This is a genomic window from Actinoallomurus liliacearum, from assembly GCF_039542035.1.
Lineage (GTDB): Bacteria > Actinomycetota > Actinomycetes > Streptosporangiales > Streptosporangiaceae > Actinoallomurus > Actinoallomurus liliacearum.
Genome location: NZ_BAABHJ010000005.1, coordinates 55130 through 168059 on the forward strand (window position 1 = coordinate 55130; position 112930 = coordinate 168059).

Below are 112930 nucleotides of genomic sequence, written 5' to 3' on the forward strand. Positions count from 1 at the left end.
TCCTCCGAACACGGGCCGCGCTCGGTCACCCGATCACCTCCGGGCCGAGCAGGCCGGGCTGCTCGAAGAACACGTGAACGAGCTCCCACAGGATGTGGTACGTCGTCACGTGGATCTCCTTGACGACCGCCGGGTCGTCGCTCTGCGCGGTCAGCAGGTGGTCGACCGCCGGGCTGCCGGCCAGCATGCCGCCGTCCCCGCCGGTCAGCGCGACCGTGAGCAGCCCCAGCTCATGGCCTGCCTGCAGGCCGCGAAGGACGTCCACGCACTGCCCGTCCGCGGAGATCCCCAGGACGATGTCCACCGGCGCGCCCCACTGGCGCACCTGGTGGGCGAAGACCTCGCAGAAGCCCTCGTGGCGGGCCACCCCCGTGATGGCCGCCGCGTCGTTGCTGACCGCGAGGGCGGGCAGCGCCCGCTTGCCCACGATCACGGGGTGCATGAACTCCACGGCGACGTGCGCCGCGTCCGTGCCCGCCCCGCCGTTGCCGAACGCGATGAGCTTGCCGCCACGATGAAAGCGGACCGCCATGTCCTGGCAGGCCCGCGCCACTCGCTCGCAGTCCTCGGCGAGCATCCGACCGGCCGTCTCACGCCTCGCGAACGCCTGACCGACCCGTTCCATGGGTGGTGTCACAGTCATGTGCACGCTCCATTTCGGATCTGTCTCGTCACGCTATGTCCATGTGGTTCTGGGGCAACACCCTGTGTCGCACAACCAGGGGTAAAGCCTCGGCGCGCTGAGTAACTTCTCGGCGACGACCATCGCCGGAAGGTTTCGGAACTCTCGTTGGACGGGCAAAGCGGCCGGACACGAAACGATCCCCTCGCCCGGGCCGAGGCGGGCGAGGGGATCGTGAGGAGAGGCGAGTTCGCCTGGTCCGCGACGCGGAACGGTCCCTATGCGGTGGTGAGGGCCGTTTCGGGGGCGAGGGTGAAGTCGGGGTCGATCTGGGTGGTGAGGTCCTGGCCGGTGGCGGCGTTCGCCCAGGCGTGGGCGTTCTTGAGGTGGAACTCGACGGCCTGGCGGGTGAACTTCGGCCAGTCCTTCGGGCGGGCGTCGACCGCCCCTCGGAGGGTGGCGAGCGCGGCCCGGTCGTGGTCCTCCAGGTCACCGAGGTGGAACGGACGCCCTTGCTCCATCGCGCGCACGGCGCCGGACTGGCCGACGCAGCACAGCAGGTCGTCGCCGACGTGGTCGCGCAGGAACGCGACGTCGTCGGGACCGTGCACCTTGTTGCCGATGACCTTCAGCGCCACGTCGTAGTCGGCGGCGTACTCGGTCCACTGGCGGTAGACCGCGACCCCCTTCCTGGTCGGCTCGGCGACCAGGAAGGTCAGGTCGAAGCGCGTGAACATCCCGGAGGCGAACGACTCCGCCCCCGCCGTGCAGTCGACGACGGCGTACTCGCCGGGCCCGTCGACCAGGTGGTTGAGGTACAGCTCGACCGCCCCGGTCTTGGAGTGGTAACAGGAGACGCCCAGGTCCTCCTCGGTGAAGGGCCCGGTCGCCATCAGCGTCGCGCCGGCGGCCTCGACCGAGAGCCGGGAGTGGATCGGATCGTCGCCGCCGATCCGGAGCAGCCGCGATCCGCGGCCCGGCGGCGTGGTCTTCACCATCGCCGCCGCCGAGGAGATCCGCGGGTTGGTCCCCCGGAGGTGGTCCTTGATCTCGGGCAGGTGCGCGCCCATCGCCGGGATCGCGGCGGCGGCCTGCTCGGACAGGCCCAGCGCGACGCCTAGGTGCTGGTTGATGTCGGCGTCGACCGCCACGACCGGCGCCCCCTCCGCCGCCAGGTGACGGACGAACAGGGACGACAAGGTCGTCTTGCCGCTGCCTCCCTTGCCGACGAACGCGACCTTCATGTGTTCCTCCCGGTGCAGCCGGTCTATCGCCTCTGGTGTCGCCCGGCGTCGCCACGCGAGTACGGGGCGCGACCGGGTCGTGTGCTGCCGATCGTAGCGGAAACGAAAATCATTTTCGCTGTCGATTCGGATACTCGGCGTGACCGGCGACGCTCAGGCGCGGCAGACCGTGCCGGCCGCGGGCGCCTGGCCGGTGATCAGGTAGTCGACTTCGTGGGTGCGGGCGCAGGAGGAGTTGTAGAGCGCGGTGTGCCCGTCCCCGTCGTACAGGAGATCCTGGACTCACCGAGCGCGGCGCGGATGGCCTCCACGTCGCGAGCGGCGCTGGTCGTGTCGACGTGCCCGAGCAGGGAGCCGGTCGCCTTGAGGCAGTCCAGCCCGTGGCCGCGGCTGCTCGCCGTCAGCCGCCGGTACTCCGCCGGGGTGGTGGGAAGGGTGGGGGCCGCCGGGTCGTACACCGGCGTCGAGCAGCGGACGGGGGTGCTGTCGCCGACCCCGCGCGGGTCGAAGCCCACCAGGTCGAACCGCGCGCGCAGCGGCTTGAGGTCCGGCGTTCCGAGCAGCATCCCGCCCTGCGCGACCACCGCGGGCGGCGGGGGCGGACCCGGAGGTCAGCAGGGCGGCCGCGGCCAGCGCCACGGTGACGGACGAACGCTTCATCGAAACTCCACTACACGGGGGATCGAGGGCGTCAATGATCATTCCGAATCCCGGGTCGGCGGGCGTCGGCCGCCGGGAGGACCTCGCGGTGCCCGCTCGTACGACCCTCGGCCGACGCGTCCGCCACCTCCGGGCGACCGGCCGGGGGCCGGGATCCTCCGCTCGTGAGACTCGCCCTGACCATGGCTTTTCTCGTTGTTAGGCGAATCCGGAATTTCCTCGCCCGTCGCGCTGTTGAAGATTTCGAGAGCTGGACGGCTTCCCGCGAAGTTGCCGGGCGGTGACATGCCGATGTCCCGCCGTACGGCACGTTTGTGCACTCGCGAAACGGGCATGGTGCCCCATTAACGCGCCACGCCGTGCATGGTATCCGTCACCCTCTTGGAAACGATCAGTAATCGCGCGATGCTGTGATGGTCACGGGTGCCCCACGGTGTTCCGGACTGGAGGTCCCATGGACGTTGCCCTGGACATGTTCGCGATGGAGTGCGAGGACTACACCCTCGCCATGCCGCGTGGTGAGGTCGATGCCTTCACCGGGCGTACGTTCCGGGGGCGTCTGCTGGAGCTCGTCGCGTCGGCCGACCGGCCGCTGCTGGTGGACATGAGCGGGGTGCCGTTCTTCTCCGCGGCCGGCCTGAACGCCGTGGTCGCGGCCGAGAAGCTCTCCCGCGAGCGGGGCGTCCCGGTCGCGTACTTCGACCTCATGCCCTGCGTCGAGCGCCCGTTCCGCATCACGGGAGTCGACAAGGTCACGCTGATCTGCCCGACCCTGCAGGACGCCATCTGGTGCGTCCTCCCGCTGAGCGACGCCGAGATCGCGAGCTGGGAGCTCTCCTAGAGTCGATGGGTGTCCGTCGCTCGGAGCGGCCGTGCCCCGTCAGAGGTGCCTGGTGGAGCACGGCCTTCCCGGGTGCCGGCTCACCACCGGCTGTGCTCGGTGTGCGGAACGACCAGTTCGGCGGGCTCGGACGAGATCGGCTCGACGGCGATCGCCTTCGCGTGGCTCGCGCTGCGCCGCATCAACTGGGCGTCCTCCTTGAGGGTCTCGACGGTCCGGTGCGGCGGTGAGACGCGCCGCATCCGCTGACGGCCCAGGGCGGCCATGACGGCTCCCGCCACGGCCCAGAGACCCGTGATGATCAGCGCCGCCCAGGCGATGTCCACCACGTGGGCGAGAGCGAAGATCGCCGTCAGCGATCCGATCACCATCACCATGTAACCCGCGAAGCCCGCCCCGCCGAAGAGCCCGGCGGCCTTCCCGGCCTTCATCGCCTCCTGGCGGATCTCCGCCTTCGCCAGGGCGACCTCCTGCCGCATCAGCTTCTGCAGGTCGGCGGTCGTGTCGCTGACGAGGCGGCCCAGCGAGGTGTTCCCGGACACGGTCGTCCGCCGAGTGCCGGGGCCGTGCAATGAGGTCGTCATGTCAGCTCACCTCCGTTCGGTTCGCTGCCGATCGACTCGGCGCCCCCTAGTCGAGGTTCGCCAGGTCCGTCCTGTGAAGCGATCCCATACCCGCTTCGGACCGTTCGACCCCTCCTGACCTGCTACTCGGCCACGACGCGGAAGCTCTTCACCTCGCTGTCGGCGACGTCCGGCACGACCATCCCGGCGGCCACTCCCGTGCACAGGTAGTCGACGACGGGCTCGTTCAGGCGTTCGCCGGGCAGGACGGCCGGGATGCCGGGCGGGTACGGCGTCATCATCTCGGCGGCGATCCGGCCGACGGCCTGGTCGGCCGGGACCCAAGCTTCTTACGTCCCTGAGCCCGCCCCCGGTTCTCCCGGATCTCAAAGGCCATCGCATCCCCTCAACAGAGGTGTTGCAACGACCACTAGAACCCAAGGTCGAGTACGGGGGCCTCAGCGTGGTTCATGAGGAGCGGGTTTCCCGCTGCGTGGGGCCGAAAACACGTGATCATTCCAGGTGAGGCGGGTGTCCCGGAGGGGACCCGGCTGCCGGGTCCCCTCCGGATCACTCACCGGGGAGCGGGTGCGCTCTCCTACGAGTTCGTCCACTCCGCGACCGCGTACACCTCGTACGAGGACACCTCCCCGGGTCGGTGGAACCGGTCGGGCATGTCCTGGACGCGCAGCGCGCGGGGCTTTCCGTCGTCGCCCGGCGGGAGTCTCCGGCTGCCGTGCGGCGGCGTCGCCACGACGTCACGCATGGTCAGGAGGGTTCCGGTGCCGGGGTCGATGATCCACTGACGCCGGTAGGTGCCGAGCTGCTTGGGCGCGGTGTAGATGCCGAGGGGGACCGTCGTCTCCAGCGGCAGGGAGATCACCGTTCCGGTACGGCCCAGGGGGTCGGTCGCCGTGCCGCCCGCCCGGACGCCGGGCAGCGCGGCGAGCATCCGGAACGCCGCCGCCCGTACCTTCGGGGGGGCAGGGGCGTCGGCCAGCAGGACGCCGGCCACGTCGCTCAGCGCACGGACGCGCTCCTCGCCCCGCAGCGACCCCAGCGGCTCCTTCCCGGCCGTCGAAGAGTACGCGTGCCAGCGGTCGCGCAGGGCGAGCAGCGTCTTCTCCAGCGCCTTCGGCTCGGTCGGCAGCTTGGCGATCTGCGCGGGCGTCATGCCGTAGAACCGCGCGACCTCGCCACCCTTCATCGGTCGCGGACGCGGCGCCCCCACGGGGGACTTCGCGTCCAGGAACAGCGTCCCCACCACGCCTGGGTCGCCGCTCGGAACGTCGACCTTCATCGGGGATCCCGCTCGCTGCCACTTCGCCTTGTCCTGGGCGGTCCAGGGGCGGGCGGGCAGGTCGGCGTAGTTCCTGGACTCCCTGCCGTCGCGTCCGACCCAGCTGTCGTACTGCTGCCGCGAATCGACCTTGTAGTGGTCCGCCCTGGCCGTGCCGACATCGTAGATCGTTCCGTCGATGCGCCTGGTGTGCCAGTACGCGCCGTTCGGCGTCGCCTTCTCCGCGCTGGTCGCGGCGGCCAGCAGGACGTTCCCGTCGCCGCCCGTACGGAGCGGGACCGAACGGCCGGGCGGACGCGGATCCGAGTGGCCGGACAGGACGGCCATCGATCCCGCGGCCACCGCCCCGGCCGCGACCACGCCCATCAGCGGCAGAGTGAGCCGACGCGGGGTACGCGAGCGAGGCGTGCGCGCGGGGGCGGAGCGCCAGTTGGTGCGCAGGGCGAGCCGGTCGGGGCTCTCCTCCTGGGCCAGCGTCGTCCGCATCTGCCGCAGAGCGTCGATCTCATCCATCGTTCTTCGCCTCCGGGAGGGCCTTGCGCAGTTTCTTCCGAGCTCGGTGGATCTTGGCCTTGACGGTGCCGAGCGGCAGGTCCAGCGTCGCCGCGATCTCGGCGTACGACAGCTCGCCCCAGGCGAGCAGCAGAAGGGCGTTCCGGTCCTGGGCGCTGAGCGCGGCGAGGGCCTTCGCCAGGTGCGGGCCGAGCGCCGCGGCCGCCATGCGGTCGTCGGCCGACTCGGTCACGCCGTCCTCGGCGGGGTCGACCCCGGTCCGGGCGAACGCCCGGTACATGCGGGTCTCCTGCCGATGGTGCCGGGAGATGAGCTTGCTGGCGATGCCCCACAGCCACGCGCTGAACTCCGAGCGTCCGTCGAATCTCTCCCGGCGCCGGAACGCGATGGCGAACGTCTCCGACACGACGTCGTCGGCCAGGGTGGGCCCGAGGCGCCGTTTGGCGTAGGCGTGGAGTCGTGGCGCGTGGCGGCGGAACAGCTCGCCGAACGACTCGGGGTTCTCCAGGGATGCCGCGACGAGTGCCGGATCGTCGGGTTCCTCCTGCGGCAGGCTCACCGCTCTGATCGTGGCCATGGGCCGCTGTGTCCCTTCATGCGTCACTCTCCGTTCCTGCTGACACCCCCTCTCTCCCGAAGACCGGGGCCGGGTTGCGTTCGGACGCGCCGAATCATGATCTTCGCCATCGCGACCGGATCGTCATCTCTTCGCCCTGCCGGTGCCGTATCGCTCGGGTACGGTGCGCGGCATGGTCGATGCGTTCGATGTGCGTGCGGAGCTGGCCGGTGTCGAGGATCGCGCCGGCGCGTGGCGGTTCATCCAGGGGTTCGCGGCGGCGTGGGCGACACCGCTCACGGACGCGGACGGCTGGGACGACGCCGCCCTGGACGCCGTCGAGGCCCGGCTCGGGATCACGCTGCCCGCCGCGGTGCGCGAGGCGTACGCGCTGTTCGGCCGGCGCACGGACCTGACGGCCAACCAGGACGAACTGCTCGAGCCGAAGCAGCTCTACGTCCACGACGGCCTGCTGGTCTTCCGCGACGAGAACCAGGGCGCCGCGTGCTGGGGCGTCCGGCTCGACGGCCCGGACCCCGCCGTGTGCGTCCGGCCCGACCTGGAGGACGAGGACGCCGAGGACTGGGAGCCGTGGCTCGACGCGTTCTCCCTCGCCTGCGTCGAGCTCGTCCTGTCGGAGTCGTTGCACGCCGCCGAGGAGCTCGCCGACTACCGCGAGGCCGACGAGGACGACCTCGAGGCGCTCGAGCGCTACGCCCGCCTTCCCCTCCCGGAGTACCCGTCGGGGCAACTGCCCGGCACGCGCTGGTTCGCGGGCCTGGACGTGCTCGTACGGGAGGACGAGCGGTCCTGGATCACGATCCGCGCCCGTTCGGAGGAGGCCCTCGTCAACGCCTGCGAGGACTTCGGCGACGGCTGGCTCGCCTGAGACGCCTACGCCCCCGGCCGGACCGGCCGGGGGCGCGGGCGTGGTGGCGTCAGGCCGGTGCGGCCTCCGCGCGGGCCGTCTTCGGGAGCAGGAACCCGAGTCCGAACGCCAGCACGATCAGCCCGATGGTGACCAGCGCGGTGGTCTTCGCGGCGTCGAGCGAGTCCCGCCGGTGGGTGTCCAGACCGGCCGTCGTGAGGGCCTTGACGACCGCGGGTGACGCGGGCCCGGCGGCGCGGCAGCTCGCCGGGACGACGTCCGGGTCCTTCTCGGCCTCCCGGTCCTGGACGCACGCCCGGACACCGGCGACGATCCCGGCCTGGGCCGGGCCGGGCACGCCGGCGCGGGTCAGCTCGACGCGGAGCCGGGGCGCGGCCGTCGCGTCGAAGTTGTGGTGCGCCTGCGCGCCGAGGAGCCCGAAGAACACCGTGCCGATCACCGCGACGCCGAGCGACATGCCGAGCTGCTGGATCGCCTGCAGGGTGCTGGACGCCGAGCCGACCTCGTGGTCGGTGACCTCGCCGAGGATGATGTCGAACATCGGCACGAAGATCATGCCCATCCCGGCCCCGCCGATCAGCAGCGGGACGGCGAAGTCGAGGCTGGTGAGGCCGGGCCCGGCGTACTCGAAGACGGCATAGAGGACGGCGAGCCCCGCGCCCATGCCGGTCAGCCCGATGTGCAGGAGCCGGCGCCCCAGCTTGACCATCAGCATGCCGCTGATCGCCGACCCGATCATCGCGCCGAACGCCCAGGGCGCCGTCGTGAGGCCGGCGCGCAGCGGGCTGTACCCGAGCCCGACCTGCATGAATACGCCCAGCGTGAGCATCGTGCCGCCCATCGCGCAGGTGAAGGCGATCGCGAACAGCACCCCGGAGGCGTACGAGCGGCGGGCGAACACCCCGGTCTCGATCAGCGGCGTCGCTCCGGCCCGCTTGCGGCGAACCTGGTACGCGGCGAACAGCGCGAGCACCGGGACGGAGGCGACGAGGAGCGCCTCGCTCCAGACCGGCCAGCCCAGCTCACGCCCCTGGACCAGCGGGAAGATCAGCATGAAGATGCCGGACGCGGCCAGCGCGACACCGGGCAGGTCGAGCCGCGCCGAGCGCACGGCGGGCGGCGTGGCCGGCAGGAACCTCGCCGCGACGGTCAGCGCGAACGCGCCGATCGGCACGTTGACCAGGAAGATCATTCGCCAGCCGGTGCCGAACAGGTCGGCGTGGATGAGCGTTCCGCCGATGACCGGGCCGAGCACCGCCGACAGGCCCATGACCGGGCCGAACGCGGTCCACGCCTTCTTCATCTCCGCGGGCGGGAACAGGTCGCGGATCAACCCGAACCCCTGCGGCAGCATCACCGCCCCGAACGCGCCCTGCAGCACCCGCGAGACGATCAGCATGGTCGGGGAGACGGCGGTCGCGCAGGCCACCGACGCGACCGTGAAGCCCGCGACGCCGACCAGCAGCATCCGTTTGCGGCCGAACATGTCGCCGAGCCGCCCGCCGATCAGCAGCATCACGGCGAGCGCCATGGTGTAACCGGCCGCCATCCACTGCAGCGTCGCGTACGAGCCGCCGAGGCTCGTCCGGATCGCCGGCGCCGCCGTGTTGATCACCGTGCTGTCCAGCAGGTCCATCACGCTCGAGGCCAGGACGGCCGAGAAGGCGAGCCATCGCCACCGGTACGGCGCGGCGGTCCGCTCCTCGGCCGAGACGGGGGATTCGAGAATTTCGGTCAAGACCATCTCCTGTGAACGAGGTCGATGGACACGACGTTAGGCTCGATAGCGGCCACTTCCTGACCTCAATGACCGGGACCCTGGAGACATGGCGAACACCAGCTCACGCACGCTCCGGCTGCTGTCCCTCCTGCAGACCCACCGGTACTGGCCCGGCCCCGAGCTCTCCGATCGCCTCGGCGTCTCCGCCCGTACGCTTCGCCGCGACATCGACCGGCTCCGCGAGCTGGGCTATCCGGTCGTCGCGCACCGCGGCGTGGACGGCGGCTACCAACTCGCGCCCGGCGCCGCGCTGCCTCCGCTCGTCGTCGATGACGAAGAGGCAATCGCCCTCGCCATCGGCCTGCGGATGGCCGCGCAGGGTGCCGTCGCCGGGATCGAGGAGTCGGCCGTACGGGCGCTGACCAAGGTCATCCAGGTCATGCCGCCCCGCCTGCGCCGCCGCATCGACGCGCTTCGTACGGTCACCGTCCCCGCCGCCTGGGGCGCCGGCCCGACCATCGACGCCGACGCGCTGACCGCCGTCGCCCAGGCCTGCCGCGACGAGGAACGCCTGCGGTTCTCCTACCGGGCGCGGGACGGCGAGTTGACCGCCCGTCACGTCGAGCCGCACCGGCTCGTCTCCCTCGGCCGCCGCTGGTACCTCGTCGCGTACGACCTGACCCGCCACGACTGGCGCAGCTTCCGGCTCGACCGCCTGGCCGACCCGGGCAGCACCGGCGAGCGGTTTCGCCCCCGTGACCTGCCCGCCGAGGACGCCGCCGACTTCGTACGGGCGGCCATCAGCAGCATGCCGGCGGCGTACGACGTGGAGGTGCTCGTGCACGCCCCGGCGGCGAAGGTCCGCGCCGTCGTCTCGCGCTGGGGCACGGTCGAGGAGCTCGGCGAGGACCGCTGCCGGCTGCTGATGACCGTCGACGGACTGGAGTGGCCGGCGATGCTGATCGGCGCGGTCGGCGCCGACTTCGAGATCGTCGGCCCATCCGAGCTCACCGACTTCGTCCGCGAGTGGGGCACCCGCTTCCTCCGCGTCACCGCCGCCGACGACCGCCGAGGATCTCGTACGTCATAGCGACGGAGACCCTCGGCAGAAGGTCCCGGGCGGTCTGGTTCGGTGGCCGACGGGCCGACTCTCCGAACAGTGAGCGGTTGTGAACGGCAAGAGCCGATCACATGGTGTTGTCACAGAGGAGAGTCCCATGAACCCCACCACGCGTGCCCAGGCCCTGCTGGCGATGAACCGCTGCTCGGCGGCTGCCGTGGACTTCGGTCTCGCCATCGCGGACGTCGCCTTCCGCGTCACCATGGTCGGCGCCGGCATCGTGGGCCTCATCGCCGGCATCATGGTCCTCGTCGGCCCCATGGACATCGTCGTCGGCAACGTGCAGATCATCGTCGGCCACGTGCACAGCCCCCGCATCACCGCGATCGTCGGCTTCGGCTGGGCGCTCATCGTGCTGCACGGCATCGTCGCCGACCGTCGTCACCGATCCGCGTCAAGGGCGTAAGAGCGCCCCTGGCGTCCCCCGAATCGGAAGTGGCTTCTCGTGTGAGGGGCCGCTTCTGCTTTTCCGCGTGGGCGTCGGCCCGGAGGCGCTCGTCGACTCCAGGCGCCGGTACCGCCCGGTTGCGGGGGCACCGGCACCTGAGGTCAGGTCAGTTGACCGGGTTCGGGGTCCAGTTCGACGGGTCGAGGCCCTTGACCGTCAGGTGGTGGAACAGGCCGGTGACTCCGCCGGTCTTGTTGAGCTTCGCCAGGACCGTGCCGGACGCGTTGATCTGGACGTTGAATCCGTTCACCCCGTAGACGTACACGAGGCTCGGCGTCACGTAGGCGGGGTGCCCGTCCAGCTTCGTGTTGGGGCGAGGACGCCCCGGGATGGGCCTGCCGGGCCCAGCGGCGACGCCGGTGCCGATCGTGCCGTCCGACTTGGTGACGCCGATGAGGAGATTGGACGACGGGCCGTCGACGATGAAGTCCAACGTGGCGCCGACCTCACCGTACGCGCCGTTGTTCAGCACCGTGCGGTTCGGCGTCAGCCCGCCGGGCACGCCGCCGACGTGCAGGGGCATCGCGATCGGCCGGGTGCCGCCGAATTTCGCGGACTCGGCGATCCTGTGCGCCGTCTTCGTCAGCTCGGCGCTGTTCCCCGGCAGCCCATTGCCCTCGAGCTCGGCCCAGCGGTTCGGGGCCTGCTGCCAGCGCAGGCTGAACTGCGACTGCCCGGACGGGTTCGGTTTGAAGATCCAGTACGCGGAGTGGCCGTTGACGGAGGCGGCGGGGATCCGCTTGGCCGGGACGCCTCCGGGGAGGTACCCCAGGAACGGCTCTTTGCCGCGCCCGTAGGCGGTGAGGGTCACGGTGCCCCCGCTCTTCCCCTTCTGCTGCGCGGTGACCTGGAAGAAGTCCTCGTGCTGGTGGTCGGCCACGTAGCCGTTCGCGTGCAGGCCAGCGGGCAGCCAGCCGAAGGTCGCGCGCTCCACCAGCGGGTTGTCGTACCTGGCCGACACCGCGGCGGGAGAGCCCTGCACCGTCACAGGGGAGCCGCCCACCTGTGTGGCCACGACCGCACCGGCGGCGGCGGTGGCCAGTCCACCGGCGAGCAGCACGCCCCACGCGCGCCCGAAGCGCCGGCCCGCCCGTACGGGGCGCGGTGCCTCGGACGAGCCGTCGATCATCGCGTGGAGCCGCTTCCGGCCGGTGTCCAGCCGCTGCTGCGAGGGGATCGGGGCGTCGGTGCGCATCGTGCGCATCAGGTCGAGTTCGTTCACGGTCGGTGCCTCAGCCTTCATCCGAAACGAGCATGGGGTTTCCGTCGCCGAGCGCGGCGCGGATCTTCTTTCGAGCCCGATGCAGCCGGGATCGCACCGTCCCCACGGAGACGCCCAGCGCCTGGGCCGTCTCCTCGTAGGACAGGTCGGCCCAGGCGATCAGCAGCAGAACCTCTCGATGGGCTCGGCTGAGACCGGCCAGGGCCGTCGCGAGCGACTGGTGCATCCCGGTCGCCATGACCCGGTCGTCGGCGTTGTCCAGCTGACCGCCGTACGTCTGCACCACGGGGTCCGCACCGCTGCGGGCGAACGCCCGCAGCATCCGCGTCTCCTTGCGGTGGTACTGGGCCATCACATTGGCGGCGATCCCGTACAGCCACGGTCTGGCGTCCGGCCGTCCGAGGTCGTAATGTCGGCGTTTCTCGAACGCCCGGTAGAACGTCTCGGCGGTGACGTCGTCCGCCATGTCGTCGCCCAGCCGCCGGGCGACGTACCGGCTGATGTGGGGGGCGTGCCGCTCGTAGAGCGCGGCGAAGGCCCCGGGCTCTTGCCAAGACTGCTCGATCGCAGCGGCGTCGCCCACGCCCTGTCGGGTCGTCACAGTCATACGGCTCCTGTCTCTTGTAGCCGGTGCTCCGGCCGTGCGCGGAGTGCGCTTCACCCGCGTTTCCCCGAACTCAGGAACCGGGTTCCGTCGGTAACGCCGCACGGCCGACGGTCCAAGAGCGGGTGAACTTCCGAAAGGAGACAGCGCATGGCCGAACCCGAGACCGGCCTCTCCCACATCAGACACGATCCCGAAGCGTTCGAGGCGTTCTACCGGCGCCACGTCGAGACGGTGAACAGGTTCGTGGCGCGGAGAGTGGACGACCCGCACACCGCCGCGGACCTGACCGCCGAGGTGTTCATGGCCGTGATCGACTCCGCGCACACCTACCGGCCGAGTCGCGGCAATGAGATCGCCTGGCTCTTCGGCGTCGCGCGGAACGTCCTGGCCGCCGACCGGCGCCGGGCGGGCCGGGAACAACGCGCCAATGGGCGGATCGCGGGGCGGCGGTTGCTCGACTCGGACGACATCGACCGGCTGGTGGAGCGCATCGACGCCGAGAGCGCCGGGCGCCGTACGTACGAGGCCCTCGCCGATCTGCCGGGCGGGGTCCGGGCACTGCTGGAACTGATCGCCGTCGACGGGCTGACGGTCACCGAGGCGGCCGCCGCGCTCGGCATCCGCCCGGTCACCGCCCGAGTCCGGTTGCACCGGGCCCGCAAAGTCCTGAGAGACGCCGTCTCCGCCCAGAGTCCCGCCATGGCGTACGCAGAGGAGTGATCACCGTGCAGACCTTCGAAGATCGGCTCCTCGCGGAGCTCAAGCACGTCGTGGCGGCCAACCGGCCGACAGAGGAGTCCCGGCGCCGGCCGCGGCGACGGGCGGGACGCCGCCTCGTCCTGGCGGCCGGAGCCGTCGCCGTCGCGGCCGGGACGGTGATCGCGGTACCCGCCCTCACCGAGGACAAGAGCGCGCGGGCGAACGCCGTCGAGCGCGTCCCGGACGGCTCCATCGTGGTCCGCCTGGTGGAGTTCACCCATCCCGAACGGGTCGAACAGAAGCTGCGCGCCTTCGGCGTCACGGCGAAGGTGGACTTCCTGCCCTTCGGAACCCAGTGCAAGGGGCGTGAGTTCGACGGCGACTTCTGGATGTCGGACAAGCCGGACACCGGGGTCTTCGGGGACGATCCCGGCGTCGACCCGCATGCCGACGAGGACATGAGGGGAGAGGTGGGCACGCGCATCTACCCGGACAAGCTGAAGCCGGGGGAGATGGTGGTCCTCGACGTCTGGTTCCAGAACACGAAGGACCCCACATCGGCGAGCGTCCTCGTCCCCATGGTGAAGAAGGCCGGGACGGTACCCGCCTGCGTCCGGGTGCCGGGCGGCCCTCATTCGGGCCCGGACGGGGGCGTCGGGGGCTGACCTCGGGGCGGCCGCCTCCGAACGGCGACCCGTTCGGAGGCGGCGCCTGCTCAGGAGGTACGGCCCGCCCCGATCTGCCGCTGCAGCCGGTTCACATCGACCACCGCCCAGATCTCGTTGATCCGGTCACCCTCGAAGCCGAAGATCACATTGCCGGTGGTCTCGATCCTCCGGCCGGTCGGCGCGTTCCCGAAGAAGTCGCCGTCGTGGGTGCCGGTCAGCGTCCAGCGCACGGCGGCCCGGTCGCCCTCGCTGATCACGTCCTCGACCTGGTAGTGCAGGTCGGAGAACCCGGCGCGCATGAACGTGTCCACCCGCCGTACGGCCGCCGGGCCGCGCGGCGCGTCCGGGTCGTGGGTGGTCATGTCCGGCGTGATGAGCTCATCGGCCAGTTCCGGCCGCCGCTGGTTGAGCATGTCCTCGTAGAATCGGTGAACGATCTCGGCCTTCGATGTCATCTCGCTCCCTCTGGTCGGTCCGCTGGGTGTCGGCGCCAGTGGAGACAAGACAGAGGGGCGTTCTGTGACAACGATCGGGGATGTCTTCGACGGCGAGCGCGGCCGGCTGTTCGGGCTCGCGTACCGGCTGCTGGGCTCGGCGGCCGACGCGGAGGACGTCGTCCAGGAGGCGTTCCTGCGCTGGCACGCCGCCGACCAGCGGGCGATCGAGACGCCCGGCACCTGGCTGACCAAGGTCGTCACCAACCTCTGCCTCAACCACCTGACCTCGGCCCGCGTCCGGCGCGAACGAACGGGGCCCTGGCTGCCGGAACCGGTGCTGACGGGGCACGGCGCCCTCGGACCGCTGGAAACGGCCGAACAGCGTGAGTCCGTGTCACTCGCGTTGCTCGTCCTCCTCGAACGCCTGACCCCGGTCGAACGCGCCGTCTTCGTCCTGCGCGAGGCGTTCGGCTACCCGTACGAGGACATCGCCGCTGTCGTGTCGACGTCCGAGGGGAACTGCCGCCAGCTCCACAGCCGCGCCCGCCGCCGGATCGGGGACGGGCGTACCCGCTTCGCCGCCCCGGATGAGCAGGCGCGACGCCTCGCCGAGCGGTTCCTCGCCGCGGCCCGGGCCGGTGACCTGGTGGCGCTGGAGGAGCTGCTGGCGGCCGACGTCACCGCGTGGGTGGACGCCGGCCCGTCTTCCCGGCGCACGGTACGCGGCCGGGAGGAGGTCGGCCGGCTGGCCGGAACGGCGCTCGCCCGCTTCGCGCCACGGACGCTCATCGCCGAGGCCAACGCCGCTCCCGCCCTGCTCTTCGTACGGGCCGGCGCCCTGCTGGGCGTCACCGTCCTGGACATCGACGAGGCCCGCATCCGGAACCTCCACACGGTGACCGACCCCCGCAAGCTCGCACTTGTGCAGCGCCGCCTCCTCCCCGCGCCCGCTGATCAAGCGCGGCCCTGACCGAAGGCTCGGCAAAGGCCGGAATCGGGTGTCGAGCTCATCCGGACAGATGGCGATTGTTCGAGCGTCCTGGCGTCCACTGACCGAGCCTTCCGCACGCCCGGACGGCGGCAAGGTGCGATGATCCGCTCATGGGGGCAGGGTCGGAACTCGTCAAGAAGCAGGCGGTGGCCGCCGCGGTCACCGTTGCCGCCGGGATGGCGTTGGCCTTCGCCGCGTACGGTGAAGGCGCGTTCAACCTGCTGTTCGTGGTCGGCGTTCCGGGGCTGCTGGTCGCGTTGTTCGTGCTGCCGTTGTGGGCGGCGGCCCGCCCCGGTGACCTGCGCCGGATGGGGTGGTGGGCGGCCGCCGTGCTGGGCGGCGGGCTGCTGCTCCTGACCGTGACCGCGCCGAAGTTCGCGCTGCTGGTCCTCGGCGACGCGCTCCTCCTGACGCTCGGATGGCCGTTGGCGACCTCCGCCGCCTGCCTGATGGCGGTCGCGGCCGTCAGGTCGGCCCTGTCCCAGGGGCCGAGGGCGGCGCGTACGTGGGCCCGGTCATCATGGGCCGGGCTGCTGAGCGTGGTGGCGACCTACGGGTACGGGCTGAGCCATCTGGACGACGGGATGACCGACAAGGACCGAGTGTGCCGCTTCGCCCCGTCAGGCGTACGGACGGGGCACAACGGCGGACAGAGCCTGCTCCCACTGAGCGACACCACCTGCGGCCCCGACACGGTGCCCGCCTTCGTCAACCCGATCCTGGCCGTCCTCACCGTTCTCCTGGCGCTCTCCCTGGCCGCCCACGTCGCCGTCCGTCTCAAAGCCAGGTGAGCCCCGGTGGTGGAAGGCTCGGTGAACGACCACCAGGCTCCTCGAAGGAACCTATTTATGCGGACTAAGTCGGCGCGTGTTCCCTCCTCTGCCGAGCCCTGGGTGCGTCGCCGCACCCCGCACGGCGCGCCGACCGGGCGCGCGATCTCCGCAGCGGGGCGCGCGGCTCCCGAGGATGGAGGGACCCCCCGAGCGACGGCGCAATCGCCGGTGAACGGCGGTCGCCTGGCAGCACGTACCGAAGGCTCGGTCAACAAAGGTCGGGCCGCCCGAGCTACGGCCATTCATCTGGAGGAATGGGGCATGTGATCCGCTCTTCCCCGAGTCTTTGGTCCCGGCGGCCCCTCGGGTGGCTCCACGGCCCCGGCGGAAGGATCGGTAACCGGTCGCCGGGCCTCTCGAAAATCGCCACTATCCGGGCGAACTCTGTGCGCAACCTGTCCTTCGTCCGACTCTTTAGCCCCCGGCGTAATGGGCCCCGGAGGAAGCGGCACCCGAGACGGCTCGCCTGCTGACGTTGGCCTTGCCGCCGCCGCTGTCGCATCGCCGCCTGCCACTCCTCGGGAGTGCTGATCGTGCCGTTGCGGACGCGCTCGGCCAGTGATCTGCTTCACCGCTCACCTTGAGGCCACTTCCGGCGGGTCCGCGTTGACCACCCGGACGACGGGATGGTCGACGTCCAGGACCGGGTGTGCCGCTTCGCATCGTTAGGCGGACTTTCCTGGGGCGTCTACGCAGAGGAGAATCCGTCTCCTCTCCGTAGACACCCCAGCACGGGGCACACCGGCGGGCAGAGCCTGCTGCCCCTGAGCGACACCTCCTGCGGCGCCGACACGGTGCCCGGCTTCGTCAACCCACTCCTGGCCGTCCTCACCGTTTCTTCTGGCGGCGTCCGTGGCAGCCCACCTCGCCGCCCGCTTCGAAGCCAGGCGAACTCGGTGGCTCGTGATCAGGAGCGGGAGGTAACGACGGCGACTTCGACGCATTGACCGCCGTTGGCGCCGGAGCGGCTGGACTTTCGCCAGTCGGAGCTTTTCGAGTTCATGTTTCCTCCCGGACCTGCCGGATGAGGTCCAAGGATGCGGACACCGGCAAAGCGACGACGCGGAGCGCTTCGTAGGTCTGCTGTAGGGCTTTGACGAGGTCGGGCTTCTCGTGGAGATGACTGGTCGCCGGATCTTCACTGTAAGCGATGTCCGGCGCTTCGTCGAAGCTCAAGATTGTGAAGCTTGAGGTCAGTCCCGCGTGGGCGCCGGCGGCGTGGGGAATCACCTGGATGTTGATTCCCGGTTGCTGTGCGAGTTCGGCCAGTCTGTCGAGTTGAGCGCGTTGCGTCTCCTTGTCGCCGATCTCTCGGCGGAGGACCGACTCGTCGATGATCGCCCATATGACTGGCGGCTTGTCCCTGGTCAGAATTCCCTGGCGCTCGATCCGGGCGGCGACCAGGTCGTCGATGACCTCTGGTCGGGCGGCGGGTCGTCCGGCGGTGAGCAGGGCGCGCGCGTACTCGGGGGTCTGGAAGATGCCTGGGATCACGACGACGTCCCACATGTGGATTCCTGAGGCGTCGCGCTCGGCCTCGGCGTAGCGGGCGAACGATTGGACCGGGTGGGTCTCGTGTTTGAGGAGGCCGTGGAGGACGAGGAGGGCGCCGCCGGTCTTGAGGGCCTTGTCGCAGCGTTCGACGAAGTCGCGGCGGGGGACCTTCTGGGCGGTCTCGACGTTGCTGATCATTCCCTCGGAGTAGTTGATCAGCTTGGCGAGCTGGCCCTGGGTCATGTTGTCGGCGGCGAGTCGGTAGCGGCGTAGTTCGGAACCGAGTGCGATCAGCGTTGGACTGCGCATCTATGTCCCTTTCTGTACTGCTTTCCGGGGGGGTTCACGGGCCCTCACCTCAGTGCGGGGCGAATTCACGATGTGAAAGGCATTCCGTGCTGGGTATCCACGCCTGCACACAGCGTAGTTGTTCATGGCCAAGATGGTGGCGAATCGGCGGAATCAAATGACCGAGAGGGGCGGTGCCGGTCATGCATCGCATAGCAGAAGAACGTCGTATCGCTTGGGAACGCGGCGAGATTCACGGGGTGCTGCTCGGGGAGATGCGGCTTCCGATACGACCTGAATCGGCGACGCCGGCGCGCCGTTTTCTGACGGCGGTCTCTCTCGGGTGGGGGATTCCGGACGCCGCCGACACGGCCGAGCTGCTCGGCTGCGAACTCGTCACGAACGCGGTCCGCCACGCCGCGGCGATGCCGGGCTCGACGCTACGGCTCGTCCTGATCCGGGACGGCGAACGGCTGCGCGTCGAGGTCCACGACCCGTCCGGTGAGCCACCGGCCACGAGGGATCCGGGACTGGAGGCCACGACCGGGCGCGGCCTCCTCATCGTCGGCGCGCTCTCCACCGACGCCGGCTGGCATCCCACGGCGCACGGAAAGGCGGTGTGGTTCGAACTTCTTCCACGCTGGCCGTGACCGTACGGGTGAGTGGGTATGCCGGCCGGTAGATCGGCTGCCACATCGCGTCGTGGACCTGCCGGGCCGGTTCCTTGAGAGCCTTTTCCCAGCGCCTGTCGGTGGCGGCGTTGGCGGCCGAGGCCGACCGGGACGCGGGCGGGTCGTGCGGGCGGGACGGGCCGGCGGTCAGCCCGCGGGGACGGGCAGCAGCCGGTAAGAGCCCCCGTCGGCGATCACATGGCCGGCGGTGGGCGGCGCGAAGTGGGTGCCGAGGAGGAGGGTGTCCGTGTCGGCGAGGGAGGCGAGCAGCTTACGGCGTGTCGCCTCGGACTGCCGCGGGTCGATGTCGACGCAGGCGCCGATGGCGGGGTGGGCGAGCTGGACCGGGTGGTGGACGCAGTCGCCGGTGATCAGCGCCTTCTCGCCCCGGCTGGTCAGTTCGACGGCGACGTGGCCGGGGGTGTGGCCGGGCGTGGGGATCAGGCGCAGGCCTGGGAAGATCTCCGTACCCTCGGCCGGGACCTCGACCAGGGCCAGCAGGCCCGCCTGTTCGACCGGGATCACCGAGTCGCGGAACATCTGCCGGCGCGCCTCCTCCATGTCGTACGTGGCCCAGAACTCCCGTTCCGCGCGGGTGGTGAGGTAGCGGGCGTTGGGGAAGGTGGGGTCCCAATCGCCGTTCACCTTCCGCGTGTTCCAGCCGACGTGGTCGGCATGCAGGTGGGTGAGGATCACCAGGTCGACGGAGTCCGGGGAGAAGCCGCCGGCGGTGAGTCGCTCCAGGAAGTCGGTCCGCAGGTTGTGCCAGGCCGGGTTGGCCCGCTCCTTGCCGTTGCCGATTCCGGTGTCGACGAGGACGCGCAGCCCGTCCACGGCGAACGCGAAGCTGTGGCTGTCGATGTGCAGGGTGCCGTCGTGGTCGGCGAAGTGGGGGTGCAGCCAGTCCTGGGCGGTCACCACCTCGGGGGTGGCGTCGGGCAGCAGCCACGGTCCGGTCGCGGGCGGCAGAAGGACTTCGTCGACGCGGTGGACGGTGACGTCGCCCACAGTCCAGGAGGGGATGGGGGCGGCAGGGGAGTTCTGCATGGTTCGTCGTTTCCTTTGCTCTCTTCAGTCGAGGTGGTCGGCAGAGGGGTGGCCGGCGGCTGCCCGGCGCCGTAGCGCGACGAGCGCTGCCAGGGCTGCCATGGCGAGGAGGGCCGCGACGACGGCGTAGGCGTGCGCGGCGATCCCGAGCCCGTACTGCTGGGTGACGGCGCCCGCGGCGACTGCGGGCAGGCTCATGGCGAGGTAGCTGAGGACGTAGTAGGCGGCCAGGGGCGCGGCGCGGTCGTGCTCGTCGAGCGAGGCGAGAAGCATGCGCAGCGCCCCCTGGGAGACGGCGCCGAAGGCGATGCCCGCGAGGGCCGCGCCGCCGTGGACGGCGAGCAGTCCGGCGCCGTGCAGACCGCTCAGGGTCAGAGCCGTGGCGGGGAGGACGGACAGACAACCGCCGATCAAGGTGGCGAGGGTCGCGGTGCGGCGCAGCGCCCACACGGTGAGCGCGGCGGTGGCGCTGAGGGTGAAGAAGACCATGCCGCGGGCCGCCTGCGGGGCGTCGGGGGCCACCAGACGTACGAAGGCCGGGCCGAGGGAGGAGTAGAAGCCGCCCAGAGACCAGATGGCGACAATTCCGGTGCCGACGGCCGGCAAGGCGTGGCGCGCCGTGGGCGGGACACCGAGCCGGGGGGTCAGCGACCGCATCGTGCCGGCGCGACGACGGACTGTCTCCGTGGTGAACATGACCGCGATCGCCTGGATGACGAACAGCGCCGCCAGCAGTGCGTAGACGGTGACGGTGGGGGCGGGGGCGAAATGGACGAGAAGGGTGGAGGCGAGGACGCCCATGGCCATGCCGGCGACCGGCGCGATGCTGTTGGTGAGTGCGGATCGGCCGGGGTGCCGGGGGTTCTCCAGGTCGAGGAGGGCCGCGCCCGCAGCACTGGTGGCCGCGCCGGTGGCCGCTCCCTGGAGGAACCGCGCGACTGTCAGGACGACCGCCCCGTCCGCGGAGGCCAGGAGAATCATGGCGGCGGCCTCGACGATCAGGGAGACGGCCAGGACGGGGCGCCGGCCGAGGTGGTCGGAGAGCGCTCCGATGGTGAGCAGGGCCGCCAACAGCGTCAGTGCGTAGGCGCTGAAGACCACCGTCACGGCGAGCGGGGACAGACCCCACTGGTCCTGGTAGAGGGGGTAGAGCGGCGTCGGAGCACTGGATGCGGCCAGGAGGGCCGCCAGCACCGCCGTGTCGAGGACGAAGGAAGCCGCGCGGTTCCTCTCGTGGGCGGCGTGGGCGGCGTGGTCGGCCCGGAGGGAACATGGCGCGGGTGCGTCGTACCTGACGCTGGGCATGGAACTCCTTCCCGCAAAAGCAATCCGTTTGCGTTAAGCCACCGTAGAACCTACAGTCGAGCTAAAGCAAACCGTTAGCTTTTGGCGTGGCGTGCTTTGTCACTCCAGCCCTGATCAGGAGAGAGTCCGTGTCCTCCACCGAACTCACGCCGCCAGAGGCAGCCCGCTGGGCCGCCCGTGCCGGACTTCCGCTGCCGACCGACCGTCACGCCGCGGTCGCGGCCACCGCCAATCACATCCACTCCGTCGTCGCGGTCCTGCGGGAGCTGGACTTCGGGGACACCCCACTCGCCGGTGCCTACCGCGCGGGAGAGGAGAAGCGCGATGCAGCCGTATGAGCTGTCCCTCGCCGCTGCCGCGGAGGCGATCCGGACCCGGCGGCTGTCCCCCGTGGAACTGGTCGACTCGGTCCTCGACCGCATCGAACAGGTGGAGCCGCGCCTTGACGCCTACGTCACGGTCGTCGCGGAGCAGGCCCGCCTGGCGGCGCGCGAGGCCGAGCGCGAAGCGGCACAGGGCCGGTACCGGGGGCCGCTGCACGGCATCCCGGCCGGGCTCAAGGACCTGATCGACGTGGCCGGATCGCCCACCACGGCCAGTTCCCGGGTCCGCGCCGGCCACCGCGCGGCATCCGACAGCACGGTCGCCGCGCGCCTGAGGGCCGCCGGCGCGATCCTGGTCGGCAAGACGCACACCCACGAGTTCGCCTACGGCCTGACCACCCCGCAGACCAACAACGCCTGGGACCGCGGCAGGGTCGCCGGCGGCTCCAGCGGCGGGTCCGCCGTCGCCGTCGCTTCAGGCGCGGCGACCTTCGCCCTGGGCACCGACACCGGCGGGTCGATCCGGGTACCCGCCGCGCTGAACGGGGTCGTCGGCCTCAAACCGACCTACGGTCTCGTCCCTCGCCACGGTGTCACGTCCCTGTCCTGGTCGCTGGACCACGTCGGCCCGATCACCCGCACCGTCGAGGACGCGGCCGTGGTCCTGACCGCCCTCGCCGGGCACGATCCGCGCGACCCCGCTTCGCTGGCCACCCCCGCCGTCGACCACCGCCCCGGTGCGGGCTCAGACCTGACGGGGCTGTGCGTCGGCCTGCCGCGTACCTACTACTTCGACCAAGCCGACGCGGAGGTGGAGGCCGCCGTCCGGCGCGCGATCGCGCAGTTGGAGGCGCTGGGCGCACGGCTCATCGAGATCGACATCCCGATGACCCGCTACATCCAGGCCACCCAGTGGGGACTGATGGTGCCGGAGGCCACCGCCTACCACGAGAGCACCCTGCGGACGGTCCCCGAGCGGTACCAGGCGGACGTCCGCATCCTCCTGGAGGCCGGCGAGCTGATGGGCGCCGGTGACTACCTGCGCGCCCAGCGCTCGCGGACACTGATGCGGAGGGAGTGGGCCCGCATCCTGGAGGAGGTCGACGTGATCGCCGCCCCGACGGTCCCGACGACCGCGGTCAGAGCCGGCGAGGAGACGATCACCTGGTCCGACGGCGCGGTCGAGAGCGTCTCCGACGCCTTCGTCCGCCTCTCCTCCCCCGCCAACATCACCGGGGTGCCCGCGCTGTCCGTCCCGGTCGGTCACGACACAGCGGGCCTGCCGATCGGCATGCAGTTGCTCGGCCGGCCCCTCGGGGAGCGCGTACTCCTGCGGATCGGTCACGCCTACGAGCAGGCGCAGCCCGCCCGGGCGCTCGCGCCGGTCGCCTGAGAGCGGTGCGCGGGCCGGGCCGAGATCGCAGGCACGGCCCACGCACCGTTCGGCTTCGGGGGGATCAGGACCGGATGCCCGCGACGAGGAGGTCGGGGAGGGCTCTGACACAGACGTCGAACAGGCGCTCACCTTAAAAGCAAGGATTTCGCTTTAAGATGGTGCCATGAGTCGTCGGCAGATAGTGCGCCCAGGCGGGCGCAGCGCCCGGGTCCAGGCGTCGGTGCACACCGCCGTGCGCGAGCTCCTGTCGGAGGTGGGCCGCGACGCGCTGACAGTGCCACTGGTCGCCCAACGCGCCGGAGTCACCCCTTCGACGATCTACCGCCGCTGGGGCGACCTGCAGGAACTGCTCTCCGACGTCGCGGTGGAGCGGCTGCGGCCCGAGACGGAGCCGGAGGACCACGGTGACCTGCGGACCGACATGACGGCCTGGGCCGAACAGTTCCTCGACGAGATGGCCTCCTCTTCGGGCCGCGCCTACATCCGTGACGCTCTGCTCGGCGACCTGGACGGCACCAACGCCGGCCAGTGCTCGGCCTACGCGGCCGAACAGATCGACGTCGTCCTCGCCCGTGCGCGCGATCGGGGGGAGGACGCCCCCGATGTCGAGACGGCCATGGACCGCATCGTCGCCCCCGTGATGTATCGCATCCTCTTCCGCCCGGCGGGGCTCGACGCCGCGTACGCCCGCCGGATCGTGACCGAGTTCCTCGGCGCAACCGGGGAGGACGACTAACCGCGCGACCCGAGCCCCGCGGGATTGCCGACGTGGTGGTGTCATTCCGTGCGACGGCGGTGGTCAGCGCCGAACTCCGGCACGGCGCCGTCCGTGGCCGTACGCGTCAGAGGGAGCCGGGCGTGATCTCGTCGAGGTGGTCGGCGTAGTACTCGATCGCCCGGCGGTAGCCCTGCACGCGTGGATCATCGCTGGTGGCGGCCAGGGCCTTGAGCAGTCCCGCCACCGCGTCGCGGGACTCACCGAGGTTGTACGAGGTCATGGCGAGGAAGGCGGTCAGCGCCGCGTCGCCGGGGAACTCCTCCAGCCCGCGGCGAAGAGTCGCCCGCGCCAGGTCGTACCGGCCGAGGACGCGATACGTGCTGCCAAGGCCGAGGAAGGCACCGTGCCGGTCGTCCGCCGAGAGTCCCGAGCCGGTCAACGCCCGCTCGTAGAAGGGGACCGCCTCGGCCTCCAGCCCGAGCACGTCGTGCGCCCACGCCGTCTGATAGGCGATCTCGGCGTCCTCCGGGTACCGCTCCGTGAGGTCCAGCAGCCGCTCGCGGGCCCGGGCGGCCTGACCTTCCTCCCGGAGCCGTACGGCCTGTGCCAGGGCCGCGTCGCGCTCATCGTCCATGTCGGCACAGCCTGCCAGCCATCGCCCGCCCGAGGCGAATCGCTCCTTGACCGAGCGGCCGAGAAGCGCACTGCCCCGCGCCGGCGCGGTCAGGGGGTGCCGGGGGAGATCAGGCCGGACTCGTAGGCGGCGATGACCGCCTGCACGCGGTCGCGCAGGCCGAGTTTGCTCAGCACGTTGCTGACGTGGGTCTTCACCGTGTGCTCGCTGAGCACCAGGGCGGTGGCGATCTCGGCGTTGGACAGGCCCCGGCCGAGCAGCACCAGCGTCTCCCGCTCCCGGCCCGTGAGCGCGTCCAGGCCGGTCGGGGAGACGGCCGCCCGCGGTCGGCGCGCGGTCAGGTCGGAGATCAGCCGACGCGTCACCGTGGGCGCGAGCAGCGACTCGCCCGTAGCCACCACCCGTACGGCGTGGACGAGATCGTCGCGGCGTACGTCCTTGAGCAGGAAGCCGCTCGCCCCCGCGTACAGCGCGTCGTACACGTAGTCGTCCTGGTCGAACGTCGTCAGCATCAGCGCCCGGCTGGAGGTGCGGGCGCAGATCTCCCGGGCCGCCTCGATGCCGTCCATGCCCGGCATGCGGATGTCGAGCAGCACCACGTCCGGCCGGTGTTCGGTCACCGCGGCGACGGCCTCCGCGCCGTCGGACGCCTCGGCCAGCACGGTGATGTCGGGTTGTGACTCCAGGATCATCGCGAAGCCGCTGCGCACCAGCTCCTGGTCGTCGGCGATGACGACGCCGATGCTCACGAGGCCACCACCGGCAGGGTCGCCGTGACGGTGAAGCCGCCGGCGCCGCCGGATGCGGACGCCGTGCCGCCGCAGGCCGTGGCGCGTTCCCGGATTCCGATCAGCCCGTTGCCGGAGCCGCCGAGCGTTCCGGCGCCGGTCCCGTCGTCCCGAACGGTGATCATGAGGGAGTCTCCCCAGCCCAGGGTGACCGCCACTTTGGTGGCGGCCGCGTGCTTGAGCGTATTGGTGAGCGCCTCCTGGACGATCCGGAAGGCCGCCACCTCGGCGTCCGCCGTCAACCGGCCCGGCTCGCCGGACACCGAGTAGGACGCCGCCAGCCCCGTCTCCTCGACCTGAGCCACCAGAGAGGGGATGGCCGCGACGGTCGGCTGCGGGGCCCGTACGCCGGTGTCCTGCTCCTCCTTGAGGATGCCGAGCGTACGGCGGAGTTGCGTCATCGCGTCCCGGCCGGCGGAGGCGATCGCGTCGAACGCCTTCTCCGCACGGTCCGGCATCCTGCGGACGGCCACCGGCCCGGCCTCGGCCTGCACGATCATCAGGCTGACCGCGTGGGCCAGCACGTCGTGCATGTCCCGCGCGATGCGGGCTCGTTCGGTCGCGACCGCCCGGGCGGCCTCGGCCTCGCGATCGCGTTCGAGCCGCCCGGCGCGGTAGGCGAGGTCCCGGAGGTGCTGTTCCCGGCGCTGCGCGATCGTGCCGAGGACCAGTGCGCCGGTGCCGGTCAGCAACCCGATCAGGGCGGTGGTGGGGCTCTTCACGGATATGAGGCTGGTCACTGCGACCAGCACGATCGCGAGGGTCCGCTGCGATCGCCGTCCGACCCAGGCGATCGAGTAGAGCGCCACCAGCATGCCCCAGGCGACCGGCTCCGACGCCGCCCGATCCAGGGTGTTGTACCCGATGAGCGAGACGTAGATGGCGAGCAGGCACAGGATGGGGAACCGCCGCCGGAAGATCAGCGGCAGCGACGCGCCCGTCATGAGCACCCACGCCCAGGGCGAGAACGGACCGGGCTGTTCCGGCCGGGGGATCAGTAGGGGCATGTACAGGACCGCGAGCACCAGGAAGGCGACTCCCGCGTCGGCGACGTACGGCCGGGCTCCGACGGGAACGCGGTCCCACCAGGGCTTCGGCTCGGGGACGGTCACTTGGCCATCATCCCAGAGGGAAAGGTTCCGGCTGGTCACGCGAGAGTGTGGGCGGTACGGCGGGTGGGGCGGAAGGCCAGCGGGGCGAGGGCGAGGACGTACAGGAGGCCGGCGACGGGGATGTAGTCCAGGTTCGCCGCCGCGGCGACCGTGCCGAGCGCGATCAGGGTGGGTGTCCACCAGGCGACCGCGCGCGGCCGTACGACGGCCGCCAGAACGGTCAGCCCGAGCATGCCTACGTAGAACAGGATCGGCACGACGGTGTAGACGACCGGCAACACGCCGGGGACATCCTGGATCTGGTGGAACATGTGCTGCTTGTCCGCTTCGTCGCGGGCCAACAGGCCCACGACGATGTCGATGCCGATCTGCGCGATCGTGGCGGCGAGCCCGATCAGGCCTATCCCGGCGAACGCCGTGCCCGTCCGGCCCGGAGTGAGCCTGCGCAGCCCGAGCAGGACCCAGCCGAACAGCATCAGGCCGGCGAGCATGAGCACGTGGCCGAGCGTCCAGCCGAAGCGGCTCTGGTGGTCGATGAGCCGGGCCACTCCGTACGCGCCCATCAGCGCCGGTGCCGCGACAAAAGAAATCTTGGTGGTGTGCACGATGACTCCCGAGGTGCTTTAGCCGATGAGGTAATCCTCGGGATTTCCGTCCGCCGGGGGATCGCCGGTACGAGCCATATTCCGCCCTCCCCCGCAGGACGGATCCGGCTCGCCCGGCCTTGGAACTTCGGTACGTCGCCTTCCGGCATGACCTTGCCAGGGGCCGTGGGCGAGACGCGTCGCGGTCAGGGCACGTGGGTGGCCGCTGTGATGACGGCGTCGGTGAGCGCGGCGGCGTAGGCGTCGGTGAGCTTGCCGGCGTCGAACAGCAGCGCGTACCACATCGGGCCGAAGACCAGGTCGATGAGCACCTCGTCGTCGGGGTGGGTGACCTGCCCCCGGTCCCGCGCCCGGCCGAGGATCTGGCGGACGGCGTCGCGGCGCGCCGCGATCAGTTCGCTGCTCACGCGCTGGGCGAATGCGGGGGCCTGCAGCGCCTCGGCGGCCAGGGCCTGGTTGAGTGCGCCGGGCACGCCGCGCTGGGCGGCGAAGGTCTCCTCCAGCAGGGTCAGCAGGTCCTCGCGCAGGTCGCCGGTGTCGGGCGTGGGCAGCCGGGTGCGGGCGTAGACGGCCAGCACGTCCAGGATCACCTCGCCCTTGCCCGGGTAGCGGCGGTAGACCGCCTGCTTGGACACGCCGCTGCGGGCCGCGATGCCCTCCATGCTCATCCCCCGGTAGCCCTGCTCGGTGATCAGGTCCAGGGCGGCCTGGCGGATGGCGTCGTCGACGGCGGGGTCGCGGGGTCGTCCGGTCATGGCCCGCAGTCTATTTGACATACGCACCGGTCCGTATTTAAATCTCATACGCAACGTTCCGTATTGAAAAAGGAGGGGCCGTGCACCCTCGTTCCTCCACCCCCGCGCTCCTGTCGCTGGCCCTGGGTTACTTCGCGCTGGGCACCGCCTCGCTGGCGGTGGTCGGTCTCAGCGGCCCGATCGCCGCCGACCTGCGGGTGTCGGCCGCCACCGTCGGCACCCTGGTCACCGTCTTCTCCCTGGTGTTCGCCCTGGCCGCCCCGATCGCGACGATCGCCCTGGGCCGCCTGGACCGCCGCCGGGTGCTACTGCTGGGCCTGGCGCTGATGACGATCGGCGGCATCGCCGGCGCGGCGGCCCCCACCTTCGCGGCGCTGGCCGCCGCCCGGGTGGCCGCCGGCCTGGGTGCGGCGATCTTCGGACCGGCCGCCTCGGCCACCGGCTCGATGATCGTGCCGGCCGAGCAGCGCCCCCGCGCGCTCGCGGTGGTGTTCGGCGGGATGACCGCCGCCACCGTGCTGGGTGTGCCGCTGGCCTCGGCCGCGGGCACCGCGATCGGCTGGCGGGCCACGATGGCCGCGGTGGTGGCGCTGACTCTGGTGGCGGGCGGGCTGCTGGCGGTGCTGCTGCCGTCGGTGGCGGCCGGCCCGGCCCCCACCGCGCGGGCGTTCGCCGGGGTGCTGCGCACCCCCGGAGCCGCATCGATGATCGCCACCACGCTGCTCGTGCTGACCGCCCAGTTCACCGTCTACGGGGTCGCCGGGGCCTACCTGGCCACCCGGTTCGGCGCCGGTCCCGGCCTGGTGTCGTTGACCCTGCTGGTCTTCGGCGCCCTGGGCATGGTCGGCAACGCCGCCGGGGCCCGCGTCTACACCCGTCTGGGCGGCGGGCGCACCATCGCACTGGCGCTGGCCGGGCTGACCATCACCTTCCTGGCGCTGGCCGGCGTGCCCGCCCTGCCCGTGGCCGGTGTCGCGGTGTTCGCCTTCTGGGCCTTCTTCAACACCCTGTTCATGGCCCCGCAGCAGGCCCGCCTGGTGGAGTTGCTGCCGGAGCAGCGCGGCATCCTGCTGGCCCTGAACGCCTCGGCGCTGTACCTGGGCATGAGCCTGGGCAGCCTGCTCGGCAGCGGCCTGCTGCCCGCCCTGGGCGGCCGCTGGCTCCCGGCCCTGGCGCTGACTCCGCTGGCTCTGGCCGCCGGTGCGCACGCGGCCTCGCTGCGCCCCCGCCCCACCCGCCCGACGGCCCCGGCCGCCACCTCCGCCCCGGCCCCGGCCCACCACTGACCTTCCACCGCCGGCGGCGACCCGGCCATCTGACCCCGCCCCACCCCTCTTCTCACGACCGAACTGCGAGGCCGAACCCCGTGACCACCCACGAGCCGCACGACCAGACCATCCTGATCACCGGCGCCACCGACGGCCTCGGCCGCGCCCTGGCCCACCGCCTGGCCGCCCAGGGCGCCACCCTGATCCTGCACGGCCGCAACCCGGCCAAGGGCAAGGCGCTGCTGACCGAACTACACGACCGGACCGGCAATGACCGGCTCACCTTCGAACAGGCCGACTTCGCCTCCATCGACCAGATCCGCGCCCTGGCCGACCGGCTGGCCGGCCGCGACCGGTTGGACGTACTGGTCAACAACGCCGGGATCGGCGTCGAGACGGCCCCCCAGCGCAGCGCCGACGGTCTGGAGCTGACCTTCCAGGTCGACTACCTGGCCACCTATATGCTCAGCTGCCTGCTCACCCCGCTCCTGGCCCGCACCGCCGCCACGCGTTCGACCACCACGCACCCGGCGCCCGCCAGGATCGTCAACGTCAGCTCCGCCGGGCAGTCGCCCCTGGACTTCGACGACGTGCTGCTGGAGCGCCACTGGGACGGCGTGCAGGCCTACTGCCAGGCCAAACTCGCCCAGATCATGCTCACCTTCGACCACGCCGAACTACTGCGCGACCACGGCGTCACCGTCAACGCCCTGCACCCCGCCTCCTACATGCCCACCAAGATCGTCACCCACCTGTTCACCGTGCAGAGCACCCTGGAGGAAGGCGTCACCAACACCGCCCGCCTCGTGACCGACCCCACCGTGGCCGAGGTCACCGGCGCCTACTTCAACCGGGCCCGCCCCGCCCGCGCCCACCACCAGGCCTACGACGCCGCCGCCCGCACCCGCCTGCAGGAGCTCAGCCGGCACCTCACCGGCGTGCCCTTCCCCACCGCACCGCTCCAGGCCGTCTGACCCGCGAGCCGTGAGGTGTACGCGCCGCCCGGCGCGTACACCTCACGGGCGCGTCCGTACGTCAGAGCCAGTGGTTGTCGTGGCGCAGGAAGAACTCGAGGCGCTCCTCGTCGCTCAGCTTGCCCAGCCCCTCCGCGAGGCCCTCGAAGTAGCCCTCGCGCGGGGCGCCGGGGGAGAAGTGCAGCAGCATCGAGGCGGGCTCTCCCGACTCGTTGCGGAAGGCGTGGATGCCGCCGGCCGGGACGTGGACGAAGTCGCCGGGGACCGTGTCGATCCAGCGCTCGCCGTTGTAGATGCGGACCGTTCCACTGAGGATGTAGAACGACTCGGAGATCGACCGGTGGAAGTGCTTGTCCGGGCCGCTGGGCTTCGGGCCCATCACCCAGCGGTACAGGCCGAACAGCCCGCCCGTCGACTCGCCGGTCGCCAGATAGTGCACCGTGTTGCCGGACGAGTAGGTCAGCTCCGGCTCGTGGTCGGCCGGCCGGTAGGTGGCGCTGATCTCGCCGTTCTCGCCCTCGTAACGTGCCGGTGGGTAGCTCACGTCGTCTCCTTAGCGTACGAAACCCCGATTTCGCCGTCGAGCCGGTGAGCGGATCGCCGGGCGGTCCGCCTGGAATGGTCGGCGGCAGAGTGGCATTATCGCGCCTCGTGTTGTTTTCGGAAGGTATGGGTGGTGCGGGTGCCGGCGGCCGATGACCCTCGCCGGATCGGCCCGTACGCCGTGCTGGCGGAGCTGGGCGCGGGCGGCATGGGTCGCGTCCACCTGTGCCGGTCCGAGGGCGGCCGGCTGGTCGCCGTCAAGGTCGTACGGGAGGAGTTCGCCGACGACCCGGGCTTCCGACGGCGGTTCCGGCGCGAGGTCGAGGCGGCCCGCGCGGTCAACGGCTTCTTCACCGCCCCGGTCGTCGACGCGGACGCCGACGGGCCGCTGCCCTGGCTGGCCACCGCGTACATCCCGGGTCCGTCGCTCGGGGACGCCGTCCGCGACCACGGACCGCTGCCCGAGCCGGCCGCACGGGCCCTGGGGGCCGGGCTGGCGGAGGCGCTCCTCGCCGTCCACGGCGCCGGGCTGGTCCACCGCGACCTGAAACCGGCGAACGTCCTGCTCGCCGCGGACGGGCCCCGCGTCATCGACTTCGGGATCAGCAAGGCGCTGGACGGCACGCAGCTGACCAGGACGGGCGGTCTGGTCGGCACGCCGGCGTACATGTCCCCCGAGCAGGTCACCTCCGACGGCCCCACCGGGCCGGCGAGTGACGTGTTCTCGCTGGCCGGAGTCCTCGTCTTCGCCGCGACCGGGGCCGGGCCGTTCGGGGCGGGCGGTGCCCAGGAGGTGCTCTACCGGGTCGTGTACGGCGAGCCGGACCTGATCGGTGTGCCCGGCGGCCTGCGGGGCGTCCTGGCCGAGTGCCTCGTCAAGGATCCCGCGGCGCGACCGACGCCCGAAGCGGTGCTCACCGCGCTCGCGCCGGCCGATCCGGCGGCCCTGGCCCTGCCGGCGCTGCGCGCGGACCAGGATCGACGCGCGGCGGATGCGGCGGCCCTCTCCGCGACCGTGCCACCGTCGGCTCCTTCGGACGCGACCGCCACGACGGCGCGGACGCTCACGGGACCGCCGCCTCCCGACCGGCGCCGCTTCCTCAAGCTGGCCGCCGGCGCGGCGGGCGGGCTCGTCGTCGCCGGCGGTGTGACGGCGGCCGTCGCGTGGCCGACCGGCGGTCACGAGTCCCGTCGTCGACCGGCCCCGCGCCGTACGCTCGCCGGGGCTCCGGCGCCGAGCTGGACCCTGCCCCGGCCGGGCGGTGCGTTCGACCGGAAGACGTTAGGGCTGTGGGTGGCCGGTGGCCTCCTCGTGTGGGGCGACCAGGCGGTGCTGCACGGAGTCGATCCCGCCGACGGACGGCTCCGCTGGACGTGGAAGGCCACGACCCTCATGAAGGGGGTCCGCGGCCGGTGGACGAACGTGACGGACTCGACCGCGTACGCCGTCGCCACGCCCGACCTCGGCTCAGACCGGAGCGTACTGGCCGGGCTGGACGCCGCGACCGGACGGCGCGTCCTCCTCCGCGAATCGCCCGACGCCGCCGCCGACGTCTACGGCAAGGTCTTCCCCGGAGCGGGCGGACTCCTCGTCATGAGGGCGGAGCCGCGCTACGAACGCAACGAGTACGACGGGGTGTCCGTCGTCGACGGCGGTACCGGACGCCTCCGGTGGCGCAAGGAGGTGGCGACCTCCCCCGAGGGAGCCAAGACGGCCGCGGACGCGACGCGCTGCTACGTCGCCGTGTCCGGCACCCTGGCCGCGTGGGACCTGGCCACCGGCACGCGACGGTGGCGGATCGACCAGGGGAAGACGGATCTCGTCGCGCTGACCGTGTCCGGAGACACCCTGTACGTCGCCGGCCCCGGCCTCACGGCGATCGACTCGGCCACCGGCACCCGTAAGTGGACGGCGCTGCCCGGCGGCGACGTCGGCGAGGCCGTCGCCGTCGTCGGAGCCACGGTCGTGGTCACCGCCGGGAGCACGGTCGCCGGCGTCGACGCCGGGACCGGGACCGTCCGGTGGCGCACGCCGAGCCCGTCCGCGCTCGCCACGGCCGGTACGTCCCTGGAGCTGTCCGCCTCCGCCGAGGTCACCGCCGCGCCCTTCGACGCCGGTGTGCACATCGAGGACTTCAAGGACACCGACCCCAGCGGGTTCATCGTGGTCGGCACCGCCGACGGCACGCCCCGCTGGGCGTACCAGGCCGCTCCGGGAACGCAGTGGCACGTCGCGGCCGTCGGCGACCGGGTCTACGCGACCGACGGCACGGCCCTGCACGCCTACGAAGGAGGTGCGCGGTGACGACGCTCCGGGCCGATGACCCGGTCACGGTCGGACCGTACCGAGTGATCCGCCGGCTGGGCGGCGGCGGGATGGGCCAGGTGTACCTCGCCGCCTCGCGGGGCGGCCGGCCCGTGGCCGTCAAGATCGTACGCGCCGCCCTGGCCGACGACCCGGCGTTCCGCGCGCGGTTCCGCGCCGAGGTCGCGGCCGCACGCGCGGTCGGCGGGGTGTTCACGGCCTCGATCGTCGACGCCGACCCCGACGGCCCGACCCCATGGCTGGCCACCGAGTACGTTCCCGGCCCCTCCCTCCAGGACGCGATCGAGCAGCACGGGCCGATGCCCGAGAGCACCGTGCGCGTCCTCGGCGCCGGACTGGCCGAGGCGCTGCGGGCGATCCACGGGGCGGGCCTGATCCACCGCGATCTCAAGCCGTCCAACGTCCTCCTGGCCGCGGACGGGCCGCGGGTCATCGACTTCGGCATCAGCCGGGCCCTCGGCGACGCGTCGCTGACCGAGGCCGGGCAGGTCATCGGCTCGGCGGGCTACATGCCGCCCGAGCAGATCGACGGCCGGCCGCCCACTCCCGCCGGTGACGTCTTCTCCCTGGGCGCCGTCCTGGTCTTCGCGACCACGGCACGGCCGCCCTTCGGCGCCGGCCCCGCGCCCGTACTGATGTTCCGGACCACGCACGAGCCGCCGGCCCTCGACGGCGTTCCGCCCGGACTGGCCGGACCGCTCGCCGCCTGTCTCGACAAGGACCCGGCCCGGCGGCCGCCCGTCGAATGGCTCCTCGGGGCCCTGAGCCCGGCCGCGCGCCCGCCGTACTGGCTCCCCGACCCCGTGGCCCAGGACCTGCGGCGACGCGAGACCACCGTCGTCGACGAGCTCCGCGCGCCGCGCCGAGCCATCACCAGGCGCCGGGTCCTCGCGGCGGGCGCCGGTCTGGGCGCGGCGGCCGCGATCACCGGCGGCGCGCTGTGGGCCCTTCGGGGGGACTCCGGGCCGGGGCTGCCACGGCCGCTGTGGCAGACGACCCTCCCGGCGGCGGACATGTACTCCCTCACCGAGACGGTCCTGGACGGTGGCGTGTACTTCGGGGACGACGACGCCGTCATCGCCCTCGACGCGGACACCGGCCGGAAGAGATGGGCGGGCCTTCCCGGAGGCTACGGCGCCCCTCCCGCGATCGACCCATCGACCGGCACCTGTCTCCTCCTCATCGACCAGCGGATCCACGGCCTCGACGTCCGTTCCGGCGCGGAACGGTGGGCACGCGACACGCCCGCCGAGCTGAGATCGGCGAAGAAGTCCCGGGAGGAGTTCTTCTGGCAGGGACGGCCCGGCTACTACCTCCAGTCGTACGATCCGGCGGGGCTGTACGCCTTCGACCCTCGGCAGGGCACCCCACGGTGGTCGTTCGCCGACCCGCAGGGGACGGACCTGTCGGTCGAGCGCCAGGTGGGCGACTCCCTGATCTGCAGCCGCGGCCTGTCCTCCAGGAGGATCCGCTGCCTCGACCCCGCCTCCGGCGGGCTGCGGTGGACCCTTCCCGACAATGTGGGACAGACCTACTTCGATCCTTGGGGGATCAGCGACGCCGACCTGTTCTTCGCCATCGACGAGGGCGAGAACCTCTTCGCGGTACGGGCCCGGGACGGGGCGGTCCCGTGGCGGGTCTCCGCGTCGGCGATCACGACGAAGGGCGAGCAGTACCACTATCCGACCATTCAACGGACCGGCGGTTCGCTGCTGTTGTCCGGGAGCCATTACCTCCGGCTCTTCGACGCCGCGACCGGCAGGCAGGCGTGGGCGTGCCGGACGACCGCCGAGGACGCGAGTCCGGACATCTTCCAGGGCGGCGCGTACCACCTCGACGCGGGCGTCGTCCACCGCGTCGACCTGCGGACCGGCCGGACCGCGGCGGTCACCGGAAGACTGCCCGCCTCCTCGTACCTGGAGTCGGTGACCGACGGTCTGCTCATCACCTCCGTGGTCGACGCGTCGGGAGGCACCGCCGGCCTCTACGCATGGGACCGTCGTTCGGGCAGGCAGGTCTGGCACCACCCGGCGACCACGGCGAACACCTCGGCGCTCTGGCGGGTCGAGACGCTGGGGAAGTACCTTTTCGCCCGCTACGAACAGACCCTGCTCGCCTTCCGCCTCTCCTGACCCGCGCCGACCGCGTCACACGGCCGCTCGAGCCGTCAGTGGACGCACGTACCGGTCGAGACCGGGCGCGTACGGGTCCGGCCCGTACGCGCGGAGGATTCCAGCTCCTCCGCTGTCAGCGCATACCCGGCCATGGAATCCGCGTTGTTCGCGGCGAACACCATGCCGTAGACCTCGCCGTCCGTAGCGAGGAGCGGAGCGCCCGGGACTCCCTGGGGAACCGCCGCGTCGATCGCGTAGACACGGCGCGTGACCCGGCCGTCGCCGTAGAGGTCCGGACCCTGTGCACGGAGCTCGGCGCGGATGCGGGCGTGTTCGGCCGACAGCGCGGTGCCGTTCTAGCGCCCGAAGAGGTGATCCGAAGGCTCGGTGACCGTCACCGAGGACCGGGAGGAATCCCACCAAGTCGCCTCCCGATCCCCGCCTTCACCGAGCGATCCGCCGGGCGTAGCCATCGCCCGGCTGCCGGCGTCAGCGCTGGGCCCGTAGCACCGGAGGCGACGGCGCAGACCCCGCTCACGCCGCCGTCGTAGAGGTTGCCCCCGGTGACCAGCCCGTCCCCTTCGGATACACCTTGGCGTACAACGCGTTGGAGTCGTCGCCGGTCGAGTACTGGCGAAGGAACATCGCGCAGGAATACGAACACCCGCGCGATCGGTCACAAGGGAGGTATTAGAGTGTTCCTCTCGTGCTCCTGATCGGCTCTGTGCGGGTTGCGCATTAATCCATCCGGATCTCGTAACCCGCATGGCGTCTCCGGGCGTCGGCGGGGGTGGCTCGGTGGGCGCGTACGAGGCTCGGCGCGGATGTGGGCGTGTTCGGTCGACGGCGGGCATGGGGGGCGAAGGCTGCCGGTAAGTGCGTTCGTCCACGTGGGTGGCCGGATCCGGACGTTCCCCGGAATGGACCGCGTCTACTCGGAACGCGCAACGGGCGTATGATCATCGGGCTCATCGAAGGAGTCCAGTGCGCATTACTCCGCTATTCTCCAAGGCTGGTCTCGCCGTCGCTGCGGTGACACTCGCCATTCTTCCCGCTACCGCCGTCAAAGCCGCAGGGAAGACACCATCCATCCTCACCTTGTCCGGCCTGCCGGCGACCATTGACTACGGACAATTCCAGCAGACGGTCCGTGGCACCCTGACGACCCGGGTTCCGGCCGGACAGACGCCAGAGCCGATCTCCGGCGCCACCATTCAGCTCTCGGAGGGACTGAATCAGGACGTGACCCTGGGCACGGCCACGACCGACGAGAACGGTGACTTCTCGCTGCCGGTCACGTTGCCCGCGCCCGGTGTCGTACAGGCTTATTTCGCCGGCGACGACACCCATGCTCTGACGCGTTCGGGTTCCAAGGTCGCGCCGGCCGCGACCCTGCCGACGAAGGTGACTCTCAGCGGCCCCGCCTCCGCCGAACCGAACGCGACCATCGACGTGACCGGACAGGTCACCGTCCAGACGCCGGACGGCACCTGGGTTCCGGCGCCGTACGCGACGGTGAGTCCCTCGGGAACCGGCGTCGGCGGGTTCGTGAAGACCGGTGCCGACGGGCGGTTCTCGTTCACCGCGCAGGCGGCTCACGGTTACGCGCCGACGGCGCTCGTGTACACCGACGGAACGTTCGCCAGAATGACGCGTTCCGAGCCGCTGGTGACGCCGTACTCCTCTTACCCTGTGCAGATCAGGGGATTCGGCGGAAAGCAGGACCCGATGAATCCGGGGCACGTAGGCTTTTTCGCCGGCGCGTCTTACGAACCCGACGACGTGGGGACTGCGCCCTACCACGGGCCGGTGATCCTGCGGTATCTGCCGAAGGGTTCCAAGACCTGGATCCAAATGGCCACCCGCACCGCCACCGGGTCGTACGGTTCGGGGCAGGATTTTCAGGGCTCGGCGGATTTCGCGAATCTCTCGGGTTTCCTGCCCGGCGGCAAGGGTGTGCTCGCGGCCGGCGGAACCTGGGAGGTGCAGACGCCGGCGAACGGACCTTTCCTCGCCGGCACCAACCCCGACGGCGTATCCGCCTCGCCGAGGATCTACGCGCCGACCTACGTCACCGGAAGTAAAGTGACCTCCCGTGCGGGGAAACGCTACCTGACCGGTTACCTCAACGACGATCACACCGTCGGACCGGTCCCGCGCATGAAGATCAAGGTGTATTACCAGAAGACGAAGTCGAGCACGCATAAATATCTCGGCTACGTCACCACGGGATCCGACGGCCGGTTCAGTTACAAGCTGACCGGTCACGCTCGCGGTTACTACCAGGCCGTCTTCGCGGGGGCCGCGATGCCCGGTGGAATGGACGTCGGTTACTTCTACTATTCGACCGGCGCACTCGTCTACTACCGGTGAGCCTGCGCGTTCGTTGCCAGTGAGAGTGGCCGCCGGCTCGTCCGGCGGCCACTCCGCCTGCCCATGTTCACCCTGGCCGGCGACGGGCGGGGGTGGCGGTGGTGGCGCGGAGGACGACTTCGCCGGGGAAGCGCTCGACGCGGCTGCGGCGGGCGGGCTCGCGGATGGCGAGGTTCATGACGCGCTCGCCCATCTCCTCCAGGGGGAGGGCGACCGTGGTCAGGGGCGGGACGAGGTCGCGGACGATCGGGATGTCGTCGAAGCCGGCCAGTGAGACCTGGCCCGGCACGTCCACGCCGTGGTAGCGGAAGGCGGACAGCGCGCCGATCGCCATCACGTCGGTGAGGGCGAACACGCAGGTCGCCGTCAGGCCGCGGCGGATCAGCTCGGTCGCGGCGGCGTATCCGCCGTCGCGCGTGAAGGACTCCTCGACGACGCGGTCGTCGGGGAGTGACACGCCGGCCTCGGCCAGGGCGTCGCGGAAGCCGCCGAGCCGGTCGGCGACGGTCGTGAGCGTGCGCGGCCCGGTGAGCACCGCGAAGTCGCGATGGCCGAGGCCGAGCAGCGTACGGGCGAGGGCGGCGGCGCCCTCGCGGTTCTCCGGCTGCACGGTGTCGACGCGCAGGCTGCGGTGGCGGCTGAGGACGGCGACGCGGCCGCCGGCCCGCATGTACGGGTCGAGCTCGGCCCCCATCGAGCGCTCCCACGCGCGGTCCTCGAACCCGGATCCGATCAGCAGGATCGCCCGGGCCCGCTGGGCGCGGAGCATCGCGACGTAGTCGACCTCCCGGGCGGGGTCGCGGAACGTGCTGGCCAGCATGACGAGCAGCCCGTGCTCGGCGGCGGCGCGGGTCACGCCGCGGGCGATCGCCGCGAAGTACGGGTCGCTGACGTCGTGGCAGATCAGGCCGATGGCCTGGCTGGAGGCGCGGGCGAGCGCCTGGGCGTGCGCGTTCGGCGCGTAGGCGAGCTCGGACGCGGCGGCGAGCACGCGCTCCTTCAGGTCGGCGCGGACCTGGGTGGTGCCGTTGAGCACGCGGGAGGCGGTCGCGAGGGAGACCTCGGCGCGGCGGGCGACGTCCTGCAGTGTGACGTGCGTGCCCGTCGGGCTCGCGTCGTCCTCGGGCGCGCCGTCGCCCGGCGTGGTGGTCTTCGTCCGGGTGCGTCTGGACGGCCGGTCCGGTCGGTGTTCCCCCATTTTTCGCCCTCCTGGCTCCAGCATGCCGTGAGCGTGCGACCCGGACGGCTGAAATCACCTCTTGACCGCACCGTACGCCGTCCCTACGGTAGCAGAAAGCGCTTTCAGAATGCGCTTTCTGAGAGCCCGAGCGCAGGGTCCGAGCACGGAGGAGCTCATGGTGAGTCAGAGCACCACACCCAGTGTTCCGGTGGCCGGAGTCGCCGAGCGTGACAGACCCGGGGCCGGCGAGCGGGTCCGCGACGCGGTCGTGCGGTCCTGGCGGCCGGTCGCGCTGCTCCTCGCCTGCCTGGTCGCCTGGTGGGCGATCACCGCGGCGAAGCTGATCGAGGCCTACCTGGTGCCGTCGCCGACCAAGACGCTGCAGGTCATGAGCGACAAGGCCGGCTACATCTGGCACCACACCTGGGTCACGACGTACGAGACGCTGCTGGGCTTCGTCATCGCGACCATCGTGGGCGTCCTCGCCGCCGTGATCATGGTGTACTCCTCGGCGGTCGAGCGGACGCTCTATCCAGTGCTGCTGTTCGCGCAGGTCATCCCGAAGGTCGCGATCGCGCCGCTGCTCGTCGTCTGGCTCGGTTTCGGCCTCGCGCCCAAGGTCGTCGTGGCCGTGCTCATCGCCTTCTTCCCCGTCGCCATCTCGATGGTCACCGGCCTAAAGGCGGTGGACCCGGAGATGGTCCAGCTGTCGGCGACGATGGGCGCCGGACCGCTGCAGACGTTCTCCAAGATCCGTTTCCCCGCCTCGCTGCCGCACCTGTTCTCCGGCCTGAAGGTCGCCGTGACGCTCGCCGTCACGGGTGCCGTCGTCGGCGAGTTCGTCGGGGCCAACGAAGGCCTCGGGTACGTCATCCAGCAGGCCAACGGCAACCTCGACACCCCCATGCTCTTCGCCGGTCTGCTGGTGATGTCCCTGATCGGCGTCGTCCTGTTCGTGCTCGTGGAGTTCGCCGAAAAGCTTCTGCTGCCCTGGCACGCCAGCCGTCGCGGCGCCGCCGTGACCACCACCTACTGACGGACGCCCCCCCGGCTCCCCGACGCCGCCCGTCCCGCCGACCTGACGCGTACCTGACCTACCGACGGAGACGACATGAAACTGCGCAGCCTCGTCCTCACTCTGGTCCCGATCGTGGCGATCACCGCCGCGTGCGGGGGAGGGGGTGACAAGACCAGCAGCGCCTCGGGCAAGAAGCTGGACAAGGTCACGCTGACCCTCAACTGGTACCCCTACGGCGAGCACGCGCCGTTCTACTACGGCAAGAAGCAGGGCATCTTCGAGAAGCACGGCATCGACCTGGAGATCAAGGCGGGCCAGGGCTCGCAGAAGACGGTGCAGGCGACCGGCGCGGGCCAGACCGACTTCGGCTGGGCGGACACGCCGGCGCTGCTGGCGGGCGTGAGCCAGGGACTGCCCGTCAAGAGCATCGGCGTCTACATGCAGACCACGCCCGCGGCCGTGCAGTTCTTCTCCGAAAAGGCGATCAAGACGCCGGCCGACCTGAAGGGCAAGCGCATCGCGGCCACCGCGGGTGACGCGCCGTCCCGGACGTTCCCGGCGTTCCTCAAGAAGAACGGCCTCAGCGAGTCGGACGTCCAGCTGCAGAACACCGACCCGGCGGGCAAGATGGCCGCGGTCATCTCCGGCAAGACGGACGGCCTCATCGGCTACGCGAACGACCAGGGCCCGACGATGGCCGCCAAGGCCGGCAAACAGGTGTCCTACCTCAAGTTCGCCGACTTCGGGCTGAACTACTACTCCAACGGCCTGCTCGTCGGCGACCGCAAGCTCAAGAGCAGCGCGGATCTGGTCAAGCGCATGTCCGCGGCCACCAGTGAGGCGTGGGCGGCGGCCGAGAAGGACCCGGCGAACGCCGTCGCCGCCATGCAGGGCGCGTCCCAGCAGCTCCCGTCCCCGACGGTGCTGGCCGACCAGTTCAAGACGACGATGAGCCTCCTGCACACCGCCGCCACCCAGGGCAAGGCCCCGGGCATCAACACCGACGCCGACTGGCAGCAGACCATCAGCGTCTTCACGCAGAGCGGCCTGATCAGCAAGGCCGAGGCGCCGTCGGCGTACTGGGCCTCCTCCGCCGCGCCGCAGGGCTGACCGACCGGAGAGGTGACGACGATGCCCGGGAGCACACGGGAACGAGGGCAAGTGACTGAGCAGGAAGCGAGCCGGGGCGGAAACGTCCGGCTGGAGGACGTGGCCGTACGGTTCCGTACGAAGAAGAAGGACGTCACGGCGCTGCGGGACGTGTCGCTCGACGTGGCCGCGGGCGAGTTCGTGGCCATCGTCGGCCCGTCGGGCTGCGGGAAGTCGACGCTGCTCAAGCTGGTCGCGGGGCTGCTCAAGCCGTCCTCCGGCGGCGTACGGCTCCGCGGCGAGTCGGTCGCCGGCCCGCGCCACGACATCGGGTACGTCTTCCAGCGCGCCGCGCTGCTGGAGTGGCGCAGCGCCCGGCGCAACATCCTGCTCCAGGCGGAGATGCGCCGGATGCCCGCCGCCCGGGCCCGCGAACGCACCGCGGAGCTCATCGCGATGACCGGGCTGACCGGGTTCGAGGACGCGTACCCGCACGAGCTGTCCGGCGGTATGCAGCAGCGGGTGGCGCTCTGCCGGGCGCTGCTGCACGAGCCGCCGGTCCTGCTGATGGACGAGCCGTTCGGCGCGCTCGACGCGCTCACCCGTGAGCAGCTGAACATCGAGCTGAACCGCATCTGGCGGGAGACGCGTACGACCGTCCTGCTGGTCACGCACTCGATTGCGGAGGCGGCCTACCTCGCCAACCGCATCGTCGTGATGACCGACCGGCCCGGCACGATCGCCGAGATCATCGACGTCGACCTGCCGGACGAGCGGGACTACTCCGCGACCATGGCCCGCCCGGAGTTCGCCCGCGCCACCGGCCGGATCCGCGACCTGCTCGGCGCGGCCTCGGCCGCGGACTGACCCGTACAGCCGTCGACCGAACCCGCAGAGCCGTCGACCGAACGAGACCCGTAGAGGCGTCGGCTCGAACCGGTAGAGAGGAACACACAGGGATGGCACGCAGGTCCATCGGGATCGTCCTGAACGGCGTGACCGGCCGGATGGGGTACCGCCAGCACCTCGTCCGCTCGATTCTGGCGATCCGCGACCAGGGCGGGCTGACCACCGCCGACGGTACCGTGCTGTGGCCGGAACCGATCCTGGTCGGCCGCAGCGAGGTCAAGCTGCGCGCCATCGCCGAGCGGCACGGGCTGACGGAGTGGTCCACCGACCTCGGCGAGGCCCTCGCCCGGCCCGGCGTCGAGGTCTACTTCGACACCCAGATCACGAGTGCCCGTGCTCCGGGGGTCCGGGCGGCGATCGAGGCGGGCAAGCACGTCTACACCGAGAAGCCGCTCGCCGAGGACGTCGAGGAGGCGCTCGAGCTGGCCCGGCTCGCCGACGAGGCGGGCATCCGGCACGGCGTCGTACAGGACAAGCTCTTCCTGCCGGGCCTGCTCAAGCTCAAGCGGCTGGTCGACGGCGGCTTCTTCGGGCGGATCCTGTCGGTGCGCGGGGAGTTCGGCTACTGGGTGTTCGAGGGCGACTGGCAGGAGGCGCAGCGCCCGAGCTGGAACTACCGGGTGGAGGACGGCGGCGGGATCATCGCCGACATGTTCTGCCACTGGCGGTACGTCCTCGACAACGTCATCGCGCCGGTCCGCTCGGTGCAGGCGCTCGGCGCGATCCACATTCCCGAACGGGTCGACGAGAACGGCAAGCCGTACGCCGCGACGGCGGACGACGCGGCGTACGGGATCTTCGAGCTCGAGGGCGGCGCCATCGCGCAGATCAACTCCTCCTGGACGACGCGGGTGTTCCGCGACGAGCTGGTGGAGTTCCAGGTGGACGGCACCGAGGGCAGCGCGGTCGCCGGCCTGCGCCGCTGCCGGGTGCAGCACCGGTCGATGACGCCCAAGCCGGTCTGGAACCCGGACCTGCCCGCCACGGAGGACTTCCGCGCCCAGTGGCAGGAGGTGCCGGACAACGCCGAGTTCGACAACGGGTTCAAGGCGCAGTGGGAGCTGTTCCTGCGGCACGTCGCCGACGACGGCGCGTTCCCGTGGGACTTCTACGCGGGCGCGCGGGGCGTCCAGCTCGCCGAGCTGGGCCTGCGCTCCTGGAAGGAGGGCCGCCGCATCGAGGTCACGGAGCTCGCCAAGTGAAGATCGACCTGCCCGAGGGCGGCTCGCTCGTCCCCTACACGCTGGGCGAGCCGCGCGCCTATCCGCCGCCGGCGGCGCCCGCCACGTCGCGTGTCGCGTACGCCGCCGCGCACGTCGTGGTCGACCCGCTCGCCGACCCGGAGGCCGTCGACTGGGAGTCGACCCTGGCGTTCCGCCGGCACCTGTGGTCGTACGGGCTGGGCGTCGCGGAGGCGATGGACACCGCACAGCGCGGCATGGGCCTCGACTGGCCGACGACGCGCGAACTCATCGCGCGCAGCGGCGCGGAGGCGCGGGCCTGCGGCGGACGCATCGTCTGCGGCGCGGGCACCGACCAGCTCCCGCCCGGCCCGGCCCCGCTGGACCGGATCGTCGCGGCGTACGAGGAGCAGCTCGGCGTGATCGAGGCGGCCGGCGGGACGCCCGTCATCATGGCCGGCCGCCAGCTCGCCGCCTCGGCCACGGGGCCCGACGACTACGCCGAGGTGTACGGCCGGCTGCTCGGCCAGGTCGCGCGGCCCGCCGTGCTGCACTGGCTCGGCCCGATGTTCGACCCGGCCCTGGAGGGCTACTGGGGCTCGGCAGACCTGGACGCCGCCGCCGAGAGTGTGCTGGCGATCATCGCCGAGCACGCTGCCGAGGTCGACGGGATCAAGGTGTCGCTGCTGGACGCCGGCCGGGAGGTCGCGCTGCGCCGCCGCCTGCCCGCGGGCGTGCGGCTCTATACCGGCGACGACTTCAACTACCCGGAGCTGATCCGCGGCGACGACCACGGGCACAGCGACGCGCTGCTCGGCATCTTCGACCCGATCGCGCCCGCCGCGGCGGCCGCCCTCGGCGCGCTCGACGCCGGGGACCCGGAGGCGTACGAGCGGGTCTTCGCCCCGACCGTGCCGCTGGCCCGGCACATCTTCGCCGCCCCGACGTACTACTACAAGACGGGCGTCGTGTTCCTCGCCTGGCTGGCCGGGCACCAGGCGCACTTCCGCATGGTCGGAGGCCTGGAGAGCGCCCGCTCCGTCCCGCACCTGGTCCGGCTGTTCACGCTGGCCGACCAGGCCGGCCTGCTGCCCGACCCGGACCTCGCGGCGGCCCGCATGCGCGCGTGGCTGACCGTCCAGGGGGTGACCTCATGAGTGAGCGGAGCGAGCGAATCGGGAGCACAGCGCCCTGGGTCACTCCCCTGACGAAGGAGGGCTCATGAGACGCTTCAGCCTGAACCAGTGGACGACGCGGTACTGGCCGTTGCCGGAGCTGGTCGCGGGGTGCGTCGCCGCCGGGGTCACCGGCGTCGGGTTGTGGCGCGAACCGGTCGCCGAGTACGGCCTGGCCCGTACGGCGAAGCTGGTCCGCGACGCCGGGCTGACCGTCACGTCGCTGTGCCGAGGCGGGTTCTTCCAGCTCCCCGACGCGATCGCGGAGAACCGGCGGGCCATCGAGGAGGCCGCCGAGCTGGGCGCGCCGTCGCTCGCGCTGGTCAGCGGCGGGCTGCCCGAGGGTTCGCGTGACCTCGACGGCGCGCGGCGGCGGGTGGCCGACGCGCTCGCCGAGCTGGCTCCGTACGCGGGGGAGTGCGGGGTGCGGCTCGCCCTGGAGCCGCTGCACCCGATGTACTGCTCCGACCGCTGCGTGGTCTCGACGCTCGACCAGGCGCTCGACCTGGCCGCTCCGCACCCCGCCGCGCAGGTCGGCGTCATGGTCGACACCTACCACCTGTGGTGGGACCCGGGCGCGTACGCCGCCATCGCGCGGGCCGGGGCCGAGGACCGGATCGCGCTGTTCCAGGTGGCCGACTGGACGACCCCCCTTCCGGAGGGGGTCCTGACCGGGCGCGGGATGCTCGGTGACGGCTGCGTCGAGCTGCGCCGGTTCCGTACGGCCGTGGACGAGGCCGGCTACACGGGACCGATCGAAGTCGAGATCTTCAACGACGACCTCTGGGCGATGCCGGGGGCGGAGGCGCTGTCGCTGTGCCTCGCCCGCTTCGCCGAGCACGTGACCTGATCCGACCTGTCTGGAGCGCGCGAGCGCATCCTCCGCCGACCTCACCCCCGAAGGAGGCCACCGAATCCCTCTCTTGACCCTGTGACCGCCCTCACCTACGTTCGGGAAAGCGTTTGCAGAAAGCGCTTTCCGCCTATCGACCCCATGGGTGGCAGAATGACGAAGTTCAGATGGTGCCTTCTGACGACCGTCGCTCTACTCGCGGCTCTGTTCTCGGTGCCCCAGCAGGCCGCGCTCGCCGACGAAACTCCCGTCACCGACCCGATTCCCGAACGACCGATCACCTCCGACCTGGGGCTCGTCCTCCAGGAGTACGCGCAGTTCCCCAAGTCCGACCCCGTTCCCGCGCCCGTCGACGCCCGCCTCATGCGCTGGGACAGGATCAACTACATCGGTGAGGTGCCGGACGGCTCCGGCCGCATGTACGTACCGGACCTGAACGGCAACCTGTACGTCGTCCGGAACGGACAGCCGCACGTCTACCTCGACGTCAAGGCGCAGTTCGAGCCGTACTTCTTCTCCGGGCGCGGCCTCGGCCAGGGCTTCGGCATCGTCGCCTTCGACCCGGACTTCCGGACGAACGGGAAGTTCTACACGATCCACACCGAGCTGGCCTCCAGCACCACCAAGGTCCCCGACCTGACGCCGCAGGCGGGCACCATCTACCACGGTGTCGTCGACGAGTGGACCGCCGACGATCCGAAGGCGGACACCTTCCACGGCACGCACCGGGAGATCCTCCGGCTCGGCTTCGGCGGGCAGATCCACGGCATTCAGGAAATGGGTTTCAACCCGAACGCCAAGCGGGGCGACAAGGACTACGCCAAGCTCTACATCGCCGCCGGTGACGGCGGAATGGGCCAGGCCGCCGGCAACAACGACCCGCAGAACCTCGGCGTCCCGCAGGGGAAGCTGCTGCGGATCGACCCGCACGGGAACAACAGCGCGAACGGCAAGTACGGCATCCCGGCCGACAACCCGTTCGTCGGCAAGGCGGGGGCCCTCGGCGAGATCTTCGCCCTCGGCTTCCGCGACCCGCACCGCTTCAGCTGGGACACCGGCGGCAGCCACCAGCTGTTCCTCGGCCACATCGGTGAGCACGCCATCGAGGGTGTCTGGGACATCCGCGCCGGCGACAACGCGGGCTGGCCGAACCGCGAGGGCCCGTACACCTTCGTGAAGAACGACCGCTGCGACCTGTACACGCTGCCCGAGGACGACGCGAAGTACGGCTACGACTACCCGGTGGCCGCCTACGACCACGACCCGCCGGCCGGCTGGAACTGCAGCAGCGACATCGGCAAGGCGATCTCAGGCGGGTACGTCTACCGCGGCCACAAGCTGCCCGAGCTGTACGGCAAGTACGTCTTCGGTGACCTGGTCGACGGCGCCGTCTACTACACCGAGCAGAGCCAGATGCGCCGCGGCGCCCCGCGGGCGGCGATCCACCAGCTCCAGACGTTCGACACGAACGGCAACCGGCTGACGATGCAGCAGTTCGCCGGCGACAAGCGCGTCGACCTGCGCTTCGGCCGCGACAGCAAGGGCGAGCTCTACCTGCTCTCCAAGGCGAACGGCAAGATCTGGAAGGTCGTCGGCACCCGGCACTTCGCCGCGGGTTCGGTCGGCCACACCCACGTGGGCGGCACGGCGGGCGCGAAGAACTGGGCGCCGGTCACCCCGTCGAAGTGGAAGTTCGAAGGGAACCAGGTGATCCTGGCCGAGGCCGGCACGCAGCGGCCCGGCCCGCGTCGCCCGTTCGAGTACGCGGTGCTCAGCAAGGGGCCGAAGTTCGGCACCGAGCGGATCGACGCCGACGTGCGGATCGACACCCCGACGGACGTCACCAACCGCGATGTGATCATCGTGTTCGGCTATCAGTCGGACACGCAGTTCTACTACGCGCATCTGTCGCAGGACAATTCGATCTACCCGCACAACGGGATCTTCCTGGTCAACAACGCCGACCGGCTGCGGATCGAGGACCAGTGGGACCCCCTGCGCTCGCGCGGCGCCGAACCGTCGATCACCGACATGAAGTGGCATCACGTGACCGTGATCCGGCACGTGGACACCGGTGAGATCGCGGTGTACCTCGACCACTCCAAGGACCCGCGGATGACGGCGGTCGACAAGACCCTCGCGTCCGGCCGGGTCGGGTTCGGGTCGTTCGACAACACCGGCCGGGTCCGCAACTTCAAGGTCACCGGCACGGCGGTCGGCGACTGATCGTGGGTCCGGGCCGCCGCCCGCCGGTCCGGCGGCCGGGCGGCGGCCCGGACCCCGCCGCACTCCCGGCGGTCACCGTCACCCCCCTGACGGTGGCCGCCGGGACCCCCAGACGCACGTGGAGGGAACGATGAGACATCTCAGCGCGGCCGTACGGTCCCGGCGCCTGGCGGCGGTCGCCGTCGCGGCCCTGGTCTGCGGGCCGCTCGCCGCGACCGCGGCCCAGGCGGACACCGGCGCGGCGCGGGGCCACGACCAGGCCCTGTCGAAGGTGCTGCCGAGCCTGCGATCCAACCTGGTCTCGTACTACGACTTCGAGCATCCCGTGCCGGGCCACCCCGCGCAGGAACGCGACCGCGGGTTCTCCGGCACGACCATCAACCTGATCAACGGCGGGGCCGCCATGCGCGTACGGGACAGCGCGTTCCCGGGCGGCGGCTACTCGATCCAGACGAAACAGGTCAACCCGGCGACCAAGGGCAACGACGACTGGAAGGCCGGGGTCTACTCGGCGACCGGCGTGCCGTCCCTGCACGCCTTCAGCGGCGCCAAGGAAGCCTCGATCATGGGCTGGTTCAAGATGACCGGCCCGAACCCGGCGCCCAACTCCGAGACGGCGAGCCCGTCGGACTACTACAACGCGGTCGGGCTGGCGGGCCTGCTCAGCGGCGACTCGCAGGGCCACGACGTACGAGCGCTGCTCGAGGTGATCGACGTGTCGGGGACGATGCGGGTCGTCGCCCTCGGCCGCCGCATCGACGGCGGCAAGTCGCAGACGTTCGCCGCGAGCGAGGACTGGCAGAGCATCCTGCCGATCGGCGAGTGGGTGTTCCTGGCGGCGTCGTACGACTACGACCACGGCACGATGAAGTTGTACAAGAACGGCAAGCCGCTGGACGGCTTCTACACGACGGCCGGCGACCCCTGGGAGGTCGGGACGCCGGGCACGCACGTCACCTCGTCGGCCGACTCGCGCGGCATCAAGATCGGCGGGAGCTTCCCCCAGAACACCGCCGAGAAGAACGCCTGTGACTGCCGGCTCGACGGCCTGATGTTCCTCAACCGGGCCGTGACCGACAAGGAGGTCTGGCAGCAGTACCACCGGGCGGTGTCCGGCCGGCACTGATCACCCGAACCGCACCGAACCGCGCGGTGAGCCGCCCCCCGGCTCACCGCGCGTCGGCGTCGTCAGGGACGGCCGAAGCCGACGAGCTGGCCCTGCCAGTAGCCGGCGAGGGGACTGACCATCACGTTCTCACCGGTGCGCGGGGCGTGGATGAAGTGGCCGCTGTCGACCATCATCCCGACGTGCCCATTGCCGCTCAGGAAGACGAGGTCGCCGGGCTGCACGTCGCTCTGGGCGACACGGTGGGTCGCGTTGTACTGGTCGGGGACGACGCGGGGAATGCTGACCCCGGCCGCGCGCCAGGACATCATCGTCAGCCCGGAGCAGTCATAGCCCTTCGGACCGGTGCCGCCGTAGATGTACGGCTTGCCGAGCTGGGCGTACGCGTAGTTCAGCGCGGCGCGCGCCGAGCCGGAGGCCGGACCGGTGTAGGTCCCACCGACCTTGCCGCCCGAGGACGTCGTCTCGCCGGCCTCCTTGGACAGCTTCTGCTGCTTGGCGATCTGCTTCTCGAGCGCCACCTTCTGCGCCTTGAGCTTCGCGGCCTTCTGCGAGATGTCCTGCACCGTGGCCTGCACCGCGGCGAGGTCGCGCCGGAGCCGCTGGGTGGAGGCGAGGAACGCGGTCAGCTCCTGGCCCCGGTTGCTCGCCAGGTGCGTGAACGTCGACATCTGGTCGAGGGCCTGGTCGGGGTTGTTCGAGGCCAGTACGGCGGTGGCCGGGTCGGACTGGCCGGTCTTGTACTGGTTCGCAACGAGCTGTACGACGCGCGCGTGTAGCTGGTCGTACGTGGCCTGCTCGGCCTGCTTCTGCGCCTTCAGGACCTTGAGTCGCTTCTTGGCCGCGTCGAGCTCGGTCTTGGTCTTGTTGAACTGGTCGACCTTCTTGTCGAGCTGGGGGTTGAGCTTGGCCAGCTCCTTCTTCGCGGCGGCCGCCGACGGTTTCGGGGCGGCGTCGGCGATGCCGGCCGTCGTCAGCGAAACGGTGATCGCCAGCGAGGCCGCAGCGCAGATCCGGAGCGATCGCCGGAACCGCGACCGGCCGGTGGCGCGCGTGGAGGTCATCGGGTTGGAGGGCGCCACAGAGTCCTACTCCTCTCCTTGCCGCCTACCGGGGCAGCGCGTCGGGCTCGGGCCGGAGCCGCCCGGCCGGAACCTCATCGGCTCCGGACGCGCCTCGACAACTGATGGTTCCCGGGTCCCAGGGGGATTCGGCGGACGGCTGTGCTTCGTGTGAAGCCGGGGGCAGCCGGGCTTTCCGTAGTTTAGGGGTGATCAGGCGTCCTCTGCCAATCAACGTTTCGTTAACGTTTTACGGCGACGGCTCTTACTTTCCGCGAGAGTGGCGGTAGATCACGAATCGGGCATATCGCGTCGGAACCGCTCAGGATCGGCCCGCCAGGGACCGGGGCTCCGCCGCTTCCGCCGTGGCGGATCCGGACCGGCGGCCGCTCCGTACGAAGGTGAGGCGGACCAGGACCGGCGCGAGCGAGACGACGGCGAACAGCCGCAGGCTCTGCACGCTCGAGATCAGCCCGACGTCGGCGTTGGTCGCGACCGACGTCGCGAGGACCGCGTTGATGCCGCCGGGCGTCGTGGCGAGGTAGGCGTCGGCGAACGACAGCCGGGTCACCGCGGCGAGCAGCCACGCGAGCAGCGCCGAGGCGACGCTGACGGCGATCGTGCCGGCCACGATCCAGGGCAGGGCCCGGCGCGCGTGCCGGAGGGAGGGCCGGGTGAACCGCAGCCCGATCTCCAGCCCGATGCAGGCGAACACGAGCGTCTGCAGCAGGCCGGTCGGGCGGAACCCGTGCGCCGCGCCGGAGAACGTCGCCACCACGGTCACCAGCATCGGACCGAGCACGACCGGCGCGGGCAGCCGCAGGCGCCGCCCCACCTGGACGCCGAGCACCGCGACGGCGCACAGCACCAGGAGGCCCGCCGGCTGATCGGCCCCGCCGACCAGCCGCAGCATCTGCGGGCTCAGCGGCGAGTGCGGCTCACCGGCGCCCGACACCGCGGGCGCGGTCGGCCCGAGCAGCGGGACGACCAGCGGAGCGGTGGCCGCGACGATGCCGACCCGGGAGTACTGGGCGAGCGCCACCAGGCGGGTGTCCGCGCCGAGTTCGTCCGAGGCCGCGAGCATCGCGGCGGCGCCGCCCGGCACCGTGGCCAGCGTCGCCGTCGGCCGGTCGAGGAGCCGGGACCGCTCCAGCAGCCGGGCCACCCCAACGCTGAGCAGGACGGTCGCGACGGTGACGACGATGAGGGGAAGCATCGACGGCGCGGCCGCGCGCAGCGCCGCCGGATGGATGTACCCGCCCATCAGCACCCCGGCCAGCGCCTGCGACGCACGGTACGCGGGCCGGGGGAGGGCGCTGGTGACCAGGCCCGACAGCGCGAGCGCCACACCGACCAGCAGCCCGGCGAGCAGGTACGGCGCCGGCACACCGGCCGCGTGCGCCGCCGCCCCGGCCAGGAACGCGGCGCCGACGACGGCGCACCAGCCCCAGGCCGGGCCGTGTCCCGCCGGCGCTCCCGCCCGGCCGCCCGTGACCCGGGCGCGTACCCTCCCCATCGACGACACATGTTCAATCTGTCCGCCGATGCGGTCGTTGATGGTTATGCGGGCGAATGCAATGCCCCATGAATGCCGGGGCCGGTGGCGCGTCAGGCCAACGGCGGGTCGCTCAGCCCGCGCTCCCGGCAAAGTCCCGACGGAATGCCTGGTATTCAGTCATATCCAGCGCGATTCCGGAATTGGCGTGCTCAGGTCGACGTGTCAAGCGCGGTGCCGACGAGCAGCCCGGAGGGCAGGTACGGCGGCGGCGCTCCCGTCGCGTGTGCCGCCGCCACGGCCGGGAAGGCGGCCATGACGACGGCCCACCAGCCTTAGATCGGGCGGGGCCGTTCCGGGCCCCGGCGTCGGGGGCCCGGAACGGGCTCGGCCGATCATGCTCGGCCGGTTCTGCCGAGCGGTTCTCGCTCAGCGGCTGTCGCGGAGGATCACGTCGACCTTCGTGGTCTTTCCGACGTTCCCGGCCGCGTCGACGGCGCGGTACTCGATCGTGTGGTGGCCGTAACCGGGCGGCACGTTCTCCCAGGCCACCGCGCGAGCGGGCGTGCCGAGTTTGCCGTAGATGAGGTCGTCGACCTTGGTCCCCAGCGGCGTGAACCGGAACGGTGCGGTCGAGTCGGTCGGCCAGCCGAAGTAGCGGAACCAGCCGTCCCCGTCGACCTGGAACTCGGCCAGCGTGGCGCCGGCGGCGTCATCGGACGGGCTCAGCTTCATGGTGAACTCATTGTCGAAGACGTACTCCTTGCCCTGCTTGGCGGCCGGTGTGGAGAACACCGCCGAGACGGTCGGGCGCTGCGCGTCGACCGTCCAGGTGAGGGTCTCGGACTTGGCGCCGGTGGCCGGGTCGACCGCACGGGCGGTGACCGTGTGCGTTCCGGAGGCGAGGTGGAGCCGGCCCAGGTCGAGGTCGCGGTCGTTGCCCGGGGTCGCCACCTTCTTGCCGTCGAGGCTCCAGCGGACGGCGGGCACGGACGTCGCGGGGTGCGTCGTCTCGGCGTAGATCACGTCGTTCGCGCCGACGGGGGCGCCGGTCGGCGTCGACTCGGTGAAGCCCGCCGCGGTGGTCTCCGTGGGGTTCGGCGCGGTCGTGTCGATCGTCCAGGTACGGGTCTGGGTAAGGGCGGCGGAGTCGCGGACGGCCGGGTCGCGGACGAAGTCGGTCCCGTCGACGACCTTGGCGGTCAGGGTGTGCGTGCCCGGCTTGATCGGTAGCCGCGACAGGTCGAGGTTGTGGTCGTCCCGGCCGCCCGCCACCTTCTTGCCGTCCAGGGTCCAGGTGATGTCGAGCGTGTGGTCGACGGGGTGCAGCGTCTCAAGCCAGACCACGCGGTCGGCGCCGATGGGGGCCGTGGTCGGGGTGTTGTCCTGGATCAGGTTGAGCTTGGCGGAGATCGCCTGGGTCATCCTCTCGCGTTCGACCTGGTCATAGGCGTATCCGAGGGTCTTCATCATCGAGTGCGCGCTGGGCCGCCAGACGCCCGTGGTGTCGTACATCCCGCCCTCGTAGCGGCCGATGGGCCCGCCCGACGTGCTCTGTTCGCCCAGCCAGCGGTACCACTTCGCCTTCTGCAGGCGCATCTGCTCCTCGGTGAGGAGCGTGTGGTGGATCGAGTTCGGCTCGCCGTCGGTGTAGGCCCCGCCGGGAACGCCTCGCTGGTAGTAGTTGTACTCGTCCTGCAGGCCGCCGAGCGAATGCCCGATCTCGTGCGGCATGATCAGCGACGACATGGCATTGCTGCCCGACGCCGTGGCGTACGTCCCGCCCGCGCCGCCGTACGTGCCGCTGTTCGCCAGGGCCACGATCTGCCGGTTGGCGGCACTGGTCCCGGTGACCATGTTCGCGTATTTCTGGGCCGCGGCATTGTCCATCACCAGCAGGCGCTGGATGCCGGTGGACGAGCAGCCGCTCCAGAACTTCATGCTCAGCGGCGTGGTCCGCCTGGGCGCGTTCAGATCGGGGTCGCAGCTCACTCCCGACTCGCCCGAGACGATCTCGACCCGGTAGACGTTGATGTAGCTGCGGTAGGACTTGAACGGCTCGAACGCGAACAGCGTGCTGATCTCCTGGTCGACGTCCTGCCGGTACCTCGGCATGTCGGCGTCGGTGTAGCCGTCGCCGAGGACCACGAGATTGAACCGCTTCGCCGGAGCACCGGTGATCTGGACCGGTACGACTTCGGCCCTGCCGACGTCGGCGGCGCGAGCCTCTCGTACGTGCCCGGTGAGAGCCGGCGCGGCGAGAGCGACCATCGCTGTCGCCGCGACGACTGTACGCCTCAACATGAAGACCTCCCAAGTGCTCATCACTCGGTGATCATGATGGATCACGAAGGAGGTCGAATGTCAGGTTTATGCAAAATTGGCCCGAAGTGGGGTTAGGGTCCCTTAGTGATGGTTTTCGGCCTCGGGAGAGCCGCCCATCATCTTCAGCATCGGGACGCCGCCCGTACGGACGAACCGGACCAGCAGGACCGCGGCCAGGACGAGGAAGGCGATGTTCAGCCAGGTGGTGTAGTTCCAGGAGACGCCCTGCTCCATCACCACCGCGTGCCGCTTCTCCGGGATCAGGCCGGTGACTCCGAAGAGCAGTTCGACCAGGTAGCCGGCGAGGACCATCGCCGCGTAGAAGGTCCCGGTGACGAACAGCGCCATCCGGGTGCCGTAGTACTTCCGGTAGATCAGGATGATCGGGAGGATGATCAGGTCGGCGAAGATGAAGGCGACCACGCCGCCGAAGCTGATCCCGCCCTTCCACAGCACCGCGGCCAGCGGGACGTTGCCGATCGAGCAGACGAAGCTGATCACCGCGACGAGCGGGCCGACCAGCGGCCCCCACAGCTTCGCGGCGAGCGGATGGTCGACGAGGAAGAAGTGCCGCCAGAACGAGTCGGGCACCCACGCGGCGATCGCCCCGGCGATCAGCAGGCCGATCAGCAGGTCCCGCAGGATCGCCGCCCACTCCATGACGAACACGTGCGCCACCGACGTGAAGCCCTCCCCGGACAGCAGCCGGCGTCGGAACGACCCCTGCCGTTGGACGGACATGTCCATCGCCGCGTGGCCCTCCATCGCGCCCGCGACGCCGCGCTCCGCCTGCTCGCGGGCGGCACGGAGCAGCCGTTCCCGGAGGAACAGCCGGAACAGCACCGCCAGGACCACGATCATGATCGGCCCGCCGATGAACTCCGCCGCGGTGAACCGCCAGCCCATCAGCAGCGCCAGGATGATGCCGAGTTCGACCACCAGGTTGGTCGAGGCGATCTCGAACGTCATCGCCGCGATGAAGCTCGCGCCCTTGACGAACAGCGAGCGCGCCAGCGCGACCGCCGCGTACGAGCACGACGACGACGCCACGCCCAGCCCGGTGGCCGTCGCGAGCGTACGAGGCCGCCCGTCGCCGAGCAGCCGTACGATCGTCGCGCGGCGCACCACGGCCTGGACGATCGCGGACAACAGGAATCCCAGGATCAGCGCCCACAGGATCTCCCAGGTCATCGACCCGGTGATCGCCAGCGCGTGACCGATCGCGCTCATTGCCTTCCCTCCATCACCGAACGGTGGTGCCCCACCGAGGAACGCGGAACACAGGCGGATCGGGGGCGGCCGACCGTGATCGGCCGCCCCTGGCGATCACCTGTCCTTGAGCAGGTTCCGCATCGTGGCGATCTCGGCGCTCTGCGAGCCGATGATCGAGCCGGCGAGGGCCTTGGCGTCGGCGTTCGAGCCCTGGGCCTGCTCGGTCCGGGCCATGGCGACGGCGCCCTGATGATGTTCGATCATCATCTCCAGGAACGCCTTGTCGAAGGCCGCGCCGGACAGCGAGTCGAGCTTCTTCATGTCCTGCTCGGACATCATCCCCTCGCCCATGTGCATGCCGCCGGGCGAGGGCATGGCGGCTCCCCAGCCCTTCAGCCAGCCGGTCATCTTGTCGATCTCCGGCTGCTGGGCGTTCTCGATCCGGGCGGCGAGCCTCTTGACCTCGGGCGAGGACGCCTTCGTGGCGGCCTGCCGCGCCATGGTGACCGCCTGCCGGTGGTGCGGGATCATCATCTGCGCGAACATCACGTCCTGCGCGTCGTGTCCGGCCGGGGACGAGCTCATGCTCATACCGGGGCCCATGGAGTGACCGTTCATGGAGTGGTGACCGGAGTCGTCGCCGTTGCCGCCGCACGCGGCGAGGGTGAGGGCGGCGACCGGGACGATCACCAGAGAGCGGACGCGTTTCATCGATCTTCTACCTTCCGTATCCGGGCGTGCTGAGTGGGCGTGCGGGTCATCGAGGACCCGGACGCCTGTCACAGCCGGAGTACGGAGAGCTGGAAGATGGACGGTCGGGGCGGGGCCCGGCCCTGGGACTCGTGTCCTCGTCCGTGCGGACGGCCCGGCGCGCCGGACGCGTCGCGGCGCCCGACGAAGGCGGCGGCCAGGACGAGCAGCGTGGCCAGCACCAGCAGGGCCAGGCACATCTGGCCGCCGGGATGGTCGTGCCGGCCGGAAGGGGCGTGCGACGGTGCCGAGGCGTGGTGATGCCCGGTCTCGGCGTCCGGGTGATCCGCCCCGGGCATGGTCATGACGACGGCGGCCGCGTGCGTGTCCGTCGGACCGGCCGTCGCCTGCAACCCGTGCATCGCGAACAGGCCGAACAGCGTCAGAGCCAGGAGCAGCAGACCGCCCGGCGCCGGAACCCCGGACCGGTGCGGCCTGCCGCTCAGACTCCTCGCCCGCATCTCAGCGCGCCGCCTCGAAGCGGCGCAGCCGCAGGCTGTTGCTGACCACGAACACGCTGGAGAACGCCATCGCGGCACCGGCCAGCATCGGGTTGAGCAGGCCGGCGGCGGCCAGCGGCAGGGCGGCCACGTTGTAGGCGAAGGCCCAGAAGAGGTTGCCCTTGATCGTGCCCAGCGTCCGGCGGGACAGCCGGATGGCGTCCGCCGCGGCGCGCAGGTCGCCGCGCACCAGCGTGAGGTCGGCCGCCTCGATGGCCACGTCGGTGCCGGTGCCCATGGCCAGGCCCAGATCCGCCTGCGCCAGAGCCGCCGCGTCGTTGACACCGTCCCCGACCATCGCCACGACCTTACCCTCGCCCTGCAGCCGCTTGACGACGTCGACCTTGTCGGCGGGCAGCACCTCCGCGATCACCTCGTCGATGCCGGCCTCGGCCGCGACCGCGCGGGCCGCCGCCTCGTTGTCGCCGGTCAGCAGGATCGGCGTCAGGCCGAGCCCGCGCAGCCGGGTGATCGCCTCGGCGCTGGTGTCCTTGATCGCGTCCGCGACGACCAGGACCGCGCGCGCCTCGCCGTCCCAGCCGACCGCGACGGCCGTCCGGCCCGCGGCCTCCGCCGCCGCCTTGGCGCGTTCGAGTTCGGCGGGCAGGTGCTGGGACCACTCCTCCAGCAGTCGCGTACGACCGACCAGGACCGCGTGGCCGTCCACGACGCCCTGCACGCCGAGGCCCTCGATGTTGGCGAAGTCCTCCGGCCGGGGCAGCGCGCCGACCCGCTGCACGGCGCCCTTGGCGATCGCCTGGGCGATCGGGTGCTCGGAGGAGTCCTCCAGCGCGCCGGCCAGCCGCAGCACCTCGTCGGCGTCCTGGCCCTCGGCGGTCACCACGTCGGTCAGCGTCATCCTGCCGGTCGTGACCGTGCCGGTCTTGTCCAGCACGATCGTGTCGATCCGCCGCGTCGACTCCAGCACCTCGGGCCCCTTGATCAGGATGCCGAGCTGCGCGCCGCGCCCCGTACCGACGAGGAGGGCGGTCGGCGTGGCCAGGCCGAGCGCGCACGGGCAGGCGATGATGAGGACCGCGACCGCGGCGGTGAAGGCGGCCGCGACGCTGCCGCCGGTGCCGAGCCAGAACCCGAGGGTGGCCACGGCGAGCGTGATGACGATCGGCACGAAGATCCCGGCGATCCGGTCGGCCAGGCGCTGCACCTGCGCCTTGCCGTTCTGCGCGTCCTCCACCAGCCGCGCCATCTGCGCGAGCTGCGTGTCGGAGCCGATCTTGGTCGCCTCGACGACGAGCCGGCCGCCCGCGTTCACGGTGGCGCCGACGACCGCGTCGCCGACCCCGACCTCGACGGGCACGGACTCGCCGGTGAGCATGCTCATGTCCACCGCGGAGCCGCCCTCGACCACGACCCCGTCCGTGGCGATCTTCTCGCCCGGCCGTACGACGAACCGGTCGCCGGTTTTCAGTTGCTCGACCGGGATCCGTTCCTCGCGGTCGCCGCGCAGGACGGCGACGTCCTTGGCGCCCATCTCCAGCAGCGCCCGCAGGGCGGCGCCGGCGCGGCGCTTCGACCGGGCCTCGAAGTAGCGCCCGGCCAGGATGAACACCGTCACCCCGGCGGCGACCTCCAGGTAGATGTTGCCCGCGCCGGAGGAGCGCTCGATCGTGAAGGTGAAGGGGTGCCGCATGCCGGGCTCGCCCGCGTCACCGAAGAACAGCGCGTACAGCGACCAGCCGAACGCCGCGATCGTGCCCAGCGACACGAGCGTGTCCATCGTCGCCGCGCCGAGCTTGAGGTTCTTGTACGCCGCGCGGTGGAACGGCAGCGCGCCCCACACCAGCACCGGGGCCGCCAGGGTCAGCGACGCCCACTGCCAGTACCGGAACTGCAGCGCCGGGACCATCGCCAGCAGGATCACCGGGATCGCCAGCGCGGCGCTGATGAGGAGCCGGTCGCGCAGCGCCCGTACGGGGGCGTCCTCGCTCGGCTCCTCCTCGGCCGGCTCCGCCGCGACGGGGAGACTGGCGGTGTAACCGGCCTTCTCCACCTGGGCGATCAGGTCCTCGGTGGTGAGATCCGGGCCGAAGCTGACGCTGGCCTTCTCGGTGGCGTAGTTGACGGTCGCGGTGACGCCGTCGAGCTTGTTGAGGCGCTTCTCGACGCGGTTCGCGCACGAGGCACAGGTCATCCCGCCGATCGCCAGTTCGACTCGTTCGGGTGCCGTGCTCGTGGTGCTGCTCATCACCCCTCCTTGTCCGGGATGGTCGCGTTCTAGTGCTGGTGATCGCCGGAGGTCGTGTCGCTCGTGCCCGCCGTGACGGTGAACTCGGCGGTGTGCACCGTGCCCTCGTGCTGGAAGTCCAGGTAGAGACGGTAGGTGCCGACGGACGGTGCTTCGGCGTAGAAGGTGATGGCCGGCCCGGGCCTGGTCTTTCCATCGCCCGGCTCGCCGTCCGGGTGGACGTGGAGGTAGGCCAGGTCGCCCTGCCGCAGCGCCACCAGATGCCCGTACGCGGCCAGGTAGGGCTGCAGATCGGTGACCGGCCGGCCGTCCCGGCTGATCGTCATGTCGAGCCGACTCGACCGGCCCGCGACCAGTGTCCCCGTCAGCGTCACGGTGTAACCGTCGACGGTGGCGGTGGTGGCCGGTGCGGGCAGCGGCCGGGGCGCGGCGTCGCCCGCGACGGTCTCGTCGATGCCGAGAGTCAGCGGATCGGCGCCGGTGGGCTTGAAATCGGCGAACGCGCGGTACGTGCCCGGCCCGCTCAGCGGGGAGGCGACCTGCCAGGTGCCGTCCGCGTCCATCGTCGGGTGCACGTGCCGGAAACCGGACAGGTCACGCCGGACGACGATGAGGTGCATCCGCTTGTCGTGCTGCGGGTCGAACGCCGTCACCGCCCGCCCGTTCGGCCCGACGATCCGGAAGGCGAACGTGCCCGTCGCGGCGGGCACCGTGGTGAGGGTGTAACCCTGGTCCGACACCAGCAGCCCGCCCGGCGGCATGCTCCCGTGACCGCCGTGACCCGCTCCACCGTGTTCCATACCGCTGCTCTCCTTCATGCCGCCGTGTGCGGCGCTCGGTTTCGCCTCGGCCCCGACGGGGCCGGTCAGCCGACCGGCCCCCATCGCCGCGCCGAACACCACCGCCAGCCCGAGACCGAAGATCCCGAGCCTGGCCGGGACGTTCATCGCTGTTTCCTCCTCCGGCCGAGACTCAGGAATCGACGACTTCGTAGCCGGCCTCGTCCACCGCGTCCCGTACCGCCTTCGCGTCGAGCGGTGCGGCGCTGGAGACGGTGACCAGACCGGAGGCGAGGTCGACCTTGACGTCGGTGACGCCCTCGATGGAGCCGACCTCCTCCGTCACGGCGGAGACGCAGTGGCCGCACGTCATGCCCTTGACCTTGTACTCGGTGGTCGTCATCTCGTTCTCCTCACACGCTGTACGCCGTTCGTGACCGGATTTCCGGTCAGCCTTCAACTTATACCCACCCCCGGTAGGGCATGTCGGTGACCATAGCATACGGCAGGGGGGTATATGCCAGTGTCGCCGCTCACATGATCGTCATAGCGTTCACGGGCAACCCATCGCAACAAAACTCTCCTGCATGTTGCGTTAGATTCAGGCTTGTTGCAACGATTTCACGACAGTGAGCTGCGTAAATGTAGTGAAATCGCAACAGGTTGGTTGAAGAGATTCGGAAAGCAACGTAGCGTTTGCGGCGTTGGAAACGACGAACCGCAGGGAGAGAACGATGCAGAAGTTCGACACCGCCGCCCCGATCACCGCCGTCCTGGACATCCCCGCCGGACGCGTCCAGCTCATCGCCGCCGACCGCACCGACACCAGGGTCGAGGTCCTGCCCGCCAACCCCTCCAAGGGTCGCGACGTGAAGGCCGCCGAGCAGACCACGGTCGACTACGCCGACGGCGTCCTGCGGATCCAGGCCTCGGCCAAGAACCAGTACTTCGGCCCGTCCGGGTCCGTCGAGGTGACCGTTCAGCTGCCCACCGGCTCCCGCGTCGAGGCCAAGACCGCCGCCTGCGAGTTGCGCGGCGTCGGCCGGCTCGGCGACGTCACCTTCGAAGGCGCCTACCGCCAGATCAAGATCGACGAGACCGCGAGCCTCCACCTCACCGCGACCGACGGCGACGTCGAGGTCGGCCGCCTCGGCGGCCCCGCACAGATCACCACCGCGCGGGGCGACATCGACATCGCCGAGGCCATGGGCGGCAAGGTCGTGCTGGCCACCCAGTCCGGTGACATCTCGGTCGGCGCCGCCGCCGGAGTCTCGGCCGCCCTGGACGCCGGCACCTCCTACGGCCGGATCACCAACGCCCTCAAGAACGACGGCGCCGCCGACCTGACCATCGAGGCGACCACCTCCCACGGCGACATCACCGCCCGCAGCCTGTGACCTGACACCGACTCCCGCACCCTGGCGGATTCAAGGTTCGACCAGCGCCCACGAAACGAAGGAGCACCCATGTCCACCTCGAACCCGGTCACCGGAACCGCCGGAGGGACCACCACGGACAGCGTGGCCGCGTCGAAGGCCGCTGCCGGGCAGGAACGCCCGGAGTTGCAGAAGGCCATCCAGGAGATCGTCGATTCCGGCCTCGTCGGGGTGCAGATGCGCGTGCACGATGAGCGGGGCGAGTGGGTCGGCAGCGCCGGGGCGCGCGAGCTGGGCGAGACCGCCGAGCCGCCGACCAACGGAGATCCCCGAGCCGCACGCCCACGCCTACTACCGGTACGAGGACGCCGGCCAGACCGAGACGGTCGACGTCACCCGCCAGAACCCCTCCTGGATCTCCAGCGGCGGCGACATGATCTCGACCACCCAGGACCTCCACACGTTCATCTCCGCGCTGATGAGCGGCAGGCTCCTGCCGGCCCCGCTGCTGGCCGAGATGTGCACGCCGCACCCGACGCCCATTCCGAACATGGGCTACGGCCTGGGAATCTTCGTACAGGACACGGGCTGCGGTGGCACCGTCATCACCCACAACGGCGGCGCCGCGGGCCACGCGGCGCTGATGTACAGCACCCCCGACGGCAAGAAGACCCTGACCGCCGCGCTGAACTACGTGGACGACGCAGCGCTGTCCCTGGCGGCGGCGTTCCAGCAGGCGACGCAGAGGCTCGTCACCGAGGTGTTCTGCGACGGGCAGACCGGATCTGCCGACGAGGCGGCCGATCCGGCTCAGCCGACAGGCTGAGCACCTCGGCCCCTTGAACAGGAGTCCTTGCGGCCGTGCATCAGGGAGAACGCGAACCGGGCCATGGCGAGCTCACTGAGCTCGCCATGGCCCGGCCACATACGCGGACGCTCTCGCTACCCGGCGGTTGGGCACGCTCGGGGGCGGCGGGCCGGAGCGGGAAGACCTCGCCGAGGCGCCGACGGGCTCACAGCCCGAATCCGCACCTCCGTCGAACAGAATCGGCCCTCCGCACCATTGCGGTGCGGAGGGCCGATCGAGTGGGCGTTCGCCCTTACAGAAGCGAGCGCAGCATGTCGACGTGCGCGGCGAACACCTTGCCGCTGTGGACGCGGTCGAGGTACTCGACGAGCTCGTCGTAGCTGTCGGCGGGCACCCAGACGGCGTGCTTGGCGTCGTCCTGGCCCTTCACCGAGGGAAGCTGGTCGACATCCAGGTCCGCCACGCACGGCACGGTGACCATCCACGCCTCGTCAGATGCGCGGGGGTCGGGCACGTAGCGCGGCTTCATCTCGGTCCACGAGGCGCCGGGAAGCGTCAGCCCCGTCTCCTCGTTCAGTTCGCGTGCCGCGGCCTCGCGGTAGGCCTTGCGGTCGACCTCGCCGGGATCGACGAAGCCGCCGGGCACCGCCCAGCCATGGCCGTCGGCGCGTTCTACCATGAGGATCAGGCGGCGGCCGCCCATGAGGAAGCGGCGGACGTCCCTGAGGAAGCGGCGGACGTCCTTGCGGAAGCGGCAACCGCTCTTGAGGAAGCGGCGGACGTCCCTGAGGAAGCGGCGGCCGCCCTTGCGGAAGCGGCGACCGTCCTTGAGGAACACGAACACCACCGCGTCGGCGGCCAACGCCTCCCCCCAGTGCCCGAGCTCGTTCCGGCCGTAGCGAATGTCGGTCTTAACCGGGGCGACGGGTCGCCCGTTTTCCACGTCGAACGGGATCGCGGCGCGGGCCTGGCGCTCCGCCCAGTCGATCGTGGTCGGGTCCATGGTCGGGTCGGCCCAGTCCGCGCCGTCTTCGATGCCTTTGAGGACGCTCTCGTGGGTGTATCCCGGGAGAGTCTGGCCAAGAAGAGTCATGATCGTCTCCTGGTAGTTGTCGGCGGGCAGCCGACGTTCGGTGTCTCTCGGTTTCGTCTTGCCTCTGCCGCTCATGTGCGACTACTGGGACGGTCCAGCCGACGCCGGTCTCCGCAACCCACAACCCGGCGCGCGGCCGAACCCCTTCGCACCGGAGCATTGACCTGGGGTGTTGTGCATCGTTCGATTGAGAACGCCCTCACCCCAACGGCCTCCAGATCGCCCTGACGGCTACGTCGCCTGGGCGTCTCCCGACAACGGGTCGGCCGATTCCGCCGGCCTGTCCGACGCGCTCACCGACTGGTTCGGCCCGCAGGTCGCATCCGTCGGCGCGTAACCCGACGGCCACGTCCTTGACCCGTCCGGTAGGGCGACTGTGTGACGCACGTCACCGTCACAGGGGTGGGGCCGCCGGCATCTCTTGTTCGACCGGATGCAACAGCAAGGAGCGCACGATGACTGCTCGTTTGAACCTCTTCGGCAACCCGGCCGCGACCGCGGCCAAGGCCGCGCAGCACTTCGGCCTGGCGAGCAAGACGATCCTTCAGGAGTCGACGCTGCCCGCCGCGACCCAGAGGCTGGTGGTGCTGCGCGCCAGCCAGATCAACGGTGATGCTTACGCCACGGACGTGTGGACCAAGAACGCCGCGCACGCCGGAGAAGACGCGACCCGCGTCAACCTGGTCGCGGCCTGGCGCGAGACCACCGTGTTCACCGACGCCGAGCGCGCCGCCCTCGAACTCGTCGAGCAGGGCACCCGCATCGCCGACGCGGCCGGCGGCGTCACCGACGAGGCCTGGGCGAACGCCACCAAGCACTATGACGAAGACCAGCTCTCGGATCTCGTGATGATGATCGCCCTCATGAACGCCACCAACCGCATGAGCGTCATCGTCCGCCAGCCCGGCGGCGGCTACCAGCCCGGCAACCTCGGCTGACCACGAGCAGCCGGCCTGGCCGCTTCGTAATACGCCGCGCGAACCATCCGCGCGGTGCCCACCCCCGACAGTGAGGACCACGTCATGGAACCCCGTTTCGACCTGATGACCAACCAGCTCGGCGCGAAAATCGCCAAGCGGATCTACAACGTCGCCCTGGCGATCGTCCAGTCGCCGCTGCCCGAGGCCACCCAGAACCTGGTGATGCTGCGCGCCAGCCAGATCAACGGCTGCGGCTTCTGCGTCGACTACCACACCAAGGACGCCACCGCCGCCGGGGAGGACTCGACCCGGCTGAACCTGGTCGCCGCCTGGCGCGAGTCGACGGTGTTCACCGAGGCCGAGCGCGCGGCGCTGGCGCTCACCGAGGAGGGCACCCGGATCGCCGACGCCCACCCCGGCGTGTCGGACGAGACCTGGGCGAAGGTGCGCGAGCACTACGACGACGATCAGATCGCCGCCCTGGTCTCCCTGATCGCCGTGATCAACGCCAACAACCGGCTCAACGTGATCGTGCGCAACCCCGGCGGCTCCTACCAGCCCGGTCAGTTCGCCGGAATGGCCAACTGACCGGCAGGTCGATCGCGGCCCGGCCCAGGATCACCCGATCCGGCCGGGCCCGCACACCTCACGCAGCGACGTCCACGAGAATCCGGAAGCGGTTATTCGCTCGACTCGCCCGCAGATGAGGTCGTGCGTACCTCGACGCAGTTTCCGCCGCCCGTACCCCCTCCTCCGGAGGGTCTGGGACTCAGGAGGTGTGGAACGACGGCAAGAAGGAGACGCGTCCCCGCCCTGGGTGTCGCGGAACCGGTAAGGCGTGACGCGGCCGTCGGCTGTGGAGGTGTCAGCTGAGGAGGCGGACGAGTCCGCCGGCCCAGGTGTTGAGGAAGCCGACGGTGCTGTGGACGGCCCAGTGCTGGGTCAGGTACCCCACCGTCTCGACCAATGCGATCCACACGGCGACGATGAAGAGAGTCGAGCCCGTGGCGATGCCCCACGACTCGAGGTCCTCCTTGAGAACGCTTCCTCCGATGTTGGCGCCGAGCGCGCCGAAGGCCGCGCCGCCGAGGACGGCTCCCGCGAAGAAGTCTCCGGCGAGCGCTCCCACGAGCAATCCGACCGGAAGACCGACCACGAGCACGATCGCCTCGGTGAACAGCGGGAGCGCGACCACTCCCGCGCAGCGGGTGACCCTCATTCCGGCGACGGCCACGATGGCCGCGACGCCCAGGGGGAGCAGGAATGCTCCGGTGAGGTAGGACCCGTCCGCGGCGGGATGGGCGGTGCCCATCCCCAGGGTCAACGGCAGGAGGAACGCCAGCAGACCCAGCGCCGAGCGGACCATGAAAGGCCACCACCGCCGTGGCTCAGGGGCGTCCGCCGGTCCGACCTGCCCCGTCACTGCCACGCGATCCTCGCGGGTGTCGGCGGGAAGCTCCGACGAGGTGGCCGATACGCCGGCCGTGCCCTGCCGGGATGGACCGACGTCCGTCGCCTCGCCGGGGCCGGCCTCGGTCGCGGGGTGCTGGGCCGGGACCGGCGTTCGCATGGCGTGGAGGCGATCCAGGGCCTCCTCCGCCGAGGGGCGGTCGGCCGCGGCGGGCGCCAGGAGGTCTTCGATGAGCTCGGCCAGCGTCCCCGAAGCCGGTTCGAACAGCGGGCGTTCATAGAGCGTGGCGTGGACCGTCGCACCCGGATTGTCGCGGCGGAACGGCGCGCGTCCCTTGAGCGCGAAGTAGAGGGTGGCGGCCAGGCAGAACAGGTCCGACGCCTCGACCGGAGGCTGCCCGCGCAGGCGTTCCGGATCGAGGTAGCCGGGGGTTCCGATCAGCGCGCCGCTCTGGGTGAGGGTCGTGTCGTCCGCGTGCACGGCGATGCCGAAGTCGACCAGCGTCGCGTCGCCGGCCGCGTCGATCAGGATGTTGCCCGGCTTGAGATCCCGGTGCAGTACGCCGTGGTCGTGCACGAACCGGAGCGCCGTCACCAGTTGCCCGGCGAGCGCGGCGGTGCGCTCCTCGGTGAGCGGGCCGTCCCGGTAGACGGTCTCCTTGAGCGAGCGTCCCTCGATGAGGTCCATCACCAGCCAGGGGAGGCCATCGACGGTGATCAGGTCGCGCACGGACACGATGCCCGGATGCGGGGGCAGCCGGGCGAGCGTACGGCCCTCCCGGCGGGCGCGCGCCGACAGCTCCTCGGGGATCTCGGCGGCGTCGGTCGCGGGCAGAACGAGCTGCTTCAGCGCGACGTCGATCTCCAGGTGCCGATGGTGGGCACGCCAGACCCTGCCCATGCCGCCGGAGCCGAGCTGTTCCTTGAGGACGAATCGGCCGTCGATGACATCTCCGGCGCGATAGTCGCCTCCCACCCCGTGCTCCCCTTCCCCGCCGCATCGGCCTCCGCTCCGCCGGAGTGCGCTACCGACCTTGCATCAGTGCGGTACCGCGCGCAAGGCCGTTGGTCGCAGCGAGTGGATCGTCATCGTTCCGCGACCTGTTCGGGCTCCGGTCGTTTCCCGGAGGGCACCGCCGCGACGAGCAGGAGGGGGACGGCGGCGAGGGCGAAGAGCGGGCCGGGGCCCGCCCAGGCGGAGCCGAGCGCGTAGGCGGAGTAGGTCAGCACCGCGACGACCTCCGATCCGAAGCCGGCCAGCGAGGTGACGGTCGCCCGGGACTCGTCGCCGATCTGGTCCTGCAGCCGCGCGTCGGTGTTGCTCATCGCCCACTCGAAGGCGCAGAAGGCGACGGCGACGGGCGCCATCCCCGCCGCCCGGCCGCTCGCCGCGCCGAGGGCGAGGCATCCGGCGCCGAGGGCGAGGATCGGGGCGGGCCATCGCGTGCCGCGTCCGGCGAGCCAGCCGCCCGCCGTCATCCCGGTCGTGACCAGCAGGACGAGTAGCGGCGCGACGGACGCGGGAGCGCCGGTCGACCGGGCGAGGAGGGGGACGTACTCGTCGAGGGCGCCGGCGACGCCCATCAGCACCGAGACGATGAGCAGCGACCGGCGGACCGACGGCGCGCGGCGGACCTCGGCGAGGCCGTCCCGCACCACCTGCCGGTACGCCGGACCTCGCTCGGCGCGGCCCCGCGAGTCGGGCAGCGTGCGGGCGGCCGCCGCGCAGAGCAGGCAGGCGGCCACGCTCGCGACGCCCACGGCGGGGTATCCGCCGACGGCCAGGACCGGTCCGGCCAGACCGGTCGCGGCCGACACCGCCAGCATGCCCATGGCGTGCGTCCGGCCGATGACGCGTGGATAGGCGTCCGACGCGCCGGACCGCGTCAGCTCCTCGTACACCAGGGCCTGCAGGGTGCCCGAGCGCAGTGCGCCGCCCGCGCCCCAGAGCACGAAGCCGAGCGCGAACGCGAGGTATGACGGGACGAACGTCCAGAGCGCGAAGCCCGTGCCGGTGAGGATCGGCGCGATCGTGAGCAGCGACCTGCGGGAGAAGAGGTCCGCCCATACCCCCGTGGGGATCTCCAGCACGAAGGAGGTCACCGACCAGATGACGAACAGCGACGAGATCGCGGCGGCGGACATCCCGGCCTTCGCGAACAGCACGGCGTAGACCGGGTACAGCAGGACGAAGTCCTCAAGGAACGCGTAGGCGTACAGCCTGCGCGCGAGTCTCGACTCAGTTGAAGATCAATGTCGTCGTCTCATGGCGGCAGCGTACGACGGCGGCATCCCGCAGGAGAAGCTCTTTTCCGCAGGGATCGACTCTTCTGTCGGCGGGGCGGGCCAGAATGCCGGGCATGCCCAGGAGCGCTACGCCGGTGACGCCGCCGCCCGCGGCCTCTCCCGCCGGTGAGACCAACCGCTACGTCGCCAAGGTCAAGACGTCCCTGACACGGCGGTGGTCGCACACCCGGATGAAGGACCTGTACGACCAGGCCGACCTGGCGAGGTACCTCTGGGCGCTGGAGCGGGAGGCTGAGGCGCTCGAGATCCTGCGGTCGGTGACCTCGGCGGTGCCGGTGCCGGGCGCGTCGCCGAACTACAACGTCTGGTCGCCGGTCGTCACGATGGACGCGCTGGAGGCGCGGATCTGCCGGCTCGCGGGGGACGAGGCGGCGGCCGTGGTGCCGGTCGGACGCATCCTGGCCGATCCCGGGCTCGCGCCGAACCGCGACTTCATCGTCGAGGAGATCGCCGACGCCCCGGCCGCGCTGGAGCAGGCGAACGCGGAGACGTCGGTGAAATGGGCCTGCCACCGGCTGTCCCGGAAGGTCGGCTCGCTCATCCACCTCCACGAACTGGCCGTCGCCGGCCACCCGTACGGCGAGTGGTACGACGCCGCGGAGGTGAACCGGCTGATCGTCGAAGGACGGGCCCTCCTGGCCGCCCGGCTGTCGGCGGCCGCCTGATCCCGCCGGGCCGAGACTGCCGGATGCCGCACCGGTCAGGCGGCCGCCTGATCTCGCCGGGCGGAGGCCGCCGGACGCCGCACCGGTCAACCGGCCGGGGGGAGAATCCGGCACAGCGCCTCGAGGGCCGCCTCGTACCCGTGGTCCGGTGGGGTGGCGTAGCCGACCACCAGGCCGTCGGGGGCGGGCATCGTGGCGGCCGGGTGGCGGAAGTCGGCGAGTCCGTCCAGGGCGATCGACCGCCGGGCGGCGGCCTCGACGGCGGAGCGCTCGGTGCCGGGCGGCAGGTGCAGGACCGCGTGCAGCCCGGCGGCGACGCCGGTGAGGGCGATGTGCGGGGCCCGGGCCGCGAGGGTGGCGACGAGGCGGTCCCGGCGGGCTCGGTAGCGCTGGCGCATGCGGCGAATGTGCCGGTCGTAGTGGCCGGAGGCGATGAAGTCGGCGAGGGTCAGCTGGTCCGTCGCGCTCGCCCAGGCCTCCCGCTCGCCCTTGGCCGCCAGCACCGGGTCGACGAGATGGTCGGGCAGCACCAGCCAGCCGAGCCGCAGCGCCGGTGACAGGCTCTTGCTGACCGAGCCGAGATACACCACCCGCTCGGGGTCGAGGCCCTGGACCGCGCCGACGGGTTCGCGGTCGTACCGGAACTCGCCGTCGTAGTCGTCCTCCAGGATCAGGCCGCCGCAGGCGCGGGCCCAGTCCACCGCGGTCACGCGCCGCTCCGGGTGCAGAGGTCCGCCGGTCGGGAACTGGTGCGCCGGCGTGATCAGCGCCGTCCGCACACCCTTCAGGGACCTCAGCTCGTCGGTCCGGGCGCCGCACTCGTCGAGCGCGAGCGGGACGGTGCGCACGGAGGCGGCCGCCAGGAGATGGCGGTGAAAGGCGAGCCCGTACGACTCCACCGCCAGCGGGCCGCGCAGGACCCGGCCGCCGAACAGCAGGCGCAGCGCGTGGGCGAAGCCGGAGCACACCACGATCCGGTCGGGCGTCGTACGGACGCCGCGGGCGCGCGTCAGGTACTCCGCCAGCGCGTGGCGCAGTTCCGTACGGCCGCGCGGGTCGCCGGGGCCGAACGCCTCGTTCGGCGCGGCGTTCAGCGCGCGGCGGGCGGCGGCCAGCCAGGCCGAGCGCGGGAACGAGGCGGCGTCCGGTTGCCCCTGCCGCAGGTTGTGCGCCGACGGGGCCGGCCGGGCGGCTGCCTTCTCCGGCACGCGCGGGGACCGGACGGGCTCGGCGCGCGGCGCCACGCGGGTGCCGGAGCCCTGCCGGGCGATCAGCCATCCCTCGGCGACCAGCTCGGCGTAGGCGTCGGCGACGGTGTTGCGGGCCAGCCCGAGATCGGCGGCGAGGGAGCGGTACGGGGGGAGCCGGGTGCCCGGCGCGAGCCTGCCGTCCCGTACGGCCTCCCGCAGCGCGCGGATGAGGACCGCGCGGCGGCTGCCGGGACCGGTCAGGTCCAGATGCAGGTCACTGCCGATCCGCTCCGCCGAATTGACCCATGAATCCGCCACGGAAATGAACCTTATCCAAGGTCTTTCCCGCTCCTAGTGTGGTGATCACGACCGAAGCCGCCGACGCGCCGCAGCACGTCGCCGCCTGATTCGAAACGAGAAAAGGACGATCATGACCGCCCTGAAGTCCGTCGTTCGCGGCCGGGTCCTGCTGCCCGGTGACCCCGGCTTCGACGCCGCCCGCCGGCCCTGGAACCTGGCCGTCGAGCAGCCGGTGGCGGCCGTGGTGGAGGCCGCCGACGCCGAGGACGTCGCCGCGCTCGTCCGGCACGCCCGCTCCGCCGGGCTGGGCATCGCCACCCAGCCGAACGGGCACGGGGCCACCGGCCGTACCGAGGGCACGATCCTGCTGCGCACCGGGCGGCTGGACACCGTGGAGATCGACCCGGCCGCCCGCCGCGCCCGCGTGGGCGCCGGCGTGGCGTCGGGCCGGCTGCAGGCCGCCGCCGCCCCGTACGGCCTGACCGGCCTGCCGGGCAGCTCCCCGGTCGTCAGTGTCACCGGCGTCGCCCTCGGCGGCGGGCTGAGCTGGTTCGGCCGCGCGCACGGCTGGGTCGCCGACAGCGTCACCGCCCTCGACGTCGTCGACGCCGAAGGACGCCAGAGGTACGTCACGGCCGAGACCGATCCCGACCTGTTCTGGGCCCTGCGCGGCGGAGGCGGTGACTTCGCGATCGTCACCGCCCTGGAGTTCGCCCTGCACCCCGCGCCGCACCTGTACGGCGGCCGCGTCCTGTGGACCGCCGAGCACGCCCCGGAGGTGCTGGACGCCTACCGGCGGATCACCGCGACCGCGCCGGACGAGCTGACCGTCTGGCTGGACCTCCTGCACTTCCCCGGTTCGGCCCCGATGGTCGCCGTGGACGCCACCTACCTCGGCGAGGAGGACCGGGCCCGCGACCTCCTGCGCCCGCTCGACCGCCTGCCCGAGCCGCTGTCGGACTCCCGGCGGATCATGCCGGTCTCCGAGCTCGGGACCATCACCGCCGAGCCCACCGACCCGGGCGCCGGCCTCTCCCGCGGCGAGCTGCTCACCGACCTGGACGACGTCGCGGCCAAGACGCTCCTGGCCGATCCCATCGCCCCGCTGCTCAGCGCGCAGATCCGCCACTTGGGCGGCGCGTTCACGCGGCCGTCCGACTCCCCGCACGGACCTCTCACCGAGTCCTACGCCCTCTACCTGTTCGGTCTCCCGACCGACCCGGCGACCGCGCGGGCGGTCACCGCCCGGCAGCGGGCGTTCGCCGAGAACCTCCCGGTCAGCGGCCGCAAGCCCCTGACCTTCCTCAATCCCGGAGAGACGGCGGCCGACGCCTTCGCTCCCGACGCGCTGGCCCGGCTGCGCGACGTCAAGGGCCGCCACGACCCGTACGACGTCTTCCGCAGCAACGTCCCCGTCCGGCTCTGACCTTCTCCGGCGCGGCGGCCTCGTCAGGCGGTGGCGGCGCCGCGCCGGGGGAGGTCGGTGACGCCGAGGCGCCGGTGCTCGATGTGGCTGATCGCCTCGTCCAGCAGCGTGGCGACGTGGTTGTCGTAGAGCTGGTAGACGATGCTGCGGCCGTGGCGGTCGCCGGCGACCAGGCCGAGGTGGCGCAGGTAGCGGAGCTGGTGGGAGACGGCGGAGCGCTCCATGTCGATGGAGTCGGCGAGCTCGCCGACGGAGCACGGGCCCTCCCGGAGGCGGCTGAGGATGCGCAGCCGGCTGGGGGTGGCCAGCGCCTGCATGGTCTCCGCGACGCTCTTGGCGAGGTCGGCGTCGATCGGCCCGGTCGGGGTCCTGTGTCCGTCAACGCCGTGTCCCATGTCGCCATGGTAACCACGGTGTACATGTGAACACCTCTTCACGCGATCACCTATTATGGAGGCGACCACGCGCCGGGAGAAGAGGAGTGGGCCACCGTGACATCCGCCGTCGTCGAGCGTGATGAGGCCGCCGACCGTAGAGCGGCCAACCGGGCCATGGCCGTGTCGGCGGCCGGTCTGTCGGTGACCGCCCTCATCGAGATCGTCCTGGCCCTGGTCACCGGCTCGGTCGCGCTGCTCGGCGACGGCCTGCACAACCTGTCCGACGTGTCGACGTCGGCGGTGGTCTTCCTCGGCTTCTGGATCTCCCGGCGGCCCGCGACGGCCCGTTACCCGTACGGCTACGAGCGGGCGGAGGACCTGGCCGGGCTCGGGGTGGCGCTCGTGATCTGGGCGAGCGCGCTGTTCGCCGGGTACGAGAGCTACCACAAGCTCGTCGGCGGCGCGGCGACGACCGACGCCGGGCTGGGCATGGTCGGCGCGGCGCTCGGCATCGTCGGCAACCAGATCGTCGCCCGGTACAAGCTGCGGATCGGCCGCCGGATCCGGTCGGCGACGATGATCGCCGACGCCAAGCACTCCTGGCTCGACGCGATCTCCTCACTGGGCGCGCTGATCGGCCTCGCGCTCGTGGCCGCCGGGTACCGCTGGGGCGACCCCGTGGCCGGGCTGGCCGTCACGCTGTTCATCTGCCACGTCGGCGTTGAGGTCACCCGCGATCTCGTGCACCGCCTGATGGACGGCGTCGACCCCGACCACCTGGAGGCCGCGCGGACGGCCGCCGCCGGGGTTCCGGGCGTCGGCGCGGCCGAGGTCCGGGCGCGCTGGATGGGCCGGACCCTCGCCGTCGAGGTCGAGACCCGCCTCGACGACGGCCTCAGCCTCCTGGACGCCGACGGGATCAACGCCGAGGTGGAGCGCGCGGTGCGCGTCGCCGTGCCCGACGCCGGTGACGTGCACGCCCACGCCCATGCCACACGGCCGGCGGGCGTGGCCTGAGGGCGCCGGACGCCGTCCGAGATCGTCACTGGGTGTTTCCGCCTGGTTCGTGCGGGTACACGCAGCGCGGCGAGGGGGTGCAGGTAAAGACCCAGAAGGAGGCGAGTGATCGTGAGCGACACCGGCAAAGACCGCCCGCCGGAGCCCGACCGCGGCGTGGGCGCGCACTCCGGCCATGAGGCTCAGCCGCAGGAGCGCGTGGTCCCCGGCACGATGAGCGCGGGGGAGGGGTACGACACCGAGGCCGAGGGCACCCGGCAGGGCGATCCGCTGTCCGGCGTCGAGACCCGGCCCGGCACGGCGTCCCGCGAGGCGGGCCTGACCGGCGACCGCGCCGCAGACACCGGCCCGGCCGATGAACACGCACCGGACACCAACCCCGACGGCACCCCGCGCCCCCGGGACTGAGGGGCCGCCCTCCGGGTGAACCCCGGACCGCCGGCGAACGTCTCTTCTGCTGAAGCGACGGCGAGAGGCGGTCCCCATGGTGTCCAGACGTGCCTTCCTGATCGGCGGTGCCGGGTTCGGCGCGGTGGCCGTCGCGGGAGGGGTCGGCGCGATCCTCGTCGAGGAGGACGTGCTGCCGGGGAAGGTGTCCTTCGACCGGGCCATCGGGCGCTGCGGGTCCCTGCCGGCCCCGCCGCGCACACCGGGCATCGTCCAGCCGCAGACCTTTCGTTCCCGCCGGCGCGGGACCGACGTCACGGCCGTCGTCGTGCTCCCCGCCGGCGTCCGGTCGCTGTGGCGCCTTCCGGTCGTGGTCGCCCTGCACGGCAACGGCGGCTCCGCGACGTCGGCCGCGAACGGCCTCCGGCTCGACCGGTATCTGACCGACGTCGTGCGCACCCGCGCGGTCGCGCCGTTCGCGCTCGTCGCGGTGGACGGCGGCCCCGACACGTACTGGCACCGGAGGAAAAGCGGCGATGACCCGCTCGGCATGATCACCGAGGAACTGCTGCCCCGGCTGGGCCGTCAGGGCGCCTCGACGGACCGGTTCGGGGTGATCGGCTGGTCGATGGGCGGCTACGGCGCGCTCCTGCTGGCCGAGACGGTCGGCGCCCCCCGCATGGCCGCCGCCGTCGCCTCCTCACCGGCGCTCTTCCCCTCCTACGACAACGCCCGCCGGACGAACCACCGGGCCTTCGACGACGCCGCCGACTTCGCGCGGGGTGACGTGTTCGCCGGACTCGGCCGGCTGGCGGGAGTGCCGACGCGCGTGGACTGCGGCACCAGCGACCCGTTCGCGCCGATGGTGCGCCGGTTCCGGAAGCGGCTGCGCCCCGAAGGGGGGATGAGCGGCGGGTGCCACGACGGCGCGTTCTGGCTGCGGCACCTGCCGGATCAGCTCGCCTTCCTCGGTGATCACCTCCGTTGAGAGACGTTCTCGGGACTCCAGTGTTCTCAGGACTCCGGCGTTCTCAGGACTCGAGCGTCCGGGTGACGGCGTAGGCGACCACCTCGGACAGGTCGCCGGTCCGCTGGTGGACGTCCCACTGCTGCTCGGCGCCGTTGCCTCGTTTGAGTACCCCGAGCAGGAGACCTTCGACCGTGATGAGGTCACCGGTCTCCGCCAGGACCGGCGCGGTGTGCTCGACCAGCGCCCGTACGACGGACTCCGCCGGCGCCGGACGGCCGGTGAGCGGGTGCACCAGGTCGTGCCGGAGACCGGACCGGGCCGCCCGCCAGGTGGCGAGTTTCAGCTGGGACGTGCGCACCGGCGGCGCCGGCTCACCGGCCCGCCAGGCCCGCGCGGCCGTCTCCACCAGCGCGCCGACCAGGGCGGCCACCAGCAGGGTGTCGTCCATCAGCAGGCAGACGTCGGCGATCCGGATCTCGACCGTGGGATAGCGGCGGGACAGCCGGGCGTCGAAGTAGATCATCCCCTCGTCGAGGATCGCGCCGGTGTTCAGCATCTCCTCAACGGCCGCCCGGTAGGACGCCGCCGTGCCGAACGGCTCGGTCGGGCCGGACGACGGCCAGCGCCCCATGACCTGCCGGCGGTAGCTGGCGTACCCGCTGTCCGTGCCCTGCCAGAACGGGGAGTTCGCGCTCAGCGCCAGCAGGGCCGGGAGCCAGGGACGGATCCGGTCGAGCACGGCGACGCCCTCATCGGCGGACTCCACCGCGACGTGGACGTGGCACCCGCAGATCAGGTGCTCGGCGGCGGTGAGGGCGTACTCCCCGGCCATCCGCACGTAGCGCTCCTCGGGCGTGACCGTCGGCCGTACCGGCAGGGGTGAGGTTCCGAGCGCGGCGATCGCCACCCCCTGGTTCCGGGCGGCCGCCGCCGCGACGTGGCGTTGGTCGCGGATCTGGTCGGCGAGTTCGGTCATGGACGAGCACGGGCGGGTGCCCGTCTCGAGCTGTTCGCTCTGCAGCTCGTGCTGCAGCAGCCCCCCACCGCCGTGCGGCCCGCGCCGGAGTACGGCGTCGGCGGCGGCACGGGGCCTCCCACTGTTCGGGTCGACGAGGATGAATTCCTCTTCCACCCCCACGGTTCGCGTATCCACTATGACCTACTGTGCTGTTTTCTGGCGGCAGAAAAGTAAAGCCATGGCATCTCCGTTTCTCCGGGTGCCAAAAAAGACATCCCCGTGATCATCGATCGTCCCCCTCCTCGTGACGTCAGCGTAAATCGCGACAACGCTCCGCTAACCGGGTATCGACGGATTGGTGAGTTTGCCGGGGGATTCGGCCATTCATCGGTGATGCGAAGGCATGACCCATGAGGAACATGAGCCCTGAGGGGCGCGACCCCCCGAATGCGGTTCACGATCGCGGGGTACCCGGCACTCCCGGCCGACCGGGACAATCGACGGCATGCGGTTCGGCATCCTGGGTCCCTTGGAGGTACGGTCCGCCGACGGTGCGGCGATCCCCGTCGGCGGCCCCCGCCCGCGCGCGCTGCTGGTGCTGCTCCTCCTGCACGCGGGCCGGGTGGTCGGCATGGACCGGCTGGTCGACGGCCAGTACGGCGACGAGCCCCCGGCCGGCGCCGTCAACGCGGTCCAGGCGCAGGTGTCCCGGCTGCGGCGTCACCTGCCGCCGGGGGCGCTGGAGTTCGACGGGACCGGCTACCGGCTGGCGGTCGACCCCGACGACGTGGACGCGCACCGTTTCGAGCGGCTGGCCCGCGACGGACGCGGGCTCCTGAACGCGGGCGCGTACGCGGACGCCGCCGCGGCCCTCCGCCGCGCGCTCGACCTGTGGCGCGGTCCGGCGCTGGCCGACCTGCCCCACGCGGACGCCGACCGGGCCCGGCTGGAGGAGCTGCGGCTCGCCACGGCGGAGGACCTCATCGAGGCCCAGCTCGCGCTGCCCGACCGCGCACCGGTCGCCGAGCTGCGGCGGCTGGTCGCCGAGCATCCCCTGCGGGAACGGCTCCGCGGGCAGCTGATGCGCGCCCTGCACGCGGCGGGGCGGCCCGCCGAGGCGCTGGCGGTCTTCGAGGAGACCCGGCACCTGCTCGCCGACCAGCTCGGCGTCGACCCCTCCCCGGAGCTGTCGGCGATCCAGCTCGCCGTCCTGCGCGCGCAGCAGCCGGACACGGTGCCGCGGCGGCGGCCGACGGCACAGCTCACGAGCTTCGTCGGACGCGACCGCGAGCTCACGCGGCTCGACGCGCTGCGCGACGCACGGCTGATCACCATCATCGGACCCGGCGGCGCCGGCAAGACCCGGCTGGCGATCGAGGCGACGGCCCGCGACGGGGCCGAGGTCGTCTTCGCCGACCTGTCCCCGGTGGAGGACGACGACCAGGTGCCGCACGCGGTCCTCGGCGCGCTCGGCCTGCGCGAGACGGGCCTGCAGTCGCTGGAGGCGCCGGATCCGGTCGGGCGCCTGGTCGCGGCGATCGGGGACCGGGAGCTGCTGCTGGTACTCGACAACTGCGAGCAGGCCGTCACCGGCGCCGCCGCGCTGGCCCGCCGGTCGCTGGGCGAGTGCCCGCGTCTGAGAGTCCTGGCGACGAGCCGGGAGCCCCTCGGGATCACCGGTGAGACGCTCGTGCCGCTCGGGCCCCTGGACGTCCCGCCGTCGTCCTGCGCGCCCGCCGACGTGCCGGACTACCCGGCCGTCCGGCTGTTCGCCGACCGGGCGGCGGCCGTCCGGCCCGGCTTCGAGGTCGGGCCGGACAACGCGGAGGCGGTCGCGCGGATCTGCGCCGCGCTCGACGGGCTGCCGCTCGCCGTCGAGCTCGCGGCGGCCCGGTTGCGCACCTTCCCCGTCGAGGAGATCGCCCGCCGCCTCGCCGAGGACGACCGGTTCCGGCTGCTGTCGCGCGGCGACCGCACCGCGGCGGCCCGGCACCAGACGCTGCGCGCCGTGGTCGAGTGGAGCTGGGACCTGCTCACGCCGGACGAGCGGGCGGTGGCCCGGCGCTTCTCCGTCTTCTCGGGCGGCGCGTCACCGGACGCCGTCGAGGCGGTCTGCGGCGACGACGCGGGGGACACGCTGGCCGACCTGGTGGACAAGTCGTTCGTCGAGTCGGACGGCGTCCGCTATCGGATGTTCGAGACGATCGGCCTGTTCTGCGCCGAGCGCCTGGCCGAGACCGACGAACGGCAGCGGACCCGGGCTGCCCACGCCCGGCACTTCCTGGGCTTGGCCGAGCGGGCCGACCCTCACCTGCGCCGCGCCGAGCAGCTCGACTGGCTGGCCCGGCTCTCCGCCGACCACGAGAACCTGATGGCCGCCGTGCGCTGGTCCGTACGCCACGATCGGGAGACGGCCCTCCGGCTGGTCGCCGCCCTCGGGGCGTACGGCTGGCTGAGCGGACGGCGTGGCGAGACGCGCAAGCTGGCCGCCGAGCTCCTCGAGACGCCGGTCGAGGGATTCGAGGAGGAGTACGTCGCCTGCGTCGTGCAGGCCGTGCCGCGGATCGACCCGGAGCACTGGAAACGGGCCGAGTCGATCGTACGGTCCTGGGACCGGCCGCTGCGGTATCCGTTCACCGCGATCATGTGGGGGATGACCGCCGGACCGCCCGGACCGTCCGGCGCGAACGAGCGCATGCTCGGCGGCGATGATCCCTGGAACCAGGCCCTGGGCGTGTTCAGCATCGCCCTGATCACGGTGCTGGGCGGCGATCCGGCCAAGGGCGAACGCGGGCTCGAGGACGCGCTGGGCCGCTTCCGCTCGCTCGGCGAACGGTGGGGGACCGCGCAGGCGCTGGACTGGCTGGCCGTGATCGCGGCCCGCCGCGGTGAGTGGGCCCGCGCCCGCGACCTCTGGCAGGAGGCGATCGCGCTGTTCGACGAGCTGGGCGCCGACGAGGAGGTCGTCGACGTGCTCGTCCACCGCGCCGAGGGGCTCACCCGGGAGGGCGACCTGCCCGCCGCCGTCGCCGACGTCGACCGCGCGGAGGAGCTGTCCCGCCGGGCGGGCCGGGCGGACGCGCCCGCGGCGGTGCACCTCGGCCGGGCGGAGATCGCGCGGTTCCGCGGCGACCTCACCGAGGCCCGCCGCCACCTCGACGAGGCCCTCCGCATCGCCGGGAACGCCGGCTTCGGCATCGAGGCGACCCAGCCGTGGGCGTACACCGCGCTGGGGCGGCTCGCCGAGGCCGAGGGCGACGACGACGCGGCGCGGACCTGGCACCGGCGCGCCGTCGCCGCCGCGCGCGAGTCCCCGATCGCCGTCGACCTCGCCGACGCCGTGACCGGCCTGGCCGGCCTCGCCGTACGGGACGGCGCGGGCGAACACGCCGCGGTCCTGCTCGGCGCGGCGGTCGCGCTGCGCGGAACGACCGTCGCCCGCGACCGGGACGCCGACCTGGCCGCCGCCGGTGCCCGCGACCTCGTCGGCGCGGACGTGTTCGCGGCGGCGTTCGCGCGCGGCGCCGCGATGTCCCGCGCGGAGGCGCTGACAGTCGTGGACGAGACTGTCAGCGGATAGCGGACGGGCTGTCAACGGGCCCCGCGAGAGTCGGGGACATGAAGAACACGACAGTCCTCATCTCCGGCGCGAGCATCGCCGGCCCCGCCCTCGCCCACTGGCTGGAGCGCTACGGCTGCACCGTCACGATCGTCGAGAAGGCGCCCGCGCTGCGCCCCGGCGGGCAGGCCGTCGACTTCAAGGGCGAGACCCACATGAAGGTCCTGGCGCGCATGGGCATCCTCGACGAGGTGCGCCGCCGCCAGACCGGCGGGCACGACACCACCTTCATCGACGCGGACGGCCGGCCGCAGGCGGTCATGCCCGGCGAGTTCAGCGGCGGCGAGATCGAGATCGGCCGCGGTGACCTGGCCGCCCTCCTGTACGAGCGGACCGCGGCGCGGTGCGAGTACGTCTTCGGCGACTCGATCACCTCGCTGACCGAGACGGCCTCCGGCGTCCACGTCACCTTCGAGCGCGGCGCGCCCCGCACCTTCGACCTGGTGGTCGGCGCGGACGGCATCCACTCCAACGTCCGCCGCCTGGCCTTCGGCCCCGAGGAGGACTACGTGCGCTTCCTCGGCCACTACTACGCGCTCGCCGACGCCACCGCGCCAGGCGCCCCGGCGCAGAGCGTGATTTACAACGAGCCCGGCCGCATGGTGTCGCTCTGGGGGAACAAGGCGCGGGCGTTCTTCGTCTTCGCCTCCGAACAGTTGCAGTACGACCGCTGGGACACCGACCAGCAGAAACGGCTCCTCGCCCGCGCCTACGAGGGCGCGCGGTGGAGGGTGCCCGAGATCATCGCCGCGACGTCCGGCGCCCCGGAGTTCTACCTCGACTCGATCAGCAGGGTCGAGATCGACCACTACGCCAAGGGACGGGTCGTGCTGCTCGGCGACGCCGCGTACGGCAACACCCTGGGCGGCTTCGGCACCGGCCTGGCCATCGTCGGCGCGTATGTCCTGGCAGGGGAGCTGGCGGCGGCAGGCGGCGACCATCGGGTGGCGTTCCAGCGGTACGAGGAGGAGTTCCGCGGCTACGCCAAGATCGCGCGCAAGGGCAACGCCGGGCCGTTCCTCGCCCCGCCGACCCAGGGCCGGATCAGGATGCGCAACCAGATGTTCAAGCGCCGCTTCCTGCTCAAGTCGCTGCTGTGGATGACCGACAGGTTCGCCACCAACATCGACCTCAAGGACTACCCGGCCCCCGCCGAGCCCTCAAACGGCCGGCCGCCCGTGCGCCGATGACCGCCTCCGGCTCGTACGCCGCGGACTCCAGCGCCAGGGTCCCTCGGACCGGGTCGTACGTGTCGAGGGCCCCGGCGCGCCGGGGCCCTCGCCAGGGGCTGGGGTCACCGGCCTTCGTGATCGAGGTTGCCGTGAGCCTCGGCCGAAAGGTCCTGTCCGTCGGCCCACGTCTTGAGCCGGACGGCGTAGGCCTGCTGGATCATCGGATAGAACCCCTGGCCGAACAGCACCCGCAGGGGCGGGTCGTCGGAGTCGGCGATCTTGAGAAGTGTCCGGGCCGCGGCGGCCGGGTCGCCGGCGGGCTGCTTGCCCGTGGCCGCGGCGAGACGCCGGCGGAGACCGTCGTAGGCCGGGTTGAGCTCGGCCATGTGACCGTTGGCGAGGGGATCGGGGTTCTTGCCGGACCGGGTGGCGAACCCGCCGGGCTCGATCACGGTCACCTTGATGCCGAAGTCGGCGACCTCGCCGGCGAGGGCTTCGTTCAGGCCCTCCAGTGCCCACTTGGAGGCGTGGTACGCGCCGCCGAGCGGCATCGCGATGAGGCCGGCGGCCGAAGACAACTGAATGATGTGCCCTGAGCCCTGCTCGCGCAGGTAGGGCAGTGCGGCCTGAACGACCCACACCGCGCCGAACAGGTTGGTCTCCACCTGGTCGCGTAGTTCCTGCTCGGTCAGCTCCTCGATCGCGCCGATCTGGGCGTAGCCGGCGTTGTTGACGATGACGTCGAGACGGCCGAAGTGCTCCTTGGCCCGCTTCACGCCCGCGAAGGCGGCGGCCCTGTCGGTCACGTCCAGTTCGAGCGGGAGCACCGCGTCGCCGTAGGCGGCGACCAGCTCATCCAGGCTTCCGGTGTTCCGGGCGGTCGCGGCCACCTTGTCACCGCGGGACAGGGCGGCCTCGACGAAGTTGCGGCCCAAGCCGCGCGACGAACCGGTGACGAACCAGACCTTGCTCATGACGACGTTCCGTTCTTCCTGCGGTGGCGGCGTTCCAGGGGCGGTCCCTGGTCGTCGCCGTCGGCTGTTACGCCCGTGAGACACCTCCCGCGGCGAGGCTGTGACAGCCGCAGGACGTGACCTGCGTCTCCTCGAACTCGCGTTGACGGTCCCGCTCAGCCGGACCGGGCGGTCGGGGCCTCGTCGACGACGCGGTAGCCCACGCCCGGGGTGGTGGCGATGACGGGCGGGCCGCCCAGCTTCCGGCGCAGCCGGCCGATGGTCACCGTGACCGTGTTGGTGAACGGGTCGGCGTGCTCGTCCCACACCTGTTCGAGCAGGTCCTCGGCGCTGAGGAACGCGGGTGCCGCGCGCAGGAGCGCCTCGAGGACCCCGAACTCCTTGACGGACAGGTCCAGGTGGCGGCCGTCGCGGGTGACGGTGCGCCGCATCGGGTCCAGCTCGATCCCCGCCGCGCGCAGCGTCCGGGCCCGCGCGGCGGGCCGGCGGCGCGCGAGGGCACGGACCCGCAGGACGAGTTCGGGAAAGTGGAACGGCTTGGCGAGGTAGTCGTCGGCCCCCAGGCTCAGCCCGCTGACGCGGTCGCCGGGCGCCCCGGCCGCGGTCAGCATAAGGACCATGGGACGGTCGTCGTCCTCGGTGATCATCTGGCAGATCGTGTCGCCGTGGATGCCGGGCAGGTCACGGTCGAGGACGACGACGTCGTAGGCGTTGCGGTCGAGCTTGGCGGCGGCCTCCAGCCCGTCGTGGGCGGCGTCCACGGCCATGCCCTGGTCGCGCAGCCCCTCGACCAGGACCTCGGCGAGGGACCGGGCGTCCTCGACCACCAGGACCCTCATGCCGGGACCGCGACGGCGAGCGGCAGCGAGACGGCGACGCGCAGGCCGCCGTCCGGGCGGGCGCGCAGGTCCAACGCGCCACCGTGCGCGGTCGCGACGGCCGCGACGATCGACAGGCCGAGCCCGGTGCCGTCGCCCGTACCCGTCCGGTCGGCGCCGAGCCGGCGGAACGGCCGGGCCAGCCCCGCGACCTGCCGCGGGTCGAGGATCTCGCCACCGGTCTCGACGACCAGGTGCCCCGTTCCGCCGTCGTCCGCGGTGGCGACGCGGATCCAGCCTCGATCGTGGTTGTGGCGGATCGCGTTGTCGATGATGTTCTCGACCATGCGGCCCAGCAGCGCCCTGCTGCCCCGTACGGGCAGGTCGCCGCCGAGGGCCTCGTGGACGGTGAGGCCCCTGGCGGCGATGTCGGGGGCCCGGGCGGCCACCGATTCGGACACCAGACCGGCGAGCGACACCGTCGTGCGGTCGGGGAGCTCGCCGTGCTGCGCCCGGGCGAGCGCGAGGAGTCCCTCCAGGAGCCGGTCGATCTCGTCGAGTTCGGTCCGCAGCCGGTCGGCGAGGACGACGGTCCGCGGCGGCGCGGGCTCCGGCTTGGCCATCGCCACGTCGAGCGCGGCCCGCATCGTCGTCAGCGGGGTGCGCAGCTCGTGGGACGCGTCCGCGACGAACCGCCGCTGGGCCGCGAAGGAGTCCTCCAGGCGTTCCAGCAGCTCATCGATGGTGTCGGCGAGATCCTTGACCTCGTCGGCCGGGCCGGGGACGGCCAGCCGCTCGTGCAGGTTGTCGGCGGTGATCCGCCGGGTCGCCGCGGTGATGGTCCGCAGCGGGCGCAGCACGTGGCCCGCGATGACACGCCCCAGCACGATCGACACGACCGCCATGACGGCCAGCGCGATCGCCGCCCCCGCCAGCAGTTGCCGGGTGTTGGCCGCCTGCTGCTCGGTCAGTTGCCGCTGCAGCCAGGCGATCTGCGTCTGGGCCTGGGTCAGCGCGCTTCCGGCAGGGGCCGGCTCCGGACCGGGCGCCACCGTGGAGACCCGCGTCGGGCTCAGGGCCACGCCCCCGGCGATCGCCAGCAGGACCGCTCCGGACAGGAAGAAGACGACGCCGTACAGGGCGGTGAACCGCGCCCGTACGGTGCGGATCCGCATCCTCATGGTGCCCTCCCCGACATCCGTTCCCGCGCCGGGAACAGCATGCCGGGCCGGGCCTAACAGCGGAATAACAGCGCCCGTTCGGCCCCCGTTACGGCGTCCGGTCCAGGGTCTGTCCCGACCGAGGGAAAGGACGGGACGGTGCGTGGGGAAGCGACCATCGAAGTGAACGGGCTGCGCAAACGGTTCGGGCCGACTCTGGCGCTGGACGGGATGTCGTTCACGGTACGGCCGGGGCGGGTCACCGGTTTCGTCGGGCCCAACGGCGCGGGGAAGTCGACCACCATGCGGGTGGTCCTGGGCCTGGACGCGGCGGACGAGGGCACGGCGCTGATCGGCGGCCGGCCGTACCGGAGCCTGCGCGAGCCCCTGCGCCACGTCGGGGCGCTGCTGGACGCCGCCGCGCTGCAACCGAGCCGGTCCGCCCGCGGACACCTGCTGTGGCTGGCCCGCTCCCAGGGCCTGGGTGCCCGGCGGGTCGACGAGGTGATCGGGCAGGTGGGCCTGCGGTCAGCGGCCCGGCGGAAGGCGGGCGGCTTCTCGCTGGGCATGCGGCAGCGGCTCGGGATCGCCGCCGCGTTGCTCGGCGACCCGCCGGTGCTCATGCTCGACGAGCCGGTCAACGGCCTCGACCCCGAGGGGATCGTCTGGATCCGCGGTTTTCTGCGGTCGCTGGCCGCCGAGGGCCGCGCGGTGCTGGTGTCCAGCCACCTGATGAGCGAGTTGCAGGGCACCGCCGACCACCTCATCGTGGTGGGGCGAGGACGGGTCATCGCGGACACCGGTGTCGCGGAACTGATCGCCGCCGCCTCGCGCGGTCGCGTCACCGTGCGCACCCCGGTGCCGGAGCGGGCGATGCGGGCCCTGACCCAGGCGGGTGCAGCCGTGACCGTCACCGAGCGCGACTCGATCACCGTCTCCGGGCTGCCGGGCGAGCGGATCGTGGCGGTCCTCACCGCGAACTCGGTGCCGTTCTCCGAGGTCGTGACCCAGCGCGCGACGCTCGAGGAGGCCTACATGGAGCTGACCCGCGACGCGGTCGAGTTCCAGGCCGTCGCGGGCCGGGAGGCGGTCCGATGACCTTCGCGTACGGCTCCCGGAGCTTCGCGCGGCTCTCGTACGCGGAGTGGACCAAGTTCCGTACGGTCCGGGGCTGGGTGCTCGGCATGGCGGTCGCGGTGCTGGTCACCGTGGGCCTCGGGCTCTTCTCCGCGTCCGGCAGCCACTCCTCCTGCGGCGGACCGGACGACGTCTGCCCCGCCGTGCCGATCGGCCCGGACGGCGAGGCGGTCGACGACAAGTTCTACTTCGTTCACCGGGCGCTGGGCGGAGACGGCTCCATCACTGTCCGCGTGACCTCCATGACCGGCCAGGTCCGGCTGCCGGACGCCACCCCCGGCGTCCGGCGGGTCACCTCCAAGGTCGAGCCGTGGGCGAAGGCCGGCGTGATGATCAAGGACGGCACCCGTCAGGGCGCGGCCTACGCGGCGCTGATGGTCACCGGTGGGCACGGGGTCCGGATGCAGCACGACTTCACCCACGACACGGCCGGCAGCCGGAGCGGTGTCTCGAAGGCGGCCCCGCGCTGGCTGCGGCTCACCCGCGCGGGCGACGAACTGACCGGCTATGAGTCGGCCGACGGCACGCGCTGGGTGAAGGTCGGCACGGCGCGTCTGGCCGGGCTGCCGTCCACCGTGCGGGTCGGGCTGTTCGCCGCCTCCCCCGGAGACCTGACGGTGACCCAGGCCGATCTCGGCGGGGCCGTCGCGGCGTCGCGCTTCGCCCAGGCCACCGCGGTCTTCGACCACGTCGGCCTCCAGGGCGGGACGCCCGGCGGCTCGTGGCGCCACGACGACATCGGGGCGGCGAAGGAACCCGACGGGGAGATCCACCATCCGGGCGGAGTCGTCCAGGCAGGCGGCACCTTCACCGTGACCGGCGTCGGCGACATCGCCCCCCGTACGGACGGCCAGACCGTCGAGAAGACCCTCTCCGGGCTGCTCGCCGGACTGATCGTCGTGATCGTGGTCGCGGTGGTGTTCGTCACCGCGGAGTACCGGCGGGGGCTGATCCGTACGACTCTGCTCGCCGGTCCCCGGCGTGGCCGCGCGCTGACGGCGAAGGCCCTCGTGATCGCCGCGGTGACGTTCGCGGCCGGGCTGGTCGCCGCCGGTGTCACGGTCCCGCTCGGCGCGCACATCCTGCGCGCCAACGGCAACTACATCCTGCCGGTCGGCTCGCTCACCGAACTGCGCGTCGTGGCGGGCACCGCCGCACTGCTCGCCGTCAGTGCCGTCCTCGCCCTCGCGCTCGGCACCGTGTTCCGGCGCAGCGCCGTGGCGATCACCGGCGCGATCGCGCTGGTCATCCTGCCCCGCATCCTCGCGACCACCTCGGTCCTGCCCGTCGAGGCGTCGCGGTGGCTGCTCCGGGTGACCCCGGCCGCCGGGTTCGCGATCCAGCAGAGCATCCCGGCGTACTCGCAGGTCACGGCGTTCTACTCACCGCAGGCCGGCTACTACCCCCTGGCGCCGTGGGCCGGCTTCGCCGTCTCCTGCGGATACGCCGCCCTCGCCCTCGGCCTGGCAGTCCTCGTCCTGCGCCGGAGGGACGCGTGACCTCCATGAGCGAGCGAAGCGAGCGAATCATAAGCGCAGCAACCTGGATCACTGCTCCGACGAAGGAGGGCACGTGAAACGGGAACTGCGCGCGGAGTGGACGAAACTGCGGACCCTGCCGAGCACCGGCTGGCTGCTGGTCGCCGTCGTCGCGCTGACCGTCGCGGTGAGCGCCGCCGCGACCGCGACCGTGTCGTGCCCGTCGACAGGGTGCCGGTACGACGCGCCGAAGGTCGGACTGTCCGGAGTGCAGGCGGGCCAGGCGATCGTCGTCATTCTGGCCGTGCTCTCGGCCGCCGGGGAGTACGGCACCGGCATGATCCGCACCACGCTGACCGCGATGCCGCGCCGCACCGCCGTCCTGGCGGCCAAGGCGACGATGGTCACCGCCCTCACCTCGGCCGCGGGGACGGTCGCCGTCCTCGGATCCGTGCTCGCGGCACGGCTCATCCTGCCCGGCAACGGATTCACCGCCGCGCATGGGTACCCGCCCCTGTCCCTGGCCGACGGGCCGACGCTCCGGGCGGCGGCCGGTTCCGTCCTGTACCTCGCGCTGATCGCGCTGCTCGCCCTCGGGGTCGCCACCGCCGTGCGCGACTCGGCGACGGCCATCGGTCTGGTGTTCGGCCTGCTGTACGTCCTGTCGGTGCTGCCGTATCTGATCACCGACCCGGACTGGGGCAGGTTCCTCTGGCGGATCTCGCCGATGAACGCGGGGCTCGCCGTGCAGTCGACCGTCCACCTGTCGAGCCTTCCCCTCGGCCCATGGGCGGGTCTGGGCGTGCTCGCCGCCTGGGCCGGTACCGGGCTCCTCACCGGGGGCCTCCTGTTCCGGCTGCGCGACGCGTGAGGTGGTGGCCACCGCCGACCGGCCATCGCGGCGAGGGCCCGGCTTCGGGGGCCCTCAGCGGCTCGACGGGTCCGCGCGGACGACGACGGCGGCGATCGGCATGGCCGGGTTCTGCCGGCCGAGCAGCGACAGGGAGAAGCCGTGCTCGGGCACCCGGCCGCCGAGCGCCTCCGGCTCGACCTGTACACCTTTGGCCGTCAGGTCCGCGGTGACCTCGGCGTAGCCCCGGCCGAGGAGCTGTACGTCCTCGAACCAGGCGGTGCCCGACACGCCCATGAAGCTGATCACCAGCGTGGTGAGCCGGGAGTCCTCGTCGAAGGTGAGGATCAGGCCGTGGTCGAAGTACCAGTCCTGCGCCGTGCCGCCGTAGGGCGGGACGCTCTGCAGGGCGGGGCCGAGCAGGGCGCGGAGCTCCTGGCGCGACTGCCCGAGCCGTACCGTCTCGGTGCCCTGGCCGGAGACCAGCCGGTGCTTCGTGATGGGCGCGACCTCGGGTTCGTCGGACATGTCGGGCTCGTCGCCGGGATCGCCGGCGAACACGCCCACCGAGCCGACCTCATCGTCTCCGTTCCGGGTCAGGGCGAAGCCGGCCTCGGGCACCCGGTGCCCCTCGTCGTCGCCGACCACATCGAGGCCGTGGGCGGTCAGCTCCGCGACGACGTCGTCGTACGGGCGGCCGGTGAGCGCGATCCCGTCGAAGCCGACCGGTGCGCGAGAGCCCGGCTCGAGGTAGTACAGCCGGTCGTGGGCGTCGAAGAAGGCGATGAGGTCGCCCGCGAGGTAGTGGTCGCAGATCCCGACGTCCCAGGCGGCCTTGCGGAAGGGCCGGACCTCACCGAGGTCGTCGCCGAACCGCTTCGCGAAGTCGGCGGCGATCTCGTCGCGCCGCGCGCCGAACCGGACGTCCACCCCGAACCCGCTGATGCCCGCGAAGGGCCTGATCTCCCATGCCGAAGCGTTCATCCGGACAGTGATAGCAGCATTGTTCCGGCGCGGCACCGGACTCGCGTCGCGTCGCCGGTCCCGAGCCTAGCCGCGTTCCAGGCCGGCTCTCACCCACCCCTCCGGACGAGCCGCAGGATTCGCTCGGCCGGACCGAGGAACAGCGCGCCGGCGATGAACACGGCGCACGACATCGGGACGATGAGGAGCAGGTCGGTAAGGGGGTAGTTCGACCACGGCCCTCCATCACCGGCCTGCTGCAGGAGGAGGAATGCGGCGGCCGGGGGGCTGATCAGCACGATCGACCTGCGTCCGACAGGTGAACTGAGGGCGAGCACACCGGCGACCACGGCTGCGGAGCGGACGGTCGTATCGCGAAGCGCCGAGAAGGCCAAATCGGGGATGACGTCCGGCAGCAATTCGACGATCATCCCGGTGGCCAGCAGGATTCCCGCTGCGGCGAGCAGGGTCTTGTTCCGGCGCAGGACCCCCACACCATGGCGCGGGCCCGGCCGGACGGCGAGACCACCGACGGCGACCACGCCCAGCAGCGGCCACCAGATCGCCATCACCGCCGCCGTCGCGTCGTAGCGCAGGTACTGATTCCCGACGATCACGGCCCACCAGGCGACCGCCGCCACGGCCGTGACGCCGGCGGAGCGCCGCGCGCCCCACAGCGCGAGAACGGCGACCAACGGCCAGATCGCCCAAGCGGACCAGTCGGGGTGCGCCCTCGTGAAGGGGAACGCGGACCAGTCCAAGGACCGCCATTCGATGGCGAGCCGGACGGCGTTGAGGCTCATGATCAGCGGGATCAACACGCCCGCCACGGCGCAGGCGTCCCGCCAGCCCGTGCCGGCCGCCGCAGCGACCGCGCGGGTCGCTCGGACCTGGAGACCACCACGGACGAGGTCGCCGGTCTCCCGGAGGGTGGGCCGGGCCTGCCCTGGCCGGGCGGCCTCGATCGCGGCCGGGTGCGGCTGGGCGAACGTCGTGGCGGTCATGCCCAGCGGCCGCAGGACGTGCTCGTCGACGTACCGCGCGAAGGGCTTCCCGGACGCGACCTCGACGAGGTACCCCGCCAGGGCGGTTCCGTAGTTGTCGTAGGAGACGACGGTGCCCGGCGGGCGTACCCGCGCGGGCTGCCGCTCCGCCAGGTTCCGGCCGAGGGACTCGATGTCGGCCGGATCCGCCTCGGCCGCGCCGACGATGTCGTCGTCGAAGCCGGCCGTGTGGGTCAGGAGGTTCTCCAGCGTGACGGGCCGGCGACCGACTCGGCGTCGTCCGTGGCGCCCCAGCCGAAGCGCCAGCCCGAGCCCGCGACGGCCCACGAGCCGAAGCCCACACGGGTGATGTCCATGCCGGTCCGGCCGAGCGGGAGGGTGGGAAGGTGACTGTTGGTCATGCCGGCGTGCTCCTCGAGCGGTGGGGTCCGGGCCTGCGCCCGGTGCCGGATCTCCCGGCGCGCACCACTCTGGTCACCGGCCGCCGGGCCACCCAGGGCTCTGCGCAGCCTGGGTCCGGCAGGACCAGGCTGGACCGCACCACCCGTGGCCGCCTACGTTGCAGGCGTAGCGACGTGAAGCGAGGAACGACGTGCACATTGTCCGTTTCGTGCCGACCGCCGGAGACCGCCCGCTGGTGGGGGTCTCCGACGGGTCGACCGTCACCGAGCTGACCGGAGGCCTCGGCGAGCTGCTCCGGCTGCCCGCCGCGGAGCTGCGGGACCGTTGCCTCGCGGCGGCCGGCCCCCGGCACGACGCCACCGCCGTACGGGTGCTGCCGCCGGCGGACGGGCGGATGGAGGTCTGGGCGGCGGGCGTCACCTACCGGCGCTCCCGCGAGGCGCGGATGACCGAGAGCGAGCGGTCGGCCGACGTGTACGAGCAGGTGTACGACGCCGAGCGTCCGGAGCTGTTCTTCAAGTCCGCGGCCTGGCGGGTGACCGGAGCCGGCGAGCACGTCGCGATCCGCGCCGACTCCGCGATCGACGTGCCCGAACCCGAACTCGGCCTGGTGCTCAACCGGCACGCCGAGATCGTCGGGTACACCGTCGTGAACGACATGAGCTCCCGCACCATCGAGGGCGAGAACCCGCTGTACCTGCCGCAGGCCAAGACCTACCTGGGCGGGTGCGCGGCCGGCCCCGCCGTACGTCCCGCCTGGGAGGTCCCCGACCCATACACCCTGGACATCGAGCTCACGATCCGGCGCGACGGCGACGTGGCGTGGGCGGGCCGGGCGAGCACCGGGCAACTGCACCGCAGGCTCGACGACCTCGTCGGGTACCTGTTCCGCGCGGACGCGTTCCCGGACGGCGCCATCCTCGCCACCGGCACCTGCCTGGTCCCCGAGCTGCCGTTCACCCTGGCGGGCGGCGACGAGATCGCCATCACGATCGCCGAGATCGGCACGCTCACGAGCACGGTGGTCGTGGGCAGGGACCCGATGGCGTGGCTCGCCGAGGACGGCGCACCGCGCTGAGCTCCGGAAACCGGATTTCCCAGGTGATCGGAAGATGAAAGACTGGCGGGCCGCGGCGGGGGCCGCGGATGACGTACGAGGGGGATGGTGTCACGATGGGCAAGCACAGCGCACCCCCGACCGGCAGGACCTGTCCGGTCTGCAGGGGCACCGGCAAGAACAGCGCGCAGCAGGACTGCGGCTCGTGCGGCGGAAGGGGAACGACGTGAGCTACCCGCCGGCCGGCTGTGGCTACCAGGTCCTTTACATCGACCGCGCGGGGCGTCGCGCCGAGTCGCCGCTCTTCGCCGACGAGTACGCCCTGGGCGACTGGTTCCGGGCGAAGACGGACTCCGGCGAGATCGACCGGGAGGCCGAGGCCGAGGGCCGCCCGGGCGGGTTCCGCGTCTACTGCGTGACCGAGGGCCGGCGCGTCGAGATCGACCATCTCCACCCGCGGCTCGTGCACGGACGCCTGAACCGGCGAGCGCAACGAGCCTGACCCGGCTCCTCCCGTTTCCTCCCATGACCCTCCAGCGTTCGTCGTACGCCAGGCCCGTGCTCGGTCCGCGCCTGGCCCGGTTGATCGTCACGGTCGTCCTTGCCGCCTTCGCCTGCGTGTACGTCCTGGCCGCGCCGTTCCGGACGGGCGACGCCCCGCGCGCCGTCGGCACGGTGGTGGTCACCGTGCTCCTGTTCGTGTCACTGCTCGCGTGGGTGCTGCCCGGCGCGGCGAGGTTCCGCGGCGTCGCGCTCGCGACGGCCCAGGCGCTCCTGGCGTGCCTCGACGTGCTCGTGTTCGGCACGTCCGTCGGGATCCTCGCGTTCGCCGCCGGGCCGCTGCTGCTGGCCTCGTACGCGCTGCCCGCCGCCGCGGTGCTCGCCGGTGGGGTGGTCGTCGCGGTCCTGCGGTTCCCGGACGCGGCCGCCGCGACCGACGCCGCGATCACCCCGGTGCTCGGCGCGCTGGTCGTGTACGGCCTCGTACGGCTGGCCGACCGGGTCGCCGACCTGGCCGCCGCCCGGCCGGCGCTGACGATGGCGGCCGTCGCGCAGGAGCGCCTCCGCATCGCCACCGAGCTGAACACCGGAATCGGGCGCGGCCTGGACGCGATCACGGCCGGGAGCCGCCGCGCCCTCGACGATCCCGCAGAGCTGGACGAGGTCCTCCGCGTGGCCCGCCGTTCGCTCGCCGACGCGCGGGCGGCGGCCGCCGACTTCCGCTCCAGGTCGCTCGCGCCCGAGGCCACGGCGGCGCGGGCGCTGCTGGCGGCCGCCGGGATCGAGGCGGAGGTCCGCACCGACCACGAGGAACCGCTCGGCTCGGCGGGCGCGCTGCTGGCCACCGTGCTGCGCGAGGCCGTCACCGCGGTCGTACGCCAGGGCACGGCGACCCGGTGCGCCATCGAGACCGCCGAGCGGGACGGGCAGGTCCGGCTCCGGGTGAGCAACGACGGCCCGCCCACCGCGGCGCGCGGCGAGGAGGGCCTCGCCGCGGCCGCCGAGCGGGTCGAGGCGGCCGGCGGCACGCTCACCACGGGTCTCGGCGCGGACGGCCGGTTCACCGTCGAGGCGACGATCGCGGCCACCCCGCGTCCCGTCAGCGTCCCCGACCCCACGGCGTACGGCCTGTCGGTGACCCTCCTCGCGGTGGTGGTGGCGGGCTTCTGCGTCAAGGGCCTCCTGCACGTCCCCTGGGACGCGGGCCTGCCCGTGGCCGTGCTCGGGATGGCGCTCCTCGCGGTCCTGCAACTGCGCTGGACCGCCGACGCCCCGCCACGGCATCCGTACGCGGTCCTGGCCGGTCAGACGCTGCTCAGCCTCGTGCCGGTGCTCTGGTTCGGCACCGCCTGGCTCGGCGCCGCCGGCTTCCTCGCGGGCACCTTCCTCGTGGCCCTGCCCATCCGGGTCGGCGCGCCGCTCGTGGCGGCGGCGATGGCGGCCACCGGGGCGATGACCGCCGCGCTGTCGCAGGGCCCGGCGCGGATCGTCAACTACACGGTGAGCGTGCTGGTCACGGGCCTCGTGGTGTACGGCCTGGTGCGCCTCGCCCGCCTCGTACGCGACCTGCGGGCGGCCGGCGCGGAGCTGGCCCGGGCGGCGACCGTGCAGGAACGCCTCCGCGCCGCCCGCGACCTGCACGACCTGCTCGGGCACAGCCTCGCCGCGATGCTGCTGAAGTGCGAGCTGGCCCGGAGGCTCGCCGGCGCCGATCCGGCACGCGCCGAGGCCGAGCTGACCGAGGTCGTGGCCATGGCCGAGCGGGCCCGGGCGGACCTGCGCGCCGCCTCCGGCGCCGGGGAGCCGGAGCTGTCGCTGGAGATCGAGGCCGAGTCCGCGCGCTCGGTGCTGACCGCCGCGGGGGTCGAGACCCGGGTCGACCTCGGCCACGGTCCGCTGCCCGCTCCGTCGGCGACGGTGCTGAGCGCGGTGCTGCGGGAGGCGGTGACCAACGTGCTGCGGCACAGCGCCGCCCGGCACTGCGCCATCGTCACGACGAACGAGGCGGGCCTCGTGACCCTCACGGTGGACAACGACGGTCTCGACCCGCGGGCCCGGCGGGAACCGCCGGGCTCGGGGATCGGCAACCTCACGACCCGGCTGGCCGCCGTCGGCGGCAGCCTGACCGCCCGCGCCGACGGCGACGGCGGCTTCCGCCTCCAGGCCCGGCTGCGCCCCGACACCGTGGTCGACGGCGTGCCGAACGCTGGGTGACGGTGATCACGAACCGGGGCGAATGACGCCGGGACGGCGTTCGGCCGGGCCGTTGGCCGAGCTTTCCGTTCGTCCGCGTGGCGGGGTCAGATCCAGCCCGCCTCTTGGGCGATGCGGACGGCGTCGGTGCGGTTCCGGGCGTTCAGCTTGTCGACGACGGCGGTCAGGTAGTTGCGTACGGTCCCGGCCGACAGGTGCAGCCGCTGGGCGATCTCGGGCGCCTCGGCGCCCTCCGCGGCCAGCCGCAGCACGTCCGTCTCGCGCGGGGTGAGCGGGTTGTCGGCGAGGTCCCAGGCCGTCAGCGCGAGGTTCGGGTCCAGCACGCGGCGGCCGGCGGCGACATTCCGGATCCCCGCGATCAGGTCGTCGGGCGGCGCGGTCTTCAGCAGGAACCCGCCCGCGTGCGCGGTGAGCGCCCGGCGCAGGTGACCGGGCTTGCCGTGCCCCGTGAGGATCAGCGTCCGGCACTCCGGAAGCCGCTCGTGCACGGCGGCCGCGGCGGTCAGCCCGTCGGCGCCGGGCATGTCGACGTCGAGCACCGCGACGTCCGGTCGATGGCGCAGCACGGCGGGCAGCACCTGGTCGCCCGCGTCGACCTCGGCGACCACCTCCAGGTCCGGCTCCAGCGACAGCAACGCGGCCAGGGCGCCGCGCACCACGTGGTGGTCGTCGGCCAGCAACACTCTGATCACGGGTCATGTGTACCAGGGGCCTCGTCACGGTCCGGACCATGACGAGGTCATGGTCGGCTCGTGAGCACGTCTCTGGCCCGGGAAACCGCAGTTCACGAGACTTGTCGGCATGGATGACGTCGTGGTGATGAACGCCGTGAGCAAGGTGTACGGCAAGGGCAGGAGCGCGGTGGCGGCGCTGCGCGAGGTGACGACCGGCGTCCCGCGCGGCCGGTTCACCGCCGTGATGGGACCCTCCGGTTCGGGCAAGAGCACGTTCCTGCACTGCGCCGCCGGGCTGGACACGCCGACGTCCGGCACCGTACGGCTCGGCGACACCGAACTGTCCGGGATGAACGAGACGCGGCTGACGGAGCTGCGCCGCCGGAAGGTCGGGTTCGTGTTCCAGGCGTTCAACCTCGTGCCGTCGCTGACGGTCGAGCAGAACATCACCCTCCCGTTGCGGCTGTCCCGGACCCGCGTGGACCGCGGGTGGCTGAAGGAGATCGTCACGCGCGTCGGGCTGGCCGAGCGCGTGGGCCACCGGCCGGCCCAGTTGTCCGGCGGCCAGCAGCAGCGGGTCGCGATCGCCCGCGCCCTCGTGACCCGGCCCGAGGTCGTCTTCGGCGACGAGCCGACCGGTGCGCTGGACACGATGACCGCGCGGGAGGTGCTCGCCCTGCTGCGCGAGACGGTCGACGGGATGGGCCAGACCGTCGTCATGGTCACCCACGACCCGGTGGCCGCGTCGTACGCCGACACGGTGCTGTTCCTCGCCGACGGCCGCATCGCCGACGCGATGGACGCCCCGACGAGCGACAAGGTCGCCGCCCGCATGACGCGACTGGGAGCGTGGAACCGATGATCGGTCTGGTCCTGAACACCCTGCGGCACCGCAAGGCCGGGTTCGCCGGGGCGTTCCTCGCGCTGTTCTGCGCGGCGGCCCTCGTCTGCGCCTGCGGCATCCTCCTGGAGACGGGGCTGCGCGGCACGATCGCCCCCGAGCGGTACGCCGGCGCGCCCGTCCTCGTCACCGGCGACCAGTACGTCCACCAGGACAAGGTGAAGAAGGGCAAGGTCAAGCACAAGGCCAAGGCGCTCGCCGAGCGGGCCTGGCTGCCCGCCTCGACGGTGGACCGGGTCCGTGCCGTGCCGGGCGTGCGCACGGTGGTCACCGAGGTGACCTTCCCGGCCGAGGTGCCGGGCGCCGCGCCGGGGAGCTCGTGGGGGCACGGCTGGGAGTCGGCGGCGCTGACCCCGTTCACCCTCGCGGCCGGCCGGGCGCCATCGGCGGCGGGTGAGGTGGTCGTCGACGCCGCCACCGCGCGTACCGCGCACCTGCGCGTCGGCTCGCGGGTGCCGGTCTCCTCGCCGGCCTCGACCGGCGCGTACCGGGTCGTCGGCGTGACCCGCGAGGCGCTCCCGCACCAGACCGCGATCTTCTTCTCGACCGAGGAGGCGCGACGCCTCGCCGGGCGGCCGGGCTCGGTCAGCGCGATCGGCGTCTTCCCCGCGTCGGGTGCGTCCGGGGCGTCCGCGGTCGCGGAGCGGGTCGCCTCGGCCGTCCAGGGCACGTCCGCGACCGTGCACACCGGCGGCGACCGCGGCCGGACCGAGTTCTGGGACGCGGAGAAGGCACGGATCAAGCTGATCAGCATGGGCGGCGCGCTCGGCGGCACGGCGCTGCTCGTCGCGATCCTCGTGGTCGCCGGCACGTTCGCGCTGTCCATCCAGCAGCGGCAGCGGGAGATCGCGCTGCTGCGCGCCGTGGCCGCCACGCCGCGCCAGATCCGCCAGATGATCGGCCGGGAGGCGCTCATCGTCAGCGTCGGCGCCGGCGCACTCGGCGCGGCCGCCGGGCCGCTCCTGGGCCTGTGGCTGCGCGACCGGTTCCGCGCCCTCGGCGCCCTGCCGCCGACCCTGGACCTGGTGCTCAGCCCGTTCCCGCTGTTCGCGGCCGTGCTGGCCGCCGTTGTGGCGGCCTGGGCCGCGGCGCGCCTGTCCGCCCGCCGGTCGGCGCGGATCCGGCCCGTGGAGGCCCTCGGCGAGGCCGCACTGAGCGGCCCGCGCACCGGGCCCCTCCGAATCCTGGCCGGTCTGGCATTCCTCGCCGGCGGCGTCGTCCTGACCCTCGTCCTGTCGTCGCTGAACACCGAGGCGGCGTCCAGCCCGGTCACCATGCTCACCGCGATCGTCTGGACCACCGCCGTCGCCATCCTCGCCCCGATCGTCGCCCGCACGGCCGCCGCCCTGTGGGGCGCGCCGCTGCGGCTCTCGCCGATCGGCGGCCACCTCGCCGCCGCGAACCTGCGCACCCGCTCCCGCATCGTCGGCTCGGTCATCGCCCCGCTCACGCTGATGGTCGGCCTGACCGGCACGATCCTGTTCGCCCAGACGACCATGGGGCACGCCGCCACCGCCCAGGCCGACGCCGGCACCGTCGCCGACAACGTCCTCGGTCCCAAGGTTCCCGCCGCGGCCGCCGCCGCGCTCCGCCGGACCCACGGCGTCACCACGGTCACCGAGGTCGTGCACAGCACCGTCCGCGTCGGACTGGAGAACTACGGCATCCAGGGCGTCACGCCGGCCGGGCTCTCCCGCACCATGAACCTGGACGTACGTTCCGGCTCCCTGAACGGGCTCGACGCGGGAACCATCGCCGTCAGCAGCACCGCCGCCGACCGGCTCGGCGTGGGCGTCGGCGGCACGGTCCGCATGACGCTCGGCGACGGCACGCCGTTCGCGCCTCGGGTCGTCGCGGTGTACGGCCGCGGCCTCGGCTTCGGCGACCTGACCGTCGCCCACGACCTGCTCGTCGCGCACGTCGACGACCCTCGCGCCGACACGGTGCTGGTCGCCGGCCCGGCCCGGGCGGAGGCCCTGCGGTCGGCCGTCCGGTCCTTCCCGGGCGTCACCGTCCTCGACCAGGCCACGCTGTCGGAGGACAAGGCCGCCGCCGGGGCCGAGGTGAACTACGTCGCCATGGGCCTGATCATCGCCTTCACCGCCATCGCGGTCGTGAACACCCTCGCCATGGCCACCGCCGACCGCGCCCGCGAGCTCGCCCTGCTGCGGCTGGTCGGCACCACCCGCCGGCAGGTCATGCGGATGCTCCGCTGGGAGACCCTGACGGTCGTCGCGACGGCCGTGGTCCTCGGCACGGCCGTCACCCTCGTGACCCTGGCGGCCTTCGGCGCCGGGATGATCGGGTCCGCCGCGCCGTACGTCCCGCCGGTCACGTACCTGGCCGTCATCGGCACTGCCGCCGTGCTCGCGCTGCTCGCGACGGTCCTCCCCGCCCGCCTCGCCCTCGCGGCCCGCCCCGCCGACGCCATCGGCTCCCGCCAGTAACCGCGGCCGACCCGCCGACGCAACCCGCCGACGCGCCGGGCGCGGGCCACAGTGCCCGCCCCCGGCGCGTCGGCGCGCCGGGATTCAGCCATGAGACCTGACCGCGGTCGGCATGCAACACAGGGATTCACCCTGCCCGTCATGCGGGAGAGGCAGGGGGATCGGCGAGCTGACCACTTACGTTCACCGGGTCCGGCGCCGGGGCGGCCAGCGCCCGTGATCACGGGCCTTGAGTGCCTCGGTCCTGCAAGCGGTCGGTTCGCTGCTCCTGGTGAGGCCATCGGTGGCGAAAGCGCCTGGCACCGGGGGCGGGACCGTCGTGTCCCGCTCCCGGCGCCGGCGTGCCTGGTTCGGTCAGAGCTTCACGAGCGCGTCGCGGCGCATCCAGCCGATGCCGTCCGCCGCGCTGTCGGTGGCCACGGCCAGGTAGGTGTTGCCTTCGGTGGTGTTGTAGTACGTCCAGTCGCAGTACCCGCCGACGACGTCGCCGGCGCGCTTGTCCTTCAGCAGCGTCGAGGCGTTGCTCGGCTGCTCGTACACGCCGGCGACCGGCCAGGTCACCTTGTACTGGCAACTGGCCGCGACCGCGTGCGACGCCGGGAGGTTCGCGCCGGAGACGGCGGCGGACGCCGGTGCCGGTGCCGGTGCCGCGGTCGCGGCGGTGGCGGGCGCGGCGGTGGCGGTGCCGCAGGGCTTCGTGGACAGGTACTTGGCGTAGACGCGTCCGGCCTTGTGGACCTGCCCGTAGGCGTACCCGACCGCGATCCGGCCGTTGTCCTTCTTCATCTTCCGGGTCTTGCCGTACTGCGTGAACCGGTCGCCGTGGTACAGCCGCCCGATGACCCGCTGCTGGTGGTCCCGCACGTACAGGGTCTGCTGCCCGCACAGGTACCGGGTGTGCTTGGCGACGCCGCTGGACAGGTGCTCGGTGAGCCGTCCACCGACCGCGTGCTCGGGCTTGCCGAGGCAGGACCGGTTCATGAAGCCCCAGACCGCGCCCGAGCCCCACGTGGAGACGACCGCGTAGTGGGCGTCCCAGTTGTAGCGGTAGTTGACGGTCCGGCCGTTGCCCTTCGCCACCGTGACGGAGTGTCCGGGGGTCTTGTCCATCGCGCGGTGCGGCGTGTAGTTGAACCACAGGGTGCAGCTCTTCTTGAGCGGCGCCGGATTGGTCGGGGCCTGTGCCGCCTCCGCGCCGCCGGCGCCACCGATCAGCAGCGCCGCGCTCGCCAGTGAGACGGCCGCGACGGTGACGCCACGGCGCTGGGTCTTCTTCGAAGCCATTCCCGGTGTTCCTCCAGGGGGTGCGCTGTCCGCAAGCGGACGGCGGGTTCTCGGACTTCCGCCCGACTGCTCCGGACGCAGCGGGCAAGATCGATCCTGCGCTCCGGACGCGCGGGGTCGCCACGATTCGGCCGATGACGGGACGGGCGGGATATCCCGCGTCGCTGACCAGGCCGATCGTCGAGGACGGGACGACAACGGGACAGGAGACGACGTGGCGGAGCGCCGCAAGCCTCTTCAGCCGCTGCCGGCGGAGCTGCCCGAACCGGTCCGGCGGTTCACGGAGCAGGTCCGCCTGCTGTACGAGCGCGTCGGATCGACGCTCGCCCGGCTCGGGAAGGACCTCAACGTCTCGGACTCCTCACTCTCGCGGTACCTCAACGCCCAGACGCCGATCCCGGCGGACGTGCTGGACCGGCTCTGCGAACTCGCCGGCGTCTCCGCCGACGAACGGGCGCGCCTGGAGGACCTGCGCGCGGCGGCGCTGGCCGCCCGCGCGGCGGGCACCGGCGACCGAGGTTCCGACTCTCCGACGTCGGCCGACGGTGACCGAGGTTCCGACTCTCCGACGTCGGGCGACGGCGACCGGGAGTTCCTGGAGGCCGGTGCGGCGGAGGGGGAAGCCGCCCCGGCCGGACCCGTACGGCGCGGACGTGGCCGGCTGCTCGCGGTGGTCGCCCTCACGGCGCTGGTCGCGGGCGCGGCGGCCGTCGCCGTCATCATGGCCGTCACCGGGGACGACCGGCCGTCGGCCACTCACTCGGCGGCGCGACCGGGCGGCTGCCGGCAGCGTCCGCAGTATCGGGTCGTCCAGCGGGGCAACGTCGTGGACGCGCACGGCGCCGTCGTCGGGACCGTGTGGCCGGGCGACCTGTTCACCCGTGACGACGGTCCGGGGAACCCCGACCGGCCGTACCGCTACTACGGGGTGGTGACCAAGAACGGCCTGGCCGGATACGTGCTGGAAGAGCGGCTCGACTACTACCGCGCGGTCTGCGGCTGAGTCCCACCGCCCGGCCGGGGCTCGTGTCGCGTCAGCAGTACGGGCCGAGGGCCTTCTTGATCGACGCCGGGGCGGTGCGCATGGCGGGGTTGTCGCACAGGCCGTCGGTGCCGTAGGTGACCAGGCGCCAGTGGCCGCCCGTGCTCCGGAGCACGGCCCAGACCGGGTCGGTGAGCCCGGCGCTCTGCTTCATGTAGGCGGCCGCCCAGCCGTGGTCGCAGGTGATCCGCCCGTCGACCCGCATCCCGGTCGAGCCGCCGACGGCGATCGCCTTGACGAAGTCCGACGCCGACGCGCAGGGCTGTGACGGCGCGGCCGGGGCGGAGGAGGTCGCGCTCCGGGGCTTCGGTTCGGCCGTGGACTTACAGGCCGCGAGGCCGACGGCGCAGGCGAGCGCCATGAGGGGGATCAACGGCCGGAACACCGTGCCTCCTGTAAGGGGGGTCGGGTCAGCCGACCGCGGGCACGCGGCGGCTCGGGACCAGCAGGTCCAGGTCGGCGCGGGTGACGCCGGCCCGGTCGGCCAGCTCGTCGCGGCCGGTGCCGGAGTCGGCGACCAACTCGACGGCCCGGGTGAGCATCGTGGGGCGTTCGAGAGGCTTGGCCGGGCCCGGCTCGTTGCGCCGCCAGCCGCGCGCGCTCATCACGCTCATCGCGTTGCGGTACGTGCTCTCCTTCATGATCCCGAGGGTCCGCGCACGGTAGAGCAGGGCGGCGATGCTGACGCCCCAGGTCGACTTCAGCTCGGCGAGGTACGCCCAGTCGGCGGCGCTCGGGAGCTGGTCGGCGATGGCCGCCTCGGGCATCAGGAACTCGGCGGCGAACCGGTGCGCCTGGTCCTCGATGATCTTGCTGCCGGGCTCCGCGTCGGCGTGCATGACGAGGTGGCCGAGCTCGTGCGCGCCGTCGAAGCGGTTGCGCCAGTAGTCGCCCTTGGCCGGGTTGAACAGCACCATCGGGCGCGGGTGGGCGCCGATGCTGAACGCGTCGACCCGCTCGGTCGACGGGGGCAGGATCAGCACGATCACGCCGTGCTTCTCGAGCAGCCGCACGAGGTGCGGGATGGGTTCCGCGTCGCCGACCATGGCCTCGCGTGCCAGCCGGGCGGCCTCCACCGGCCCGCGTCCCGCGATCTCCTCCGGCGACACCGGCCGTTCGGGCAGCTCCGCGCGCGGCAGCTCGACGAGCTCTTCCAGGGCGGTCACGATGTCCGCCGCGATCCGGCCGTGGGCGAGCGCCTGGTCGCGTTCGATCTGCGTCGTGGACCGCAGCGACCGGAAGTGCGCGGTGTCCAGGGAGACAGGGCCGCGCCCGGCGCGGAAGAACTCGACCGGCACGCCCAGCGCGAACGCCAGCCGGGACAGCGTCTTCTCCGACGGCCGGTGCACGCCGGCCTCGTACTGGCCGATGGCGGTCGGCGTGGTGCCGACGGCCTGGGCCAGCTGGTTCTTGCGCATGCCGCGCAGCCGGCGCGCGAGCGTCAGCCGGTCGGCGTCGAACAGCAGCCGCGCCTCGGCTAGCCGCCGCGCGGCCTGCTCGGCACGCCCGTCGGTGGTGTGGTCGTTCACTGTGCCGTTTCGATGCTCGTTTCTGCGCCGCCCGCGCGCCGACCGTGCAGCCGCAGCGGAACATCGGCCTCGTCGTCGGCCCACAGGGGCAGCGTGGAGGGCACGAGCCTACGCCGTCGATCGGCGCCGAGCGTGTCATCGGTCAACTGGCGGAGCCAGTGCCAGGCCGGGCCGCCGTCGGCGTTCAGCCGGGGACGGCCGACGAACAGCTCCATCTCCAGCGGCTCCTCGGTCGCGCTGTGCGCGAGCACGAGCGTCACGACGTCGTCCGTGTCGCGTACGGGACCGAGCCCGAAGTCGAGGCTGAGCTGCGGGTCGTCGGGGAACTCCTGGCGCGCGACCACCTGCTTGGTGAAGCTCTCCCGGTCCCAGCGGATGGCGCGGACCGCACCGAACCGGTGCCGCTTGAGCAGGATCCGGTAGCGGCCGTACCGCCAGCCGGGCGAGCCGTTGAGGTCGTGGCGGGTCACCATCGCCGCGAGCGGGTCCTCGTCGCCCTCGGCCGGGTCCGGGGCGAAGTCACCCAGGTGGAACACCCGGTCGAGCTGGGTCTCCAGCACGTCGAAGGCGCCGGTGCCGAACGACCGCTCCTTGAACCCGGCGGCCCGGCTCATCGCGCCGAACACGGCCAGCGTGGCCTCCGTGTGGGCCTCGCGCAGCGCGTGCAGGAATCCGGCTTCGAGCAGGGTGTCCCAGGCTTCCCGATCCTCCGACATGCGTTGGACTATAGATGTTCCCAGCGGCTCACGCGCGAAAATGAAGTGCCCGGCGCGTCGCCCAAAGGTTCGAGATCGCGCTCTGGACATGATCCACATTGCGGTTGCATGCTGAGGCGGGCGCCGAGGGGGACTGCGATGAGCACTGCCGAGCACGACGAGACCGCGACGCCGACCTTCCCGATGGCGCGGACCTGCCCGTTCGCTCCGCCGGCCGCGTACGCGCGGATGCGCGCGAGCGCGCCGATCGTCCGCGCGACCCTGCCGAACGGCGCGCCGGTCTGGGCGGTAACCCGCCACGCCGAGGCGCGGCAGATCCTCAGCCACCCGGGGATCAGCTCGAACACCGGACGCCCCGAGCGGCCACGCGGACCCGACGACGACCGCCCCGACGACGGCTTCTTCGTCGACATGGACCCGCCGGAGCACAGCCGGTACCGGCAGATGCTGCTGTCGGAGCTGGGCGCCCGCCCGGTGGCCGCCATGCGGCCGCGCATCCAGCATCTCGTCGACACGGCGATCGACGAGATGCTGGCGACCGGGTCGCCCGCCGACCTCGTCGAGTCGTTCGCGCGCCCGGTCCCGGCGCGCGTCATCTGCGAGCTCCTCGGCGTCCCGGCCGGCGACCACGGGTTCTTCGAGTCCCGGCTCCGGATGCTGAGCGTGATGGACATCGACGCACGAGCGCCCGAGGCGTCCCGTGACCTCCGCGACCACCTGCGCGAACTCATCGGCCGCGCCGAGCGCGAGCCGCAGGACGGCCTCATCGGACGGCTGGCCGCCCGGTACCTGCCGACCGGCGAGCTGACCGTCGACGCTCTGATCAACGTCGGCTTCCTGCTGCTGCTCGCGGGCTACGAGTCACCGGCGAACACGATCGCGCTGGGCGCGGTGACGCTGCTGGCGCATCCGGAGCAGCTCGCGGCGTTGCGCGCCGATCCGGGTCTGCTGCCGGGCGCGACCGATGAGCTGTTGCGGTTCCACTCGGTGCAGGACTGGGTGAGCTTCGACCGGGCGGCGGCGGACGACCTCGAGATCGGCGGAGTGCGGATCCGCGCCGGTGACCGCCTGACGGTGCTCGCCGCGTCCGCCAACCGTGACGAGCGGGCGTTCGAGAATCCCGACGAGTTCGACATCCGCCGGTCCGCGCACCACCACCTCGCCTTCGGCCACGGGGTGCACCAGTGCGTCGGCCACAACCTCGCCCGCGCCGAGCTGGAGATCGCCTACGGCACCCTCCTGGCCCGGATACCGACGCTGCGCCTGGCGACACCGCTGGACGAACTCCCCTTCGCCTACGACGCCGGTCTCTTCGGGCTGCACGCGTTGCCCGTCGCCTGGTGACGCACCGCTGCGCGCGTGCGAGGTGACGTTTCGATCACGCGGCCGGAATGCCGGGTTTTCCGCGAACCCGAATACCTCTCCAAGCATCTGACGGACAGCGAGGTCAGGTACCGGCGTGCCTGACGTCGACCGCCCGACCTTCCGCCGGAATCCGTAGGACATCCTGGAGCCCCCTCGAATGAAGCTCACCCATCTGGCCGCGGCGGTGACCCTCGTCGCCGTGGCGGGTTGTTCGGTCGGCACGGCCGACACCAACGGCCGTAACGGCACCGCCGCGCCGGAGGCGACGGTACGGATCAGCGCCACGGGCAACGACGTCCGCCCGGACCAGGGCGTCACGGTCACCGCGTCCGGCGGCACGCTGGAGACGGTCACCGGCGTCGCCGGCGCTTTCAACGCCGACCACACCTCCTGGAAGACCAACTGGACCCTCAAGCCCGGCACGTCCTACAAGGTCACCGCCACGGCGAAGAACCTCAAGGGCAAGGTCACCACGGTCACCGGTGCGTTCCGTACGGCCACGGCGAAGCAGACCGTCGGGATCGCGGACGTGACGCCGATGCCCGGGGAGAAGGTCGGCGTCGGAATGCCGATCATCGTCGACTTCACCGGCCCGGTCGCCAACCGGGCGAATGTCGAGAAGGCGTTGGAGGTCAAGAGTGACAAGGGCGACGAAGGCGCCTGGAGCTGGGTCACGGACCGGCGAGTGGTGTACCGGACGAGGAAGTACTGGCACGCCCACCAGAAGATCTTCTTCACCGCGCACCTGGCCGGTGTACGGGCCGCCCGCGACACGTACGGGGTCCGTGACGTCTCCCGGTCCTTCAGCATCGGCGACTCCAACGTCACCGTGGCGAACGCCAAGACCCACTACATGACGGTGAACCACGACGGCACGGTGCACAAATTCAAGATCAGCACCGGGAAGGGCGACCTGCGCTCCACCATCACGACCAACGGCATCCATCTCACGAGGGAGAAGGCCAAGGTCGTGACCATGACGGCGACCTGCCACGGCCAGCCCGGCTGTGACGACTACCAGGAGAAGGTCAACCTGGCGGTGCGCATCACCGTGGGCGGGGAGTACGTGCACCAGAGCGTCGGGGAGTACCAGTACCTCGGCAGGCAGAACGAGAGCCACGGCTGCGTCCGCACGACCCCCGAAGGCGCCAGGTACTTCTACGACATCTCCCAGCGCGGCGACATCGTGGACGTGACCGGGACGACGCGCCCGTTCGCCGACGAGCCGTTCGCCGACGACTGGAAGTACTGGACGACCTCCTGGAACCGGTGGCTCGCCGGCAGCGCCCTGCACTCCGCCGACTGACCCTACGACGGCATCAGTGACTGCGGCGCCGGGTCGCGGTCATCGTGGTGAGCAGGGCCAGGGACTGCTCGTCCGGTGAGCCCGGTCGGGCGTGGAGGACGGTGAGCACCTGGCCGTCCTCCAGCGGCATCGCGTGGAAGCGGAGGCTGATCACGCCCAGCTCCGGGTGTCGGAAGCTCTTCGCGCCCGCCGTGGTGGTGCGGACGTCGTGACGGGCCCACAGTTCCCGGAACTCCTGGCTGTGCAGCGAGAGTTCGCCGATGAGCTCCGTCAGCTCGGGGTCGTCCCGCTCGGTTCCGATCCGGGCCCGGAAGTTGGCGACCGCGTCAGACGCCGCCGCGTCCCAGTCCACATGTGTCTCCCGTGTCCCGGGGTCCAGGAACACCGCGCGCAGCAGGTTCGTCCCGGGCACGTAGCAGGGGGCCAGCTCGCACGCCAGGGCGTTCGATCCGACGACGTTCATCCGGCGGCTGGTCACCGTGGCCGGGGTCGTCGTCCAGGCGTCCAGTAGCTCCTGCACGGTGTCCGACACCCGCTCCCGGGTGCGCGTGGCGGTCGGTGCCGGGCGGGCGAGGGCGTACAGATGCTTCGTCAGTTCCTCGTCCAGTCGCAGCGCCCGGGCCAGCGACTCCAGGACGCTCTCCGAGGGGCGGTGGCCGCGTCCCTGCTCCAGGCGCACGTAGTAGTCCGCGCTCACTCGACGCACGCGGGGGTGTGCTTCACCGACCTGGAGGCCGTGCGGCCCCAACCGGGCCACGAGCGGCCGGACATCTTTCCGTTGGTGCCGGGCCACGAGATCGTGGGTGAGGTGGTGGCCGTCGGCGGTGCGGTCACCGGCTTCCGGGTCGGCGATCCGGTCTGTGTGGGGAACATCGTCGATTCGTGCGGGGTGTGCGAGGCCTGCCGCAACGGTGATCAGGAGTTCTGCGCGGAGTTCCCGACCCTGACCTATGGGGGGCGCGACCGGCACGACGGGTCCCTCACCCAGGGCGGGTTCAGCGACGAGTACGTGGCCGACCAGGCGTTCGTTCACCGGCGTCCCGAGGGGCTCGACCCTGCCGGGACCGCGCCGCTGATGTGTGCGGGGATCACCACCTGGGTGCCGCTCAGGCGGTGGCAGGTCGGCCCGGGGCAGACGGTCGGCGTCATCGGCCTCGGCGGGCTCGGGCACCTGGCCGTGAAGCTGGCCAAGGCGCTCGGCGCCGAGGTCGTGGGCTTCACCACCTCCCCCGGCAAGGCGAAGGACATGCTGGACCTCGGCGCCGACGACGTGGTGGTGTCGACCGACGCCGAGGCCATGGCCGGGCAGCGCGGGAGATTCGACTTCATCCTCGACACCGTGCCCCGCGCGCACGACCTCTCGCCCTACCTGACGGCGCTCCGCTTCGATCGGACCCTGTGCACGCTCGGCATCGTGCCGGAGCTGTCCTTCACCCCTCAAACCCTGCGGTTCGGGCGCAAACGGCTGGCGGGCGCGGGCAGCGGCGGCATCACCGACACCCGGGAGATGCTCGACTTCTGCGCCGCCCACGACGTGACCGCGACAGTCGAGGTACTGCCCGTCGCCGAGGTCGACGCGGCACTGGACCGGCTGGCCGCCGGCGACGTCAGGTACCGGTTCGTCCTCGACCTCACGTCCTGACGAACGGAGACCCGTGAGGTCAGCCGGCCGTGGTGCCGGGAATGGCGGTGAGGTCGAGGGCGTCGGCGAACCGGCTGGTGTGGGTGGCCACTCGCCGGCCGAGGTGGCGGGCGGTGGACAGGTCGGCGCCGTGGACGGCTTCGGGGCCTTGGTCGTTCCAGGTCTGGGCGCCGGCGCCGAGGTAGAACCCGAGTCGGTTGTGGTCGTGTTCGCTGGCGGTGGTGGTGTTCCAGCCGGGCAGCAGGCCGAGGCTGATCCAGTGCATGCCGTGTTGGGCGGCGAGCATCGAGAAGTACTGCAGGGTGTGCAGTTTGTCGCCGCTCATGGAGCCGGAGTTGGTGAATCCGGCGGCGATTTTGTCCTGCCAGGCGCGGGTCATCCATCGGCCGGAGGTGCCTTCGGCGAAGGCGTGGAAGGCGCCGGAGGCGCTGCCCATGTAGGTCGGGCTGCCGAAGATGATCGCGTCGCACCGGTCGAGGGTGCGCCAGTCGTCGTCGGTGATGGCGGCGACGTCGATCATTTCGACGAGTGTGCCGGGTACTGATGCGGCTCCCTGGGCGACGGCGTTCGCCAGTTCGCGGGTGTGGCCGTAGCCGGAGGTGTAGGCGATGCCGACGGTGATGCTGGACATGATCGTTGTTCCGTTCTCGGTCTTCGTGGTGGGTCGTGGGGGTAGTCGGTCGGTCAGGTTTCGCGGGCGTTGGATGTCTCGGTCATGTCGGGGTATCGGTCCCCGGTGACCTGGGCGGCGATGGGTTCGAGTCGCGCGAGTTCGTCGGCGGTGAGGGTGAGTTCGAGCGCGGCGAGGTTCTCTTGCAGGCGGTTCGGGCGCCGGGTGCCGGGGATCGGCACGACGGTGAGGTCGTGGACGGCGCGTCGCTGGTGCAGCCAGGCCAACGCGACCTGTGCGGGGGTGGCGCCGCGGCCGGCGGCGATCGTGGTGATGGGGTGCAGGAGTGCCGTGTTGCGCTGGGCGTTCTCGCCGGTGAAGCGGGGAAATCGGGAGCGGACGTCGCCGGCGGTGAACTCGCTCGGCAGGGCGCCGGTGAGGAAGCCGCGACCGAGGGGGGAGTAGGCGACCACGCCGACGCCGAGTTCGGCGGCGGCAGGTACGAGCCTGCGTTCGATGTCGCGGGTGAACAGCGACCACTCCGATTGCACCGCGCTGATCGGGTGGTGGGCGTGGGCTTCGCGCAGCTCGTCGCCGGTGACCTCGGACAGGCCGAGGTGGCGGACCTTGCCGGCCCGGACGAGGTCGGCCATCGTTCCGATGGAGTCGGCCAGCGCGACGGCCGGGTCGCGGCGGTGCATGTAGTAGAGGTCGATGACCTCGATGCCGAGCCGCGTCAGGCTGGCGTCGACGGCACGGCGGATGTAGGCGGGATCGTTGCTGATCGACGTCGACCCGTCGGCGGCGCGGACGCTGCCGAACTTGGTGGCGATGACGATGTCGTCTCGGTGGGCGCGGACGAATGGTGCGAGGAAACGCTCGTTGTCGCCCTGGCCGTACATGTCGGCGGTGTCGAACAAGGTGACACCGGTGGACAGGGCGGCGTCGAGGGTCTGGCGGGCCGAGTCGTCGTCGGTGTCGCCGTAGAACTCGCTCATCCCCATGCAGCCCAGCCCCTGCGCGCCGACGACGGGGCCGTCGGAGCCGAGTCGGACGGTCGAGATGGATGGGGTCATGAGATCTCCTAGCGATCGGTAACGAGCCGGGCATCGTGGTGACATCGTCAACGGTAAATGCGTATCGTTGTCAGTGTCAATGGCAACAGAATCTTGTTACCATCGACACATGCGCAGCGACCTTGGCTCGTCCGAGACGGGTGTGGAACGACGCGACCAGCAGCAGGAGGCGATCCTGGAGGCGGCGGCCAAGCTGTTGACCGAGCACGGTCCGGCCGGCATCTCGACGCGGGCGGTCGCGACCGCCGCCGGGGTGCAGACACCTGCGTTGTATCGCTTGTTCGGGGACAAGGACGGCCTGCTCGACGCCCTCGGCAGCTACGTATTCGAGAGCTACCTGGCCGAGAAGCGGGGACTGGAACCGAGCGAGGACGCGATCGAGGACATCCGGCGCGGCTGGAACATCCACGTCGAGTTCGGGCTCCGCAATCCCGCGTACTACGCCCTGATGTACGGCAACCTGCGCCCGGGTCGCCGCCCGGCCGCCGCCCAGGAGAACGGCGAGATCCTGCGCCGTCTACTCGAGCGGGCCCGCGAGCAGGGCCGGCTCCGCGTTCCGGTCGAGACGGCCGCGCGGGCCATTGAGGCGTCGACGACCGGTGCCGTGCTGCTGTTGCTGGCGCAGCCCGAGGACGAGCGCGACCCGACCCCGCTCACCGGGCTGCGTGACACCGTCATCGACTCGATCGTCAGCACCGAACCGGCGGCCGACGTTCGAACGAGGATCGCCGACCGGGCTCAGGCGCTGCTGGCCGCCGTCGGTGATGGCCGCGGTGCCGACCCCGTCGTAGACGCCGGATTCAGAGCCGCCGAAGCGGCGCTGCTGCGCGATTGGCTGAGCATCCTGAGCCGATGACGACCCGATGACCCCCTGCGGAGACGCCGATGGCACGGTGGCGATGCTCGTCGGTCCACGGCGTCGAGGCCGGGTGGTTGACAGGGAGGGATCAAAGCCATTTAACTCAATAACTATGGATGTAGATAAAGACGCCTCGCCGTCACCGATCGAGTTCCGGCTCGATCCGGGTTCGGGGGTGCCGACCTATCTCCAACTGGTCCACCAGGTGGAGCAGGCGCTGCGGCTGGGATATCTCCAACAGGGTGATCAGCTGCCGAGGGTCAAGGACGTCGTCGCCGGGCTGGCCATTAACCCGAACACGGTGCTGAAGGCCTACCGGGAGCTGGAGCACCGTGGTCTGGTGGCCGGACGGCGGGGACTCGGCACGTTCGTCGAGAGCACCCTGGACCGGGTGGGCCTGCGCGAACAGGCGGCTCTGCAGAAGAGCATGCTCGCGTGGATGCGCACCGCGAGCGAGGCCGGGCTCGACGAGGCCGGGATGAGCGCCCTGTTCACGGCGGCACTGCACGAGCTGCGGCAGAGCAGTGAAAGCCGGACGGATGAGGAAGACGGCGGCCGCGCGGGAGTGGTCGCGTGAGCACCGCGATCGAGGCGTCGGGACTCGGCAAGCGCTACGGCCGTACGTGGGCGCTGCGGGACTGCTCACTGGCGATCCCGGCCGGGCACGTGGTCGGGCTGGTCGGCCCGAACGGCGCGGGGAAGACGACGCTGCTGAGCCTGGCGGTCGGGCTGGCCACGCCGACGACGGGACAGGTGCGGGTGGCGGGTGGCAGGGCCGCGGGGTCGGACGCCGCGCTGGACGCCGTCGCCTTCGTGGCCCAGGAGGCGGCGCTCTACCGCAACCTGTCCGTCGCCGACATGCTGCGGGTGGGACGCAACCTGAACCGGCGCTGGGACGGCGAGCGCGCTCGTGACCGACTGGCGGAGCTGGGCATTCCGCCGGGCAAGAAGGTCGGCGCGCTGTCGGGCGGTCAGCGGTCCCAGGTGGCGCTCACCCTGGCTCTCGCCAAACGCCCGGAGCTGCTGATCCTGGACGAGCCGTTGGCCGCGCTGGACCCGGTGGCGCGGCACGACTTCACGGCGGCGTTGATGGCCGCCGTGGCGGAGGACGGCGTCTCGGTGGTGTTCTCCTCGCACGTGGTCGCGGAGCTGGAGCGGGTCTGCGACTACGTGGTCGTCGTGCACGGCGGCCGCGTTCAGGTGTCCGGCGAGGCCGAGGACCTGGTCGCCGGGCATCACGTGCTGACCGGGCCGGCCGATCAGGCCGATGCCGTCGCCGAGCGCTTCCCGGTCGTCCGGGACCGGCGTGCCTTCGCGCAGGCGCACCTGCTGATCCGCAGCACCGATCCGGTCGCCGCGCCGCCGGGCTGGCAGCGGCAGCCGGTGGGGCTGGAGGAACTGGTGCTGGCCTACATGCGCGAGCCTTCGGCCTCGGCGCTCGACGGCCCGAAACCCGTACGCGGTGAACAGGTGGGCTGCCGATGACGACCGCCTCCCCGCTTCCGGCTCACCGCAGGCCGCTCCCACGGCTCGGTCTCGTATGGGTGACCTGGCGCCAGCACCGGTTCGCCCTCTACGGTCTGCTGGCGATGCTGGCCGGCTTCGCCGCGCTGATGGTGGCCGGTGGCCTGCGGGCCCGTTCGACCTACCACCGGCTCGGGCTGGGCGGGTGCGCCTCCTTCGCCGGCGGCCGCTGCGAACAGCTCCGCATGGAGCTGTTCGGCTGGTACCCGCAGCAACTGCCGTTCTTGTTCCTGCTGCTGCTGCCCGCGGCGTTCGGCGCGTTCTTCGGGGGGCCGCTGATCGCGCGGGAGCTGGAGACGGGCACCTACCGGTTCGCCTGGACCCAGGGGGCCGGGCGCACCCGCTGGCTGCTGACGAAGCTGCTCCTGATCGCCGTCGTGCTGGCCGCGGTGGCGGAGGCCTACGGCGCCCTGTACACCTGGTACAACGCGCCCCTGGACCACGTCATGCGGTTCGGCTTCAACGACTACCTCGGCTTCGAGCTCGGGGGAGTCGTCTTTCCGGTCCAGACGCTGCTGGCGTTCACGGCCGGGGTGTTCGCCGGCGCGCTGACCCGCCGCACCCTGGTCGCGGTCGGAGCGGTCTTCCTCGGCTCGTCCGGCCTCATCATGGCGCTCGTCTTCAAGCTGCGCCAGTACTACATGACACCCCTCGTCACGGCCGGCCGAACCGGCCCGCGTGACTGGGTGATCGGCAGAGCGTACGTGGATCCGAGCGGGCACCTGCTCGACACCTCCGACAGCCACCTCCTGTACATGAAGTATCTGGCGCAGCTCCCGATGTCCGGCGACCCTCGGTCCTCGGTCTCGTACCGGGACTGGCTCCTGGCCCGGCACTACACCATCGTGACCACCTACCACCCCGCCGGCCGGTTCTGGACGTTCCAGTTCATCGAGGCCGGCTGGATGGGCCTGCTCATCCTCCTGCTGGGCCTGGCCACCGTCCGGCTGGTCCGCCGCCGGATCGGCTGATCGGACGCCGGATCGGCTGATCGGACGCCCGTTCGCCGCATCGCCCGGTGCGATGCGGCATCCACCCTCCCGCGCACGCCCAGTGGCACCGGACTCCCCGTGCCACCGGTGACGCGCGCTCTCACCCTCGTAAGGAACCCGATGAAGCCAGGAAACACCGATGCGTCCCGGACGACGGGCCGGCGCGGCCGGACTCGCGCGCCCGGCCTGATCGCCGCCCTGCTGGGCCTCACGACGGCGACGGCGGCATGCGCCGTTTCGCCGGCCCAGCAGGTCGCGGCCGCGCGCGCCGCGCGCTCCGCCGCTCCGCGCACGTCCGAGACGCCGGCACTGCCCCGCCCGACGGGCCCGTACGCGGTCGGCCGCGACATCCTGCACCTCGTCGATCGGCACCGCACCGATCCCTGGGTGCCGGCGGCGGGGCCACGGCAGCTGATGGTGTCGATGTACTACCCCGCCCGGCCCGGCACCGGCGGACCGGCCCCGTACATGACCGTCGACGAGGCCCGGCTGTTCCTGCAGGAGAAGGCTCCGGGCGTCGACGTCCCACCCGCCCTGCTCAGCGCCACCCGCACCTGGGCGCACACCGCCGCGCGCCCGGCACCGGGCAGGTTCCCCCTGGTGGTGCTCTCGCCCGGACTCACGCTCCCGCGCGCCACCCTCACCGGTCTCGCCGAGCAGCTGGCCGGCCGCGGCTACGTCGTCGCGCTGGTCGACCACACCTACGAGAACTCCGGCACGACCTTCCCCGACGGGCGTACCCTCGCCTGCGCCATCTGCGACAAGCCCCCCGCGGGCGGCCCTCCGGCCATCGCCCGGAGCCGGGCCGAGGACGTCTCCTTCGTGCTCGACCGGCTGACCGCCCGGCACTCGGCATGGCGCCACGCCCGCCTGATCGACCCCCGGCACATCGGCATGGCCGGGCACTCGATCGGCGGCGACGCCACCGCCACGACCATGGCCACCGACCACCGGGTCCACGCCGGGGTGAACATGGACGGCACCTTCTACGCGCCGGTCCCGGCCGACGGCCTGGCCCACCGGCCCTTCCTGATGTTCGGCGCCGAGCACGAGGCCCCGGGCATCGACGACACCTGGGGGCAGGCGTGGAACAGCCTGAACGGCTGGAAACGCTGGCTGACCGTCGCCGGATCCGACCACGGCACCTTCACCGACCTGCCCATCCTGTCCGCGTGGGTGGGGAGGCCCGGAGCCGGGATCTCCCCGCAGCGCGCGGAGGAGATCACCCGAGCCTACGTCGGCGCCTTCTTCGACCTGCACCTCAAGGGCATCCGGCAGCCCCTGCTCGACGGGCCCTCACCGGCGAACCCGGAGGTGACCTTCCAGCACCCCTGATCCCGTCGGCGGCTTTGCGCGAGTACCTCGACCTGGCAGTCTTCTCGGCATGTATCCCGGTTCTGCGCTCGGTGAGTTTCTTCGATCCCGACGGGCCCGGCTCCGGCCCGAGGACGTGGGCTTGAGCGCGGGGGTCAGGCATCGTCGGGTGGCCGGCTTGCGCAGAGAGGAGCTGGCGCCGCTGGCCGGGGTCAGCGTCGGCTATTACACGCGGCTGGAGCAGGGGCAGAGCCCGAACGTCTCCGACGAGGTCCTGGACGCCGTCGCCCGCGTCCTGCGGCTGGACGACGACGAGGTGGCCCACCTGCACCGGCTGGCGCGGGTCGCGCGGACCCGGGAGAAGGTACGGCCGGAGCAACTGCGCCCCGGCATCAGGCTGATGGTGGACTCGTTCACCGAGGCGCCCGCCATCGCGGTGGGCAGGCGGGGCGACATTCTGGCCTGGAACCGGTTGGCGCACGCCCTGCTGGCTCCGCACTGGGCCTTCGACGGCGCGGAGAAGCCGAACTTCGTCCGCGTCGACTTCCTCGAGCCGGAGTTCTCCCGGGGGCTGTACGTCGACTGGGAGCAGAAGGCACGCGACGACATCGCCTATCTCGAAGGGACGCTGAGCAGGTTCCCCGGGGATGAGGGGCTGACCGCGCTGATCGAGGAGCTGCTGACGCTGAGCCCGGAGTTCCGCGCCATGTGGACCGAGCACCCGGTGAGCAACTGCGCGTCCATCTCGCGTGACTACCGGCACCCGGACGTGGGCGTCATGACCCTCACCGCCGAACTCCTGCGAACCCCCGACGACGAGGGCCAGGGGGTCACGATCTTCCAGGCCGAGGCGGGCTCGCCGTCGGCGGAACGGTTGCGGCGGCTCGCCGAACTGGTCACCGCCACCACCGGGTAGACCGCGACGCGCCCCGGCCCGGCACGGCATCGTCCGCGCCGGGCCGGGGCACCGGCCCGCCCAGGGGCCGGTCAGGCGGCCAGGGAACGCTCGGCCGGCCGGCCGGTGGAGCGCTCGGCCGCTCGGCCGGTGTTCGCCCGGCGGAGCAGGACTCCGCCGGCGACGGCGCCGAGCAGCGCGACCCCACCGGCCACCAGGAAGGCGGTGTGCAGTCCGCCCAGAGTGGCCAGTGCCTCGGTGGTGGTCGGGGCGAGCGCCTCGGTACGGGCGGCGACGATCGCGGTGAGCCCGGCCACGCCCACGGCGCCGATGAAGGTGGGCATCTGGGCCAGGCTGCCGGCGACGCCCTGGTCGGCCTCGTCCAGGCCGGAAGTGATCGTCGCGATGGCGGCCACCACCGTCAGGACGTGCCCGAAGCCCATCGTGGCCGAGGTGGCCAGCAGGAGGACCGGGCCGCCCTGAGCGGGCAGGAACACCATCGCGGCGGTGCCCAGCGCCTGCACGGCCAGGCCGGTCACGATGGTCGTCACCGTTCCCCGTGCGCCGATCAGCCGGGCCGCGAGGGTTCCGGCGAGCAGTGCCGCGACGCCCTCGCCGAGGAAGCCGAGTCCGGTCTCCAGCGGCGAGTACCCCAGGACGTCCTGCATGTAGATGCTGAGCAGCAGGGTCGCACCGCCGCACATCCCGAAGGTGACGAGGGCGACCGTCATGCCCCACTTCACGGTCGTACGGCGCAGGAGGCGCAGGGGGATGAGCGGGGCCGCGTGCCGGGCCTCGACGACCAGGAACGCGCCGAGGAGGGCCGCGGCGGCCAGCAGCGTCCCGAGGGTCGGCGCGCTGCCCCAGCCCGCCCGGTCACCCGTGGAGATGCCGTAGACCAGGGCGAACAGCCCGCCGCTCGCCAGGATCGCGCCGGGGACGTCCAGCCTGGTCCGGCCGCGGCCGGCCGGCTCACGAACCACGGTGATCGCGCCGAGCAGGACCAGCAGGCCGATGCCGAACAGCATGAGCATGGTCCAGCGCCAGTTCAGCCCGCTGGTGATCAGCCCACCGCCGATCGTCCCGATGACGAACCCCAGCGACAGCAGGGCGCCGTTGACCCCGAGGGCCCTGGTGCGCTGCGGCCCCTCGGGGAACGCGGCGGTCATCAGCGCCAGCGCCGTCGGGCCGATCATGGCCGCCGCGACGCCCTGCCCGACGCGCGCCGCGACCAGCAGCCCCGGGCCGGGCGCCGACCCGGCCAGCAGCGAGAACACGGTGAAGGTCACCACACCGGCGATGAACAGCCGGCGCCTGCCGATCATGTCGGACGCCCGCCCGAACAGCGGCATCAACGCGGCCGTCGGCAGCAGGCACGCGGTGGCCACCCACTGCAGCGCCGACGCGCTGGAAAAGCCCAGATCCCGGCCGATCTCCGGCAGCGCCACCGTGATGATCGAGTAGTCCAGCCCGGTCATGAACGTCGCGCCGCACAGCGTGATGAGGATGAGCCGGCCGCGCGGCCCCAGCCGCGCGGCGCTCCGATGAGTCTCCGTCGTCATGCCGCCAGACTGCGGCCGGCGGAGACGAGCGACCAGCGCTCCGCTGAGGGTACCTCTGCCAGGTGCAGGCTCCTCAGCGCAGGGACGCGATCGGGCCGCCCGGGGAGTCGTGCCGGGCGGCGACGACCGCCTCGGCGACCGAGCGGACCTCCTCCTCGGGCAGGTGGCGGTACCCGTCGTCGGTGACGACCGCGACGGTCGGGAAGATGCGGCGGGTCAGGTCCGGGCCGCCGGTGGCCGAGTCGTCGTCCGCCGCGTCGTACAGCGCCTGGACGGCCGCGACGAGGGCGTCCTCCTGGGACATCCCGCGCCGGTACAGCTTCTTCAGCGCGCCCCGCGCGTACGGCGAGCCGGAGCCGTCGACGTGGAAGTCCTTCATCTCGTACGGGCCGCCGGCGACGTCGAAGGAGTAGATCCGGCCGGCTCCCCGGTCGAGGTCGTAACCCGCGAAAAGGGGCACGACCACCAGCCCCTGCATGGCCGCGCCGAGGTTGCCCTGGACGAGCGCGGCCAGCCGGCGGGCCTTGCCGTCGAGCGACAGCCGCCGGCCCTCGATCTTCTCGTAGTGCGCCAGCTCGAACTGGAAGAGGCGGACCATCTCGATCGCGAGACCGACCGTGCCGGCGAAGGCGACCACGGAGTACTCGTCGGCGTAGTTCACCTTCTCCAGGTCGCGCTGCGCGATGAGGTTGCCCATGGTGGCCCGGCGGTCACCGGCCATCAGCACGCCGCCCTCGAAGGTCAGCGCCAGCACCGTGGTCCCGTGCGGCAGGTCGAGCCCGGCGGCCGACTCCCGGATGGTGCCGGTGGGCAGCGCGTCGGGTGCGACCTCCGCCAGCAACTCCCGGAACGACGCGTTGGTGGTGCTCAGGAACGCCGGAGGGAGA

At 71.9% G+C, this 112930-nt stretch carries 107 protein-coding genes and 1 pseudogene (2 of these 108 cut by a window edge); 55 read left to right on the plus strand and 53 right to left on the minus strand.

Features of this window, described 5'->3' with window-relative positions; genetic code table 11:
• From ABD978_RS07955 to ABD978_RS43800, 4 genes are all read right to left on the minus strand, one after another.
• Positions 1-29, minus strand: partial view of a HypC/HybG/HupF family hydrogenase formation chaperone gene (locus ABD978_RS07955; protein ID WP_345350796.1) — the 5' end (the start) only. The gene continues 232 nt to the left of window position 1, outside the view; the window shows 29 of its 261 coding nt (coding positions 1-29); its start codon is at positions 27-29; the stop codon falls past the left edge of the window.
• A complete protein-coding gene (locus ABD978_RS07960; RefSeq protein ID WP_345350799.1) occupies positions 26-643 on the minus strand; it encodes a D-sedoheptulose-7-phosphate isomerase in 618 nt (205 codons plus the stop codon). The genes ABD978_RS07955 and ABD978_RS07960 overlap by 4 nt, the downstream gene beginning before the upstream one ends.
• Before the next feature lie 257 nt (positions 644-900).
• Positions 901-1866, minus strand: coding sequence for an ATP-binding protein (locus ABD978_RS07965; RefSeq protein WP_345350802.1), 966 nt, complete (start codon positions 1864-1866; stop codon positions 901-903).
• 153 nt (positions 1867-2019) lie between these two features.
• Positions 2020-2136, minus strand: coding sequence for an alpha/beta hydrolase (locus ABD978_RS43800; protein WP_425550701.1), 117 nt, complete (start codon positions 2134-2136; stop codon positions 2020-2022).
• A gap of 844 nt (positions 2137-2980) precedes the next feature.
• Between ABD978_RS43800 and ABD978_RS07975 the strand changes: the two genes are divergently transcribed.
• The gene (locus ABD978_RS07975) at positions 2981-3367 is read left to right on the plus strand and encodes an STAS domain-containing protein (RefSeq protein WP_345350808.1); all 387 of its coding nucleotides are present in this window, start codon (positions 2981-2983) and stop codon (positions 3365-3367) included.
• Between the two features lie 80 nt (positions 3368-3447).
• Here the strand turns inward: ABD978_RS07975 and ABD978_RS07980 are convergent, their stop codons facing one another.
• From ABD978_RS07980 to ABD978_RS07995, 4 genes and pseudogenes are all read right to left on the minus strand, one after another.
• The gene (locus ABD978_RS07980) at positions 3448-3951 is read right to left on the minus strand and encodes a phage holin family protein (RefSeq protein WP_345350811.1); all 504 of its coding nucleotides are present in this window, start codon (positions 3949-3951) and stop codon (positions 3448-3450) included.
• Positions 3952-4073: 122 nt separating this feature from the next.
• Positions 4074-4259: pseudogene (locus ABD978_RS07985) on the minus strand (Orn/Lys/Arg family decarboxylase); the annotation flags it as partial.
• 269 nt (positions 4260-4528) lie between these two features.
• Positions 4529-5743 (minus strand): CU044_5270 family protein, encoded by a 1215-nt coding sequence (locus ABD978_RS07990; protein WP_345350814.1) that lies wholly within the window; start codon positions 5741-5743, stop codon positions 4529-4531.
• On the minus strand, positions 5736-6320 hold the full coding sequence (locus tag ABD978_RS07995; RefSeq protein ID WP_345350817.1) for an RNA polymerase sigma factor: 585 nt from the start codon (positions 6318-6320) through the stop codon (positions 5736-5738). The genes ABD978_RS07990 and ABD978_RS07995 overlap by 8 nt, the downstream gene beginning before the upstream one ends.
• A 172-nt stretch (positions 6321-6492) precedes the next feature.
• On the opposite strand from ABD978_RS07995, the gene ABD978_RS08000 reads away from it, so the two are divergent.
• Positions 6493-7188, plus strand: a complete 696-nt coding sequence (locus tag ABD978_RS08000; protein WP_345350820.1) for a hypothetical protein — start codon at positions 6493-6495, stop codon at positions 7186-7188.
• A 49-nt stretch (positions 7189-7237) separates the two neighbouring features.
• Here ABD978_RS08000 and ABD978_RS08005 read toward each other — a convergent pair whose 3' ends face one another.
• Positions 7238-8926: a DHA2 family efflux MFS transporter permease subunit gene (locus ABD978_RS08005; RefSeq protein WP_345350823.1), complete on the minus strand. Its 1689-nt coding sequence runs from the start codon at positions 8924-8926 to the stop codon at positions 7238-7240.
• Between the two features lie 88 nt (positions 8927-9014).
• Here ABD978_RS08005 and ABD978_RS08010 point away from each other — a divergent pair, with 88 nt between their 5' ends.
• Both ABD978_RS08010 and ABD978_RS08015 read left to right on the plus strand, forming a co-directional pair.
• Positions 9015-9998, plus strand: coding sequence for a helix-turn-helix transcriptional regulator (locus ABD978_RS08010; RefSeq protein WP_345350826.1), 984 nt, complete (start codon positions 9015-9017; stop codon positions 9996-9998).
• A 127-nt stretch (positions 9999-10125) separates the two neighbouring features.
• A complete protein-coding gene (locus ABD978_RS08015; protein WP_345350829.1) occupies positions 10126-10434 on the plus strand; it encodes a hypothetical protein in 309 nt (102 codons plus the stop codon).
• Between the two features lie 148 nt (positions 10435-10582).
• Here the strand turns inward: ABD978_RS08015 and ABD978_RS08020 are convergent, their stop codons facing one another.
• Both ABD978_RS08020 and ABD978_RS08025 read right to left on the minus strand, forming a co-directional pair.
• Complete coding sequence (locus ABD978_RS08020; protein ID WP_345350832.1) at positions 10583-11719, minus strand: hypothetical protein; 1137 nt, start codon at positions 11717-11719, stop codon at positions 10583-10585.
• Positions 11709-12305 carry an RNA polymerase sigma factor gene (locus tag ABD978_RS08025; RefSeq protein ID WP_345350835.1) on the minus strand — a complete coding sequence of 199 codons (597 nt, stop codon included), beginning with the start codon at positions 12303-12305 and terminating at the stop codon, positions 11709-11711. The genes ABD978_RS08020 and ABD978_RS08025 overlap by 11 nt, the downstream gene beginning before the upstream one ends.
• A gap of 147 nt (positions 12306-12452) precedes the next feature.
• Between ABD978_RS08025 and ABD978_RS08030 the strand changes: the two genes are divergently transcribed.
• Entirely contained in the window at positions 12453-13025 is a 573-nt protein-coding gene (locus ABD978_RS08030) for an RNA polymerase sigma factor (RefSeq protein WP_345350838.1), read from the plus strand.
• A gap of 5 nt (positions 13026-13030) precedes the next feature.
• Positions 13031-13669 (plus strand): hypothetical protein, encoded by a 639-nt coding sequence (locus tag ABD978_RS08035; protein ID WP_345350843.1) that lies wholly within the window; start codon positions 13031-13033, stop codon positions 13667-13669.
• A 50-nt stretch (positions 13670-13719) separates the two neighbouring features.
• On the opposite strand, the gene ABD978_RS08040 is transcribed toward ABD978_RS08035, so the two are convergent.
• A complete protein-coding gene (locus ABD978_RS08040) occupies positions 13720-14127 on the minus strand; it encodes an ester cyclase (protein ID WP_345350846.1) in 408 nt (135 codons plus the stop codon).
• Positions 14128-14191: 64 nt separating this feature from the next.
• On the opposite strand from ABD978_RS08040, the gene sigJ reads away from it, so the two are divergent.
• Positions 14192-15079, plus strand: coding sequence for an RNA polymerase sigma factor SigJ (gene sigJ, locus ABD978_RS08045; protein WP_345350849.1), 888 nt, complete (start codon positions 14192-14194; stop codon positions 15077-15079).
• A 131-nt stretch (positions 15080-15210) separates the two neighbouring features.
• A complete protein-coding gene (locus tag ABD978_RS08050; RefSeq protein WP_345350852.1) occupies positions 15211-15891 on the plus strand; it encodes a hypothetical protein in 681 nt (226 codons plus the stop codon).
• Positions 15892-16840: 949 nt separating this feature from the next.
• Here ABD978_RS08050 and ABD978_RS43805 read toward each other — a convergent pair.
• Entirely contained in the window at positions 16841-16936 is a 96-nt protein-coding gene (locus ABD978_RS43805; RefSeq protein WP_425550686.1) for a DUF397 domain-containing protein, read from the minus strand.
• The gene (locus ABD978_RS08055; RefSeq protein ID WP_345350855.1) at positions 16933-17736 is read right to left on the minus strand and encodes a helix-turn-helix domain-containing protein; all 804 of its coding nucleotides are present in this window, start codon (positions 17734-17736) and stop codon (positions 16933-16935) included. Before ABD978_RS08055 ends, ABD978_RS43805 begins: the two co-directional genes overlap by 4 nt.
• A 182-nt stretch (positions 17737-17918) precedes the next feature.
• On the opposite strand from ABD978_RS08055, the gene ABD978_RS08060 reads away from it, so the two are divergent.
• The gene (locus tag ABD978_RS08060; protein ID WP_345350858.1) at positions 17919-18365 is read left to right on the plus strand and encodes an ATP-binding protein; all 447 of its coding nucleotides are present in this window, start codon (positions 17919-17921) and stop codon (positions 18363-18365) included.
• Between the two features lie 168 nt (positions 18366-18533).
• Here the strand turns inward: ABD978_RS08060 and ABD978_RS08065 are convergent, their stop codons facing one another.
• Positions 18534-19433, minus strand: coding sequence for an MBL fold metallo-hydrolase (locus ABD978_RS08065; protein ID WP_345350861.1), 900 nt, complete (start codon positions 19431-19433; stop codon positions 18534-18536).
• Positions 19434-19457: 24 nt separating this feature from the next.
• Complete coding sequence (locus ABD978_RS08070) at positions 19458-20738, minus strand: MFS transporter (protein WP_345350864.1); 1281 nt, start codon at positions 20736-20738, stop codon at positions 19458-19460.
• A 128-nt stretch (positions 20739-20866) separates the two neighbouring features.
• Here ABD978_RS08070 and ABD978_RS08075 point away from each other — a divergent pair, with 128 nt between their 5' ends.
• From ABD978_RS08075 to ABD978_RS08085, 3 genes are all read left to right on the plus strand, one after another.
• Complete coding sequence (locus tag ABD978_RS08075) at positions 20867-21076, plus strand: hypothetical protein (protein ID WP_345350867.1); 210 nt, start codon at positions 20867-20869, stop codon at positions 21074-21076.
• Positions 21063-22454 carry an amidase gene (locus ABD978_RS08080; protein ID WP_345350870.1) on the plus strand — a complete coding sequence of 464 codons (1392 nt, stop codon included), beginning with the start codon at positions 21063-21065 and terminating at the stop codon, positions 22452-22454. The genes ABD978_RS08075 and ABD978_RS08080 overlap by 14 nt, the downstream gene beginning before the upstream one ends.
• A 166-nt stretch (positions 22455-22620) precedes the next feature.
• A complete protein-coding gene (locus ABD978_RS08085) occupies positions 22621-23193 on the plus strand; it encodes a TetR/AcrR family transcriptional regulator (protein WP_345350873.1) in 573 nt (190 codons plus the stop codon).
• Between the two features lie 106 nt (positions 23194-23299).
• Here the strand turns inward: ABD978_RS08085 and ABD978_RS08090 are convergent, their stop codons facing one another.
• The 5 genes from ABD978_RS08090 to ABD978_RS08110 all read right to left on the minus strand — a co-directional run bounded on the left by ABD978_RS08090 (position 23300) and on the right by ABD978_RS08110 (position 27069).
• Positions 23300-23809: a tetratricopeptide repeat protein gene (locus ABD978_RS08090; RefSeq protein ID WP_345350876.1), complete on the minus strand. Its 510-nt coding sequence runs from the start codon at positions 23807-23809 to the stop codon at positions 23300-23302.
• An 89-nt stretch (positions 23810-23898) separates the two neighbouring features.
• Positions 23899-24558 (minus strand): response regulator, encoded by a 660-nt coding sequence (locus ABD978_RS08095; protein ID WP_345350879.1) that lies wholly within the window; start codon positions 24556-24558, stop codon positions 23899-23901.
• On the minus strand, positions 24555-25709 hold the full coding sequence (locus tag ABD978_RS08100) for a sensor histidine kinase (protein ID WP_345350882.1): 1155 nt from the start codon (positions 25707-25709) through the stop codon (positions 24555-24557). The genes ABD978_RS08095 and ABD978_RS08100 overlap by 4 nt, the downstream gene beginning before the upstream one ends.
• Before the next feature lie 35 nt (positions 25710-25744).
• A complete protein-coding gene (locus ABD978_RS08105; RefSeq protein WP_345350885.1) occupies positions 25745-26314 on the minus strand; it encodes a hypothetical protein in 570 nt (189 codons plus the stop codon).
• 185 nt (positions 26315-26499) lie between these two features.
• The gene (locus ABD978_RS08110) at positions 26500-27069 is read right to left on the minus strand and encodes a TetR/AcrR family transcriptional regulator (protein ID WP_345350888.1); all 570 of its coding nucleotides are present in this window, start codon (positions 27067-27069) and stop codon (positions 26500-26502) included.
• Positions 27070-27149: 80 nt separating this feature from the next.
• On the opposite strand from ABD978_RS08110, the gene ABD978_RS08115 reads away from it, so the two are divergent.
• Together ABD978_RS08115 and ABD978_RS08120 are read left to right on the plus strand one after the other, a co-directional pair.
• On the plus strand, positions 27150-28355 hold the full coding sequence (locus ABD978_RS08115; RefSeq protein ID WP_345350891.1) for an MFS transporter: 1206 nt from the start codon (positions 27150-27152) through the stop codon (positions 28353-28355).
• Between the two features lie 80 nt (positions 28356-28435).
• Positions 28436-29311, plus strand: coding sequence for an SDR family NAD(P)-dependent oxidoreductase (locus ABD978_RS08120; protein ID WP_345350894.1), 876 nt, complete (start codon positions 28436-28438; stop codon positions 29309-29311).
• Positions 29312-29372: 61 nt separating this feature from the next.
• Here ABD978_RS08120 and ABD978_RS08125 read toward each other — a convergent pair whose 3' ends face one another.
• Positions 29373-29855, minus strand: a complete 483-nt coding sequence (locus ABD978_RS08125) for a cupin domain-containing protein (RefSeq protein ID WP_345350897.1) — start codon at positions 29853-29855, stop codon at positions 29373-29375.
• 132 nt (positions 29856-29987) lie between these two features.
• Here ABD978_RS08125 and ABD978_RS08130 point away from each other — a divergent pair, with 132 nt between their 5' ends.
• The 3 genes from ABD978_RS08130 (at position 29988) to ABD978_RS08140 (ending at position 36667) form a co-directional block, all read left to right on the plus strand.
• Entirely contained in the window at positions 29988-32159 is a 2172-nt protein-coding gene (locus ABD978_RS08130; protein WP_345350900.1) for a protein kinase domain-containing protein, read from the plus strand.
• A complete protein-coding gene (locus ABD978_RS08135) occupies positions 32156-34312 on the plus strand; it encodes a protein kinase domain-containing protein (protein WP_345350903.1) in 2157 nt (718 codons plus the stop codon). Before ABD978_RS08130 ends, ABD978_RS08135 begins: the two co-directional genes overlap by 4 nt.
• 966 nt (positions 34313-35278) lie before the next feature.
• Complete coding sequence (locus ABD978_RS08140) at positions 35279-36667, plus strand: hypothetical protein (protein WP_345350906.1); 1389 nt, start codon at positions 35279-35281, stop codon at positions 36665-36667.
• Positions 36668-36734: 67 nt separating this feature from the next.
• Here the strand turns inward: ABD978_RS08140 and ABD978_RS08145 are convergent, their stop codons facing one another.
• Positions 36735-37865 (minus strand): LacI family DNA-binding transcriptional regulator, encoded by a 1131-nt coding sequence (locus ABD978_RS08145; RefSeq protein WP_345350909.1) that lies wholly within the window; start codon positions 37863-37865, stop codon positions 36735-36737.
• 157 nt (positions 37866-38022) lie between these two features.
• Here ABD978_RS08145 and ABD978_RS08150 point away from each other — a divergent pair, with 157 nt between their 5' ends.
• The 8 genes from ABD978_RS08150 (at position 38023) to ABD978_RS08185 (ending at position 47424) form a co-directional block, all read left to right on the plus strand.
• Positions 38023-38883 (plus strand): ABC transporter permease, encoded by an 861-nt coding sequence (locus tag ABD978_RS08150; RefSeq protein ID WP_345350912.1) that lies wholly within the window; start codon positions 38023-38025, stop codon positions 38881-38883.
• Between the two features lie 75 nt (positions 38884-38958).
• The gene (locus ABD978_RS08155) at positions 38959-39975 is read left to right on the plus strand and encodes an ABC transporter substrate-binding protein (protein WP_345350915.1); all 1017 of its coding nucleotides are present in this window, start codon (positions 38959-38961) and stop codon (positions 39973-39975) included.
• A 51-nt stretch (positions 39976-40026) separates the two neighbouring features.
• On the plus strand, positions 40027-40821 hold the full coding sequence (locus ABD978_RS08160) for an ABC transporter ATP-binding protein (RefSeq protein ID WP_345350918.1): 795 nt from the start codon (positions 40027-40029) through the stop codon (positions 40819-40821).
• 92 nt (positions 40822-40913) lie between these two features.
• Complete coding sequence (locus ABD978_RS08165) at positions 40914-42065, plus strand: Gfo/Idh/MocA family protein (protein WP_345350921.1); 1152 nt, start codon at positions 40914-40916, stop codon at positions 42063-42065.
• Positions 42062-43201 (plus strand): dihydrodipicolinate synthase family protein, encoded by a 1140-nt coding sequence (locus ABD978_RS08170; protein ID WP_345350924.1) that lies wholly within the window; start codon positions 42062-42064, stop codon positions 43199-43201. Before ABD978_RS08165 ends, ABD978_RS08170 begins: the two co-directional genes overlap by 4 nt.
• Before the next feature lie 64 nt (positions 43202-43265).
• Entirely contained in the window at positions 43266-44069 is an 804-nt protein-coding gene (locus tag ABD978_RS08175; RefSeq protein WP_345350927.1) for a sugar phosphate isomerase/epimerase family protein, read from the plus strand.
• 156 nt (positions 44070-44225) lie between these two features.
• On the plus strand, positions 44226-46298 hold the full coding sequence (locus ABD978_RS08180) for a PQQ-dependent sugar dehydrogenase (RefSeq protein WP_345350930.1): 2073 nt from the start codon (positions 44226-44228) through the stop codon (positions 46296-46298).
• Between the two features lie 130 nt (positions 46299-46428).
• Positions 46429-47424, plus strand: coding sequence for a hypothetical protein (locus tag ABD978_RS08185; RefSeq protein WP_345350933.1), 996 nt, complete (start codon positions 46429-46431; stop codon positions 47422-47424).
• 62 nt (positions 47425-47486) lie between these two features.
• On the opposite strand, the gene ABD978_RS08190 is transcribed toward ABD978_RS08185, so the two are convergent.
• The 9 genes from ABD978_RS08190 to ABD978_RS08230 all read right to left on the minus strand — a co-directional run bounded on the left by ABD978_RS08190 (position 47487) and on the right by ABD978_RS08230 (position 58155).
• Positions 47487-48506 carry a C40 family peptidase gene (locus ABD978_RS08190; RefSeq protein ID WP_345350936.1) on the minus strand — a complete coding sequence of 340 codons (1020 nt, stop codon included), beginning with the start codon at positions 48504-48506 and terminating at the stop codon, positions 47487-47489.
• A gap of 301 nt (positions 48507-48807) precedes the next feature.
• Positions 48808-50001, minus strand: a complete 1194-nt coding sequence (locus tag ABD978_RS08195) for an AbrB family transcriptional regulator (protein WP_345350939.1) — start codon at positions 49999-50001, stop codon at positions 48808-48810.
• Positions 50002-50409: 408 nt separating this feature from the next.
• Positions 50410-52284: a M64 family metallopeptidase gene (locus tag ABD978_RS08200; protein ID WP_345350942.1), complete on the minus strand. Its 1875-nt coding sequence runs from the start codon at positions 52282-52284 to the stop codon at positions 50410-50412.
• 102 nt (positions 52285-52386) lie between these two features.
• Complete coding sequence (locus ABD978_RS08205) at positions 52387-53535, minus strand: permease (RefSeq protein WP_345350945.1); 1149 nt, start codon at positions 53533-53535, stop codon at positions 52387-52389.
• A gap of 96 nt (positions 53536-53631) precedes the next feature.
• Positions 53632-54228: a DUF305 domain-containing protein gene (locus ABD978_RS08210; protein ID WP_345350948.1), complete on the minus strand. Its 597-nt coding sequence runs from the start codon at positions 54226-54228 to the stop codon at positions 53632-53634.
• Positions 54229-54296: 68 nt separating this feature from the next.
• Positions 54297-54728, minus strand: a complete 432-nt coding sequence (locus ABD978_RS08215) for a DUF6153 family protein (RefSeq protein ID WP_345350951.1) — start codon at positions 54726-54728, stop codon at positions 54297-54299.
• Between the two features lies 1 nt (position 54729).
• Positions 54730-56973: a heavy metal translocating P-type ATPase gene (locus tag ABD978_RS08220; protein WP_345350954.1), complete on the minus strand. Its 2244-nt coding sequence runs from the start codon at positions 56971-56973 to the stop codon at positions 54730-54732.
• Between the two features lie 29 nt (positions 56974-57002).
• Positions 57003-57920, minus strand: coding sequence for a hypothetical protein (locus ABD978_RS08225; protein ID WP_345350957.1), 918 nt, complete (start codon positions 57918-57920; stop codon positions 57003-57005).
• A gap of 25 nt (positions 57921-57945) precedes the next feature.
• Positions 57946-58155: a heavy-metal-associated domain-containing protein gene (locus ABD978_RS08230; protein ID WP_345350960.1), complete on the minus strand. Its 210-nt coding sequence runs from the start codon at positions 58153-58155 to the stop codon at positions 57946-57948.
• 331 nt (positions 58156-58486) lie between these two features.
• Here ABD978_RS08230 and ABD978_RS08235 point away from each other — a divergent pair, with 331 nt between their 5' ends.
• Together ABD978_RS08235 and ABD978_RS08240 are read left to right on the plus strand one after the other, a co-directional pair.
• Positions 58487-59149, plus strand: a complete 663-nt coding sequence (locus ABD978_RS08235; RefSeq protein ID WP_345350963.1) for a DUF4097 family beta strand repeat-containing protein — start codon at positions 58487-58489, stop codon at positions 59147-59149.
• A gap of 229 nt (positions 59150-59378) precedes the next feature.
• A complete protein-coding gene (locus ABD978_RS08240; protein WP_345350966.1) occupies positions 59379-59954 on the plus strand; it encodes a serine hydrolase in 576 nt (191 codons plus the stop codon).
• A gap of 274 nt (positions 59955-60228) precedes the next feature.
• Here ABD978_RS08240 and ABD978_RS08245 read toward each other — a convergent pair whose 3' ends face one another.
• Entirely contained in the window at positions 60229-61029 is an 801-nt protein-coding gene (locus ABD978_RS08245; protein WP_345350969.1) for an NUDIX domain-containing protein, read from the minus strand.
• Between the two features lie 169 nt (positions 61030-61198).
• Between ABD978_RS08245 and ABD978_RS43810 the strand changes: the two genes are divergently transcribed.
• The 3 genes from ABD978_RS43810 (at position 61199) to ABD978_RS08255 (ending at position 62537) form a co-directional block, all read left to right on the plus strand.
• Positions 61199-61366: an aromatic-ring hydroxylase C-terminal domain-containing protein gene (locus tag ABD978_RS43810; RefSeq protein ID WP_364435415.1), complete on the plus strand. Its 168-nt coding sequence runs from the start codon at positions 61199-61201 to the stop codon at positions 61364-61366.
• Positions 61367-61484: 118 nt separating this feature from the next.
• Positions 61485-61967: a carboxymuconolactone decarboxylase family protein gene (locus ABD978_RS08250; protein WP_345350972.1), complete on the plus strand. Its 483-nt coding sequence runs from the start codon at positions 61485-61487 to the stop codon at positions 61965-61967.
• A gap of 84 nt (positions 61968-62051) precedes the next feature.
• Complete coding sequence (locus ABD978_RS08255) at positions 62052-62537, plus strand: carboxymuconolactone decarboxylase family protein (RefSeq protein ID WP_345350975.1); 486 nt, start codon at positions 62052-62054, stop codon at positions 62535-62537.
• A 277-nt stretch (positions 62538-62814) separates the two neighbouring features.
• On the opposite strand, the gene ABD978_RS08260 is transcribed toward ABD978_RS08255, so the two are convergent.
• Positions 62815-64335 (minus strand): serine/threonine-protein kinase, encoded by a 1521-nt coding sequence (locus ABD978_RS08260; RefSeq protein WP_345350978.1) that lies wholly within the window; start codon positions 64333-64335, stop codon positions 62815-62817.
• A 110-nt stretch (positions 64336-64445) separates the two neighbouring features.
• Positions 64446-65525 (minus strand): MFS transporter, encoded by a 1080-nt coding sequence (locus tag ABD978_RS08265; protein WP_345350981.1) that lies wholly within the window; start codon positions 65523-65525, stop codon positions 64446-64448.
• Positions 65526-65719: 194 nt separating this feature from the next.
• On the opposite strand from ABD978_RS08265, the gene ABD978_RS08270 reads away from it, so the two are divergent.
• Positions 65720-66331, plus strand: coding sequence for a hypothetical protein (locus ABD978_RS08270; protein WP_345350984.1), 612 nt, complete (start codon positions 65720-65722; stop codon positions 66329-66331).
• A gap of 86 nt (positions 66332-66417) precedes the next feature.
• Here the strand turns inward: ABD978_RS08270 and pdxR are convergent, their stop codons facing one another.
• Positions 66418-67839, minus strand: a complete 1422-nt coding sequence (pdxR, locus tag ABD978_RS08275; RefSeq protein WP_345350987.1) for a MocR-like pyridoxine biosynthesis transcription factor PdxR — start codon at positions 67837-67839, stop codon at positions 66418-66420.
• Positions 67840-67951: 112 nt separating this feature from the next.
• Between pdxR and ABD978_RS08280 the strand changes: the two genes are divergently transcribed.
• The gene (locus tag ABD978_RS08280) at positions 67952-69247 is read left to right on the plus strand and encodes an FAD-binding oxidoreductase (protein ID WP_345350990.1); all 1296 of its coding nucleotides are present in this window, start codon (positions 67952-67954) and stop codon (positions 69245-69247) included.
• A gap of 23 nt (positions 69248-69270) precedes the next feature.
• On the opposite strand, the gene ABD978_RS08285 is transcribed toward ABD978_RS08280, so the two are convergent.
• On the minus strand, positions 69271-69642 hold the full coding sequence (locus ABD978_RS08285) for an ArsR/SmtB family transcription factor (protein ID WP_345350993.1): 372 nt from the start codon (positions 69640-69642) through the stop codon (positions 69271-69273).
• A 96-nt stretch (positions 69643-69738) separates the two neighbouring features.
• On the opposite strand from ABD978_RS08285, the gene ABD978_RS08290 reads away from it, so the two are divergent.
• The 3 genes from ABD978_RS08290 to ABD978_RS08300 all read left to right on the plus strand — a co-directional run bounded on the left by ABD978_RS08290 (position 69739) and on the right by ABD978_RS08300 (position 72016).
• Entirely contained in the window at positions 69739-70641 is a 903-nt protein-coding gene (locus tag ABD978_RS08290) for a cation diffusion facilitator family transporter (RefSeq protein ID WP_345350996.1), read from the plus strand.
• A 111-nt stretch (positions 70642-70752) separates the two neighbouring features.
• On the plus strand, positions 70753-71049 hold the full coding sequence (locus tag ABD978_RS08295; RefSeq protein WP_345350999.1) for a hypothetical protein: 297 nt from the start codon (positions 70753-70755) through the stop codon (positions 71047-71049).
• 76 nt (positions 71050-71125) lie between these two features.
• Positions 71126-72016: an alpha/beta hydrolase gene (locus ABD978_RS08300; protein ID WP_345351002.1), complete on the plus strand. Its 891-nt coding sequence runs from the start codon at positions 71126-71128 to the stop codon at positions 72014-72016.
• 43 nt (positions 72017-72059) lie between these two features.
• Here ABD978_RS08300 and ABD978_RS08305 read toward each other — a convergent pair whose 3' ends face one another.
• Complete coding sequence (locus tag ABD978_RS08305; RefSeq protein ID WP_345351005.1) at positions 72060-73151, minus strand: carboxylate-amine ligase; 1092 nt, start codon at positions 73149-73151, stop codon at positions 72060-72062.
• Positions 73152-73461: 310 nt separating this feature from the next.
• On the opposite strand from ABD978_RS08305, the gene ABD978_RS08310 reads away from it, so the two are divergent.
• Together ABD978_RS08310 and ABD978_RS08315 are read left to right on the plus strand one after the other, a co-directional pair.
• Positions 73462-76536 (plus strand): AfsR/SARP family transcriptional regulator, encoded by a 3075-nt coding sequence (locus ABD978_RS08310; RefSeq protein ID WP_345351008.1) that lies wholly within the window; start codon positions 73462-73464, stop codon positions 76534-76536.
• Positions 76537-76574: 38 nt separating this feature from the next.
• Positions 76575-77765, plus strand: coding sequence for an FAD-dependent monooxygenase (locus tag ABD978_RS08315; protein ID WP_345351011.1), 1191 nt, complete (start codon positions 76575-76577; stop codon positions 77763-77765).
• Positions 77766-77869: 104 nt separating this feature from the next.
• On the opposite strand, the gene ABD978_RS08320 is transcribed toward ABD978_RS08315, so the two are convergent.
• The 3 genes from ABD978_RS08320 to ABD978_RS08330 form a co-directional block, all read right to left on the minus strand.
• Positions 77870-78721, minus strand: coding sequence for an SDR family NAD(P)-dependent oxidoreductase (locus tag ABD978_RS08320; protein WP_345351014.1), 852 nt, complete (start codon positions 78719-78721; stop codon positions 77870-77872).
• 155 nt (positions 78722-78876) lie between these two features.
• The gene (locus ABD978_RS08325; RefSeq protein ID WP_345351016.1) at positions 78877-79560 is read right to left on the minus strand and encodes a response regulator transcription factor; all 684 of its coding nucleotides are present in this window, start codon (positions 79558-79560) and stop codon (positions 78877-78879) included.
• On the minus strand, positions 79557-80720 hold the full coding sequence (locus tag ABD978_RS08330) for a sensor histidine kinase (RefSeq protein ID WP_345351019.1): 1164 nt from the start codon (positions 80718-80720) through the stop codon (positions 79557-79559). Before ABD978_RS08330 ends, ABD978_RS08325 begins: the two co-directional genes overlap by 4 nt.
• A 210-nt stretch (positions 80721-80930) precedes the next feature.
• Between ABD978_RS08330 and ABD978_RS08335 the strand changes: the two genes are divergently transcribed.
• The 3 genes from ABD978_RS08335 (at position 80931) to ABD978_RS08345 (ending at position 84185) form a co-directional block, all read left to right on the plus strand.
• Positions 80931-81797, plus strand: coding sequence for an ATP-binding cassette domain-containing protein (locus ABD978_RS08335; RefSeq protein ID WP_345353653.1), 867 nt, complete (start codon positions 80931-80933; stop codon positions 81795-81797).
• Positions 81794-83335 carry a DUF1349 domain-containing protein gene (locus ABD978_RS08340; protein ID WP_345351022.1) on the plus strand — a complete coding sequence of 514 codons (1542 nt, stop codon included), beginning with the start codon at positions 81794-81796 and terminating at the stop codon, positions 83333-83335. Before ABD978_RS08335 ends, ABD978_RS08340 begins: the two co-directional genes overlap by 4 nt.
• A gap of 73 nt (positions 83336-83408) precedes the next feature.
• The gene (locus ABD978_RS08345) at positions 83409-84185 is read left to right on the plus strand and encodes an ABC transporter permease (protein ID WP_345351025.1); all 777 of its coding nucleotides are present in this window, start codon (positions 83409-83411) and stop codon (positions 84183-84185) included.
• A gap of 54 nt (positions 84186-84239) precedes the next feature.
• Here the strand turns inward: ABD978_RS08345 and ABD978_RS08350 are convergent, their stop codons facing one another.
• Positions 84240-85148, minus strand: coding sequence for a Rossmann-fold NAD(P)-binding domain-containing protein (locus ABD978_RS08350; protein ID WP_345351028.1), 909 nt, complete (start codon positions 85146-85148; stop codon positions 84240-84242).
• An 89-nt stretch (positions 85149-85237) separates the two neighbouring features.
• Entirely contained in the window at positions 85238-86458 is a 1221-nt protein-coding gene (locus ABD978_RS08355; protein ID WP_345351031.1) for a serine hydrolase domain-containing protein, read from the minus strand.
• Between the two features lie 265 nt (positions 86459-86723).
• Here ABD978_RS08355 and ABD978_RS08360 point away from each other — a divergent pair, with 265 nt between their 5' ends.
• From ABD978_RS08360 to ABD978_RS08370, 3 genes are read left to right on the plus strand one after another with little or no spacing between them, the layout of a single operon-like run.
• Positions 86724-87611: a fumarylacetoacetate hydrolase family protein gene (locus tag ABD978_RS08360; RefSeq protein ID WP_345351034.1), complete on the plus strand. Its 888-nt coding sequence runs from the start codon at positions 86724-86726 to the stop codon at positions 87609-87611.
• A gap of 34 nt (positions 87612-87645) precedes the next feature.
• A complete protein-coding gene (locus ABD978_RS08365) occupies positions 87646-88092 on the plus strand; it encodes a hypothetical protein (protein WP_345351038.1) in 447 nt (148 codons plus the stop codon).
• A 23-nt stretch (positions 88093-88115) separates the two neighbouring features.
• Positions 88116-90305: a sensor histidine kinase gene (locus tag ABD978_RS08370; RefSeq protein ID WP_345351041.1), complete on the plus strand. Its 2190-nt coding sequence runs from the start codon at positions 88116-88118 to the stop codon at positions 90303-90305.
• Between the two features lie 86 nt (positions 90306-90391).
• Here ABD978_RS08370 and ABD978_RS08375 read toward each other — a convergent pair whose 3' ends face one another.
• The gene (locus ABD978_RS08375) at positions 90392-90997 is read right to left on the minus strand and encodes a response regulator transcription factor (protein WP_345351044.1); all 606 of its coding nucleotides are present in this window, start codon (positions 90995-90997) and stop codon (positions 90392-90394) included.
• A gap of 109 nt (positions 90998-91106) precedes the next feature.
• Between ABD978_RS08375 and ABD978_RS08380 the strand changes: the two genes are divergently transcribed.
• Both ABD978_RS08380 and ABD978_RS08385 read left to right on the plus strand, forming a co-directional pair.
• Positions 91107-91841: an ABC transporter ATP-binding protein gene (locus tag ABD978_RS08380; RefSeq protein WP_345351047.1), complete on the plus strand. Its 735-nt coding sequence runs from the start codon at positions 91107-91109 to the stop codon at positions 91839-91841.
• On the plus strand, positions 91838-94327 hold the full coding sequence (locus ABD978_RS08385) for an ABC transporter permease (protein WP_345351050.1): 2490 nt from the start codon (positions 91838-91840) through the stop codon (positions 94325-94327). The genes ABD978_RS08380 and ABD978_RS08385 overlap by 4 nt, the downstream gene beginning before the upstream one ends.
• A gap of 354 nt (positions 94328-94681) precedes the next feature.
• Here ABD978_RS08385 and ABD978_RS08390 read toward each other — a convergent pair whose 3' ends face one another.
• Entirely contained in the window at positions 94682-95611 is a 930-nt protein-coding gene (locus tag ABD978_RS08390; protein ID WP_345351053.1) for a hypothetical protein, read from the minus strand.
• Positions 95612-95825: 214 nt separating this feature from the next.
• On the opposite strand from ABD978_RS08390, the gene ABD978_RS08395 reads away from it, so the two are divergent.
• A complete protein-coding gene (locus ABD978_RS08395; protein ID WP_345351056.1) occupies positions 95826-96614 on the plus strand; it encodes a helix-turn-helix domain-containing protein in 789 nt (262 codons plus the stop codon).
• 31 nt (positions 96615-96645) lie between these two features.
• Here ABD978_RS08395 and ABD978_RS08400 read toward each other — a convergent pair whose 3' ends face one another.
• The 3 genes from ABD978_RS08400 to ABD978_RS08410 are packed head-to-tail and all read right to left on the minus strand — an operon-like array spanning position 96646 to position 98898.
• Positions 96646-97038: a hypothetical protein gene (locus tag ABD978_RS08400; RefSeq protein WP_345351059.1), complete on the minus strand. Its 393-nt coding sequence runs from the start codon at positions 97036-97038 to the stop codon at positions 96646-96648.
• A 25-nt stretch (positions 97039-97063) separates the two neighbouring features.
• Positions 97064-98182: an XRE family transcriptional regulator gene (locus tag ABD978_RS08405; RefSeq protein ID WP_345351062.1), complete on the minus strand. Its 1119-nt coding sequence runs from the start codon at positions 98180-98182 to the stop codon at positions 97064-97066.
• On the minus strand, positions 98179-98898 hold the full coding sequence (locus ABD978_RS08410) for a hypothetical protein (protein WP_345351065.1): 720 nt from the start codon (positions 98896-98898) through the stop codon (positions 98179-98181). Before ABD978_RS08410 ends, ABD978_RS08405 begins: the two co-directional genes overlap by 4 nt.
• Positions 98899-99036: 138 nt before the next feature.
• Here ABD978_RS08410 and ABD978_RS08415 point away from each other — a divergent pair, with 138 nt between their 5' ends.
• The gene (locus tag ABD978_RS08415; protein WP_345351068.1) at positions 99037-100242 is read left to right on the plus strand and encodes a cytochrome P450; all 1206 of its coding nucleotides are present in this window, start codon (positions 99037-99039) and stop codon (positions 100240-100242) included.
• Between the two features lie 178 nt (positions 100243-100420).
• Positions 100421-101569, plus strand: a complete 1149-nt coding sequence (locus ABD978_RS08420; RefSeq protein WP_345351071.1) for a L,D-transpeptidase — start codon at positions 100421-100423, stop codon at positions 101567-101569.
• A gap of 13 nt (positions 101570-101582) precedes the next feature.
• On the opposite strand, the gene ABD978_RS08425 is transcribed toward ABD978_RS08420, so the two are convergent.
• Complete coding sequence (locus tag ABD978_RS08425; RefSeq protein WP_345351074.1) at positions 101583-102275, minus strand: helix-turn-helix transcriptional regulator; 693 nt, start codon at positions 102273-102275, stop codon at positions 101583-101585.
• Positions 102276-102281: 6 nt separating this feature from the next.
• On the opposite strand from ABD978_RS08425, the gene ABD978_RS08430 reads away from it, so the two are divergent.
• Positions 102282-103211: an NAD(P)-dependent alcohol dehydrogenase gene (locus ABD978_RS08430; protein ID WP_345351077.1), complete on the plus strand. Its 930-nt coding sequence runs from the start codon at positions 102282-102284 to the stop codon at positions 103209-103211.
• Positions 103212-103230: 19 nt separating this feature from the next.
• Here ABD978_RS08430 and ABD978_RS08435 read toward each other — a convergent pair whose 3' ends face one another.
• Complete coding sequence (locus ABD978_RS08435; protein WP_345351080.1) at positions 103231-103842, minus strand: flavodoxin family protein; 612 nt, start codon at positions 103840-103842, stop codon at positions 103231-103233.
• A gap of 53 nt (positions 103843-103895) precedes the next feature.
• Positions 103896-104897: an aldo/keto reductase gene (locus ABD978_RS08440; RefSeq protein ID WP_345351083.1), complete on the minus strand. Its 1002-nt coding sequence runs from the start codon at positions 104895-104897 to the stop codon at positions 103896-103898.
• A 109-nt stretch (positions 104898-105006) separates the two neighbouring features.
• Here ABD978_RS08440 and ABD978_RS08445 point away from each other — a divergent pair, with 109 nt between their 5' ends.
• The 6 genes from ABD978_RS08445 to ABD978_RS08470 all read left to right on the plus strand — a co-directional run bounded on the left by ABD978_RS08445 (position 105007) and on the right by ABD978_RS08470 (position 110502).
• Complete coding sequence (locus ABD978_RS08445) at positions 105007-105753, plus strand: TetR/AcrR family transcriptional regulator (protein WP_345351086.1); 747 nt, start codon at positions 105007-105009, stop codon at positions 105751-105753.
• A 115-nt stretch (positions 105754-105868) separates the two neighbouring features.
• The gene (locus ABD978_RS08450; RefSeq protein WP_345351089.1) at positions 105869-106333 is read left to right on the plus strand and encodes a GntR family transcriptional regulator; all 465 of its coding nucleotides are present in this window, start codon (positions 105869-105871) and stop codon (positions 106331-106333) included.
• Positions 106330-107241 carry an ABC transporter ATP-binding protein gene (locus tag ABD978_RS08455; protein WP_345351092.1) on the plus strand — a complete coding sequence of 304 codons (912 nt, stop codon included), beginning with the start codon at positions 106330-106332 and terminating at the stop codon, positions 107239-107241. The genes ABD978_RS08450 and ABD978_RS08455 overlap by 4 nt, the downstream gene beginning before the upstream one ends.
• Positions 107238-108251 carry a hypothetical protein gene (locus ABD978_RS08460; RefSeq protein WP_345351095.1) on the plus strand — a complete coding sequence of 338 codons (1014 nt, stop codon included), beginning with the start codon at positions 107238-107240 and terminating at the stop codon, positions 108249-108251. The genes ABD978_RS08455 and ABD978_RS08460 overlap by 4 nt, the downstream gene beginning before the upstream one ends.
• Before the next feature lie 141 nt (positions 108252-108392).
• Positions 108393-109607 carry an alpha/beta hydrolase family protein gene (locus ABD978_RS08465; protein WP_345351098.1) on the plus strand — a complete coding sequence of 405 codons (1215 nt, stop codon included), beginning with the start codon at positions 108393-108395 and terminating at the stop codon, positions 109605-109607.
• 49 nt (positions 109608-109656) lie between these two features.
• The gene (locus ABD978_RS08470) at positions 109657-110502 is read left to right on the plus strand and encodes a helix-turn-helix transcriptional regulator (protein WP_345351101.1); all 846 of its coding nucleotides are present in this window, start codon (positions 109657-109659) and stop codon (positions 110500-110502) included.
• A 71-nt stretch (positions 110503-110573) separates the two neighbouring features.
• Here the strand turns inward: ABD978_RS08470 and ABD978_RS08475 are convergent, their stop codons facing one another.
• Both ABD978_RS08475 and prcB read right to left on the minus strand, forming a co-directional pair.
• On the minus strand, positions 110574-112043 hold the full coding sequence (locus ABD978_RS08475) for an MFS transporter (RefSeq protein WP_345351104.1): 1470 nt from the start codon (positions 112041-112043) through the stop codon (positions 110574-110576).
• A 73-nt stretch (positions 112044-112116) separates the two neighbouring features.
• On the minus strand, positions 112117-112930 hold the 3' portion of the coding sequence (gene prcB, locus ABD978_RS08480) for a proteasome subunit beta (RefSeq protein WP_345351107.1). 20 nt of this gene lie beyond the right edge of the window; 814 of the gene's 834 nt are visible here — the last part of the coding sequence; its start codon lies beyond the right edge, outside the window — the gene reads right to left on this strand; the stop codon is at positions 112117-112119.

Excerpts from the sequence above, each read along its gene's own strand:
- ABD978_RS07960 (WP_345350799.1), bottom strand. The coding sequence starts at position 643 with ATGACTGTGACACCACCCATGGAACGGGTCGGTCAGGCGTTCGCGAGG.
- ABD978_RS07965 (WP_345350802.1), bottom strand. The coding sequence starts at position 1,866 with ATGAAGGTCGCGTTCGTCGGCAAGGGAGGCAGCGGCAAGACGACCTTG.
- ABD978_RS07975 (WP_345350808.1), top strand. The coding sequence starts at position 2,981 with ATGGACGTTGCCCTGGACATGTTCGCGATGGAGTGCGAGGACTACACC.
- ABD978_RS07980 (WP_345350811.1), bottom strand. The coding sequence starts at position 3,951 with ATGACGACCTCATTGCACGGCCCCGGCACTCGGCGGACGACCGTGTCC.
- ABD978_RS07990 (WP_345350814.1), bottom strand. The coding sequence starts at position 5,743 with ATGGATGAGATCGACGCTCTGCGGCAGATGCGGACGACGCTGGCCCAG.
- ABD978_RS07995 (WP_345350817.1), bottom strand. The coding sequence starts at position 6,320 with ATGGCCACGATCAGAGCGGTGAGCCTGCCGCAGGAGGAACCCGACGAT.
- ABD978_RS08000 (WP_345350820.1), top strand. The coding sequence starts at position 6,493 with ATGGTCGATGCGTTCGATGTGCGTGCGGAGCTGGCCGGTGTCGAGGAT.
- ABD978_RS08010 (WP_345350826.1), top strand. The coding sequence starts at position 9,015 with ATGGCGAACACCAGCTCACGCACGCTCCGGCTGCTGTCCCTCCTGCAG.
- ABD978_RS08015 (WP_345350829.1), top strand. The coding sequence starts at position 10,126 with ATGAACCCCACCACGCGTGCCCAGGCCCTGCTGGCGATGAACCGCTGC.
- ABD978_RS08020 (WP_345350832.1), bottom strand. The coding sequence starts at position 11,719 with ATGAAGGCTGAGGCACCGACCGTGAACGAACTCGACCTGATGCGCACG.
- ABD978_RS08025 (WP_345350835.1), bottom strand. The coding sequence starts at position 12,305 with ATGACTGTGACGACCCGACAGGGCGTGGGCGACGCCGCTGCGATCGAG.
- ABD978_RS08030 (WP_345350838.1), top strand. The coding sequence starts at position 12,453 with ATGGCCGAACCCGAGACCGGCCTCTCCCACATCAGACACGATCCCGAA.
- ABD978_RS08040 (WP_345350846.1), bottom strand. The coding sequence starts at position 14,127 with ATGACATCGAAGGCCGAGATCGTTCACCGATTCTACGAGGACATGCTC.
- ABD978_RS08050 (WP_345350852.1), top strand. The coding sequence starts at position 15,211 with ATGGGGGCAGGGTCGGAACTCGTCAAGAAGCAGGCGGTGGCCGCCGCG.
- ABD978_RS43805 (WP_425550686.1), bottom strand. The coding sequence starts at position 16,936 with ATGAACTCGAAAAGCTCCGACTGGCGAAAGTCCAGCCGCTCCGGCGCC.
- ABD978_RS08055 (WP_345350855.1), bottom strand. The coding sequence starts at position 17,736 with ATGCGCAGTCCAACGCTGATCGCACTCGGTTCCGAACTACGCCGCTAC.
- ABD978_RS08060 (WP_345350858.1), top strand. The coding sequence starts at position 17,919 with ATGCATCGCATAGCAGAAGAACGTCGTATCGCTTGGGAACGCGGCGAG.
- ABD978_RS08065 (WP_345350861.1), bottom strand. The coding sequence starts at position 19,433 with ATGCAGAACTCCCCTGCCGCCCCCATCCCCTCCTGGACTGTGGGCGAC.
- ABD978_RS08070 (WP_345350864.1), bottom strand. The coding sequence starts at position 20,738 with ATGCCCAGCGTCAGGTACGACGCACCCGCGCCATGTTCCCTCCGGGCC.
- ABD978_RS08080 (WP_345350870.1), top strand. The coding sequence starts at position 21,063 with ATGCAGCCGTATGAGCTGTCCCTCGCCGCTGCCGCGGAGGCGATCCGG.
- ABD978_RS08085 (WP_345350873.1), top strand. The coding sequence starts at position 22,621 with ATGAGTCGTCGGCAGATAGTGCGCCCAGGCGGGCGCAGCGCCCGGGTC.
- ABD978_RS08090 (WP_345350876.1), bottom strand. The coding sequence starts at position 23,809 with ATGGACGATGAGCGCGACGCGGCCCTGGCACAGGCCGTACGGCTCCGG.
- ABD978_RS08110 (WP_345350888.1), bottom strand. The coding sequence starts at position 27,069 with ATGACCGGACGACCCCGCGACCCCGCCGTCGACGACGCCATCCGCCAG.
- ABD978_RS08145 (WP_345350909.1), bottom strand. The coding sequence starts at position 37,865 with ATGGGGGAACACCGACCGGACCGGCCGTCCAGACGCACCCGGACGAAG.
- ABD978_RS08150 (WP_345350912.1), top strand. The coding sequence starts at position 38,023 with ATGGTGAGTCAGAGCACCACACCCAGTGTTCCGGTGGCCGGAGTCGCC.
- ABD978_RS08155 (WP_345350915.1), top strand. The coding sequence starts at position 38,959 with ATGAAACTGCGCAGCCTCGTCCTCACTCTGGTCCCGATCGTGGCGATC.
- ABD978_RS08165 (WP_345350921.1), top strand. The coding sequence starts at position 40,914 with ATGGCACGCAGGTCCATCGGGATCGTCCTGAACGGCGTGACCGGCCGG.
- ABD978_RS08175 (WP_345350927.1), top strand. The coding sequence starts at position 43,266 with ATGAGACGCTTCAGCCTGAACCAGTGGACGACGCGGTACTGGCCGTTG.
- ABD978_RS08180 (WP_345350930.1), top strand. The coding sequence starts at position 44,226 with ATGACGAAGTTCAGATGGTGCCTTCTGACGACCGTCGCTCTACTCGCG.
- ABD978_RS08185 (WP_345350933.1), top strand. The coding sequence starts at position 46,429 with ATGAGACATCTCAGCGCGGCCGTACGGTCCCGGCGCCTGGCGGCGGTC.
- ABD978_RS08195 (WP_345350939.1), bottom strand. The coding sequence starts at position 50,001 with ATGGGGAGGGTACGCGCCCGGGTCACGGGCGGCCGGGCGGGAGCGCCG.
- ABD978_RS08200 (WP_345350942.1), bottom strand. The coding sequence starts at position 52,284 with ATGTTGAGGCGTACAGTCGTCGCGGCGACAGCGATGGTCGCTCTCGCC.
- ABD978_RS08205 (WP_345350945.1), bottom strand. The coding sequence starts at position 53,535 with ATGAGCGCGATCGGTCACGCGCTGGCGATCACCGGGTCGATGACCTGG.
- ABD978_RS08210 (WP_345350948.1), bottom strand. The coding sequence starts at position 54,228 with ATGAAACGCGTCCGCTCTCTGGTGATCGTCCCGGTCGCCGCCCTCACC.
- ABD978_RS08215 (WP_345350951.1), bottom strand. The coding sequence starts at position 54,728 with ATGCGGGCGAGGAGTCTGAGCGGCAGGCCGCACCGGTCCGGGGTTCCG.
- ABD978_RS08220 (WP_345350954.1), bottom strand. The coding sequence starts at position 56,973 with ATGAGCAGCACCACGAGCACGGCACCCGAACGAGTCGAACTGGCGATC.
- ABD978_RS08225 (WP_345350957.1), bottom strand. The coding sequence starts at position 57,920 with ATGAACGTCCCGGCCAGGCTCGGGATCTTCGGTCTCGGGCTGGCGGTG.
- ABD978_RS08230 (WP_345350960.1), bottom strand. The coding sequence starts at position 58,155 with ATGACGACCACCGAGTACAAGGTCAAGGGCATGACGTGCGGCCACTGC.
- ABD978_RS08235 (WP_345350963.1), top strand. The coding sequence starts at position 58,487 with ATGCAGAAGTTCGACACCGCCGCCCCGATCACCGCCGTCCTGGACATC.
- ABD978_RS08240 (WP_345350966.1), top strand. The coding sequence starts at position 59,379 with ATGAGCGGGGCGAGTGGGTCGGCAGCGCCGGGGCGCGCGAGCTGGGCG.
- ABD978_RS08245 (WP_345350969.1), bottom strand. The coding sequence starts at position 61,029 with ATGACTCTTCTTGGCCAGACTCTCCCGGGATACACCCACGAGAGCGTC.
- ABD978_RS08250 (WP_345350972.1), top strand. The coding sequence starts at position 61,485 with ATGACTGCTCGTTTGAACCTCTTCGGCAACCCGGCCGCGACCGCGGCC.
- ABD978_RS08255 (WP_345350975.1), top strand. The coding sequence starts at position 62,052 with ATGGAACCCCGTTTCGACCTGATGACCAACCAGCTCGGCGCGAAAATC.
- ABD978_RS08270 (WP_345350984.1), top strand. The coding sequence starts at position 65,720 with ATGCCCAGGAGCGCTACGCCGGTGACGCCGCCGCCCGCGGCCTCTCCC.
- ABD978_RS08280 (WP_345350990.1), top strand. The coding sequence starts at position 67,952 with ATGACCGCCCTGAAGTCCGTCGTTCGCGGCCGGGTCCTGCTGCCCGGT.
- ABD978_RS08285 (WP_345350993.1), bottom strand. The coding sequence starts at position 69,642 with ATGGGACACGGCGTTGACGGACACAGGACCCCGACCGGGCCGATCGAC.
- ABD978_RS08300 (WP_345351002.1), top strand. The coding sequence starts at position 71,126 with ATGGTGTCCAGACGTGCCTTCCTGATCGGCGGTGCCGGGTTCGGCGCG.
- ABD978_RS08310 (WP_345351008.1), top strand. The coding sequence starts at position 73,462 with ATGCGGTTCGGCATCCTGGGTCCCTTGGAGGTACGGTCCGCCGACGGT.
- ABD978_RS08315 (WP_345351011.1), top strand. The coding sequence starts at position 76,575 with ATGAAGAACACGACAGTCCTCATCTCCGGCGCGAGCATCGCCGGCCCC.
- ABD978_RS08320 (WP_345351014.1), bottom strand. The coding sequence starts at position 78,721 with ATGAGCAAGGTCTGGTTCGTCACCGGTTCGTCGCGCGGCTTGGGCCGC.
- ABD978_RS08325 (WP_345351016.1), bottom strand. The coding sequence starts at position 79,560 with ATGAGGGTCCTGGTGGTCGAGGACGCCCGGTCCCTCGCCGAGGTCCTG.
- ABD978_RS08330 (WP_345351019.1), bottom strand. The coding sequence starts at position 80,720 with ATGAGGATGCGGATCCGCACCGTACGGGCGCGGTTCACCGCCCTGTAC.
- ABD978_RS08335 (WP_345353653.1), top strand. The coding sequence starts at position 80,931 with ATGTCGTTCACGGTACGGCCGGGGCGGGTCACCGGTTTCGTCGGGCCC.
- ABD978_RS08340 (WP_345351022.1), top strand. The coding sequence starts at position 81,794 with ATGACCTTCGCGTACGGCTCCCGGAGCTTCGCGCGGCTCTCGTACGCG.
- ABD978_RS08350 (WP_345351028.1), bottom strand. The coding sequence starts at position 85,148 with ATGAACGCTTCGGCATGGGAGATCAGGCCCTTCGCGGGCATCAGCGGG.
- ABD978_RS08365 (WP_345351038.1), top strand. The coding sequence starts at position 87,646 with ATGAAAGACTGGCGGGCCGCGGCGGGGGCCGCGGATGACGTACGAGGG.
- ABD978_RS08370 (WP_345351041.1), top strand. The coding sequence starts at position 88,116 with ATGACCCTCCAGCGTTCGTCGTACGCCAGGCCCGTGCTCGGTCCGCGC.
- ABD978_RS08380 (WP_345351047.1), top strand. The coding sequence starts at position 91,107 with ATGGATGACGTCGTGGTGATGAACGCCGTGAGCAAGGTGTACGGCAAG.
- ABD978_RS08385 (WP_345351050.1), top strand. The coding sequence starts at position 91,838 with ATGATCGGTCTGGTCCTGAACACCCTGCGGCACCGCAAGGCCGGGTTC.
- ABD978_RS08390 (WP_345351053.1), bottom strand. The coding sequence starts at position 95,611 with ATGGCTTCGAAGAAGACCCAGCGCCGTGGCGTCACCGTCGCGGCCGTC.
- ABD978_RS08410 (WP_345351065.1), bottom strand. The coding sequence starts at position 98,898 with ATGTCGGAGGATCGGGAAGCCTGGGACACCCTGCTCGAAGCCGGATTC.
- ABD978_RS08415 (WP_345351068.1), top strand. The coding sequence starts at position 99,037 with ATGAGCACTGCCGAGCACGACGAGACCGCGACGCCGACCTTCCCGATG.
- ABD978_RS08420 (WP_345351071.1), top strand. The coding sequence starts at position 100,421 with ATGAAGCTCACCCATCTGGCCGCGGCGGTGACCCTCGTCGCCGTGGCG.
- ABD978_RS08435 (WP_345351080.1), bottom strand. The coding sequence starts at position 103,842 with ATGTCCAGCATCACCGTCGGCATCGCCTACACCTCCGGCTACGGCCAC.
- ABD978_RS08440 (WP_345351083.1), bottom strand. The coding sequence starts at position 104,897 with ATGACCCCATCCATCTCGACCGTCCGACTCGGCTCCGACGGCCCCGTC.
- ABD978_RS08445 (WP_345351086.1), top strand. The coding sequence starts at position 105,007 with ATGCGCAGCGACCTTGGCTCGTCCGAGACGGGTGTGGAACGACGCGAC.
- ABD978_RS08450 (WP_345351089.1), top strand. The coding sequence starts at position 105,869 with ATGGATGTAGATAAAGACGCCTCGCCGTCACCGATCGAGTTCCGGCTC.
- ABD978_RS08460 (WP_345351095.1), top strand. The coding sequence starts at position 107,238 with ATGACGACCGCCTCCCCGCTTCCGGCTCACCGCAGGCCGCTCCCACGG.
- ABD978_RS08465 (WP_345351098.1), top strand. The coding sequence starts at position 108,393 with ATGAAGCCAGGAAACACCGATGCGTCCCGGACGACGGGCCGGCGCGGC.
- ABD978_RS08470 (WP_345351101.1), top strand. The coding sequence starts at position 109,657 with ATGTATCCCGGTTCTGCGCTCGGTGAGTTTCTTCGATCCCGACGGGCC.
- ABD978_RS08475 (WP_345351104.1), bottom strand. The coding sequence starts at position 112,043 with ATGACGACGGAGACTCATCGGAGCGCCGCGCGGCTGGGGCCGCGCGGC.